This window comes from Deltaproteobacteria bacterium (assembly GCA_022340465.1).
Lineage (GTDB): Bacteria > Desulfobacterota > Desulfobacteria > Desulfobacterales > B30-G6 > JAJDNW01.
Genome location: JAJDNW010000088.1, coordinates 1 through 85,046 on the forward strand (window position 1 = coordinate 1; position 85,046 = coordinate 85,046).

An 85,046-nucleotide genomic window follows, 5' to 3' on the forward strand; every position below is an offset into this window, starting at 1 on the left:
CCCCGGAAGCATCGCCCTGATCGGGGCCACAGCCAACAAACTCAAGGGAGGCTATCGCCTTCTGCAGAATCTTTCCACCGGCTTTAACGGCGACATCTACCCCGTCAACCCCCGCTATGAAGAGATCGGCGGGATCACCTGTTATCCTGCCGTCGACGCCATCCCGGGCCCGGTGGACCTGGCCATCGTCTTCGTCCCGGCTGCAGCGGCGGTCCAGGCCGTCAGCGCCTGCGCCCAAAAGGGCATTGAAAGGGTGATGGTCCAGTCCGCCGGATTTGCGGAAACCGGTGCGGATGGCCGGGCCCGGCAGGAAGAGCTGCTGCGCATCAAAGAGCAGTACGGCATCCGCATCTGGGGCCCCAACTGCATGGGAATCGTCGATGCCGTCAAGCGCCATGTCTTTTCCTTCGCCCTTTCGAGTATCTGGGAAAACGGGCTGTTGCCCGGCAGGGTCTCTCTGATCGTGCAAAGCGGCCTGCTATCCGCCGGCTTCCTCATCGACACGGTCACCCACGGCACCATGGGTATCAGCAAGGCCTGTTCCATCGGCAACAAGGCCGACGTGCACGAGTGCGATATTTTGGAGTACCTGATAGACGATCCGGAAACCGACGTCATCGGCACCTACCTGGAATCGATTGCCGACGGTCGCCGCTTTCTTCAGGCCTGCCGCAGGAGTCCCAAGCCCGTTGTGGTGCTGAAAGGCGGCAAAAGCGCCAAAGGCGCCGCGGCCGCCATGAGCCACACCGCCAGCCTGGCCGGAGACGGCGCCGTGGTCAGCGGCGCCCTGGCCCAGGCGGGCGTTGTCGAAGCCGACGACTTCAAACAGATGCTGGACTTCTGCCGCACCCTCGCCATGGACCGCCCCCGATCGGCGGCGACCCAGGGACGGATCGCCGTACTCACCTACAGCGGCGGAGCCGGCATCGTTTCAGCCGACTTCATCGATGCGTCCGGTCTTGAAATAGCCGACCTGTCCCGGGACACCATCCAGGACCTCGCGACCGTGTTCCCGGACTGGATGCCGCCGGCCAATCCGGTCGATCTGTGGCCGGCCGTTGAAAAGAACGGATACGACAAAGCCTTCCTCACCGCCTTTGAAGCCGTCCTCAAAGACCCCAATGTCGATGCCGTGCTCTACCACGTCTTTATCAGCACGGAAGGCAATGCGGTGGACCTGGCACCCGCGGCCAAGCTCGCCGCGGCGGAAGGAAAACCGATCTTCTGCTGGCTTCTGGGCCACCGCGACAGGGCCCATGATTTCCAGGCGTACGTCCAGAGCCTGGGCATACCGGTTTTTCGAGAAATCCGGCGGACGTCGGAATGCATGGCTGTCTATTTCCAGTACCGGGGTGCAGCCGCCCTTCTCGAAAGCGCGGACCCTCCGGATCGAATCGATGCGCCGCCTTCATCCGGCCTGTTTACCAGCGTTCCCGACGTCGTTATGAACGAATATGACGCCAAGAAAATACTTTCAAGCGTCGGCGTTCCCACCGTGAATGAACACCTTGTCGCCACCGCCGAAGAGGCGACTGCCTGCAGTGAAGCGCTGGGCTATCCCGTCGTCATGAAAGGGCTGGCCCGGGGAAGGGTGCACAAGACCGAAGAGAACCTTGTCCGCCTCGGCATCGGCAGCGCCGACGCCGTTCAGAAAGCGTTTCTGTCCCTGCAAGCGGCGCTGGGCGATGAAGGCAACATTTTGGTACAGCGGCAGGTGGCGGGGGAACTCGAGCTGATCGCCGGCCTGCTGCGCGACCCCCAGTTCGGCCCCTGTGTCATGTGCGGGTTCGGCGGTGTCATGGCCGAAGTGTTGAACGACACGGCATTTGCCGTCGCACCCCTTACCGTGGAAGACGCCCTGGCGCTTATCGGCAGGCTGAAAAACCAGAAACTGCTCGACGGATTCCGCGGCAATCCGGCGCTCGACAAAAATGCCTTTGCCCGGATCCTGGTGCGTCTCGGCGACCTGGGGATGGACAATCCCCGTATCAGCGAAATCGATATCAACCCGTTCATCGTTGTCGAGGGAAAACCCGTTACCGTCGATGCAACCATCATACTGGCAGATTGACCGGAACGACATGGTCAAATATTGGCACTTGTCAACTGCCCGTCAGGAAAACACGAAATTGAAAAAACGGGAGCAGGTTCCTTTCGTGCTTTCCTGTTGTCGTGCTTACGTGTTAAAAATTCCCGGCGTTATGGGAAGATCGTTTCCTGCTATCGAAAGACTCATTTGCCATGGGTATCACATTGCACAAAAAATCGCTTTTTCAGCTTGACTCAACGCTGGCCGGCCCGGCCCTCATGCTGGGTGCCGCGCTGGTGTTTACCCTGCTCAATATTCTGATCAAGACGCTGCGCCCCGAATACACGGTCTGGCATATCGGCTTTTTCCGCTTTTTCGGCGGCGTGATCGTCCTGATCTCCATTTTCGGCTTCAGGGGCAACCCATACAGGGGCAACAATACCCGTCTGTTGATCATGCGCGGGTGTGTGGGCTCCATCGCCTTTATCTGCCTGATCACCGCTATCCGGCTGCTGCCCCTTTCCACGGCCATGGTAATCTTTTACGCCTATCCGGCTTTCTCGGCCATTTTTGCCTACCTGATCTACCGGGAACGCATCGGTGCGGCGGGCATCATCTGCATCGCCGGGATGGTGATCGGTGTTGCCGTCCTGTTCGACTTTCGACTGGGAGGCAACGCTGTCGGACAAGGCTTTGCGGTCATAGGCAGCATTTTCGCGGGATTGACGGTGACGCTCATCCGCAGCCTGCGCAAAAGCAACGGGCCGGTTATCATCTACCTCTATTTTTGCACCATGGGCAGCCTGGTAACCTTTCCCGGATTCATCGCCGACCCCATATTTCCCGTGAGCATCGTGGAGGCGCTTATGGTCCTGGGCATCATCCTGGCCTCGGTATCCGCCCAGCTCCTGATGAATCAGGGCTTTTTCTACTGCACCGGCTGGGAGGGCGGTGTGTTCATGTCCACTGAAGTCATCTTTACCGCCATTGTGGGCATCATCTTTCTGAACGACCCGGCGACGCTGAAGTTCTGGATGGGAGGGATATTGATTTTCGGCAGCGGCCTGCTGCTGAACTACCGCAAATCGGCCGCAAAAGAAAGCCAATAGCCATTTCAAATGGCAGGCCGAAAAAAACGCGAGGCGATGGCTTCCACGTCTCGCAGGGCTTGTAACACACAACTGATTTTTTTAAATTCCGATGAACGAATACAGCCTGTTCGCACCCTTATACGACTGGATACTCTACCCCTTCATGCGCGGTATCCGACGGGATGTGCTCGGGACCGTTCAGCGGCTGAAGCCCAAACGCATTCTGGACGTCTGCTGCGGCACCGGCGATCAACTGCGCCTTCTGCAGCAGGAGGGCATCGAGGCGCTTGGGATAGACCTCTCAAAAGCGATGCTAAAGGTCGCCGGCGGGGGCAAAACGCCGGTCAAATGCCTGGCTCAGGATGCCACGGCCATGGCCTTCCGGGACCAGAGCTTCGACCTGGCCATGGTGTCGTTCGCCCTGCACGAAACCGAGTGGGAAAGTGCCGGGCGGATTCTGCAGGAAATTCATCGCATATTAAAACCTGCCGGCATGCTTCTGATTGTGGACTACGCCCTGGCAGACAGCGCCGGCGCCGTAGCCCAGACGGTTATCCACGGCATCGAATTCATGGCCGGCAGACGCCACTTTTCAAACTTCCGCGCCTTCCGCCGCAAAGGCGGGTTGCAACGGCTGGTGGACCCTGAACGTTTCATGCCGATACAGGCACGTTATCACGGATACCGCAGTGTCGTTGTCGACCTGCTGCAAAAAATATAACCTTTCGATATGCCGCCTTGAACCGAGATAGCGAGGGCATTCCCTGCAGCTTGCTGCAGGGTAAGCGAACGAATCATAATTGATAGAATTCCTTACGGTGAAGATTCCCCTTACGCTTGCTGCGGGGAGTGCTCAAAATATCAGGGACAGCCTCTATTTCGAATTTCAACCGGAACATACTTATGGCAATAGGTATATCCCGAAATCACTCATGCCTCAACGCTTCAATCGGATCCAGCAGGGACGCTTTGTGGGCTGGATATATTCCGAAAAAAATACCGACAGCCGCCGAGAAGCTGAAAGCAAGGATTACCGACAGCGGATCGATTATCGCCTGCCATTGACTGAAAGCGGACATGGCCAGGGAACCGCCGACACCGAGAACCACACCAAGAACACCGCCGATCAGGGAAAGCACAATCGATTCGATCAGAAACTGGCTCATGATATCTTTCCCCTTGGCGCCTACGGCCATATGAAGACCGATTTCCTTGGTGCGCTCGGTGACGGACACCAGCATGATATTCATAATCCCGATGCCGCCGACGATGAGCGAAATGGAGGCGACCGCCATCAAGAGCATTCCCATGGCTCTGGAGGAATCGGCCCTGGCATTGAGGAACTCAGCCATATTGCGGACCCTGAAATCGTCGTCTTGATTGGGCGTAATACGGTGGCGCTGGCGTAGCAAAGCCGTTATCAGCTCCTCGGTCCGGCTCACCACATCGGCGCTTTTGGCTTTGATGAAAATATGACTGACCAGATTGCCTGACAAACGGCGGCCTCCCAGCACCCTTTTTTTGGCTGTAGAAATGGGGATCAGCACCACATCGTCCTGGTCTCCTCCGAACCCCGATTGTCCCTTGACTTCCAGAACCGCTATGACGGTGAAGGGGACCCTGTTGATCCGCATTGACAATCCCACAGGATCCTGGCCGGGGAAGAGATTTTCAGCCACGGTTTCACCGAGCATGACAACCTTGGACGAAGCCTTCATCTCCCCGGCTTCAAAGAGCCTTCCCCGCGACAGCCCCCAATCTCTGGCACCTAGATATTCGTTGGTTATGCCATATACCGTTGTGGACCAGTTCAGGTTGCCGACAATGACCTGGGCGTTTCCCCGGACCACCGGTGCAACCAGCCGGACCGTGGGCACTTCATTTTTAATGGCAAGGGCATCGTCTTCGGTGAGCGTGGGCAGCGACCCGGCATCCCCCACCGCGCCACGGCCAAAATGTCTGCCGGGCATCACCATCATAACGTTGGCGCCCAGCTTGTCGATCATGGCGTTGATCTGGGCTTTTGCGCCGTTACCCACGGATACCATGATGATGACAGCCCCCACGCCGATGATGATGCCCAGGGTCGTGAGCACACTCCGCATTTTATTGCTTCTCAGGGAATGGAGGGAATCTATCAGGGGGTCGATGGCGTTCAAGCGAGGGCCTCCCCGTCCTCCCGATTGTAGCGGGATTCTTTCTTTAAGTCATTCAGCACCGCTTTTGCCTGAACCACTTGCTGGTTGGCTCTGTCGGTTAGGATGCGACCGTCCCTGAAAAGCAGTCGCCGCCTGGCGAATGCAGCGATTTCCAGTTCATGTGTCACGACAATGATGGTCATCCCCTGGCTGTTTAGATCCTGGAAAATCGACATGACTTCGACGCCGGTTTTGGTGTCCAGGGCCCCGGTGGGCTCGTCCGCAAGAATAATGACAGGGCGGCAAACCAGGGCGCGGGCGATGGCCACCCGCTGCTGCTGGCCGCCCGAAAGCTGTGAAGGCAGGTGATCCAATCGCTCGGCCAATCCAACCATGGCGAGGACCTCTTCGGCGCGCTGCAGCCGCAGACGCCTGGGAGACCCGTTGTAGCGCAGCGGCAAAGCCACGTTTTCAAGGGCACTGGCACGGGCCAACAAGTTGAAGCTCTGAAACACAAATCCGATGCGTCCGTTGCGAATGTCGGCACGTTCGTCTGGGGTGAGGGCGGAGATGTCTTCGTTTTCAAGCAGATATTTTCCCCCCGTGGGCGTATCCAGGCATCCCATGAGGTTCATAAAGGTGGATTTGCCGGACCCGGACGGCCCCATGACGGCCAGAAATTCACCTTGCTGCACTTTCATGCTAATGCCACGCAGGGCCGGCACGACCTGGCTGCCCATCCGGTAGTCTTTTTTGAGATCGATGGTTTCAATGAGATCGACGGTCATCGGATAGGCTCCAGAGGCATCATTCCATCCCGGTAACCACGACCAGCCCTTCCCGGACCCGGTCACCGGATACTTCCGTGTGGGTTGCATCGCTGACGCCCAGATTCACGCGGACAGGCGCCAGAAGACCGTCGTCGGTCAGGTGCCACAGGGTCCCCTGCCGGGAGCGGTTTTCGGCGATGAGCGCTTCAAACAATTCCCGTTGGTCTGCATTCAAAATGCCCAGAATAGCCGCCCGGGCTTCTTTGCGGGCCTTTTCTCTCAACCCTGACGCAGCCCTTGGGGAGGTTTGGCCGAGAGACAAATAGGCGGAGCGCGTTTTTTGCCTGATCTGTTGCAGTTTCTCCCTCAACTGGTCGGCTTGAGCAGTTGAAAGGTTCAGCCGTTCGGTATAGCGCCGGATCCTTTCTTCAAAATTGGCCTGCCCCCCGGATTCGCCGCCCCGTGCAATTGCTCCCCCGGGCGTCAGGCTGGACCCCTCTGTAGCGACAGGGGAATCACCCGTAGCGCCGTTTGTAGCCTGCGGGGTAAAGCGCAGGGCGGCATTGGCCACGGCCAGCACACCGGGCTTTCTGACAAGAATGATCTCCACGTCGGCCGTCATCCCCGGCATAAGGGTTAGATCCGGGTTGTCGGCCGATATGATTACTTCGTAGGTCACCACGTTTTGGAGGCTTTTACCCATTTTTCGGATTTGCGTCACGCTGCCGACATAGCGGCGTGCCCCGTAGGCATCCACCGTAAAACGAGCCGTTTGTTCGGGTCTGATCCGGCCGATATCGGCTTCATCCACGTAGGTGGACACCTGCATCTTTCTCAGGTCCTGGGCAATGGTAAACAAGGTGGGCGCCTGGAGGCTGGCGGCGACGGTCTGCCCCACATCCACGCGCCGGTCGATAACCACCCCGTTCACCGGCGAGCGGATGATGGTGTTATCCAGGTCAATGCGTCGCTTGTCCAGGGCCGCCATCCCCAGCTGTATCTGGGCTTCGACCTCCCTGATGGAGGCGCGGGCAATGGCTTCGTCGGCCTTCGCGGAAGCCACGCGACTTCCGGCCGCCCGTACTTGAGCGCGATACTGTTCCACTTGGGCAGCGGCCTCATTCAGGCTCGTAACGACTCTGTCAAAATCATTTTTAGCAACAAGCCCCCGTTGCGAAAGCGCCTTTTGGCGATCGAAATTTTGCTGGGCATTGTCATAAGATGCCTGCGCTTTTTTGGCCTGCGCCCGGGCGGCCGCAAGATTGGCCTCGGCATTTTCGATTTCAGCCTGGTAGCGGATAATTTCCACTTTTTTGGTTTCCAGCCGCGCTTTGGAGATGGCCAATTCCGCCTCAGCCTGGCGGAGCAGCGTTTGATAGCTTCTCGGATCGATTCTGGCGATAATTTGTCCGGCGTGCACCGGCGAATTGAAATCCACCAAGAGGTCTTTGATCTGCCCGGAGACCTCCGTCCCCACCTCGACGGTAATCACGGCACTCAGCGCGCCGATGGCCGACACACTGTTGATCATATCTCTCTTCTCAACGACCACCGTACGATAGCGCGCCTGTTTCTTCTTGGAAAAAGTCATCCAGTCGCTTTTCCAATAGAGTAAAGCCGTACCGGCGCAGGCAATCAGCAATAGGAAATAAACTTTTTTCATCTTTTCCTCTTCACAACCCAAGCTTCAACCCCAACCAGGCTCAAAAGATAGACATAATCTATTGCTTCAGCAAGATTAATTATGGCGCCGCCGCCATTTAATTGCATGGTTTCATCGGCATAGTGCACATCCGCTTCATAGTCATCGTCGGCACCGGTGTATTTGTGCACCGCCGTTTCGCCCGGCCCGATGCGTCTCTCAATAGCCGATTTAATTGGCCTCAAGGTGACATGCAGGCTGCTCTTGACGGATGTTGCGGCTTTCTCATGGCACTCCCCGCAGGGAGCTGGGCATCGAGAAAAATACCCGCCGCCGAAAAATCAACCGCTTCAATTGATAGCGTTTGACAACATACCGTTCCGAAACTAAGTTGCCCATATATGACAACCGGTATAGAGACGGAGAAAAAAACAAATGACACCTTATCCGGAATTTGTCGTTATAGAGGAACAGGGACTGCGTGACGGTCTGCAGCCCGAAAAGGTTATCATACCCACTGAGAAGAAACTCGAACTGATCGATGCCGTCGCCAAGGCTGGTGTAAAAAAGATCCAGGTTACCGCCTTTGTAAACCCCACGCTCGTGCCTCAGATGGCCGATGCGGAGGAGGTATGCAAGCGATTGGATCATAGCAGGGACGTGGTTTACAGCGCCCTGGTGCTGAATGCAAAGGGGGTGCGGAGGGCTGCCGAAGCAGGCCTCAAACACATTGGCGCCTCCATCTCCACCAGCGATACCCACAGCCGCAGGAACGCCAATGCCTCCCTGCCGGAGGCCCGCAAACGGATGGCGGAAATGGTCCGCCTGGGCAAGGAAAGAGGATTGATTATCCGTGGTGGGCTGCAATGTGTTTTCGGTTGCCGCTTCGAGGGCAGAATCGACCAAAACGTCGTCCTGGACATGGCCAAGGAACAGCTCGACCTGGGTGTTGACGAAATCGCGCTGGCCGATTCCACCGGCATGGCCAATCCGATCAGCATCCAGGAAATTTCAGGCAGGGTGGCCGAACAGGCCGGTGGCGTTCCCGTGTACCTCCACCTGCACGACACCGAGGGCAAAGGGCTGGCCAATGCGCTCGCCGCCATGTCCGCGGGCATTGCTCATTTCGAGACCGCATTCGGCGGTATGGGCGGATGCCCCTTTATCAAGGGCGCTTCCGGCAACGTCGCCACCGAGGACTTGGTTTTCATGCTGGGGCAAATGGGTATCGCAACCGGAATCGATCCCTATCGACTGGCCGCGGTGAGCCGGGAACTCGAGGGCAGCATCGGCAAGCGGTTTGCCGGTAAAATGCACCATGTTCTCGATCGTGACGACATTAACATCTTGTAAATAGTAAAGAATTCTGGCCCAGAGGACCAGGTTTTAAACGCTGGAATCAAATAGGCCAAAACGGCTGGCCGGACTTGAGATAAAACCCCCGGTTGTCATCCTTCCCGACGGCGATATCCGTACGCACCACCAACTTTTCATCGTTTATCTGGCAACGCAATATCAACCGGCTTTGCCGAAAGTGCACTTGGGAAAACGGCAGGTGGGACAGTTGAGGCACATGCCGCCGTGGGACAGGGCGGCCAGGTCCCGCCTGCCCAGCCTTTCTCCGGCCAGCAGACGGGGCAACACGAGGTCGAAAATGGTGGCCTCATGGTAGAGGGCGCAGGCCGGAATGCCGACGATGGGAACGTCTTCCCTGTAGGCCAGTTGGAACATGGCACCGGGCAGCACGCCGCTGCCGTAGTAGAACGCCTCGACACCGGCCTGCCTGATGCCATACCGGGTGACATCGTCCGGGTCCACGGACATGCCACCGGTGGTGATGATCATGTCCAGTCCACTGTCGAGGTAATCCCTGACCGTGGCGGCAATGCGTTCACCATCGTCCGGCAGGATGGCGACGTCCGCCAGTGTCGAGCCGTAGGAGGCCAGCTTTTTTTCGACGATCGCTTCGAACCTGTCTTCGATCAATCCGTCATATACCTCGCTGCCGGTAATGACCAACCCGGCCCGTACCTTCATGAAACTTTGCACCGAAATCAATGGATAGCTCCCGCGCGCTATCGCCAGGGCCTGGTCCAGGGACTCCCTTTTAATAACCAGTGGTATGGCGCGCGTACCGGCCAGCGTCTGGCCCCTCGAAACCGGTGAATTGTTGTGAAGGGAGGCGCACATGACATCCGTCAGCATATTGAATTCCACCAGGGCCTCGACCTTTACCTTCAGCAGGCCGTCATAAGCCGCCTTGAGCTCCAATTTGCCCTCCCTGGGCTGATGACCGAAGATCGCCCCGGGTCCGGCAAGGGCGCCGGCCAGTTCCAAAACCGCCTGGTCTTCATGCACCTGTTCGTCGCTCAAATCGAGGATATAAAGATGGCGCTTTCCCAAGCGCATCAGCCGGCATAGATCACCCTGCTCGACCCTGTGCCCCTTGCGAAAGGAAGGACCCTTGTACTCGCCGGGCCTTATCTCGGTAATATCATGGGCCAGGGTCGTTCCAACCGCGTCCTCGACCTTGATTTTCCTGGAAACGAATTCTGGTAAATCCTTATTTTCAAGCTGCATGCTGAAAGTCTCCCCTGTTTCGGCGTCGATGGCGCCTATTGCCCTTTCCCTAATTTCAAGGTTGCATGGACAACATGGCGATTATAATAGCTTGTTGTTATGTTTAATACGATCACTCTGGTGCCATGCTCCGGATATCGTCCCCGGTGACTTCCAAGGGTGACGGCCATGTGGTTCGCCCCCCAGTTATGTTAGGCTTAACATAACTGGGGGCAAAAAAAAAGCAACCCATTGCACTTGACCGCTAAAAGATCCGATCGGTCCGGTCCACCCTTGTGATCACCTGAGTGTACTTTCCACTAATCTGCCTGAATTTCAAGTGTTAATTGAAATCATCCTTTAAAATTGGCTCTATATGCACTATAGCGATTGATAACGGGTACGACAAACGACGTAATCTTCTACCATGAAAAGGGGAAACGTGATGAATGGGGCTGAAATATTACTGAAAACAGCCGCCAGGGCCGGCGTAACCGTTTGCTTCAGCAACCCGGGAACTACCGAGATGCCGATTGTGGCGGCGTTTGACGCCGTTACCGATATCCGGCCCGTCCTGGGGCTTTTCGAGGGATGCTGCTCGGGGGCCGCCGACGGTTACGGCCGGATGACGGGAACACCGGCCATGACGCTTTTTCATCTGGGACCTGGGTTCGGCAACGGCCTGGCCAACCTGCACAATGCCCGGCGAGCCGGCACGCCCGTTTTCAACGTTATCGGAGACCACGCCTCCTGGCATCGGGGCGCCGATGCGCCGCTCACCATGGACATTGAATCTCTCGCCCACACCGTATCCGGGTGGGTCAGGACGGCCGCATCTCCCGACTCCCTTTCTCAGGACACGGCCGACGCTCTTGCGGCCGCCGGAAAAGGAATGGGCGCCACCCTGATACTGCCTCAGGATGTCCAATGGTCGACGGTTGCCGCTCCGCAGATCGTACCGGCTGAAGCCGATCCGGAAGCGCCCGATGCCGATGCCGTCCAAAAAGCGGCCCTGCTGCTGAAAAAGAAAGGCAACAAAAGCGCCATCATACTCGGGGGCTCGGGCCTGCATGCAACCGGCCTTCGGCAAGCGTCCCGAATTGCGTCGGCTTCCGGCTGCAGCCTGCTGTCGGAAACCTTTCCGGCCCGCATGGAAAGAGGCAGGGGGCTCCCCGCCGTGGCCCGTCTTCCCTACGCGCCCGCATATGCCTTCGATCGGCTTGCAGCCTTCGACACCATCATCCTGGCCGGCACCAGGGAGCCCGTGGCCTTCTTCGGCTACAGAAACGGCCGCAGCCGGCTGACCACGGAAGCACAGCGGGTCATACGCATTGCAAAACGCCCGGACAACGCCGGCAGGGCCTTACAGCTCTTGGCTGAAGCGCTGGAAGCCCCGCCGTTTCGTTACCAGCCTGCGGAAAACGCAGGCACGGGCCCAAAAAGCGCACCGGCGTTTCCACAGGGAAAGCTGAATGCCAAAAAGGTCAGTATCGTTCTGGCCTCCATGCAGCCGGAAAACGCCATCATCGTGGATGAATCCATCACCTCGGCAGCAGGCTATTACAAATACACCGCCGCCTCCCCCCCTTTCAGCCTGCTGACCTTGACCGGGGGCGCCATCGGCATGGGACTGCCGTGTTCCATCGGGGCGGCCCTGGCCTGTCCCGACAGACCGGTCATCGTTTTTCAGGCCGACGGGAGCGCCATGTACACCCTGCAGGCTCTTTGGACCCAGGCCCGGGAGAGCCTCAATGTCACAACGCTGATCTGCGCCAATCAGGCCTATAACATTCTGAAAACGGAATTCAAACGTGCGGAAAACCGGATGGCGGGAAGTCATTCGGCGCGCCTGATGGAACTCGGCCGCCCCAACCTTGACTGGGTGTCTATGAGCTGCGGCATGGGCGTGCCGGCCCGTGCGGTCGACACCGTGGAGGAACTGGTCACCGCCCTCGAGAGGGCCTTCACTGAACCGGGCCCCAACCTGATCCAGGTCAATCTTATTACTCCGGCGATTAAATAGCTCAATTCCGTCATTCCTGCGAAGGCAGGAATCCAGTAATAGGTACTGGATACCGGATCAAGTCCAGCATGACAGGGTAGGCTATTTAATTGCCAGGTCAAGATATGAGGACAACATGCTGACGTTAAACCCCGCACACCTGCAGTCGGTAATCGAAATCATTAATGACGGCCCCTTTTTCAAGCACATTTCAATGCGGGTGACGGAACTGGGCCTAGGCAGTTCGAAAGTTGTAGCCAAGATTACCAGAAAGCACATGAACCCGTTCGGCTCACTCCACGGCGGTGTTTATTCCTCTGTCATCGATACGGCCGCCTATTGGTCGGCCTACTGCGACCTCTCCGAAGATCAGGGGTTGGTTTCGATCGACCTTAAGGTCGATTTCCTTGCGCCCGTTCTCGATCAGATGGTTATTGTCAAAGGAAAAAGGGTTAAACCGGGTAAGACGCTATTTCTCACCGAGGCTCAAATGTTCGACCGAAACGGAAAACTGCTGGCCCACGGAACATCCAAGCTCATGGTGATCAACAACAAACAGACAATCAGCGATGTCGTCGACTATGTGTCCGCTGAAAGGGTGCCGCCCAAATTTGTAGAGGTCTGACACACCGCATAAAACCATCGGTCCACTCGGTCGGTAGCAGTCCCGATCGGCTTATGGTTTGAAACGCTCTGCAACGATTCCGGTGGATGCTCTCCCCGTCACGGTTCATGCCAGGTAGCCCCCATCGCAGGTGATGCAAATGCCTGTGGTAAAGGAAGCCGCTTCCGACACCAGGTAAAGCACGGCCCCGGACATTTCCTGCGGTTCGGCATGCCGCTGCATGGGGATTTCCTGGACCACGTGTTGATGAATCTCTTTGGATTCGAAAAGCGCCTTGGAAAAATCGGTTTTGGTCAGGCCGGGCAAAAGCGCGTTGACACGGATCCTCCTGGGCGCAAGTTCCTTGGCAAAGCCTTTGGTCATGGATATGATCCCGGCCTTGGTAATGGAATAGATGCCCTGCAGGGGTGCGGGCTTGACACCGTTTATCGAGGCCACGTTCACGATGGCGCCGCCTCCGGCCGCATCCATCAGTTTGGCCGCTTCCTGGATGGCGAAAAAAGGCCCTTTCAGATTGACGGCCAGGGTTTTGTCCCAGGCCCACTCCGGCGCCTCGGACATATTGCCGAAATAGGGGTTTGTGGCCGCGTTGTTGACCAGGATATCGAGTTTGCCGAATTTTTTCTCTGCAAACGCAAACAGATCGGAAATCTGCGCCAGATCACCCATATTGGCGGCACATGCCCATGCCTTGCCTCCCAGGCCCTCGATTTTTTCAACGACCCTTTCGAGCGCCTCCGCTTTGCGGCTGGCCAGAATACATTCGGCGCCCTGCTCTGCAAAACACAGGGCAACGGCTTCCCCGATGCCACGGCTGGCGCCGGTAACCAGGGCAACCTTTCCTTCCAAAGAAAAAGTAGTCATTATTACCTCCCTTTCCTAACTGTAGGGTTTATTGTTCGTCGACCAGTTGGATGAACTGCGGGATGAACACCTTCAGATCTTCAACGATGCAGATGTCGGAAGCATTGAAAATGGCGGCACCGGGATCACTGTTGACGGACACCACGAACCCGGCCCCGCGCATGCCTGAAAGGTGCTGTACAGCCCCGGAAATACCGCAGGCCACATACAGTTCCGGTGATACCGTGGCACCCGTCACCCCCACCTGCCGGCTGTAGGGCATCCAGCCCGCGTCGATAATCGGCCGGGAACCGCAGATTGCCGATTGGGGAAACTGCTCGGCCAGTCGACGGACCAGCTCCAGATTTTCCTCTTCTCCGATCCCACGCCCGGCAGCGACAAGCACCTTCGCCTCGGTCAGATCGACCCCCGTCTTCTCAGCCGGCCTGGTCGTAAGCTCCCCCCACCGCCGATCGGCAACGGCCACGTCCAGGGTGTCGACCTGCGCGTCGGCGGCTGCATCAGCTGTATGCGGCCGACAAGAACCGGGCTGCAGCGTCAGCACGGTCGTAGCCGCCTTGGGCCGGATGGCGGCCCGGATCTTGCCGCCGAAAATCGGCCGGTAAAACAACATGCCGTCCTCGGCTGCATGATAGCCCTCCACACCGGTTATGCATGCAGCGCCCAATCGCAAAGCCAATCCGGATGCGAAGTCCGCCCCCTGGGATGAATGCGGGACACACACGAACGACGGTTCCATGCGTTTCAGTACGTCGGCCAAAACGGCGGTGTAGAGCTCCGCACTGTAATCCCTTAGACGGGAATCTGATACCACAGCCACCGGCACGCCGCAGTCCGCCGAAAATTTTTCGGCGCATCCGCCGATATCATCCCCCAGAATAACCGCCCTGATGTCGACCCTGCAGGCGGACTGCATCTTACCTGCTAGCGTGACCAGTTCGTAGGCCGCCGGCCGTACCACACCCCGAACATGTTCGACGATGATGGTGATCGGACCTTTCATCCGTTTCCTCGTTTCAAGTTATCAGCGATCGTTCCCTTAAAATGTTAAGCAGTTGACCGGCCTTCTGCGCAGTGCTTCCCTCCAGGAAAACGGCATCCCTGGTTTTCTCCGGCAGGGCGACCCCTTCCAACGCCTGGGGAGAGTCTCCAGGGTCGAACACGTCCAGATCCACGATCTCCAGCTCGCGGCTGTTGGCCCGCAGCAATTTCGACAAGGCAGGGTATCGGGGGGTGTTGATACCGGTCTGGATCGTAAGAAGTGCCGGCAGCCTTATATCGCCGACCTCCCTGCAACCGCCTTCCACTTCGCGCTCCACGTACACCCTGTCGGTGCCTGCGGACAGGTCGATGGCGATGGTGCTGGTAACACAGGCCATGCCGAGATGGGCGGCAACGAGAGGGCCCACCTGAGCCTGCATCAGGTCTTCGGACATGGCGCCGGTCAGTATCAGATCATACGGCTGTTTTCGGGCATAGGCGGCAATGGCCGCTGCGGTTTTGAAAGCATCCACATAGGTGTCGGCCGCGGTCAGAATGTGAGCGCCGTTGTCGGCCCCCATCCCCATGGCCCTCCTGACGACGGCTTCCGCGCGCTCCGGACCGGCGGTAACGACGTCGATGACGGTATCCGGATAAGCCTCTTTGATACGTACGGCTTCTTCAACGGCGCACTCGTCGAAACGATTCATGGCATAGGTTGCCGCGCCCCCGAGGCTGACCCAGCCGGTTGCGTCATCGATGCTGACCGGCGCATCGGATTCGGGCACCTGCTTTACACAAACAAGTATCTTCATCATACTCAACACATGTCACGTTTGCGCGGGCCTCGGCAGCCCGCGGCCCGCACAAACGTGTTTCCAAAAATAAATTTCACTTATTTAAGCGTACGCAGGAGCATATGGATTAAAATAGCAATTATATCCCCTGACGGACGCCCATGTATAGAAATTTATTTTTACCAGTCGTAATCCTCCCGCTCGATGATGGTGGCCACACCTTGGCCGCCGCCACAGCAGGCATTGGCACAACCGTAACGTCCGCCTTTTTCACTGAGAATGCGCGCCAGCGTTCCTGTGAGACGAACGCCCGTGGCCCCCAGGGGATGGCCGATAGCGGTTCCGCCGCCCATGACGTTGACCTTGTCCGGATCGATACCCAGTTCCTTGATGCAGTTGAGGGCCACGATGCAGAAAGCCTCGTTGATCTCCCAAAAATCGATGTCGGAAGCCTTCAAACCGGCTTTCTCCAAGGCTTTTTTTGAAGCCGGGACAGGACCCTGCCCCATGATGGTGGGATCCACACCGGCAAAGCCGATGGACCGGATGGTGGCCAGCGGCTTGATGCCCTTTTTTTTGGCTGTTTCCTTGGACATCATGATCATGGAGGTTGCCGCGGCGTTCAAGGGTGAAGATATGCCCGCCGTGATCACCCCGTCCTTTTTAAAGGCCGGCCGCAACTGGGAAATGCCCTCTAACGTCGTATCCGCCCTGACGGCCTGGTCCGTGTCGACGGTCATGACGGATCCATCGGCCTGTTCGGCCTCGATAGGCAAAATTTCATCCTTGAAAAAACCGGCCGCCTGCGCTTTGGCGGCCAGCTCGTGGGAGCGAACTCCCCACTTGTCCATGTCTTCCTTGGTAAAATCGGTCTGAGCAAACAGCTTTTCGGCCGTCAGGCCCATGTTCATGCTGGTCATCATGTCCCAGTGCTGATACTCGGGCGCCATGAACAGGCTCATGTTGGGTTTGATGGCACCCCGGTCGAGGAGGTCCCCGCCCATGGGGACACGGGTCATATGCTCCATGCCACCCACCATGACGACGTCGGCAAAATCCATGGCGATCTCCATGAAGCCGATGTGAATGCCGGCCATGGCGGAGCCGCACTGCTGGTCGACCCCTTTGGCCGCAATGGTGTCCGGCAGGTTGGCCAAAAAGATGGGGTAACGGCCGCCAAAGGAAAACTGCTCGCTGACGCCGGTGGCACAGCCTACGATAAAATCGTCGATCTCCTTGGCATCGATCCCGGTCCTTTTGATGGTTTCGGGAAGCAGTTTTCCCAAAAGCTCATCCGCCCGCATCTTACCGAACCAGTCCCGGGCGGGATCGTTGGGTCTCGACCTGGATTGGGCGGTTCTCAGATATCCCGCAATAACGACTTCTTTCATGTTGTACCTCCTGAATGTTGGTTACGATTCACGACACTGTCCGACACGTGGTTTTAATTATTATAAAATTTCTTACCCGATTCAGCCATCGTCTTGATCATGCCGGCGGGTTTGAAATGCACCCCGTAGGCTTTTTCCAGCGCCACGAGCTTTTCATAGACCTTGTCGAGGCCCCACCTGTCGGCATAGCGCAGGATGCCGCCGCGGTAGGGCGGAAACCCCGTGCCGTAGATCATGGCCAGGTCCATGTCCTGGGGCCGGTCGCAGATGCCCTCTTCCATCATGTAGGCCGCCTCGTTGATGCCGTTGGCCAGCATCAGATCCACAATCTCCTGCTCCGGCACCTCCCTGGGGGTTACGCCATTGTCCGCATAATACGTTTTAACCACGTCGACCACTCTGGGGTTGGGCACGGGCGCATCACCACTGTAGTCCATGTAGCCGGCTCCTGTTTTGCGCCCATAGTCTCCGATCTGGTAGATCAACTCGGTCAACGGATGAACGGCGTAGCGTTCGCCCAGTTTTTTTTCGAAGGTTTTGTTGACGTGGTAGTTGATGTCGATGCCGGTGAGGTCGGCCAGGGTTGCCGGCCCCATGGGCATGCCGAAATTCAACATGGCCTGTTCCACGGCTGCGCCGTCCACGCCGTCGGCAATCAGATACACGCTGCCGCCCATCAGCCCGCCAAGCTGCCGGGAGACATAAAATCCCGGCCCGTCGTTGACGACGATGGGCACTTTCCTGATGGACCGGCCAAAGGCGACGCTGGTGGCAAGGGTGGCGTCCGACGTCTTATCGGCGCAAATGATTTCCAGAAGCTGCATGCGGTGGGCCGGATTGAAAAAATGCAGACCGATCATGCGTCCCGGATCGGCAAGAACCGACGCCAACTCCGTAATAGGCAGCGCGGAGGTGTTGGTCCCGAAAACGGTGTGTTGCGGGCAGATGCCCTCGAGCTGTTTCCAGATGTCCTGCTTGACCTGCATGTTTTCCAGGACCGCCTCGATGACCAGGTCCACGTCCTTGAGGTCCTCCAGATTCGTGGTCGTGCTGAGCTGGTTCGCCAACATGGCGTCGAGGTCCTGCGGCTTCATCTTCCTTTTCTTGATGGGGTAGGCAAACGTTTTTTTCACCGAGGCCACCCCTTTTTCGAGGGCTGCGTCGTTGATGTCCCAAAGCGTGGTCTGATAGCCGCCTTTCAGCAGCAGATTGACGATGCCCGAACCCATGACACCCCCGCCCAGCATGGCCACCTTCTTTATCTTCGCGGGTTTGACGTCTTTGATCCGCGGCAGCCTCCCGGCGGCACGCGTATTCAGGAAAATGCCGATGAGATTCTTGGCCACATCCGACACCGCGCAATCGGCGAACAGGTCCACCTCCCGTTCCAGATCGGTGTCGATGTCATAGCTCAATCCCCGGTCGATGGCCTCCACCGCCTTCATGGGGGCGATGTACCCCTTGGATTGGGCCGCGGTCATGGCCTTGGTAACATCCATCACGGCCTTTTTCTCGGCGGCACTGGGCAGCCAAAAGTGCTGGTTGCGGGTCATCCGGGCTTTGCGGTTCAATTCTCCGCTCAAAAAACGGCGCGCGGCGGCCACGGCCGTCTCCACCAGATTATCCGCACCCACAACCTGATCCACCAACCCCCACCGGTGGGCCTTCTCCGCCTTGATGGGCTTGCCCATGGTAATCATTTCCAGGGCATAGCGCAGAGCGATCAGGCGCGGCAGCCGCTGGGTGCCGCCGCCACCGGGAATCAGGCCGATCTGCACTTCAGGCTGTCCCAGGTTGATGCCTTCCGCCGCAACCCTGTAGTGGCAGCCCATGGCGATCTCGAGTCCTCCGCCCAGGCAGTTGCCGTTGATAGCCGCCACCACCGGCTTGGGTCCGGTCTCGATGCTGCTGATAAAACGCGTGCCTTCCAGACCCAGCCCCAGGAGGTCCTCCTTTTTCTTCACGGTCAGAATCTGGGTGATGTCCGCGCCGGCGATGAAGTTCTTGCCGGTACCTGTAATCACAATGGCCTTTATCGCATCGTCCTCGTAGGCTCCTGAAAAGGCCTGGGCCAGTTCCTCCATAAAGTGTGGGGAAAGTTGGTTGACCGGTGGGTTGTCCATGGTGAACACGGCAACCCCGTCATTGACCGCCACGGCAATGGTTTTAAAATCGGTTTTCATAATCACTCCTTTTTTTGTTGCCCGACAGGTTCGGTCCTGAATTAATCAAAAAAACGCCTTCATCCCGAAGTCGCGAAAACCTGATTCCGCTTTACTTCCCTGCAGACTTTTCCAGCTCTTCCTGTCGCAGCACCTTGCGCAGAATTTTACCGACAGCCGATTTGGGCAGCTCTTCACGGAACTCGACTATTTTGGGCGCCTTGTAGGCGGCCAGCTTTTCCCGGCAAAACGTCATAATCTCCTCTTCGGTGGCGCTTTCGCCGGGTTTAACCACCACGAAGGCCTTGACCGTTTCCCCCCGGTAGTCATCCGGTACCCCCACGGACACGGCATCGGCCACCTTGGGGTGTTCGAAGAGAACCTCGTCGATTTCCCGGGGGTAGATGTTGTAGCCGCCGGCAATGATCATGTCCTTCTTGCGGTCCACGATGGCAAAGTAGTCGTCGTCATCCTGCACCGCTATGTCCCCGGTGTACAGCCAGCCGTCCTTGAGCTGCCCTGCGGTTTCCTCGGGGTTGTTCCAATAGCCTTGCATGACCAGAGGGCTCTTGATGATCAACTCGCCCCGTTCACCCCTGGAAACATCCTCGGTGCCATTTTCGATATCCACAATTCTCACGTCCGTGTCCGGAAAGGGAATGCCGATGCTGCCGGCCTTGCTCATGCCCATCAGTGGATTGGCGATTCCCAGCGACGTGGTTTCGCTCATGCCCCAGCCCTCCCCGTAATTGACGCCCATGTCCTGAGCCTGTTCGATGAGCTCCAGGGGCATGGGGCCGCCGCCCGAATTGAAAAGGCCCAGCCTCTTGGCCAAATTGATCTCGGTCGCCTTGGGGTGGTTGATGATGGCGTTGATCATGGTGGGAACGGCCGGAAAGAAGGTAATCTGGTCGAAGCCTTCCAGGATCCCCATGATCTCGTCCAGCTCGAAGCGGGGGGCGATGATCTGGGTGGCGCAGTTGAACATGGCCCAGCTGAGGACGACGATGGTTCCGTACACGTGAAAGTACGGCAGAACCGCCATGACGCTCCTCTTTTCAGGCGGCGTGAGGCCGGTGGTGGCAGCCCCCCACAGACTGCACTGCATGGCGGCGGCCACCAGGTTGGCGTGGGTCAGTACGGCGCCCTTGGGCAGGCCGGTGGTCCCCCCGGTAAACTGGATCAGGGCCGGGTCGTCAACCGCTATGTCGATTCTGGGCAACGAGGTGCTGGTGGATGCCTCCAGCATCGTCGAAAAATGGTACCAGCCCTCCTCCAGTTCCAGTTCCGCCGGTGTACTCTGGCCAAAGCCGTCGATGTAGTCCGTCACCCGGGTGACGACGACCCGTGCGATATCGACCTCTTGGCACAATGCCCGGACATTGGGCAGGACCATGTCAAAGGTAATCAGCGTCGACACACCGGTGTTGGCGGTGAGGCCTTTGAGTTCCTCCGCCGTGTACATGGGGTTCAGGTTCACCACGACGGCTCCCAGGTACAGGGCCGCATAGTAGGAAATGATGTACTGGGGGCTGTTGGGTAGATGGACGCCGACACGATCGCCTTTCGCGACACCGGCCTCCCCCAGGGCATGGGCCATGCGCAGTATCTGCGAGCGCAGTTCCCAAAAGGTCAACACCGTCCCAAAAAAATTGGTGGCGGCCTTGTCGGGAAAGGAACTGGCCGGAAGTTTGAGCAAGTCATGGGCCAAAATACTCGGGTAGCGGATGGTCTCCGGAACATTCCAGTCATAGTGCCGTTGCCATGGTCTAGATTTCATACGATTTCCTCCTTAGCTCTTCGCTTTCTCGGCTTCTAGCGTGGTTGCCAGAAAAACGTTCCGAATGGCGTGCATGGCCCTCCCTGAAATTTTCAAGGGGCACATCGTTAATATTCCGCATGGCCGTCGCTGTGCTCGGCCGGATTGAAAATATCAGGGACGGCCTCTATTTCGACTTTCAATCGGAACATACTTATGGCAAGGGCTATAACCCGCGGCGATTACAGCCCGCCGAAGGCTGCTTCCGATATCTCCACCGCGGCTCCGGAGCCTTCCAGGACGGCGTCCATCTTGCCGCCGGCTACAGGCAGCACCGTTTGGATGAAAAATTCGGCGGACTTGATCTGGCCTTCATAAAAATTGACGTCCTTTTTCTTGGCGCCCTTGCCCAGCTTGTCGGCTGCGATCGACGCGCGCCACAGCAGCATCCAGGCCATGATCACATCGCCCATGGCCTCCATAAAGGGGAAGGCGTGGGCAAAAGCGGTTTTGAACGCCGGCGATACGCCCATCTTCCCCAGGTGCATGGCGGTTTCACCCAGCCGGTTCAGGGCGTGTTCCACCTTAGCGGCCAGCGCTGCCGTCGCTTCCTGCTCCTTTGCAGCCGCAATGGCCTTTTGAACCTCGCCCATGAAGTTCATGAAGACTTTGCCCTCCTGCATGCCCAGCTTGCGGCCCAGCAGATCCATGGCCTGGATACCGTCCGTGCCCTCGTAAATAGAGGCAATCTTGCAGTCCCGGGCCAGTTGTTCGACAGGGTACTCGCGCGTGTAGCCGTACCCGCCGTAAACCTGCATGGCCTCGATGCAGACGTCGAAGCCGCGCTGGGCACAATAGGCCTTGACCAGGGGCGTCAAGAGATCGGCCAGGCCCTGGTAGAATGCCTTTTCCTCCTCGTTTTCAGTGGTTTCCAAAATGTCAAAGCACCGGCCCACGTAGTAGACGAAGCTGCGCATGCCCTCGACATGGGCCTTCATCCCCAACAGCATGCGCCGGACATCCGGGTGACGGATGATCGGCACCTGGGGGGCTTCCTTGTCGGCAAGGTTGTCCATATCACGCCCCTGAAGCCTTTCCCGCGCATAGTTCACCGCGTAGAGGTAAGCCGTCGTGGCGTGGTTGAAACCCTGGAATCCTACTCCCAGGCGAGCCTCGTTCATCATGTAAAACATGATGTGCATGCCCTTGTTCTCCTCTCCGAGCAGAAAACCCCGGCAGCCGCCCTTGCTGCCCAGGGAGATGCTGCAGGTAGCGGAGGCGTGGATGCCCATCTTTTCCTCGATCCCGGTACAGACCACGTCATTGGGCTCACCCAGGCTGCCGTCCGGGTTCACCCATATTTTGGGAACCAGAAAGATGGAGATGCCCTTGGTGCCGGCCGGCGCCCCTTCGATGCGGGCCAGAACGGGGTGGATGATGTTTTCGGCCAGGTCATGCTCACCGTTGGTGATGAAAATCTTGTCGCCTTTGATGGAATAGGTGCCGTCAGGGTTCTTTTCAGCCGTGGTTGTGAGGGCGCCAACGTCTGATCCCGCGTTCGATTCGGTGAGCAGCATGGTCCCTCCCCAGACACCGGTGTACAGTTTTTTCAGGAACAGATTTTTCTGCTCCGCCGTCCCGAAAAGCTCCACCATTTTACCCGTCCCATGGCCCATGCGGGCGTAGTTGACCAGGGCGTAGTTGCCGCCGGTGATGTATTCGCTGGCGGCAAGACTGATGAGATTGGGCAGCCCCTGCCCCCCCACTTCAGGGTCTTCGGTCAGAGACGTCCATTCATTTTCGATGACCAGTTCATGCGGACGGCGAAAGCACTCGGGCACCTTGACCTGCCCCTTTTCGAAGGTCAGGCCGATTTTGTCGCCTTCCGCATATGTGGGCAGGAGTTCCTTGATCGCAAAGCTGCGGGCTTCTGAAATGATCATGTCGAACACCTTGCGGTTCAAATCCGCAAACTTGTCGTGTTTAAGCAGGGCTTCCGCGTCCAGCTGCTCGTAAAGTGCGAATTCAATATCGCGGCGATCTGCAATTACCTGTGCCATTTTCTATCCTCCCGATTTAAATATTTTTTGCGTTTTTTAGACCCAAGGGCCGATTATAGTTTCGACTTTTCGATAATGCGCATGGCGGCCCGCTCCAGAATACCGGTGACGCCGCCAAGCACCTTGAAACGTTCGTCCTGCGTCTGGCCATGGTAGAAACGATAGTAAATCTGCTGGACGATGCCCGCCAGTTTGAACAGACCGAAGCAGTAGTAAAAATCATAGTGCCGCATGGATCGGCCGGAAAGGCTTTCGTAGCAGGCCACCAGTTCGCGGCGCGTCAGGGCACCCTGCGCATTGGTGGGAACCGTCCGGATAAGTTGCATCTCTTCAGGATCGCCTTCCTCCACCCAGTAGGCCAGGGTACCGCCCAGGTCCATCAGGGGATCGCCCAGGGTGGTCATTTCCCAATCCAGAACGCCGATGATATTCAAAGGATTTTCCGGATCGAGCACCACGTTGTCAAATTTGTAGTCGTTGTGGATAATGCACGGCGAATCGGTATCCGGCGGCATTTTCTCCTGAAGCCAGGACATCACCGTCTCGGCGTCGGGCACGTCGGGCGTGCGGGCGGCCCGGAAGCGCCGGCTCCACCCGGTGACCTGGCGCTCCACATACCCCTCGGGTTTACCGAAATCCCCCAGCCCGATCTTGTCGTAATTCACGTCGTGCAGCGCATAAAGCACCTGCATGAGGTTCCGACAAAGCTGCGTTACACCATAAGGCTCCAGGCCCAGCGAGGACGGGATCTCCTTTCTCAGAACAATTCCCTGAATCCGATCCATGACATAGAAGGGACACCCCATCACAGCAGGATCCTCGGTGTAAACCAAGGGCTGAGGGCAGTATGGATATACCGGTGCAAGGGCTTTTAGCACCGTGTACTCCCGCTTCATGTCATGGCCCGATTTGGGTTTGGTGCCGAACGGGGGGCGGCGCAGCACCATTTCCCGGCCGCCCATGGTGATAAGATAGGTCAGATTCGACGCCCCGCCGGGAAACTGCTGGACGGTCATCTCCCCCGCAAGGCCGGGAACGGCCCCGCGCAGAAAGGCCTCGACCTTTACGGCGTCGAGCGCCTCGCCCTTTCTTACCGCGGCGGCTTGATCGATGTGCTCCATCATGGATAAGCTTTCCTTCAATTTTTAGCCGCTCAACTAAACACTACTTCCCATTCTATACTGCTTCTAGAAGGGACCAGGGGTCCAGGGTTCAAGGATTCGAGTGGAAAAGTAGCCCATAGCTGATGGCTGCCAAAAGCTAACAGCAAAGAGCATTCACCTGAATAACAACATCGCAAGTTTCTGGATAGAACCACCGGTACCTTCCAAGGATCTTCCCTATTTAGCCATGTTGTTTATGCAACCTCGGGGTTCACTTGGCCCCTCGGCCCCTGACCCCTCGAATCCTGCTTACTTGACCACCTTGCCTTCGTATTCCTTCAATATCCTGCGGGCCACCGATACCTTGTGGACCTCATCGGCGCCGTCGTAGATTCGGGATGCGCGTTCGTGGCGGTAAAAGAAGGAGATGATCGTGTCGTCCGTCATGCCCAGCCCGCCGTGCACCTGAAGGGCCCTGTCAATCACCTTCTGCATGGTGTTGGCCACCACGAACTTGATCAGGGAAATATCCTGGCGAGCTTCCTTGACGCCCACGTTTTCAATGGTCCACGCGGTGTGCAGCACCATCAGGCGGGCCGCCCTGATTTCGGCCGCACATTCGGCAATCCATGACTGGATGATCTGCTTGCTCGCCAGGGTTTTCCCGGGGGCGATGATCCGTGTCATCGCCCTGTGGCACATCAAATCGAAGACCCTGTTGCAGATGCCGATCCAACGCATGCAGTGATGAATCCTGCCCGGGCCGAGCCGGTCCTGGGCAATGATGAAGGCCTGCCCTTCGGGGCCTAGCAGGTTTTCCTGCGGCACACGGCACGACTGATAGAGAATTTCGCCATGACTGAAATAGTCATCCCCGGCATGGCCCATCACCGGAATGTTGCGCACCAAATTGAAGCCCGGTGTGTCCGTGGGGACGATGATCATGCTCGTACGCAAATAGGGGGCCTCATCGGGATTGGTCACCGCCATGACGATAGCAAATGCCGCTCCGTCGGCGGAAGATGTGTACCACTTGTGGCCGTTGATGACATAATCGTCCCCGTCTTTGATGGCGGTGGTATCCATCATAACCGGGTTCGAACCGGGAAGGTCCACCTCGGTCATGGAAAAACAGGAACGAATCTGTCCATCCACCAGCGGCTTGAGCCACCGCTTTTTCTGCTCCTCCGAACCGTATTTGTAAAGGATCTCGATATTGCCCGCGTCCGGCGCCTGGCAGCCGAACGCCAGAAATCCCAGGGGAGTCCCGCCCAGAACCTCCGAAACCAGGCCGTGTTCGACAAGGTTGAGCCCCATGCCCCCGTACTCCTTGGGATGGTTGGGTGCCCACAGCTCCATCTTTTTAACCATGGCCTGCTTCTCCCTGATAACCGGTATCATACTGCTGGCGTCTTTGGTAAGAAACTCGGGCTCGAGGGGAATGAGTTCCTTTTCGACAAATTCTTTCATCATCCCTAAAATGGTCTGCATTTTCTCGGAAATAGTGAAATCCATGTTACCTCCTCCTCGTTAGAAACAGTCGCTCGTTTTTCCAGACCGGATCAATCCCCCACCGGTTTGATCCGTGAGCCGATCGGGTACCGGCGACGGTTTCCAATGCAAATAAATGTTCGTGTTCCGGGTTTATCTGAGTTCGCTGACATTCCAGCGGTTGCCTATATGTCTCCATCCGTTGCGTGAGGGTTGTCGTGAAAATCGATGCCGCAGAGTTTTTTGGCCGCCTTTTTCTTGGCCTCCATGTTCACCTTCCTTGAAATCATGATGCGCTGGGCCTGAGGCGAGCCGGCCCCGTGCATCGATTCCGTCAGGTAGCCTACCGCCGCCGTTCCCAGCGTCAGGTTTTCGATCAGCCGCAGGATGCGCGCGCGGTGTTCGGTGGGAACGTCAGGATGGGCCTTGTAGTATTTCTCGAGCCACGGCCCGACTTCCGGCGAATTGAAATCCTTTTCGCTCGGCAGCGTTACCATCAGACCGCCGGCGATATCCTGTGCCAGCCTGGAAATTTCATAGGGAAAACGCGTGACGTTGTGCTTGTGGATGTTGGCCAACAGCGTGTTCACCGAAAAGGTGCCGCTGGGTTCGCGGTGACCTTCGGAGGCACAGGCGATGCAGCCACAGTAGAGCGTTTCGTTCAGGTGGTTCATTTCGACGATTTTGTCCTTGATGTGGGAGGCATGGTCCGCCCGGTTGAACTCCGCGGCGGTCTGGGCGGCCCCGATGAGCACATCCCCCACACCAACCTTGCAGGCATAGCTCTGACGGTGGTAGCCGGCAAACACTTCCACCAGCTGACCGGCAAACGCATATTCCCGGCACATGAACACCCGCTCCCAGGGAACAAACACATTTTCAAATACCACCAATGCCTCGTGCCCGCCAAAAAAGGGGTTGCCCCGATCGATGAGGCCCTCCTCCAGCTTGCGGGTGTCACAGGATTGGCGCCCCATGATGTAAGTGATCCCCTCGGCGTCGCTGGGAAGGGCAAACGAAACAGCGTAGTCCCTGTCCGCCTCTCTCAGCGCAATGGTGGGCATCACGATGACCTCGTGAGAGTTTAGAGCACCTGTCTGGTGCGCCTTGGCGCCTTTGACCACGATACCGTCTGGCCGCTCCTCCACGATATGCAGGTACAGGTCGGGGTCTGCCTGTTTGTGCGGTGGAAGACTCCTGTCTCCTTTGGGGTCCGTCATGGCGCCGTCACAGGTGAAATCATTGTCCTGTACATATTCCAGGTATTTCAAAAACCGTTGATTGTATTCCGTACCGTGTTTCCGGTCGATGTCGAACGTCACGATCGAGAGGGCGTTCAGGGCATCCATGCCGACACATCTCTGAAAACAACAACCCGTCTCCCTTCCCAGAAGGCGGCCCATTTTGCTTTTCTTCACGAGGTCCAGAAGGCTCTGGTGTATGTGGGTGAAGCGGTTGATCCGTTTACCGCTGAGGTGGGAAATCGCGGTCATGAGGTCTTCGTGTTCGGGCCTGTGGGCCAGTGCGTACGTCTTGGCAACCGCCTGCATGGACGGCCGGATGATGGGATGATCCACCACGTTCTCAATGCGTTCGCCGAACATGTAGACCACCAGGTTCAATTTCCGCAGGCTGTCTTCATATTGTTCCGCAGTCATCATGGCCATGGCCTACCCCCTTTTGTTTCTGGTAGTGATAAAGTCGCCGATTAACCTGGATTGGCTGACACCGGCGGAAGATGCTCTTCCAGAAAATCCCGCAGACGATCCTCGTCCGCCATACCCAGCAGGCGTCCAATTTCCCGTCCCCGGTGCAGCAGCAGGAATATGGGCGTCCCCTTTATGGTGTACATCTGCTTGAAACCGTTAATGAAGCCTTCCTCCAACCGGCACACTTCCACGGAATCCGGATATAACCGGGAAATCGCTTTTAGAACCCCGGTCTGTTGTGTGCAGTCCCTCCCTCCGGGCGCACACATCAGCAATACCGGCTTTTCTGTTGAGAGAACCGCCGCTTCGAAATTGCTGTTGCTGATAATGTTTACCGGATAAATGGATGCGATCGTCGTGTTCATGAGATTCCCTGGAAATAATTGCCTTAAATATTTTCAAATACCATGCCAAGGGCCCCATTTTTCGCACAGAGAGCCAACAATCTGATTTTAAAAAATTATTTCTTACCCTCGTGGTTGCAACCTATGGTGATCCGTGCACTCATGTGCCATTTTTGGCTCATGTGCCATACCAATAGTGTGCCATGGCACATAATTGGCATTTTAACAAGGTGATTGATTTCTGCGCACCAAACAGGTAGGGTTTCTGTGAATTCTTTGGAAGGTACCTGTCAAGAGACATAACACAGCAAGTCAACCAGGAGGTAATGATGATCGTTGTCGCTAAATTGAAAGCCAAAAAGGGTTCTGAAAACGAAATGGAAAAAGTGCTTCGTGACGTCGTCCAAAAGGTGGCGGCCGAGGAAGGCACACTGGCCTATACCCTGCATCGCTCCCAGTCGGACCCGTGCACCTTCATGTTCTATGAAAAATACACGGATGCAGGGGCGTTGAAAACCCACAGTGCAACCCCGTATTTCAAAGCCATGTTCGCCGCCCTGAAAGATCTGATTGAAAGCCCGGCCGAAATCGAAATGTACGAAGAGCTGGCCGCCTTGAACCGTTAATCCCTAACAGGTAAAGGGACACCCAAGGCCGCTTATATGTGCATGCCGGGTTTGTCCCAATGTTGCCAACACCTGAGAGCAACCAACTCAAACCTGAGTTGAGCGTTTCAAATTTTAAAAATGCTCAAAATAAACGGATATAACCCATCCCTAAGAGTCGAAACGCTCAACTTAGGAAGTACCATGTTGTCGATACAACCATGGGGTTTGTTCAAGCACGCTGCCGGCTCGATGCAACAGGGGGCGACAGTGTGGGTCTTGCTGCTGGCCCTTTTCTGTTTGCAGGCGAGTCCCGTCTGCGGAGCGGACCAAGAGCCGGCCGCAACCCGCGACGGCTCGGGAGCACCGGCCGAAAACCAAACGAAAAAAACCTACAGCCCCTTCGCCGGCATGGAAAGAAACGGCCTGATTCCCAAAAAGCAATTGCCCGGCGACATCAAGAACCCGGGCCGCTGGCGCTACGTTCCGGAAGGACGGATAAAGCCGGGGAATGTCCTGGAACGGCTTTTGGTCAGCAGCTTCATAGCGCCCATGGTCTTCTACTCTCAGGATGTCGGCCTCGGCGGAGGCGTCGCCCTGACGGATATCGATTTCCGGCAGCAGCGCCGGCGCGAGTTTGCCGGCATCTTCCTGTCCCACACCACCGAAGGTCAGCAGCACTATTCCATGGTGTGGCAGCGCTGGCTCAATCACCGCGAAATCGAGGGCGGTGGGGTTGCCTTCGAAGAAAGAAGCTGGGTCCGGGCAAGGGCCGGATACGCCCAGACCCTCACTGTCAGGTTTTTCGGCCTGGGACCGGACACGTCCGCCGACGACGAGACCAGCTACACAAACGAGGTGACTTACAGCGGCGTCCTGCTGCAGCAGTCATTCCCCGAACCAGGCGACAATCCCGTTTATCGCCTCGGCTTGAATGCCGAACGCCACAACCTTTCCAAGGGCTATGTCGGAGGCGCACCCTCCACGGATGAAGCGTATCCCGGCCTCTTCAGCGATGGCGACCATTACGACATGGTCAGCTTGAACGCCATGTTGCGGTATGATTCCCGGGACAGCCAACATGCACCCTACAGGGGCGGACTCCTCGAGCTCAGCCTGGACGGCATTCCGTTCCAGAGCAATGAAAGCCCCGCCGCCGTCTCTCGGTTGGAGGGCAACTGGGTTTTCAAAACCCCCGGCGTGTTCCATGACAACGGAAACGGCAACGAAGAAAACCCGCCCACCGATGTTATCGCCATCGGAGGATTCGTGAATGCCGTCCATGGAAACCTGCCCTTTTGGGCCCTGCCGAGTTTAGGGGGACGGGACACGCTGAGGGGATACATCCAAAACCGCTTCACGGACAAATCCGCCTGGCATGCCACCGGCGAATACCGCTTCTGGGTGCTGCCGCGCGGATTCAACGTAACCAGGACGATCCGGGTCGAACGGGTGGGCCTTGCATTGTTTTACGACATCGGCACGGTGGGCGGCAGCATAGAAGACGCCTTTGCCAGCACCATCCACGACAGCTACGGTGTCAGTTTCCGACTCTCTTTGGAACGAACGGCTCTCTTCCGCGCCGACCTGGGCTTTTCGGACGAAGGTATGAACTTCACCTTTGCCTACGGCCTGCCATTCTAGTGTTGGGTTTCATTAAAAACAAACCTACGGCAATCCGTATGATAAGCCGTCACTTCCTCATCCGGCGAACGAAGCTTTCACCTTGTCGATAAAAAACTCGGTCTGCTTGGCCGCTCTTTCTTCCAGCGCAACCGGATAATCGTCGCCAAAAGCCCAGAGGATCTCCTCCAGGGCATAATGCGTCTTGATGTTGACCCCCCGTGAAGCACCGCGAAGCTGCATAAAACACCCGGGGCAGTAACAGGTGAGGTCGTTGACGCCTGTATTCAGCACCTGCGCTATTTTTTTCTTGGTCTCCTTGGCCCCCTCACCCAAATCGTAATTGTTTCTAAGGATGGAAACCGTACCACAGGTCAGATTGTCGCCCCGATTGTTCTCGAGTTCTACCACCGTCATGCCAACGGCCCTGTGCAGACCTCTCACCGCATCCATGAACCCTTCTCCCAGCTCGCTTCCGTAGCAAGCGTCGGTCAAGGCCACCCTCCGATCGATGGGACGCGCAACCTCGATGCTGCCGTTCGTATACTTTTCCCAAAGCCACTCCCACACCGATACGATTTCAAAAGGCAGTTTGACACCGTGATAATTCGGCCAGATATTCCCCAGATAATTGGCGCAGGATCCGCAGTAGCACACCAAACGCTCCGTATCGAGGCGTTCGAGCATTGCCCGTGTTCGTTCGACGGTCTCGGCAAAGGCCTGATAGTCGCCGTACCGGTACGCCAGTTCTCCGCAGCACGCATTGCGCGGAGCGTATTTGGGAACGTCCGCAAACACCTTCGAGTGTTCGATACCGTAAGGAATCTCCCGCCCGACGCAACCGATGAACAGCACCTCACGGCTTTTTGAGGGAAGATGTTCCCATGTATCCAAAACGGCCTTCTCCTTTGCTGTCTCGGTAAGATAGACATCCCCGAACAGGGAGGCTTTCCCCTTGCCTGTCAAAAGGTAGTCCACATAGGGAGGGAGGCCCTTTTCCTTCACCTGGTTTTTCTCGGCCGCGCGCTCCATGATGAGGGCGTACGGCTTAAGGCCGTGGGGGCAGTATTGATTGCAGTTGAAGCAAAACGTGCACGCATTCAACACCCGTTCTGTTTCATGGCCCTTCAACAGCCGACCCATTTCCGCCCGGGACGCCTCTTTTTCCATTTTCATAACCGGACATCTCTGTAAACAAAGGCCGCACGTTTCACAGGTACTCAGACTCTTTCCTTCGGGGTCGAAGGCATCGATGTAGGTCTTGGCAGTCATTGAGTCTCCTTCGTTTTTCACGGTGTAAATACCACCGCTTCGATTCATTATACCGGTTGTCACAAATATGTTCCGATACCAATTGTGTTCATAAGCAAGGTATCATGATTGGAAACAACCCAATCCCGATTACGATTTCGATTCGCAGCAGGCTGCCGGAAATGCGCCCCCAATCGCGCTTCAATTTTACCTTGGACGCGCGAGACCGTATTTATCGATACGGCGATAAATGGTGCGGCGGCTGATGCCCAGGTTCCGGGCGGCTTTGGCGACGTTCCAGTCGGTGTTGCCGAGAGCGCGTTCGACAGCGTGCCGGTCCTCCCGCTGCGATTTCATCTCAACCGGCCTCCCTCTGGGGGTGTGGTCGCGCATCTCCCTGGGCAGATGCCCGACGTCGATGGTGCTGTCGTGGCACAGAACGAACGCATGCTCCACCGTGTGTTCCAGTTCGCGCACGTTGCCCGGCCAGTTGTATCCCATAAACACATTCAGGACTTCATCGGAAAAGGATTGGATCTCCTTATTAAAATCGCGGTTGAAGGAGCGGCGAAAGTGATCCACTAAAAGGGGAATGTCACCCAGACGCTCCCGCAACGGTGGAAGGGCGATTTCCACGACCTTCAGCCGGTAGTAAAGATCCTCCCTGAAACTACCTGCGGCAACGGCGCTTTTGAGATCCCTATTGGTGCAGGCGATTATCCTGACATCCGCCTTCATGGAGGTGGGATCGCCTACCCGTTCAAAGGTCTTCTCCTGCAGAAACCGGAGCAGCTTCAATTGAATCAGGGGTGAAATATCGCCGATTTCGTCAAGGAAAATCGTACCGCCGTCCGCTGTTTCAAAGCGCCCCGGAGAACTTTTTACCGCCCCTGTAAAAGCGCCTTTGACGTGGCCGAACAGTTCGCTTTCCAAAAGGTTTTCCGCCAAAGCAGAGCAATTGACCGTAACAAACGGTTTGAACGCACGATTCCCGCCGTTGTGGAGCGCTTTGGCTACCAACTCCTTACCGGTCCCGCTTTCGCCTGTTACCAGCACCGTCGTCTCCAGATCGGCGAGGTCTTCGAGAAGCTTGTAAATCTCCTGCATCCGGCGATTTTTACCGATGATTCTTTGAAACCGATGCCGCTCTTCCAACTCCTTTTCCAGTTCGTTGATACGGGTGATATCCCGGATGACCAGCACGGCCCCCATAAAACGGCCCGCACTGTCCAAGAGAGGGGAACTGGAAACATCCACCTTTTGCATGGGATGCGAACCCCCGGCGCATTCGATCTGGTAGCCCTGCACCGTGGTTTTGCGATTCAGGGTTTCCTGAAGCACTTCGTGGCAGGCATGGCCGCACCCGACCGGGCATTCGGTGAACACTTTCCCGACGATACGACCCAAATCGAAACCGCAAATCGTTGCCGCCGCCTGGTTGGCCTCGATCACCTCGAGGTTGGTGTCTACCGTAATGATGGCGTCCCTGACACTGCGAAAAATGGCCTTGAGGCGGCTCCGCTGCCTGGCAACATCCTCTTCGGCCCGCTTTCGCTCGGTAATATCGCGCACGATGCTGCGAAAGCCGATGGGCATGCCGCGTGAATCTTTTTTCAGGGATATGGAATATTCCAGAATCTTTTTTCTGCCGGTGCCGGTAAGGGTTTCGAAAATGAACGAACGCTGGGGGACACCCGTGGAATACACGTCGTTGAAGGCGATGTAACAGGCCTCGGCCGCCGTTTGATCGGTCATTTCACGATAGTTCAGGCCGATCAGCCTTTCCCGCGGGGCCTCGAATATCCTGGCGATGGCTTCGTTGATGAAAATGGTGTTTCCTGCCAGGTCGTTCTCAATGTAGCCGTCCTCGATACCATCGAGGACGGTTTTGTAGTTCTCTTCCGATTCCTGCAAAGCCGCTTCACGGGCCTTGAGGGCACTTATGTCCTGAAGGGAGCCGATGGTCACGGGCGGGTCGTCGCCGGGGGTGAGAAGCGGCCAGGCGCCGGTTACCCACAAAAGCGTGCCGTTCCGACGGCGGACACGAAAAATCTCCGTTCCAGGAGGGTCTCCACCAGCCTGCAAACCCGCTTCCGGTTCAAACGGCCGCCAATCGGCGGTATAAACGATGTCGATAAACGCACGACCGATCAGATCCCCGGGGTCATCGTATCCCAGCAGTGTCGCCATTGCCTGATTGACATTCGTGAACACCGTGCCGGTCAGCACGTAGGCAGGCTCGACCAGGTGTTCGATTGCCTTTGCGGCGGCTTCCCAACCGCCTGCCGATCGCATGCGCTCCTCATGCTTATCGGGAGCGTCCGCCATCTTCCCCCCTTTCCACGACGCAATAGATGCCCCGCCCGGCCATGGCCGGCCCGAAGCACTTGTTGTCCGACAGGCAAGTGGCTTTGGCATGGTCACCGGACTGCCAGCGTTTGACCAGTCCGGGTTCGCGGATAAACGGCCGGCTCATGGAAATGTAGTCTGCCACGCCCTCCGACACGATGCGCGCGGCGACCTCTAAGGAACGGTTGCCACCGACCAGGATCAGAGGTACACTGGTTTTCCCACGAATGGTTCCGGCTTCCGTCTCAAAATACGCCTCTTTATCGGCCGAGTGGATGCCCATCCTGCTGGGGCTCAGCTTTCTATTGATTATGAGGCCGCCGCTCACCTCGATGGCGTCGATGCCTCCCTGTTCCAACATCTCCGCCACACTGGCTGCGTCCTCAGCATGCAGGCCGCCTTCCCGAAAATCCCCGCTGTTCATTTTCACCAACACGGGATAATCGCTTCCCACACGGTTGCGCACGGCCTCCAGCACCATGAGCAGCATCCGGGCCCGATTCTCGACAGTTCCGCCCAAATCATCCGTGCGCTGGTTGTACACGGGCGACAAAAACTGGCTGAGCAGATAACCGTGGGCCGCATGTATCTGGACACCGTCAAAGCCCGCCTCACGGGCCCTGTACGCCGCGGCGGCAAAGGCGTCCACCACACGGGTGATGTCGTTATCATCCATTGCCCTGCATGGTGCCCGGGAAAGGCCTTCAACAGCGGAAGGCGCCAGCGGTGTCTGCCCCGTCAGCTTATGAAAGGCGTGCAGACCGGCATGGGCGATCTGGGCCACAATGCTGCCCTGGTTGTCGTGAACCGCGGCGGTCATTTTGGATAGCCCCGGAACAAGACCGTCATCGTAGATGCCAAGCTGCCGCGATCCAGCCTGCCCCTCCCTGCTTACATAGGCATGACTGCTGATAATCAGCCCCACCCCCCCTTTGGCAAGCTCTACCATCAGGCTTGTCAGTTCTGGAGTTACGGAACCGTCGTCCCCGGCCAGGCCTTCCCACGTCGCCGAACGGACGAAACGATTGTTCAGTGTCATGCCGCTTATGTTTGTTTTTTCAAACAGTTGATCCGTGTTCATTGTGCATCTCCCTTTGCAGGTGGGGATGTCCTTGACATAGCACCTCTATTGCCTTTCATTCCTCTTCGTTAACGATTAGACCTTCCTCCCTGCCTCGAACCCACCGTGGACGGCGTCGAAAGCCAGGGCTATCTTGGCGGCGTCGCCCGCCACCCGACAGGGGATGCCCATCTTCTCGACGGGTTCCTGCAGCGGGTTGTGAGCCTCCGAACCCATCGCCAGGACCACGGAATCGGCAGGAATTTCCTCTGCCTTGCCGTCCTTTTCCACGACGACCCCGGTTTCCGTTATTTCCAGAGCCCTGGTTGACACACTGGTTTTGACCCCGATGCGGGAGATCTCCTGCAGCATCCCCCAGCGGGTGGAAAGACCGATGCCCTTGCCGATTCTTTTGAGCATTTCGATGAGCACGATCTCCTTGGTGCCGTGTGTGGCCATTGCCAGAAGGTCTTCGGGTGATTCGGCCCCGTTGACCAGCAGAAACTTCACCGCGTCTCCCGAAAGGGTTCCTTTTTCCGCCAGGAAAAGTGCGGTTTCCACCCCCACGGCCCCGCCGCCGATGACGACGACCCGCTTCCCGGTATATACCTTGTCCTGCAGCACGTCCCAGGCCTGGACCACGTGGGGAAGGCCGACGCCCTTGACAGGCGGTTTGATGGGACGCGCGCCGGTTGCCAGAATAACGCTGTCCGGATCTTCACCGGCGATGAGCTTTTCATCGACGCCCGTGTTCAGCGACACCTTTATACCGTTGACCGCCACCTGAGCAGCCAGGTCCCGGGCCAGTTCCGCGAACTCATCCCTTCCCGGGGGAGCCGCCGCCAGAAAAAGCTGCCCGCCCAGTCGATCCGCCTGTTCGTAGATCGTGACCTCGTGGCCGCATTCGCGGGCGGCCAAGGCGGCACTCATGCCCGCCGGACCACCGCCGACAACCATCACTCTCTTCGGACTATCGGTAACCCCGGCGCGGCACTCCAATTCATGGCCGGCTTTGGGATTGCACAGGCACTCCACGGCCTTACCCCTGAATATATTGTCGAAGCATCCCTGGGCACAGGCGATGCAGTGTACGATTTCGTTTTCCCGACCGCTCCTGGCCTTTTCAGGAAGAAAAGGATCGGCGATCAGGGAACGCCCCATGGCCACCATGTCACACACACCGTCGCCGATCATTTCCCTGGCAACAGCCGGGTCGTTGATCCGGTGGCTGGCGATCACGGGAATGTCCACCAGGTCCTTGATTCCCCTGGCCAAATAACCAAACACCCCGCGGGGAACGGAAGTGACGATCTGCGGTACCCTGGCTTCATGCCAGCCTACATTGATGCACAGGGCATCCACCCCCGCCTTAACCAGTGCCACGGCGTATTCCTGCAGTTCCCTGCGTCCCTGACCGCCCGGCATGAAATCATTGCCGTTCATACGCACGATCAGTGGGAAATCACCGCCCGTTGCGGCCTTGATTTTGCGCACGATCGTAAGACCGAAACGCATTCTGTTTTCATAGGTTCCGCCGTATTCGTCACTGCGCTGATTGGTCAACGGTGAAAGAAACTCGGAAATGAGATACCCTGTTCCGCTCAACACCTCCACCGCATCGAAACCGGCCTTTTTTACGCGTGCAGCTGCAGCCGCAAAGCTATCGATGATGCTGCCGATCTCATCGTGCCGTAGTTCACGCGGCACCTCCTTGGTGAGCCGGGAGGCGATGGGTGAAGGCGCCACCGGCTTGTTGCCCCCCATCAGAAAAGAAAAATTGTACCGACCGGCATGATTGATCTGCACGGCACTGCGCGCCCCGTTTTCCCTGATGCCGCCGGCAAGCTTCGAAAGGCCCGGTAGATAGGCATCATCATGCGCACCGATGTTCAAAGGAGACCCCGAGCGTTCATCGACGGTGGCAAAGCCCACACTGATCATGCCGACGCCCCCCCGCGCCCGTTCTGCATAAAATTCGACCATCCGGTCGGTCACTTCGTAGTTTTGCGCCATGTTCAAGTGCATGGCCGGCAGATAGATCCTGTTTTTGACCTCCAGACGGTTGATTCTGATGGGGCTGAAAATCGGATCCTGCATGCGTCTCTCCTTTCCGGCCGTTCGACCGGCATTCCTAATCCTCGATCGATTTTTCCAACCCTTTGAAAAACCGGTCTATTTTTTTTAGACTGCTTTTGCGCCTTCCTCTATTTTCTTGCCGGCCTTATTCACGGCTTCTCCGCAGCAAACGGCGGGCGTCTTCACCATAAGACATCTGTCTGTTTTGACCCCAGCATTGGGGTTCACGACCCCGGTGACAAAGGGATATCCCACTTCTTCATATATTTCCATACAGCGGTTCGGCTAACTCCCAATTGCCTGGCAACCTCGGCTTTGTTCCAACCACACTGGTCGAGAAGTGCCAGCAAGCCGGTCCTGTCGACGGCCGTTCTCCTTTTTGGAAAGCCGGCAACGCCGCCGCCGGTATGGGTTGCGGCAGGTCTGTATTCTGCCCGCCGCAGTTCAACGGGGAGATCGAACAGGTCGATTTCACCTTTCCGACACAGGACAAAGGCATGCTCGATCGCATTTTCCAGCTCGCGCACATTTCCCAGCCAGGGGTAATCCAGGAACAGTCGCATGGCCATCGATGAAAGTCCGCGGATGTTTTTTCCCGTCTTCCCATTCAAGCGATCGATAAAATAGGCCGTCAGCAGGGGTATATCCTCCTTGCGCTCCCTCAAAGGCGGCACGAAAATGGGAAACACCTTGAGACGATAATAAAGGTCCTCCCTAAATTTTCCCTCTTTGACCAGCCGGAAAAGATCCTTGTTGGTCGAAGCAATAACCCGGATATCGATTTTTATTCTGCGGGACTCTCCCACCCGCTCGATTTCCCGCTCCTGGAGGACCCTGAGAAGCTTTACCTGAATAAAAGGGCTGATTTCGCCGATTTCATCCAAGAGTATCGTGCCGCCGGCAGCCTCTTCGAAACGGCCGGCTCTGTCGCGAACCGCGCCAGTGAAGGCGCCTTTCACGTGGCCGAAGAGCTCACTCTCCAGAAGGGACTCGGAAAGAGCGCTGCAGTTCACCGCCACCATGGGTGCATCGGCCCGTCCCCCGTTGAAGTGAATGGCACCGGCCACGAGTTCCTTTCCTGTGCCGCTTTCTCCCTGGATAAGAATGGTTGCCTCGCTGGAAGCCGCCGCCCGTACGGCGGAAAAAACCTGCCGCATGGCATGACTTTTCCCGATAATTTTATCCAGGCGGTGCATCTCTGCCAAACGGAGACCGAACTCCTCCGCTTTCTTACGGGCTCGTTTCAGTTCGGTGAGGTCCGTAACCGTTTCTACGACCCCGATGACATCGCCGCTTTCATCTTTTACCAGGCGTGCGCTTTTCAAAACCGACACAGGGTAGCCGTTCTTGTGCCGCAGCACACACTCCTTGGCGTCCACCGCCCCCTTGTCGTAGATACCGCATTCCTTCACACCGGTCGGGCAAGTTTTTTCGATACAGAGATTGAAATTAAGCATGGCGCAGGAGCGCCCCTTGGCCTCGCCCTGCGTGTACCCCGATATTTTTTCCATGGATGGATTCCACGTGGTGATCCTCCCCTGACCGTCCAAGGTGAACACGCCGTCCGCCATGGAATCCAGTAGATAACCGGCAAACCGGGAATCCAGCCTCTCCTCCGATGTAGCGCCCATAAGCTCACTCTCGATACTGCACACGACGGTTCCCTGCCCGATTATATGCGGAAACACCGCAACATCAAACCGTTACGTAACGTTACCTCATAGCTATGCTCCCGTCGTGATGTTGTCAAATGCTTTTTATTGGCACAAAGATCGATATTTACGATTGAATGATCGTAACAGCGTGATTATCTTTTTCCAACAGACAGGATCACCTTGCTAAAAACCGGTGGGCCGTATACTGTCTCAGAATCGCAAGAGGTGCGTGCTGCGAAATAAAAATCGAACGAGGATACGGGGATATGCCGATTTACGAGTACAAATGTGAAAGCTGCGACAGCTGCTTTGAAAAGCTGGTTTTCAGCAGCGATGAAAAAGAGATTGTCTGCCCCTGCTGCGGGGGCGTCAAAACCAAAAAGCTGCTGAGTGCCGGAACGTTCGTGAGCGGGTCCGGCAGTGGGAGTGCCTGCGCTCCCAACGCATCCAGCGGCTTTTCATGAGCCGGTTGAAAATTGCGGCGGTCCGCCGCATATGACTTATGGAAGATGAAAACCTCCGGTCCCTCTATAAAACAGGTATGAGAGCGGCGGAGTCGCGTTTCATAATTCCTTGATTCGGGCACAGACGGTCATGTTTTGGCTGAACCGGCGGTGCTCGGTTGAAGGAATTATTTGGCCATGAGCTGGGTGATGGCCTTTTCCAGGCCGTCGATGGAAAGCTCGAACATGGGAAAAACGGTCCTGATGTGGTTAATCGTCTGGGTGTAGCGCCACATGTGTTCCTGAATCGGATTCAGCCATACGCTGTGGGAGAAGCTGTCCGCCAGCATCTGCAGACAGTCCATGCTCCTTTTGCTGCTGCGCTCTTCCAAATGGATGGATCCGTCGGCAGCCATCAATTCATAGGGAGCCATGCTGGCATCTCCGACAATGATCAGCCGCGTTTCCGGATCGTAGCGCAGGAATTCATCTATCCTGACAGGCAGCTTGTAGCGCGCCGGGTCTTTCCAGAGCGTGCCGTAGATGGTGTTGTGGAAGAAAAAGGTCTTGAGTTCCTTGAACTGGGCGCGGGCATAGTCGAAAAGCGTCTGCACCAGCTTCACGTAAGGATCCATGGACCACCCGCCGTTGTCGATGGCAATGATGACTTTCAGCCTGTCGCGCAGGTCCCGGTCGAAAACGATCTCGATCTCACCACCGTTGCGCATGGTTCTATAGATGGTTTCGTCGATATTGACCCGATCCTTGGGCCCTGAAGGGATCATGTTGCGCAGGCGCTTCAACGCCTCGCCCATCATCGCCTGGGTGAGAGGACCCGAGAGGGAATAGTCCTTGTAGCGCCGGTCCATGGCGACCTTTACCGCAGACTTGTTCCGTGACACGCCACCCACGCGCATTCCGCCGGGATGAAACCCGGAATGCCCCACCGGGCTGGTGCCGCCGGTGCCGATCCATTTGTTGCCCCCGTGGTGCGCCTCGGTCTGCTCCTTGAGCCGCTCCTTGAAGTACTCGATCAACTCCTCGGGAGAGAGTTTTTTCAGCTTCTCCTCATCCAAATCCAGAGCATCGGCTACCGCCTTGGGGTCCTTGAGCCACTCCTCGAGCATGGCTCTGGCCATCGCATCGACCTCGAATCCCTCGTGGTCCGGAAGCTCCGCGCCCTGAAAATGGTGGGCGAACACCTGGTCGAACAAATCGAAATAGCGCTCGCTCTTTACCAGAATCGAACGGGCCGATGTGTAGAAGTCCTCCAGGCTGCCGATCAGGTTCTTGTTCAACGCCCGATGGAGGGTCAGAAACGAGGTGGGGCTTACCGGCACCCCGGTTTCTTTCAATTTGTAAAAAAAATCGATAAACATAAAAAACCGCTTCGCGCTTTTTTAACAACCCACCTGCGCCGCTATATTATTCCCCTGGAAACTGAACTTCTGAGGGGTAGAGAAGTTTTATCCGTCATCCCTGCGCAGGCCGGGACCCAGGGCTTTCGGCTAACTGCTTCCTGGATAGCATAATATAGTTTCTACCATCGTTGATTAGAACAACCTTCGCCGTTCTGTCCGCTGCAGCGCCCTGTCGTAGTCCTGGCTCTTCTTAAAAAGTACACCCAGAAAGGGGACATCGCCCTTGGACAGTCTCTTGGGCTTAAAATCCGGGTCTGCCTCCAGTGCCCGGATCCAGTTGATCAGCTCGCGCGTGGCCGGCCTTTTTTCGACGGCGTCTATTTCCCTCAGGCTGTAAAACGTACCGATGGCGTTTTCGATCAGTTCTTCGTCAAGATCCGGAAAATGAACCCGGATAATCTTGCGCATCATCTTGGGGTCCGGAAAGGCGATGTGGTGAAAGTTGCAGCGCCCCAAAAACGGATCGGACAGGTCCTTTTTAGCGTTTGAGGTAATAATGATGACCGGACGGTTGCGGGCGGCGACGGTTTTATCGATTTCGATAATGTCGAATTCCATCTGATCGAGCACGTCCAGCATGTCGTCCTGAAAATCCGTGTCCGCCTTGTCGATCTCGTCGATCAGAAGGACCGTTCGATTCTCCGAAGTAAAGGCCTGGCCGATCTTGCCCATTTTGATGTACTCTTCTATGTTGCTGACATCCCTTCCGGAGTCGCTGAAGCGGCTGTCGTTCAGTCTCGTCAGCGTATCATACTGATAGAGGGCATCCACCAGCTTCATGCTCGACTTCACATTGAGGACAATGAGCGGCATCCTCAAGCTCTCGGCAATGGCATGGGCCAGCATGGTTTTGCCGGTTCCCGGTTCGCCCTTGAGAAGCAGCGGCATCTCCAGTGCCATCGAAATGTTGACGATGTTGGCCAACTCTTCGTCCAGAACATAACGGGTCGCCCCTGTAAATGCGCTACCATTTTCAATCGCTACCATGTATCAACCTCTTTTCTGATGATTTGTGAAATATCCCTGGTCAACATAAGCACCTTTTCCGCAAATTCAAGACTCAGGGTCCCGGCGCCGCAGCTCGGCGTTATCAGCGACTGGGACAGGATCGTCTCCCTTTCGATCCCCAGAGCCGCCATCGCATCGACTTTTGCATAAAACTGTTCTACCAGGGAGACGACCTGCCACCTGGTCTTCATGGCTATCAGCTTTACAGCGGTATTGCGGGTCTGGTCGTCGTAAAAAAGAGAGCGCCTCTGCGTCGTCCATGAAAGGCAGACTGCCAATGAGGACCGGTCGGCATTTGGCGTCGAAATATGTCATGCAGCCACCCCTAACTGTCTTATTTTCATCTACATTGAGACGTTGGTCAAAACGGCAACCGCTTGATCTGCGTGGATATCCCTATCATCTCAAAACGCATTGTCAATGAATTTAATGGGGCCGCATGTTGCGTTGACAAGCCGAATGTGATTCTATACCTCAATCTTGCAACCTTGGGGTATACGCTACAAATACCGCGCCGGCAGGCCGATGAATGCGGCCGGTACCAACCTTTTAAACGTGAGGTAGTTTATGACCGGAAACAAAAGCCGGATCGACTACGCCTCGTTGTGCGTGCATGCCGGCGAGGGGGTAGATCCCGCAACCAAAGCGTTGCGCCGCCCGATTCACATGGCCAACTCTTACGAGCTCCCCACTGAAATAGAAGACCTGTTGGAAGTATTCTCATGGGACCACCTTGACAAGTTCCAATACACCCGTGAACACAGCGCAACCCCCAGGCATCTCGAAGAGCGACTGGCCGCTCTCGAAGGCGGTGAGGACTGTGTGGTGACCGCCAGCGGGATGGGAGCGGTGTCGGCGCTTTTGTTCACCCTGCTAAATGCCGGCGATCACCTGGTGGCCTCGGAGGTCTGCTACACCGGCACCCAAAAACTGATGAGCACCCACCTGCCCCGCTTCGGTGTAGAGGCGACACTCGTGGACACCACCGATGTGGAAGCCGTGGCTGCGGCTATTCGACCGGAAACGAAAGCCGTCCTGGTCGAAACACCCGGGAACCCCCTGGTTTTTCTCAGCGACATCGAAAAAATTGCAGCCAAGGCCCACGCAACCGGTGCCGTCCTGATCGTAGACAGCACCTGGTCGGGCTTGATCGGCCAGAGCCCTCTGCGGTGCGGCGCCGATATTGTCATCCACAGTGCCACCAAGTATCTGAACGGTCATGGAGACGCTCTGGGCGGAGCCATCGTGGGACCCCGCAAGCTGCTTGCGGACGTCAGGGAATACGGAATCGTCCACCTCGGCGCCTGCATCAGCCCGTTCAATGCCTGGTTGATCATGAGAGGCCTGGTCACCTTACCCCTGAGAATGGAAAAGCATGCCGACAACGCCATCAAAGTCGCCGAATTCTTACAGACCCGCAAGGGCGTGACCCATGTCCGCTATCCCGGACTTGCCGACCATCCGCAACATGGTCTGGCCTGCAAGCAGATGGGCAACTTTTCCGGGATGCTCAATTTCAGCCTGGAGATCGAACTGCTGCGCAACTTCGAGTTCCTGAAGGCGCTGCAGATGATCAAACACGCCGTCTCCCTGGGCCACGACCAGAGCCTCATCCTTTTCATACCCACGGTCTTCTTTTTTGAAGACATGGTCAACTTCAATGAATCCCAGCAAAAAAAATATGCCAGGATCATGGGCGACGGCATCTACCGCTTCAGCGTAGGCATCGAGGATGCCGACGCCATTATCGCCGATCTGGAACAGGCGTTCGACAGGGTGGGGTTGGCCGGTTGATATGGTGCTTTGAAAAACAAACCCGCCACCTGCCAATCCAATGTTGAAACGCGCAACTTAGTTAAGGAGGTCGAATGAAACCGGGACGCCTTGAATTCCTGAGTTCAGACGAAGTCGAAAGCATCCGAAGCCGGACCCTTGAAATCCTGAAAGATACCGGCATCAGGGTTACCCTGAAAAAGATGCGTGATCTTTTGTCTGACCACGGCTGTACGGTGAATGAAAGCAGCAGGATCGTCAAATTCCCGGCTGACCTGGTCGAGCAGTGCATACGAAAGGCGCCGTCCGATTTTGTGATCTGCGGTGCCGACCCGGCGGTCCGCTTTCCCGTCGGTGCGGAAAAGCGGGTTTGGGCGGGCCTGGGAACCGCCTTCAGAATGCTGGATACAGAAACCGGCGAAACGGCTGAAGCCACCCATGGGGACGTTGAGAAACACCTGATCCTTTTCGACCACCTGGACAACGTATCCTGCAACCAGATGGACATCTGGGCCCAGGACCTGCCCATGCACACCATCCACGTGGAGGCCATCCGCACATGGGCGCTGCAGTGCACGAAGTCCATCGGCATGGGCGCCTATGGCGTCATGGCCACCACCGACATGATGGAAATGGTTTCCATGGTTATGGGCGGCCGGGACCGCCTGAAGGAAAATCATCCCTTCTGCGGCATCGTAAGCATCGAAAGCCCCCTGTCGAGCACACAGGCTCAGCTGGAGGGGCTCATGATCCTCGGTGAGCATCACATGCCCGCACTGGTATCGCCGGAAGCCATGGCCGGAACGACGGCTCCGGCCCCCCTGGCGGGCCTGTTGCTCCAGCACAATACCGAAATTATCGCCCATGTGGTCATGGCACAGGTTGCCAACCCGGGAGCCCCAGTCATGTACGGTACGGTGTCGACCATTGCCGATATGAAATCGGGCTTTCCCGCCCTCGGCTCCATCGAAACCGGCATGATCAGTGCCGCCTCCGCGCAGCTGGCAAGGTCCTACAACCTTCCGGTGCGCACCGTGGCTGGGGCCACGGACGCCAAAATGCTGGATGTTCAGTGCGGGTTCGAAAGGGCTCAGTCCATGCTTTTGGCTGCCATGGGAGGCGCCGACTACATCACCTGCGTCGGCACGCTTGAATCCACCAACCTCGGCGCCCACGAAATGGCTGTGATCGACAATGAGATCATCGGCAGGATCGAAAGGGCCCTCGAAGGTATCGATGTCAACGAAACCCTGATGGCCGCTGCGGATATTCAGCGTGTGGGGCCCGGCGGCAACTACCTGCTGGAGCCCTTGACACTGGAAAAATTCAAAAGCGAACATTTTATCCCACGGGTGTCGGACCGGGACCCGATGGAAGCCTGGAAAACGGCGGGCAGCAAGGGAATCGCAGACCACGCCCGGGCCGAAGTTTCCCGGATACTTTTGGAACACACACCGGTGGGAATCGATCCCAAGCTGAAAAAGGCCCTGAACGAATATGTCGAATCCGTAAAAAAACGCACGGTCGACGATTTTGAAGCCGCCGAATGGGGCCCGTAATTAATTGAGGACCGATACAGCTTCGGACCCTCGATTTATTACTGAACCCTTGGACCCTATTGGTGTAATTATTGGAAATAAAACCATCGCCGCTGAAAGTGCACTTAAAATAATATGGAAAACCAGCTTACCGAAGCACCCCTGACCTTCCGGGAAACCATCCTTTACAACCTGGCCGGCTTTTCGCTCAATGTGTACGACACCGTCATTGCCACCTGGATCATGTTTTTCTACATGCCCCCGGAGGGCAGCCACCATATCCGCTATATCCCCATGGCCCTGTTGGGCCTCATTCTAGCCGGGGGAAGGATCCTGGATGCGGTGACCGACCCGCTCGTCGGTTACCTGAGCGACCGCACCGTGTCCCGCTGGGGACGGCGCAAACCGTTTATTTTCATCTCCGCCCCTCTGCTGTTTATAGCCTTTGCCATGATTTGGCTGCCGCCCGAGGCCGATACCAGCTGGGTGAACGGATGTTACCTGGCCGCCATCTTGTTCGTCTACTACTGGGCGTATACCGGTGTCCTCATCCCCTGGTTTGCCGTGCTGCCCGAAATGCGGCAGGAAAACAGAAAGAGGGTCAAAATCGCCACCATCGGTGTCGCCATCGGCGTGCTGGGCGCACTGGCAGGGGGCGGTCTTTCCGGTCCTTTGCTGGAGAAAGCGGGCGCTTTCAAAATGGCGCTCATCCTGGGTGCGGCGGCCTTTATCGGCTCCGAACTCACCCTGCTTGGCATCCGGGAACACCCCTTGGAACGGCACACGGGCATGGATGCAGACGCCGCCGGGTTTTTCCGGGTTCTCAAAGAGGTGTTTGCGGATCGTCAGGTGATCGCCTTCTCGATTACGATCATGCTGGTACAACTGACCTACCAGCTGATGCTGATGAATGTGCCTTATTTCACTACCCTGGTCATGGGGCAGGATGAAGCGGCAGCCTCCATGTTGATGGGAAAAATCATCATTATCATGGCGCTTTCCACCCCCCTGTGGTATTTATTGCTGAGCAAATTTCCAAAACGGCATGTCTTCAGGGTCATTATGCTGATCATGACGGCCGGATTCATCCTCAGTTTTTTCATCGGGGAATTGCCCGTGGTGCCGCTTTCGTTTCAGGCCGTCATCGTTTTCGCCCTCGTCGCCGTTCCGGTGGGAGGAATGTTTGCCGTGGCCATCGGCCTGATTGCCGATCTGACCGATTACGACGAACTCAAGTCGGGCAGGAGAAGGGAAGCTGTTTACTACGGCATATACGGCATTGTCAGAAAAACCGGCTGGGCCTTCTGTTCCCTGATCATGATGGGTGTGTTTCGATGGTTCGGGTTCAGCGCCGAAAACCCCGCGGGCGTCAGGGTCATCTGGCTGGTGTGCGCCTTGGCCTGCCTGCTGGGCTTTGTTGCCTTCATCCCGTACAAGATCCGGGACAATCAGGAGGACACCCGGAAACAAATGGATCATGACAGGGCCATTTAAACATTGCCAGCTGATGATCGCATCCGTCTGCCTGCTGGCAGCCATCGACGCGGTCTGCGTGTGGGCAGGGACGCTTCCCGGCGCCGATGCGGAAACCTTTTCTACAACGGCAAGGGGAAAAAAAGATGGCGGCTGGCGGGGGCCGGTCAGGGGGTGGCATTATTACCTGGAGGACGGCTACCTCGGCATCGACAATTATGCGGAAAATATTGCCTTCAGAATCAACGGGCAGATCATCGGCGATGCCGGCCGTATCGATGCCGACGATCAACTGCAAACCGCGTTCCCGGGCCTTGACCAAAACAATTGGCTTTTTCGCAAATTGCATATCTCCGTCTACGCAAATTTTTACGACACGTTCGATTTCCGGGTGGGCATCGATTTTGCCAACACCAGAGACATACAGGATATCTGGATCCGTTACCTCGGTCACCCCTTTCTAAAAAAGATCAAGGTGGGCAACCTGAAGGAACCGTTTTCACTGGAGCATCTCACCAGCATCACCCGGACGACCTTCATGGAAAGAGCACTGCCGGAAGCGGCTTTCAGCGCCGGCCACAACATCGGGATACGTTACGACAGCCAGGAAACCCAGAGGAAATGGAACCTGGGGGCGGGTTTGTTTTTAAACACGGGATCCTTTTCCGACCTGGGAGATGCACAAAACCAAATCAGCGAGGCCAATGGCGTCGATGCGACCGTGCGTGTCTTCGGCACGCCGGCAGCCGATGGTTCAGGCGCAAGAATCCTGCATCTAGGCCTGGCCTACAGCTTCGGCCTGCGTGACGACCGGCACGCAAGTTCGGCCATGGAATTCCGAACCAGGCCCGAGTCGAGGCTCACCGATGAACGCCTCGTGGACACGGGGGCATTGGCCGGCAAGGGACTTGACAAAGCCAATGCCGAACTGGCACTGGTTTGGGGGTCCCTGTCCCTTCAAGGGCAGTTGCATTACGTAGACGTGGATGCAGATGCATATGGCGACCCGCAATTCTGGGGCTACTACACTTTCCTGAGTTATCTCCTTACCGGTGAGCACCGAAAATACAACCGGGCCCTCGGTATTTTTTCCGGGATCGACCCGCAGCCTTCCTTCCATCCGCTCAAGGGTGAATGGGGGGCGTGGGAAGTTGCCCTGCGTCACTCCCATGTCGATTTGAACGGCGGCGACGTCAGGGGAGGACGTGAAAGCGACGCCACCGCCGGGTTGAACTGGATTTACAACCGCAATGCCCGGCTGATGGTAAACTATGTCTATGCGCACGTGACCGATCGCGAAACGCCGACCGTCGAGGACGGCATCACCCATATTTTTCAGGTCCGCTTTCAGTTCATCTGGTGAAATCGGCAGTGAGTGCTTTATCCTTCATCTTCGATGAAGCTGTTTAAGGAGATCCCCATGAGCCGAGAAGATGTTAAACGCAAATTAGCGGCCATCCTGAGTGCGGACGTCAAAGGCTACACCCGCCTCATGCGGGAGGACGAGCCGGCAACCATCAGAACCCTGACCGCATACCGTGAGGTGATGTCCGCCTTGATACAGCAGCATCACCGGCGCATCGTCGACACGGTCGGGGACAACCTGTTAGCCGAATTCGACAGTGTCGTCGATGCGGTACAGGGCGCCGTGGCCATACAAAAAGAAATAGCAACATATGGAGGTAGCCCATGAACTTGTTCGAAGTAAACGAAGACACCTGTAACCAGGACGGCATCTGTGCCGCCGTCTGTCCAGCCGGCATCATCGACATTCAAAAAGGGGCCTATCCGGCGCCTGTCGACGGGGCGGAAGAGATATGTATCGAATGCGGCCATTGCGTCGCCGTATGCCCCACGGCCAGCTTCTCCCATCGTGATATGCCCAAGGAAAAATGCCCGCCGTTGAATCCGGACCTTAATATCTCTTTAGAGCAATGCGAACAGTTCCTGCGATCCCGGCGATCCACGAGAAGGTACAGGAAGAGGCCGGTGTCACAAGAATTGCTTTCAAAATTGATACGCCTCGCAAGGTACGCCCCGACCGGACACAACTCCCAAGGCGTGGCGTGGCTTGTCATGGGGGACAGGGACGAGTTAAACCGTCTTGCCGGGGTCACCGTCGATTGGATGCGCTGGATGTTGAAGAACGCGCCCGAATTCGCCCAGTCCCTGCATATGGGCAGGACGATTCGTCGCTGGGAAGAGGGAAAAGACATCGTTTTTCGAGGCGCACCCGTCGTAATCGTCGCCCATGCCGCCAAACATGATCTTCAGGCCCAGACATCATGCACAATTGCATTGTCATACCTCGAATTGGCGGCAGCCGGTTTGGGGCTGGGGAGCTGCTGGGCAGGTTATTTCAATGCCGCTGCCAACAATTTCCCCCCGATGATGGAGGCCCTGCCTCTTCCGGATGGCCACCAATGCCGGGGTGCCATGATGGTGGGTTATCCAACATATACGTACCACCGGCTGCCGCTGCGCAAGCCGCCTGAAATAACGTGGCGCCTGTAAAAATGTAGATACCCGGTCCCGTAGGACCCGGCACCGGCACTGGTTTCACATCTATTTCAGGATTCGCTGCTGACAGCCAGCATGTAGCCCCGAAGATCCCTGGCGATGGAAGGATCCAGATCGGGCTTTTGGTAGGCATCGAAACGCTGTTTCAGCACCGCCGAAGCCCGTGTGTAAATATCCGGCGCGCCTTCAGCCTGCCAGCTGTCGAAGGGCAGGCGATTCATGACGCGCGTCGGCATGAACGCGCTGCGGCACAGTTCCAGGGTGCGTCGATGCGTCAGGTATTCGCCGCAGGCGCCCACCTCGCGGATGCTTTGCATATCGATGGTGTCGTCGTTGACTTCGATGGGGGCAAGCGTTTTGCGAACAACTTGAATAAGTTCTTCGTCGACAATAAACTTTTCGTAACTCATGGCCATGTAAGCGGCTAGAATACCGCAGGCATGCAGGATAAAATCAATCCCGGCCTGCAAGGTGCACATGAGCGCCATGGCCGCCTGGGCGCCTGCCTGAAAATCGAGGCCGTGGGCATCGTTGAGCCCTCCCCCCGAGCGGCAGGGCAAATGGTAGAAATGCGCCATGGCACCGGCGGTCAGAATGCCTTTCAGGCTTTCCGGCGAACCGTTGTAGTAGCTGCCGCTCTGCATGTCCAGCTGCGAGCCGCCCCCGCCGTAAACAACCGGGGAACCGGGTCTGACAAGTTGGGTCAGAACCAGACCGGCCAGAAAGCAGGCTGTCTGGACGACCAGATGTCCTGCGGGTATCATCGGGGAAGACGCACCCATGATACCCATACCGGCAATGATCACCGCCTGTCCGTTGCGGGCGGACACGATCATTGCATCGGCCATCTCTTCTGAAAACTGCAGCGGCGCCAGGCTGTTTATATTGGAAATCATTACCGTTTCAAAGGGGACTCTTTCATCGGGCGAACGCCCGAAAAGGATGCGGCCCATACGCACGGCATCTTCCATGGCTGTCATGGAAAGCGGACTGCCCATGAAGGGCTTGTCACAGAGGGTCATGACGTTGTGGAGCATGTCCAGGTGATAGGTTTTCCGGGGGAGGCCTTCGGGGTCGACGATCAGAAAGCCGGCAATATTGACCACTTCAGACGTATGTATCAACCGGCAGAAACGCCGGTAATCCTCCAGATTAGCGTTCCTCTTGTTGCAGGGCGGGTCCATTATGTTCGGGGCGCCGTACCCCGGGGCAATGGCGGTTTGTCCGGATCCGACGATGACGCTTTTGTCAGGGTTGCGGGCATGCAGCCTGAAAGTTGAAGGCGAGCTTTCCAGCGCTTTCTGAACCTGGTCCGATGTTATGAACACATGGTTTCCGTCGGTCCGGATACCGTGGCGCTTGAAAATGTCCACCGCCCTTTTTCCGTGAAAAACAATCCCCACCTCCTGAAGGATAGCCAGTGAAGCCTCGTGGACTTTAGCAGCGTCTAATGATTCCATGGTCACCTCGTGAACCGTTTGAATTCCTAACGCTTTTTCATCAACCCAAACCGGCTAAACGGTGTTCGATAGCCGTGAAACCTGCCGCCTGAATTTCCCGGCACCGCCATTGGCCGGATGCCGCACCTTGCGGGCTTTGACCCCCAGTTTGTTCAAAGCCGCATGCGCTTTTTCGCCGACGGCAATAATGGTACCCGGTCGGGTCCGCTCGATCAAATCCATCAAAATGGGCCCGCCCATATCGAGCTCTTCTTGCGTGGGTGTCCGGTTGGAAAGCGGGCCCGCATCCGGTTTAAAGGGATGCCAGGGGAAGGCATTCCACAGGATGAAGCGCCTGGTATCGAAACCGGCCTGTATCAAATGCCCCCAGACAATGGTCGCCGTTGGTTCTGAAAAACCGGCTGGCTTTATTTCCGTACGGCTGGTTCGCCGCGGCTCAAGGCCGGTAAAGACATGTTGCGGTAAAATACCTTTAGGGGCATGCCCACCAAGCAGAATTCTTTCCGAGGTCATGGGAATCCCGGTAAAATGCCCCCCCTGGTATCCAAGCGCCTCACCCACGAAAAGGCAGGTGGCCCGGCCCACACGCTCTTGCAGGTATTGAAACAGCTGCCTGCGCCTAACGGAGGCACCGCTACAGTCGATATCGTTTACCCTGTCTGTCTGCCGCCAGGGGTTGAAGACCGGACCGTTTTCCGAAAATGCTTTCAACGCATCGATGAAATCCATGCAATCCGTGAAACCCGTGTCTGAGAAAATATGCGCTCCCCTCACAGATCCCCCAGCGCCTCGACTAGCCGGTCCACGTCCCCTACGGAATTGTAGTGCACCAAACTGATCCTGACGACACCGTCTTCGGTATCCTTTATCCCTAAACCTTCCAGGCAGCGCACAGCATAAAAATCGCCGTTGCGCACGGCAATCTTTCTTACGGTCAACCGCTTGACCACTTCCCGCGAAGTCATGCCTTCGACCGTGAAAGAGATGGTGGCCGCCCGGAATCCCGCCTGCGCCTGTTTGTGGCCGATGATCCGTGATCCGGGTACGGCGGCGATCGCTTCCAGAATTCGATTGGCTTGTCTGGTTTCGTGCTCGCCGAACAGCCCGAACACCTTGAGGGCCCTGGCGTGAAGATTTGGCCCGGTTTCCGTGAAGTGGTGGTCGTAAACGGCGTCGATGTAGGCGGCAATCCCTGCAGCGGCAGCTATTTCTGCGTGCAGGGGACCTGCGGGGTTAAAATTGTAGTGGGGGATTCCCCGGTTGAAATAATGTCCCTGAGGTTCGAGGGTGTCCATCACATTTCCACGACACCACATGACACCCAGATGAGGACCGAACGTCTTGTACGTGCTGAAAAGATAGATATCCAGGCCGCTGGCCCCGCTGTTCAAAACCTGGTGCGGTGCGTAGGAAACACCGTCGCCGACGGTTAGGGCGCCGACGTCGTGGGCCATGTCACAAATGGTTTTGTAGTCGTTCATGCTTCCCACGATATTGGAGCAAAGCGGAAAACAAACCAGGCGGGTTTTTGCGTTGAGCAGCGTTGCCAGATCCGCGAGAGAAAGCTCACCGCTCTGAGGATCTATGCGCCACTCCCTGACGATCGCTCCAAACTCAGCCAACCTTCGCCAGCACCCGATATTGGCCTCGTGGTCCTGATTGGTGACCACGACCTCATCCCCGGGCCTCAGCGTCGGGCGGACGGCCTGCGCAAGAACATAGGTGTTCATGGAAGTGGAGGGCCCCAGGGTCAACTCGGCCGAATCGCAGTCGATCAACTCGGCAATGGCCTGGTAGCCCTCGTCCATGGCCTCACCGGCCGCAATGGAGCTCTCGAAGGGACCATAGGGCTGCACCTTGGTGAATTGGAAAAAATCGTTCAAGCGTTTGATGACCTGCGTTGGAACGTAGGAACCACCGGCATTTTCGAACATGGCCCAGCCGGCCGTTTTCGGATTTGTGAAGACAGGATATTGGGAGCGGATAAAATCGAGGTCCAAAATCATTGCTACTTCCTTCATGGCTGTAGCCTCAAGGTTACAGCCTTGAGGTAATGTTGGGGTGCGTCATGCAATCCTTAATACGCTTCTCAACCTGGTGACAAGCTTTTTATGGCGGCCAGATGGGCCGCCTCAACACTTTAGAGCATTTGCCATATGTATGTTCCGTTTCAACATTGGATTGGCGGGTGGCGGGTTTATTTTTCAAAGCACCATATCATCAATCATCTGCACGGTCGTCGCAGTGCCCTGCAGGATTACGGAACGGTATTCTGACAAACACTATAAATCCAAAAAACAAAGCCCCTTGCATTTTCATTCAAGAGGCTTTGTTTCCAACCGATATTTTAAAAAAGGCTAGAGCGCTTCACGCTGTTCAAGCTGCACGATCCGCGGTGTGATGAATATCAGCAGCTCGTTATTTTCCCGACTTTCCGTTTCCGTCTTGAAAAACCAGCCCAGAACCGGGATTTTGGATAACCATGGGAATCCATCAACACCCGTGGTCCGTCTGGTTTTCATGATACCGCCGATGACGATGGTGTCCCCGTCATTGACCAGGAGCTCTGTTTGGGCTTCGTTGGTGGAAAGCGAAGGCACTCCCTGAAATAGGGAATCGATATCGTTCTTGGTGATTAAAATCTCCATGGACACCCGGTTGTCCGGCGTGACATGCGGCGTCACCTCCAGAAGCAAATCGATATCCTTGTAGGATACCGAAGACCCGCCGGCATCATCCCTTTCCAGATAAGGCCACTCGACACCCTGTTTGATCTTGGCCTTTTTGTTGTCCAGCGTCACAATTTTAGGTGAGGAGATGACTTTACCCTCCCCGTTGCTCTCCAGGGCATTCAGGCGGGCATTGAGCAGAAAAGGCGTTCCGCCGATCTTGTCGAAAACGAAACCGAGGCTGGAGGAAGCGCCCTCGGCCGGGAAGTTCATGACCATGTCTCCGGTCAAATTGGAATTCAGTCTTGAATTGTAGGCTGGCCCGGCCGTGGCCGTCCAGTCGAACCCGAGTTCCTGGGAGAAATCTGTACTGACCTCCGCGATTCTGGCTTCGATGATGACCTGCGGGGTCACCCGGTCGATCCGTTTGACGATTTCTCTGGCCTGTTTCAGCTTGGCGGCGACATCGGTGATGATGATCTGATTGTTGCGGGTGTCGACACTCACCGATCCCCTTTCAGGTGTCAGGATAGACTGAATGTGCGGCAGTATTTCTGTCTGCGCATTGGAATAATTGACCGCAATATACTCTGTCATCAAGGGTTCCAGCGCTTTTTCCTGCTCCATGGCCTCTTGAGCCGCCTTGATCTTGGCCGCTCGGAGGTCCTCCTCGCTTTTCAGAGTTTTCAGGGTGGCAATCCGGATAATGTTCCCTTCATCCACCATGCCCAGCTGATTCATACGCAAGACCAGGTCCAGAACCTGGTCCCAGGGTACCGGTTTGTCCAGGGTAAGGGTTACCCGTCCGGAAACGTCCTTATCGATGGCAAAGTTCTTGCCGCTGATCTCCTTCAGAATGCGAAATACGTTTTTAACGTCCGTCTCATAGAAATCGAGAGCGATCTTCTCACCCGTGTACACCTTGGGTTTCCCACGCAAAAGGCCCACTTCAGCGGTCTGGCGGGGCATGGAAGCGTCTGACTGCCTGGCAGCCCCCACTACCATCGCCTGCCCACCGGCTGCAGTCCCCGCGGTCTCCGCCGCCGCGGGTGTTGCCGCCATATCTTGCATGGAGGTTTCGGCAAAAACCTGTTGCCAGGGCGGCATGTTGGCCTGCTCGAGCGGTTTGGGCGGAATCGTGGACGCCTCGAAATGGATCATGATCAGGTTGTCGATCTGCTCCACGGAATAGGGCACTGACTCACGCAGTTCGATGACAAACATGGTGTTGTTTTTCATTTCCGGCTTCTGGACCGGAACGATTCTGTTAACGGCACTCTCAAACCGTGTGGTGATAAGGGGGAATCGTCTGTATTCCGGAAGGTTGGCATTCGTCAGTTTGAGAAGTATCTTGGTATCCGTTGATTTCTTGATGTCATACTTGACGGGACCCGTGGTTCCGATAATGATGGTGGACTTGCCGGCCTCTTCACTTGCAAAATCGATCCGGTTCACCCATGCCGTATCGTCAGTTGTACCCGCCGCAACCGTTGTTTCACTGGCAACGGGCTCAACCCTTTGTACCGTCTGTTCGCTCTCAGCCGACGCACCCTGTACAGTGGCCACCACAACCGGTTCCACCGGCGTAGCATTGCCGGCGGCTGCCGCTTGATCGACAACCGGTTCCGCTTTTTCCGCATTCATGGTTGAGACGTCGGCAGCTGTTTTGCTGAAAGCGATATTGATGCCGTTGTCCCGTCGTACGACCTCGTAGCTCACATCGCTGTTCATCAGGATCTCAATCCTGGTTGCCGTACCCTCGGCAGTCAATTCCGTTGCCATTACCGAACCGATGACGGCATTGTCCAGCGTCAGATCACGCTGTACGTTATCCAGAACCGTTTCGGGAAAATATAAAACAACGCTCAGGGGGACCGGTTTTTTCACAGATGTATAGGTCAACAGCCGGTTACCTTCAATATCCACATCGAAAGACTCGTCACTCTCCGTAACAGAAATCGCCTTGATCGTCTTTGGCTCCAGAGGTTTTGTAATGTCGTTGTTCACCGGTTTCTCTTTACCCGCACACCCGAACATAACGGCCAGAAACACCGATAAAACAATTAATATTACAACGCTTCTGCTAAATCTTTTGTTTGACGTAAACATGTTATTCCTCTCCGGAAGGTTTCGGAAGTCTTAGTTCTCTCGTTTTTAAGGTTACATCTCCCTGAATGCTCTCGACCTCTTCTTCTACGACAACTCTGTCCTTTTGAATATCGATGACGGTTCCCTGATTGACACCGATATACGTACCCTTGGTAATGATGTATCCTTTGCCGGACGCCTCCTCAACCAGGGCTTTATTACCTTCTGCCGATCTGATAATGGCCCTCAGGCTCAACTGGCTCAAATCGATCCTTTCCAACGGCGTTGTCGGCTTCCGTTTCTTACGTTCAAGCGTTTTCGAAGCTTCCACGGCATTCTTTTTTTTCGGCGCCTCCTCCCTTATCAAAGGCACAAACGGATCGATCTTTCCCTTGGGGTCGTAACCGGTAGCCGCTTTGGCCAGGATATTTTCCTGAACCAGATCCGGTGTTGCGGGTATCGACGGTTCGTCACTCCCTTCCGCATTTTGGCCGGCATCGGGTTTTACCGGAGCAATCGTTTCCGCCGCCTTTGCCGGTGCCTTGGGGATTTCCCCGCTTGTCTGCTGTTGAACGGCTATCTTCTTACTGACAACACTCGAGGACTGCTGGACGTCACTCTTTTTGTCCCCACAGCCGCAGACAAACAACAAGAAACATATCAAACAGGTGATAACACGAATTTTATCTTTATGTTTTAACATGGTTTCCGCTATCGTTCCCTGAGTTAATTATTTCTTTTTCCTCTTCTTTTTCTTTCCGTTATCGCTTTTCGGCGCCGGTTCGACGAAGCGATATACCACAGCCGTGCAAGCCGTTGTCAATTCCTCATCGCCCTTCCCGGGCGTCATGGATATGTCGGTGACGTTCACAATTCTCGGCAACCCGGCGATCATGTCAAAGAAAACAGCTACATTGTGATAATTTCCGGCCACCCTGATGGCGATGGGAACCTCCGCATAGAACTCTTTCGTGACCTCGCGCTGGGGCGTAAACACAAGTATGTCGAGTCCTGCGTCCTGGGCTGCTCGAGAAATGCCGTCGATCAGTGTTGGAATTTCTTCCTTGTCGGGCAGCGCCCGTTTGACGATCTTGAATTCGGTCTCGGCCGCCCTCATTCGGCTGCGGTAGAAATCGATCTGCTTGGCATTTTTTTTGGCTTTTACCAGCTTGGCGCTCAAATTCTTGTACTCGAGCTCCAGTCGGCCGATTTCTTTCAGCTTCGGCATATAGGAGAAGTAAACGAACGCACCGACCAGGACGACCACCATCCCTACATATATCAGTATCCTCTGCAGCCGGGATAGGCGCTCAATCTTTTCGATAACGGGTGCCAGTGATTTCAGAGAAAGATTCATTTTTTTCATGATTTTTCAGGCTTTTTATCCGAGTCCGTCTGCTTTTTCATTCTTGCCATTTCAAAACTGAAATCCTTCAGGTTCACGTCCCTGCCTTTGATCGTCTTGCGCTGGATCGATTTCAGCGTGACATCCGCATAGGACCCTTCAAGGTTTTTCATGAAATCCGCAATCGTGCGTTCATCCATGGCGATCCCCTTCAGGGAAATTTTATCGTCTCTCAACGTGAAGCTGGTGAACCACATCCTTTCGGGAATGATGAGACGGGTCATCGACTCCAACAGCACCACCGCTTCCGTACGGCCGCCGTCCAGCTGGTTGATCACTTCGATTTTCTGGTTGAGAACCGCCAGAGCCTTTTTCAGGGCAGCTATTTCCGAATTGATTTTGTTGTATTTTTTTAATTCAGCAAGGGTATCCTGGTTCCGCACTTTGTGCTGGCTGATCTGCCGGTTCAGGTTGATATTGTAATATACGACGACGACGACGAGAAGGACAAAGGAAAGCAGAAACATGGAAATCTGGCGCCGCACATTCTCTTTCTTGCGTGCCGTACGAAAGGGCAGTAAATTGATGCGTATCATTTGTCGTTTACCCTTCTGATGGCCAGGCCCATGCAGATGGATGCCTGGGGTGCGATTTTTTCAATGAACCCGGGTTCAAATTTGGACTCGTTCACAAGAATGCCAGCAAAAGGGTTGATCGTCTGCACGTCCGCCGACGTTTCCACTGCCAGCAGCTCCCTGAACTCCTTGATAGTCCCTCCGCCACCGCTCAGAACGATTCTTTTAATCTGCTCGTCCGGATAGGTTGAATAAAAGAAATCCAGTGCCCGGCGAATTTCCGTGCACCAATCCGCCACCACCGATGAAATAATGTCAGACAGGTCCTCCTGGGAAATTTTTTCCGCCTGGTTACCGAACTTGATCTCTTCGGCCTCTTCCAGCGTGCAGTCCGTGATAGAGGCGATCTTCTGGTTGATCTGCCCGCATCCTAAGGACACGTCGCGCATGAATACGGACGTGTTGCCCTTGAGAATGTTCAATGACGTCTTGCTGGCCCCGATATCGATGAGGGCGACATTTTGCTCCCCGGCATCATAGTTGAGCTCGTAAATATTCTGCAGGGCGAAAGCATCCACATCTATTATACAGGGATTGAGGCCGGCCATCTGGGTCAGATTGATGTAATCATTGATCATTTCCTTCTTGGCCGCCACCAGGAGAACGCTCATCTGATTCGGATTGTGTTCATTTTCTCCCAATATCTGAAAATCGAGATTCACGTCGCTGATATCAAAGGGAATGTACTGTTCCGCTTCAAATTGAATGGATTCCTGCAGATGGTCCTCCGTCATTGTCTGCACGTTTATTTTTTTGACGATGACCGAGTATCCACCGATGGAAATGGCGACATTGTTCTCCCGAATACCATTGGAATGGTATAGTTGACGAATTGATTCGGCAATCGTCTCGGGGTCTTTTATGGAGCCGTCTTCAATGAGTCCGGAAGCGATATCGATGGCACCGAATTTTTCCAGTACCTGCCCTTTTTTCGTGTCTCCAACCTCGGCGGCTTTTATCGTCCTGGAACCGATATCCAAACCGACGAGATGGTCTTTTTTCCTAAAAACCATGATAATCTCTTACTCACCGAAAATTTTATCTTTTTCTGAAAGTTTAAATCCGAGAGCCAGAAGAATCTTTCTCTTCGTCTCCATGCGGCACGGCATACCCTGTTCGATACGTGTGATCGTGATGGGAGAAACATTGGCTTCCCGGGCAAGTTCAGACTTGCTCATTAGTAGAGACTCTCTTATTTTCTTAAGCGAATTTTTGCTCATACCGGTTATTTCTGATTGTGCAGTTCCCTGCGAAAAAAATGAATGACAACCAAATTGAATCGACCTACCTAGCCTTTTACCTTGATAGCATAATCGTCTAAAACGGTTGCATTGTCAAGTAAAATTATATATAAATTATACATAATTCTATTCAGTTACTGCATATTGTGCCTTTTTATTGAAAGTTACTACATATAGTGGAATGCAAATCGGTCAATCCTGGCTTTCAAAAATGGACCCTTATCCCTTGCCAGGCCAGCTCCCGCACCTTGAGGTTGACTTTGCATCCGCGCATACCCTATAGGACATGGAATGGTACGCTTTCTCGAATTTGCCGGGAAACCCTTTGTTCTGACCATCGAAGCATTCGGCAAGGTCATGCTGCTCCTGGTTTCCACCGTAACCTGGATGGTCAGACCACCTTTTCGGTTTCACGAAATATTCAAGCAAATGGAATTTGTGGGAGTCAACTCCCTGCCTGTGGTCGTCATTACCGGCGCTTTCACCGGTATGGTACTGGCAATCCAGACATACTACGGATTCAGGATGTTCGGAGGTGAAAGCCTGGTGGGCACCACCGTTGCCCTTTCCATGACCCGCGAACTGGGGCCCGCCATCACCGCTCTGATGGTGACGGGCAGGGCCGGGTCGGCCATGGCAGCCGAGTTGGGTACCATGCGGGTAACAGAGCAGATCGATGCACTGCACACCATGTCGGTAAATCCGGTTCAGTATCTGGTGATGCCCCGGGTGATTGCCGGTACCGTGATGCTGCCCATACTGACGATTGTATCTGATTTCATCGGTATTGTTGGCGGGTATTTCGTCGGTGTGGGACTGCTGAAAATCAATTCGGGCATCTTCATGGCCAGAATTATTGAGTTTGTCGACCTCAACGACATCTTAAACGGCCTCGTCAAGGCCTCTGTTTTTGGTTTGATTCTGTCTCTGGTCGGCTGTTACAAGGGATTCAACACCACCGGTGGTGCCGCGGGTGTCGGACGGGCAACGACGCAATCCGTCGTGATTTCTTCCGTTTCCATTCTGATCAGCGATTATTTCTTGACGGCGGTCATGTTTTGAAAATCGAATTATTCAATGTCTGCAAACGCTTTGGGAAACAGATCGTCCTCGACGATCTGAACCTGACCGTGGAACCCAACAGGATTACGGTCATTATCGGCAAAAGCGGGGGGGGGAAAAGTGTTCTGCTCAAGCATGTCATCGGACTCATCAGGCCCGACTCGGGTTCCGTCTTTATCGGCGAAGATGAGATTTCCGCCCTCGATGATAAAAGACTTAATGAAGTCAGAAAAAATTTCGGCATGCTTTTTCAAGAGGCCGCCCTGTTCGATTCCATGACCGTGGGTGAAAACGTTGCCTTTCCCATAAAAGAGCATACCCGGCTCTCCCAAGAGGAAATAAGGACTATCGTGGAGGAAAAGCTCCTTCAGGTGGGGCTTACGAATGTTGCCGACAAAATGCCCGCACAACTTTCCGGAGGCATGCGGAAACGGGTCGGGCTTGCCAGGGCGATTGCGCTGGACCCCAAAATCATTCTGTTCGATGAACCGACCACGGGATTAGATCCCATCATGCGTGGCGCCATCGACCAGCTTATTGTGGATACGCAGCGGCACACCAATGCAACTTGTCTGGTTATCAGCCATGATATCGATTCCACCTTTAAAATTGCGCACAAGGTCGCGATGCTGTATGATGGTCGGATTATTGAATATGGCCCCCCCGATAAGGTGAAAGGGTCCGAAAACCCATTCGTGAGGCGTTTTATCGAGGGCAAATCTTTTTCCGAACACTGACTGGGCGGTTATGTCGAAGCTGAGTGTTGAAGCGAAAGTTGGCGTGGTTGTCGTCATCGGACTGGTTCTCCTGGGCTACATGTCCATGAAGGTCGGCAAGATCGGTTTCTCCAAAAATCAGGGATACCCGATCGAAGTCTTGTTCGATTCCGCCAGCGGCCTGGCCCGGGATGTCACTGTTGAACAGGCCGGGGTGGAAATCGGCCGGGTTCAGGACATTCGCCTCGAGGACGGCAAAGCCCTGGTTACGCTGCGTATCAAACCCGCCATCGACATAAAGAAAGACGCCAGGGCCATTATCAGGACCCGGGGCATCCTCGGGGATAAATATGTTGAGATCATGGCGGGCACCGCCTCCGCTCCAACCCTCACGGCCGGGGAAAGGCTCGTGCGAACGGTTCCTGTCACCGATCTGGATACGCTCATGAATGTTCTGGGAGATGTGGCCTCCGACATCAAGAATCTCACCGGCGCTTTGTCCAACGTTCTCGGCGGAGCTGAAGGAGAAGCCTCGGTCCGTGCCATCGTCACAAACCTGCGTGAAGTGGTTACGGGCCTCAATCAGACGTTGCAGAGAAACAGCGAGGACTTCGACCGCATCGTCGAAAACCTGGCGGGTTTTTCGGAATCCTTGAAATCAGTGGGCGATGCCAGCCGGGAGGACGTCAAAGAAATCATCGCCAGTGTCCGCCGGGTTACCGGCAATATGGAGTCTCTGGTCACGGACCTGGATGAGATCACCGGCAAAATAAAAAGCGGGGAAGGGAGTATCGGCAGGCTGATCTATGAAGAGGATACCATCGACGAGCTCAACGAAACGCTGGCGTCATTGAGGGAAATCACCCGCAGCATCAACCGGGGCGAAGGAACCCTGGGCCGGCTGATCAAGGAAGACCAAACCATCGAAAGCCTCAACACGACCCTGGCCTCCCTGGACGAGATTACCGACAAAATCAACACCGGACAGGGCACTATCGGCAGACTGGTCAATGACGAGGAAACCGTCGATTCGCTCAACACCACCCTGGCGCAGCTCAACACCTACCTTGAAAAGCAGGAAACATTTCGCACCTATCTCGATTACCGCGGGGAATATCAATTCAACAGCGAAGCACTTAAATCATACGTGACCCTGCGTATCCAACCCCGCGAAGACAAGTACTATCTTCTACAAGTCATCGACGATCCCGAAGGCAAGGAAACGGTCACCGACACGACCACCGACATAAACGGGAATATCGTCGAATCCCACGAAGTCAAGATCGAACGCGATGCCCTTAAATTTTCGGCCCAAGTCGCCAAACGGTATTACGACTTCGTCCTCAGGGGCGGGCTGCTCGAATCAACCGGCGGATTCGGCTTCGATTATTATTTCCTCGATGACAAGCTGCTCGTTTCTCTGGAAGCCTTCGACTTCAGCCTGGACCGCAACCCGCATCTCAAAACCAAAATCGACTATACACCTTTTTCACATCTTTATATTACGACAGGGTATGACAATTTTATCAACGAAGATTCCCGTTCCTTTTTCATCGGGGGGGGAATCAGCTTTTCGGATGAAGATGTCAAAACCATTTTTTCAAGCCTTCCCATTCCCTGACACATCGTATGAACAAGCACATGAATACCCATGCACGCATTGAATATAAAACCGGCATTCGACGAACGATGAATGACAAAGAGATCACCCCAAAGAGTCGGAATCCTGGCCAGATCGACGAAAAGGCCAAACCCTTCAGGCTTTACAAATTCTTCACGCTGACCAGTTTTGTGTTCATTTTTGTAGGGACCATTGTACTCTCTTCCCTCAACATGCACTGGGCCAGAAAGATGCAGTTCAGCAAAAGCGAAGATTACGCCCTTCTTTTGATATCCAATTTGAATCATCAGATCTTCAGGCAGTTCATGCTGCCCATGAAGCTTGCCGGTGAAAAAATCCGGCTGAGGGAGAAGCGCCAGTTTGAGAGGCTGGACACCATCGTCCGCGGCACCCTGCACGGCTTCAACGTGGAAAGGATCAAAATATACAACACAAACAACATCATTATTTACAGTTTCGATGAAGAAATCATGGGGATAAAGGATATCGGCGGCTCGGGGTATCAGAACGCGGCTTTGGGCAACCACACCTCGGAGCTGGAACAAAATGGCAGCTTCTGGCAAATCCTGCTCGGGTTTCCAAAAGAAATCCGGATCACTACGTATGCCGCCCTGCATGCCGAAGAGTCGCTGGCCGTCACCACCGGGCCGATCTTCGGCGTCGTCGAGATTGTTCAGGACATTACCGATGACTATCGCACCATATTCAAGTTTCAGGTGCTGGTCGTTCTGACTATCATGCTGGTAATGGGTATTCTTTTTATTGTGCTCATATCCGTGGTAAAGAGAGGCGAAGAAACCATCGAGGCACGGGCGCGGGAGCGGCTGAGGCTCATGGACCAGCTGAGCCGGGCGGAGCACCTGTCTTCGATCGGGGAAATGGTGGCCAGCGTTTCCCACGAAATCCGCAACCCGCTCGGCATCATCAGAAGTTCAGCCGAGCTGTTGAAAAAGAAAATCCGCACCCTGGACCGGACCAACACCATACCGGACGTCATCATCGAGGAAGCTGCGCGGCTGAACAACATCATCACCGATTTTCTGAATTTCGCCAAACCGCGGCGTCCCAGTTTGAGTGCATGCCGCATCGATGAAATTCTCGGAAAGAACATCGCCTATCTCTCTTCTGAAACGACGAAAAAGGGGTATGTCATCGATCATCAGTGGAATGGACATGTGCCGGACGTCATCGCCGACAGCGACATGCTTTACCAGGCTTTTTTGAATGTTTTGATCAACGCCATGCAGTCCATGCCGGACGGGGGCAAAATCGGAATCGAGATCACCGATGCCGAAGAACATGTTGTCGTCCATTTCAGGGACAGCGGTACCGGGATTGACGAAAAGATCATCGACAAAATATGGTCGCCCTTTTTTACCACCAAAGAAAAGGGCACCGGCATGGGGCTGGGCATCGTGAAAAACATCATTGAAGCCCACGGCGGCAGCATAACGATCGCCAATCGCAGTACACAAGGTGTCGACGTAGCCATCCGGCTGCCCGTAAATCAAGGAAGTTGAAAATGGAGACGATACTGATAGTTGACGACGAAAAAAATTATCCGCCGATTCTGGCCGCCGTCATGGAGGAGGAAGGATATGAATCGTTGATGGCCAACAGTGGTGAAGAAGCCCTGAACATCCTGAAACACTCGGATGTCGACCTTGTCCTCACCGACATGAAGATGCCCGCCATGGATGGCATCGCACTTTTGGAAAATGTCAAGAAAAAGGATCCGGAGCTCCCGGTAATCATGATGACGGCATACGGCACCGTTGAAAAGGCGGTCGAAGCCATGCAGAAAGGTGCGTACAGTTACATCATGAAGCCCTTCGACAACGAAAGTCTCATCGTCTACGTAAACAAGGCCATCTCCATGTACCGCGTGATCAAAGAGAACCGGCGGCTGAGGCAAACGGTGGAGTCGCAGTACAGTTTTGGAAATATTATCGGCAAAAGCAAAAAGATGCAGGCGGTGTTCGATACCATCCGGAAAATCGCACCGGCCAGTGCCACGGTGCTGATAGAGGGTGAGAGCGGCACAGGCAAAGACCTCGTGGCCAAATCGATTCATTTCAACGGCCCCCGGCGGGATTACCCCTTTGTGGCTGTGAACTGTACCGCTCTTGCCGAAAGCCTCCTCGAAAGCGAATTGTTCGGTCATGAAAGAGGGGCCTTTACAGGTGCGGTGTCATCTAAAAAGGGTCGCTTTGAACTGGCGGACGGCGGGACCCTTTTTCTGGATGAAATCGGTGAACTCTCACCTTCCCTACAGGTAAAACTGCTGCGTGTTCTCCAGGACAAAGTTTTCGAGCGGGTCGGCGGCATACGACAGGTTTCCGTCAATTTTCGGCTTATTGCGGCTACCAACAAACGGTTGAAGGAAGAGGTCGACAAAGGACGTTTCAGAGAGGATCTGTTCTACCGCTTGAATGTCGTCCATGTCAACCTGCCGCCCTTGAGGGAGCGCCAGGAAGATCTTCATCTCTTGGTGGACCATTTCATCGGCAAATACGCCGCTGAAAGAGAGCTGGCCCCCCCGGTAAGGGGCATCGAAAGGGAGGTCGAATGGATGTTCTTCAATTATCACTGGCCTGGAAATGTGCGCGAGCTGGAAAATGTGATCGAACGGGCCATGATCCTTTGCCCCAACGAGATACTCAAGATACAAGACTTACCCAGGGATTTCAGAAATTCCATATCCGATTCACAGCGGCTTGACAACATACCCGAAGACGCCCAGCTTTTCGATACCCTCTATGATATCGAAAAAATGATGATATTGAGGGCGTTGAAGCTCACCAATAATGTTCAGAGCGATGCGGCCCATTTGCTGGGCATCAGTAAGGGCGGATTAAGCAAGAAATTGAAAAAGCACGGTATTCGGGCGGATGATCAGTAACCATTCGGTTTCCATTTGGAAACCGGGTGGTTTCCATTTGGAAACCGGGCGCCGTTAAACATGGTCACACCCGCCCTGGTGCTGTGGGGGCTCAAACCAATTATCTGATATTATTAAAATAATAATTTAATAAAAAAATTACACTCTCTCGCATCTTTGGCAGAATAATTGCATGCTTATTAAGACAGACAACCTAATAATTTTTTCATCTGATCTCCTCCTAGTCAGCCGAACGGCATAACAACCGTTCGGCTGATGTTTTTCAACGGGTCGTGTGCCCTTCATAGATTCGTACGGCCCATGATGGTAATCTGGAGGGTTGAGGCAATCTATCCGGCCATCTTCTCGTTTGCAAGGTCGTAATAAACCGAATCCTTGAAATCGGAAATCAGCCGTGTGAAGGCTTTCCGGCTTTTTTCGCCCTCACCCAGCTTTTCATACAGACGCCCGAGGTTGAACAGGGCCACATCCTTGGCAATCGGGTTGTCATTGCCGGCGATGTCTTCGAAATAGGTCACGGCCGCCTTCAAATCCTCTTTCTGTTCATAAGCGTAACCCAAACTGCTCAAAATCAGGTTGCGGTATTCGCCTTTCGAGCCGGTGTCGTTCAGTGCCTTTTCAAACAGGCGTATCGCCTTATCTGTCTTACCGGCTTCATAGCAGAGATTGGCATAGACAACGACGGCCATCTTACCGGCATGCCGGTTCCCGTAGCTGTCCAGAATATGCTCGAAATCCGGCTCAACCTCGACAAATGCCTTAGCGGCATCGGTGTCGTTGCGCCGGGTCTCGTATTTCTGCATCGCCTGCCGCAATAGATCGGATGCCGTGTTTTCGGCCCTGTTGGAAAAATAGCGGAAAGCGACCAACGCAATGACGAGGATGAAAAATGCGCAGGTTGCATAAATAATTTCTTTCTGATAGCGCCGTCCGAACCGGATCAGGTGCCCGGTAAACGTGATAAATTCATCCGGCTCTCTCAACAGTTGTTTTCGGGTTACGCGTTTTTTTGCCATTACTCCTCCAGGTGACATCAGAAACACCCGGTCAACCAAGCGTCCGCTGAGCGTTTCTATGCAAATCAATACTATCGTTAAAACCGTATGTCATTTTATCCGGGCCCTGATCCTGTTCCAGCCTTCGTCGGGGATGTTGGCACCCACCACCCGGCAAACCTCATAACCACAGGCGGAGCCAAGGACGCCACATTTTTCAAGTGGAAAGCCGTTCACCATGCCGAACAGGAACCCGGAGGCCCAAAGGTCTCCGGCACCGGTGGTGTCAACCACTTCCCCCAACCCGGTTACCGGCTCGATTTTTACGATGTCGGCATCCCTGGCAATGTAGCTGCCCCTTGCGCCTACCTTCAGCACGGCAATGTCCGCTTTACGTGCGAGCGACGCAATAGCGGCCTCCTCATCGTTCCGACCGGTAAAGGCTCGAACCTCGTCTTCGTTGCCGATCAGGATGTCGACATAGCGTTCGACAATATCTTCGAGGATGTCCCGCGATGCCTCGACGATCGTATAACTTGCCAGGTCGAGAGAAATTAAAGCGCCCGCATTCTTGGCGCATTTGACGGCGGCATAAATCAATTCCTCGTTGAACAAAAGGTAACCTTCGACATGCACGATGGCCACATCGGAGAATTCGCTTGCGGCGACTTCATCCACGGTCAATTCGGAAGATGCCCCCAGAAAGGTAAACATGGACCGCTGGGCATCGGGTGTTATAATGGAAAGCACCCTCCCCGTGGGGGATGCGGATTTGAACAGATGGGGTTCGACACCATTTGTTCTCAGAGCTTCTTCGAACAGGGCTGCCAGCTCGTCCTTGCCACATTTGCCGATGAACCGCGACAATCCGCCGAGTTTCGCGATACCAACGGTCGTGTTGCAGGCGGAACCGCCTGGAACGGTGGTTGTGCCGTTTCGTGTCGTGGCCAGCGCCATATCCATGAAAGGGAGGTCCACAAGCATCATTCCGCCTTTGGCGCCTCCCGTTTTTTCCAAAAAATCATCGTTTTCGTAGGCGAGGACGTCCATCAAGGCGGATCCGATGCCGGCTATTTTTTTTGGGGGGTTGTTTTTCAGCATGTTTCAACACCTAAGATCGCGCTATCTACCACAACAGCGACTTGTAGATCCACCCGCTGTCCCCGTCCGCGTGGAGAATATGTCGCCAGTTGCCCTTTTTGCCGATAACTTTAAATGGGATTCCGCTGCCCACTGTAAAAATGACGGGATTGTCCGTCCCGGGCCCCGAACGAACATTGCAGTTTTCCCTGACGGTAATCACGGTCGGTGTGTTATCGACAAGGGATTTATGGATCCAGCCCTTGTCGCCCTCATAATCGGTGAAGCCGTACCAGTCGCCCGATTTACGTTCCACCATGATCGGATGATATTTTTCGACCTGCCACAGCACTTCGTGGTTCGTTCCGGGGCCCGATCGGATATTGGCGATGGATGCCGAAACGGCCATGCGGTCCGCCAATGCGGTTCCAGCCGCAACCAGACTCCACAGCACCAATACCGCTGTATAATATTTAACGTTATGCATCGCTATCAACCATTGGGGCCGGGAATGGTATACGTGGTGCACGAACCGCTGGAACAGGTGCGGGTTTGAGACGTGGCTCCGGCTTTCTGCCCATTGCCGGTGCCCATGGCAAAACTCGTTGAACTGAGAACCCGTTCGCACTCCTGCGACCCGCATTGCGGGCAGCTAAGGTCCACCTCGTCATTTTTATTCATCACCAGCAACTCAAAAAACTCATTGCATTTCAAACACTTGAATTCAAATATCGGCATTTTCCCCGTCCTTTGTCTGCGTTTTTTCCAAAGTATTATTTTTACAATTACAGGAAAGTGTTTGTCAAGGAAGGATGCCTTTTTGGTTGGTGTCAAAAACGCCCGGGCCATCCGTTGCGTGAAACGGGAGAGCGGCAGGAAGTGCAATTCTGAAAAGCGTCCCTTTGGCCGGCTCGCTTTCGACATGGATGCTGCCGTTGTGCTTCCGCACGATTTCGTGGGAGATGTACAGGCCCAGGCCGGTTCCCTCCCCGACCTCTTTGGTCGTAAAAAACGGTTTGAACATGTCCCGCCGGACGTCTGGCGTTACCCCCGGCCCGGAATCCTCGCAAGAAAAAATGACGCGACCGCTTTGCGGCTCATAACCGGTCGAAAGGGTGACCTCCCCCCCGTTCCGGTCAGTGGCTTGAAGGGCATTTTTGAGGATGTTCACGGCCACCTGACCCAGGCTGGCATAGTTGCCGCAAATCCGCGGAAGATCGTCGCCGAGACGGAGATCGACCCGTGGGCAGGCCGGTTTGAACTGGTTTCTGAGCACGCGCACCGCGTCACCGATAACGGCATTCAGATCAACCTTTTCCTTGTAGCTGCTCGTCTGCCGCGACAGCCCCAGGAGGCTGGCCACAACCGCTTTGGCTCTTTTGAGCTCCCGGCCGGCAACCCTCAGATCCTGCAGTACAGCGGCTTTGTCTCCGACAAGTCCGTCGTCTTTTTCGAGCTCCTCCACGCCGGATTGAAGGAGGCTGATGGAGGAAGCCAGCGGATTGTTCAATTCGTGAGCGGTACCGGCCACCAGCAGACCGATGGAGGCAAGGCTTTCCGATCGCACCAGTTGTTCCTGGGTTTTTTCCTTTTCCAAAAGCGCCCCCTGCAGCTCTCTGGTTCGCTGATCGACACGCAGTTCCAGCGTTTTGTTGAGTTCGTCAAGACGGCGGTAGGATGAAGCGTTCTCGACAGCCAGAGTGGTCTGCATGGCCAGGGTGGTTAGAAGGTCGATCTCTTCCCTGCTGAACAGGTTGCCGTTTTTCTTCTGGCCGCAACCGATGAAGCCGAGGAGGCGTCCATTGAAAATAAGCGGTAAAACAATCTCCACGGAAATGGCGGCCATATCGTCAAGCACCTGCCGGGCGGAAGCCTCTCCTCTTTTTTCCAGGAGTTTCGTTTTGATGACGGCCTGGCGGCGCCGCCTTAACCAGTTGACCAGCGGCGATTGCTGCAAATAGACATTTTTTGACCCGCATGAACCCTTCTGGCAAGCGACGGGAACCACCTGAAACCCCGCCGCAGTAAACGTATTCAGAAACAGATGGCAGGCACTCAGCCTGATCCGATCGATGGCGGTAATGGAAAGGTGGCGGGCGATGGCGGCCACATCCAGGGTTGAAATAATCGTTTGCCCAAGTTTTTTGACGACTTTCTGGTGGTCGAACTTCTCTCTGTGAAAGCGTTGATCGAGGGCTTTCTGAATGTACGTTTTGACCGGACCGAAAATCGTAGCGACAATCACAAAAAGCACCAGGTTGTAGAATAGCCTGTTTTCCAAGCCAAGCCAGGTCAGGTACTTGTTGGCCATGATGACCATCAGGGAATATACACACAGCAACGAGGCCGTCAACAACGAGTACAAAAGGCTTTTCTTGATGATGCCCCCCATGTCCAGCAGATCATATCGCAGAAGTCCGACGGTAAAAACGGCTAAAGGTATGAAACTGAAAGCCCCGGGTGGGTAGATGGAAAATCCCAAAATAGGAAACACATTCAACCCGTTTAGCATCCCCATGGTGCCGAAACCGATGCACAGATATGTCAGTTTGTTTTTCCGAATGCTGCTGGTTTCACGATGAATTGCCATTCCCAGCAGGAACAGGCAATACATCAGCGTCATGAGGGCGCCGATGCCGATAAGCGGATAAAGTGTTCCGCCTCGGCCGAAATATCCGAAAGTGTGGTGCTGCATGCCTGCAATCATATAAGGCGTGAAGGCGAAAGGCATCAGCAGGGCGGCATAGACGTACGCAGCTGCCGGCAACCACTTGTGGCCGTTTATATCGAGGTAGGATCTAAAAAAGTGCATGAACAACGGGATGGTGAAAACGACGGAGCAGTGATCCAAACGGCTAGTCCAGAGTGCCAACGGCCTGGATCCGGTGTTGAAAAGCACAAGAATGTCCACATAGAGAAAGGTGCCGGAAAGGGATATGCAAAAAAGCAGACGGTTCACCGGCGTTTCAAGCCCCTTTCTCAAGGTCAGCAGCCCAAGGGCTGCATAACACAAAAGCGTCAAAAGCGGTGGGAGAGAATATAGCATGGCTCGACCGTCCATCATCTGTCCTTGTTTGGGCTCTTTCGGGGGACGCATACGGAGTAGTTACTGGATCACTTGGACCCTTGAATCCTCGGCCCCTATACCCTATTTAAATGGACAGGAAGGAGGGTGCAAGACGGGAAGGCTTGGGATATAATACGGAGATAAATTGGGGAGGGAGGAAACAGGTTTTCAGGCGGTTGATGATATGCCGCCTTGAAAAGACCTGCATTGATTTTCGGGTTTGCCGGAATTCTGCCTATTATGATTCGCTTGCCTACCCTGCAGCAAGCTGCAGGGAATGCGCTCGCTATCTCGGTTCAACCGGTTGTATTCTCCAGCATCTCCCGGGCATGCGCCAGGGTTTTGGGCGTCATCTCTTCCCCTCCCAACATCCTGGCTATTTCCGTCACCCGGTCCTGCCTGTTCAGCCGGTCGATAACGGTTCTGGTTCTGCCGGCATGAACCTGTTTTGAAATCCTGTAATGGACGCTGCCGAATTTGGCTATCTGTGGCAGGTGGGTAATGCAGATCACCTGGTGAATGGCCGACAGATCGGACAATTTTTTCCCTACGACTTCCGCAACACCGCCGCCGATGCCGGCATCCACTTCGTCGAAAACAACGGTTTCGACGGCATCTTTGTGTGCCAGAATGGCTTTTAGCGCCAGAACGACGCGTGAAAGCTCTCCCCCGGAAGCGATGTCCGCCAGCGGCTTCAAGGTCTCCCCGACATTGGGGGCTATCATGAACGCGGCGCTTTCCAGGCCCGTTTCGGTGATCGCGTACCCCTCGGTCTGCAGGTGCTCGTCAATGCTCTTCTCCGCGGGTGTTTTCGACAATATCACCTGAAAGCGGGTGTGCGGCATTTTGAGGGAGGCCAGTTCCCGTTCCACCTTTTTGCCCACCGCATCGGCAGCTTCCCCCCTTTTTTTCGAAAGCCGTCTGCAGGTCTGCAGGGTTTCAGCATAAGCCTTTTCAAGCGCCGATTCGACAGAAACGATGGTGTCTCCCAGGTTTTGAATGGCATCCATTTCCCGCTGGATGTTGTCGGCCCGTTCCAGTACTTTTTCCAGGGAATCACCATATTTTCGCTTCAGGGCACTCAACAACTCCAACCGCTCTTCTATCTCCGTGAGGCGCGTTTCATCCGTCCGTATCCGCGGCAGATAATCACGCAGTTCGTGAACGATGTCCTCTATCGTGAAAACGGCGTCGGCAACACCCTCCGCCGGCGCGGCCAGCAACGGATCCATCGGAGCGACCGCCGCCAGTTCCTTTTTTACATGGGACAGCTGCTCAACGACGGCACCGCTGGCGTTGTAAAGGAGTTCCATGCAGTTGTAGACCGTCTGGTACAGCCTTTCGGCATTTTTCAGCCGTGAAGCCTCCTGCGCCAGTTCGCTGTCCTCGCCGGGTGAAACCCGTGCCGACTGTATCTCTTTTTTCTGAAAACCCAGGAGTTCGATCTGATCGGCCTGGTTTTTCCTCTGCCGTTTGAGCCGTCTCAACTCCCGCATCAGGGAGGCCTGCCGGTGATAGGCATCGAAAACCTTTTGCCGAAGTGCGGCAGCGCCCCCGAACTGATCGAGAATCAGAAGCTGACGGTCTTCTTTCATCAGCCCCTGATGCGCATGCTGGCCGGAAATGCTGGCCATGTGCCGGGTGATTTCCTTCAAAACCTGCATGGTGGTCAACCGGCCGTTCACGTAAACGCGATGTCGCTCTTGGCGGGAAATGGTCCGCTTGATCAGAAGGCCTTCTGCAGTATCGAAGTCTTGGGCCCGCATGGCCTCGGCCGCCGGGCTGGCGGGACCAACAGTGAAAAACGCCTCCAACTCGGCTGTTTCGGCCCCGGTCCTTATCAAGTTCGCTGATGCCCGGCTCCCGAGAAGCAGGTTGACGGCGTTGATGATGATCGATTTTCCGGCACCGGTTTCGCCGCTTAAAATCGACAGCCCCCCGGATAAACGGATGCGCAGGTCGTCGATAATGGCGAAATTTTTTATGAACAGTTCCTGCAGCATGAATCAGTACTTCCGCCGCACCTTGGCAATGTTGTCCACATCCCCCATCACGATGAGCGTCATCCCCTTCTCAAGAATCAACTGCGGCGAGGGGTTGAACTCCATCTCCCGGTTCCGGTGCCTGACGCCTAGAACCAGCAGCTCATGATCCTTCTTCAAGCTGCTTTCCATGAGGCTTTCTCCGACCAGCGGCGACTGGTCGGAAATATTGATCTGGTGAATGCGCAGGTTTCCCCTGCTGCTGCGCAGCATGCTGTCCAGAAAATCGACGGCCGCCGGACGTATCATTTCGGAAGCCATTCTCAGGGCGCCGATGTAATTGGGTGAAACGACACTGTTGGCCCCGGCACGCCGCATTTTTGGCTCGAGATCCTTGCTGATGACCCGGCTGATAATCCTCACCCGGCTGTTGAGCATCCTGGCGCTCATGGTGGTAAAGAGGTTGTCCTTGTCGGAAGAAAGCGTCACGATGATCCCCGCCGCCTTATCGATTCCGGCCGCCGTCAGGCTGGCATCGTCGGCGGCATCACCCTGGATGTAAAGCAAGTCTCCAACCTCTTTGCAGCGATCGATACTCTCTGCGTCCTTCTCGATAAGCACCGCCGTCTCCCCGTTTTTGATGAGTTCGGCAAGTACCGGCCGGCCGGTCTCCCCTCCGCCGCAAACGATGTAGTGGTTTTTCAGTTTGCTGATCTCTTTTTCCATCTTTTTTTTCCTCAAGATCCCCGAAAGTTCGCCATCGATGATGATTGCCGTCAGGGTACTGATGCCGTACAGGATGACCCCCATGCCAAAGGTGATCAGGATGATGGTGTAAATTTGGGCTGCTACGTTGCCGGTTACGGCGGTCACCTCGCCATAGCCGACCGTCGTCAGGGATATGACGGTCATGAACAGGCAGTCCATGAAACTGCTCTGGCCCCGGTAAATGATATAATATCCCAAACTGCCCGCCATGATTACACAGAAGACAACGATCAGAATCAGGATAAGTCGTCGTTTGATCCCCATTAAAATTCGACCTGCTGGACGGGTTCGCAGCGGCTGATGGCGCGCCGTATCTTTTGTTGTTCATGCCGGTCGGCAACGGGTACGACCAGGGAAACCGGGCGGCCGCTCTCGTCGGTTTTGTACTGAAATTGTTGGATGAACCCGGCAACGCGGGCATAGCAGACGCCTCCGGCACCGCAGCAGGTGGTGTCGAAAAGCGCGCACCCGACCAGGTATAATACGTCACGGCCTTCAAAGGGAAGTACCGCTTCTTTGGCGAAAAGATACTCCCCGCCGATGGCCTTGACCGACCGGTTCAGTTCTGGGTGGACGAAATCTTTTGTATCGATTGTCACCATACGCACACAGCCGCCTTTCGACAAATGGCCCTCAACGGTGACGACACTTCTACCATCTTACCAGAGGGTGCCATGATCAGCCGGTAGCTATTGGCCGTCCCCCCTCTGCCGGACGAAACCAGGGCCGGGCTTCATTGCCGCGCTTCTGCGGTTCAGGCACACTCGGCAACGGTCATTACTGCATGCCTGGCACGCAAAACAGCGCTTACAGTTGTTTTTCTTGAGGGTCCCGGGGATCCGCGCGGGAACATATACCTTGCCGATCAACCCGGGCCTGCAGACAAAAGGCATGGCACCATCCTAATTATATTGAACATAAAAGCAAGTCCCTAAAATTTGAAACGCTCAATTTAGGTTGTAGTCGCCATAATAAAATACTGCTATACAGGATCGGTGTCAAACATAGAACGAGAATGCAACAGGATCTTGCTTAAATGAGCATTGTGTATTATCATTCCGTAAAGTCCGTTCAAATCGGAAAGGCAAACGGCATTTTCATCGAAGCAGGCATATGATTTTTACCTCAGGTCCGGCGACCCGGCATCCCATCATCGTTCTGATTGTGGCATTCTGCATGCTCACTTCCGCATGCGCCTCGGGCCGAAAAAAGACCGAACCGGTTCCAAAATGGCTTACGTCAACACCTTCGGACGACCAGTATTTCTATGCCGTGGGCATTTCAGGAAAGACCCGTATGATCAAGGATGCCTGGAATCAGGCGGCAAACCGCGCCAGGGCGGAGTTGGGACGGGTGATCGTTTCGCATGTGTCCAGCCACGACCTCGTAATCAGCACGTCTAAAAGTGAGTATTCCAGACAGCTCGTGGAAGTGCTGTCCGACACGGAGCTCAACTACACGGAAGTCGTCGAGCGCTGGTATGACAAACAGGGCCGTTACGGCCCGGCCGACCATTATTACGTGCTCATCCGAATGGAAAGAAAACAAGCCGCCGCCATCCTGAAAACGTTGCAGTAACTCAGTTATGATACGGGGAGGACCCCATGTTGAAAAAAGCACTCTTGACGCTGATTTCCCTGGGCGCGGTCTTCGGACTTCTCTCTGCTGACGCGGCTGACGCCAATGATAACCCATCGTCGCTGCAAGTAGAAAATGCGGTTATCTGCCGTGTCGTGGAAAACCGCGTTCCCCTGGGGACCGGGAATGTTTTTACGAGCGATGCCGGCAAGCTGTATTGTTTTACCAAGATTGTGGGCGCCGTAAACGATACCGTTGTCACCCACCGGTGGTTCTTGAACGGCGACCTGAAATCTTCGGTGAATTTACCCGTGAAATCGAAAAGCTGGCGAACGTGGAGCAGCAAACGCATCGATGCGGGCGACGCCGGAGATTGGATGGTGGAAGTCGTTTCGGCGGACGGGGTCGTCCTATCCAGCATTATCTTCCTGGTACAGCAGTAGATGCCCGGGCTCATAGGACCCGCCACTGGTATCACCCCGGAAGGATGGTGTTTTGATACCGCTAAAACATGTGACCGCTAAATCCCAATATCAAAATTCTAAACAAATCCAAATATCAAATGATTTAATGACAGAAAATCAAACCAAACGACCGGTGGTTACAGGCACCTTTTGATCATTTGAATTTCGGCCATTCGATATTGTTTGGGATTTCGGGTTTTCGTATTTGAAATTTTGCTGTCTCGATTACCGGCACACATGGAGCTACCTGCCGATCTGACAATGTTGCCACGATGTGTTCCGCCGGAGCCCTTGAAAGGGGCCATTCGATTTTCTCATTTCAATACGGCAATCGTTGCGCCCCAGCCGCCGGCCTCGAGTGGCGCCGGGTGAAAGGAAGTCACCCGGGGATGCCGCGCCAGTATTTTTTCCACCCGTTTTTTTAAAATCCCACGCCCTTTTCCGTGAACGATGCGCACGGAAGCATATCCTTTCTCTGCACAAGCGCGGATATATTCATTCAGAAGATCGGGAACATCCGCCGGGCGAAAGGTGTGCAGATCGATGACATCTTCCAGGTCGACGATCACGGGTTCCATGCCGTCAAAATCTTCCATACATCCATTACCTATAATTTGAATTCATCCCGCGCTGAAAGGAGCGGGGAATTCAAATTTAAAGCTTGTCGAAAAGGAGCCACAAGAGCGTGATCACTCCGGAAAGGACGACCGTCGACTCAAGGATGAACTCCAGTTTGATACCCGGCAGCATGTACTCCTTTTCATTGGCCAGCATGACCAGAAGCATGAGCGCCGGGCAGATGGAGAGACCGTAGCCCAGGTTAGTAAAGACGCTGGAAAAGGTGAAGATCCACAGTATCGCCACCAGCATGAGCAGCACGATTTTTAAAAGGCGCATGGACCGCTCGGCGCCGATGAGGATGGGAATGGTCTCTTTACCGACGATGCGGTCGCCCTGCATGTCGAGGACCTCGAAAAAGGCCGTGCGGGCAAAAACCATTCCCGACGCCCAAATGAAAGCCGCAACGGTTCCCGGACCGATACCTTCCGATGACATGCCGAATGCCGGAAATATGGATGTGACGACCCCCCATGCCACGGCGATCAGGATTGTTTTCGAACCGGGAATATCCCTGAGCCTTTTCATGCCCTGCCTGCGCACCAGACCTCCGGGGATGATGGTCAGGTTGTAGGACAGCCCCAATATGCTCATCGCCAGGAGGATGGTGAACGGGGCCGGCCCTAAGGTGTACGCGATGTACAATCCTGCGGCGCCGGCAACCGACGCCAGCACTGCGAGCCATCCCATGTTGCGTGCGTAGAAATCAGCCCTTTCGGGATCGTTGAAGCGGTCTGATTTTCTACCCATCAGGTGATTGAGGATGTGCATGGACTGAACATAGAGCATGGATATCAGCACCTGTGGCATGACACCCCGGGCACCCTGCAGCCTTGCACACGCAAAGCAGAGCGTCCCGGCAGCCAGGGCGATATAGATGTTGGTCAAAAGGAGAACCCTTTGTATGTGAAAGGCGGTCTGGCGCCAGGCAACCCGACCCTTGGCAGGCATGAATTCGAGTCGGCGATATACCTGTTTGATAATCCAGTTGGGCGTCGAGGCGCCGGCGGTGATGGCCACACGCTCTGCACCGCCGAGTTTCGCGGCGTCTATTTCGTCCTCCGTCTCAACATGCAGCACCGGCTTTCCCGTTTGTCCGGCAATTTCGGCCAGCCTTTTGGTGTTGCCGCTGTTGTAGCCTCCCACCACGATGACGGCATCCACCGATGCCGCCATGCTTTTCACTTCCACCTGGCGCTTTTCCGTTGAATCGCAAATGGTGTTGAATATCTTGTAGTGGGGAAATTTGTGCCCAGCCCAGTCGATGACCTGATTGAAAAAGCCGGTGTTCTGAGTGGTCTGGGCCACGATAATGGCTTTTTCAAACTCAGGCAGGCCTTTCAGGTCGGCCATGTTGTCGACCACGTATCCCCTGCCGCCGGTATATCCCAGAAGGCCCGCCACCTCCGGATGGTCCCTGTCACCGATGATGATCGACGCAAAGCCTTTTTCCGCGTGTTTACGGATAATGGTCTGCACCCTGATAACCCGGGGGCAGGTCGCATCGATGACCTCGAACCCCGCTGCGGCAAGCTTGGCTTTTATATCCGGCGGAACGCCGTGGGCACGGATGAGAATTGAACCGGACCCTTTCTCCGGTATTTCATCCAGGGCATAAATGCCCCTTTCTTCAAATATTTTAAGTACTTGCGGGTTATGAATGAGCGGTCCATAGGTACAAACGGGTTGACCTTCCTGGCGGGGCGTATCGAGTACCATCTCCACAGCTCGTCGGACTCCCATACAGAATCCCGCTGTCTTGGCAATGAGAATCTTCACACAAACCCGCCGTGTGGGTGGCTGTTTCGTCCACAGCGCAACAAATCAAAACGCCTTTAAATATACCTTGTGATCGACAAGCGAAAGCGCATGTATCCGGGCTTTTATGAATTTCTGATCCCCAAAAATACTGACCAGTCGGATGCCGTCGTCTTCAGGTTCCACCGTGTCCACAGCTTCCATGATCAAGCTGGGTTCATCCCCTTCTATTAAGTAAGCATTGGCTTCACACATTGTTTCTCCCTCATCGCCTTGTTTTTATATCATCAAATTCTTATCGATCAACGCCTCGATCAGCCTCGGGAGCGGCACATCCTCGATACCGGCAATCTCCACGTTTTCCTGCGTAAGCGGCAGCAGTATCTTTTTGGCAGGACTCCGCGACACCGCCTCGGCCATTGCCGGTGTGACCTCTCCAAGCATGGCATGGGCTATGATGATCCCAATAGGGCCGACGATAACATCCACGAGCTGCACGGTCTGCACGATGGAATTTTCACCGGAAGCGCCCCTGTTCGCCCTTGCCTTGAGCATCTGCGCCGTGGCGATGGCATTGGTTCCCAGGGCGATAATCTCGACCTTCTCCCCGTAGGCTTCCTTGATTTTTTTTATAATGGCGCCGCCGATACCGCCGCCCTGTCCATCAATAACACAAATTTTCTTCATAGTTTTAGGATCTTACGTCTGTTTTTGCGCTCCTTTTTAGACAGCCTGCGGCGGGGCCCCTTTTTTCGAGTGGTCGGCGTCCAGCCGTTCAGTTCCCGGTCCGGATCGATGACTTTGCCGTCGGGCCAGGAAGCCATGATCAGTCTGTCCATAAATTCGGGTGAAGACATCGTTGCCGCCTTCCGTGAAGAAGCGTAGTCGCCGACCGCCCGATCGGAGCTCACCACCAGGGCGCCTTCTCCTTCGCGGTCCGCCAGACGCTTTATCACGGTATCGGCTGTCTCTCCGCTGCGGCTAAAAAGCACCGCAATGCCGCCCACCCGTTCGCGCTGTCGGTACAAAGAATAAGCATCGGTTCCGTCAAAAACAACCGTTATGCGGTGGTGCTTGACCCTTTTATAGGCCACCAGCATGTCCAACAGCGCCTCACGTCCCATCTCGAGATCCTGCCTGTCCAGCCGGCTCAGGTCGGCTGACTGGCGAATCAGATTGTACCCGTCGATAATGATGTGAACCGCCATGCGTAGATACCCGGGCCAACAGGGCCCGGTACTGGTCTCACCCCCGATATTGTTCAGTACCTATCTTTTGCCTTTATGGTTGTTTATGTAACTGAAGGGCCGCGGAGTTTAAGCTTAGGACCCTCGTCATCCCAACAGCTCCAGAAGGCGGTCCAGGTCATCGTCCCCGTAAAATTCTATTTCCACCCGGCCTTTTTTCCCATGCCGCTTGATCTGGACCTTGGTGCCATAGTGGCGGGACAACGCTTCGGCAATCCTCGACAGGTGTATGTCGGTTGAGTCGACAGACCGTTTTTTGGGTGCTTTGTTTCCGGGTTTAAGTTTGTTTACCAGGATTTCCGTTTCCCGTACGGAAAGGCCCTTTGAAACCACCGTTTTCCAGACAACCTGCTGTTGCGCCTTGTTTGCAATGCCGAGCAGTGCGCGGGCATGCCCCATGCTCAGGCTGCCGTCGATCAGGCTCTCTTTGATTGCTCCGGACAAATTTCTGATCCGCAGAAAATTGGCCACGGAGGATCGGCTTTTTCCCACCCTTTTTGCAGCCTCTTCCTGGGTCAGGCCGAATTCGGCGATAAGCCGGTGATAGGCGTCCGCTTCCTCGACGGGGTTCAAGCTCTCGCGCTGTATATTTTCCACGATGGAAATTTCCAGCATCTTGGCGTCGGTGTAGTTTTTCACCACGCATGGCACTTCTGAAAGGCCCGCCATCCTGGCCGCCCGCAAACGTCGCTCCCCGGCCACCAGTTCATAGCCGTCATCGATTCTTCTCAACAAAAGAGGCTGAATAACCCCCTGTTCTTTAATGGAATGGGAGAGTGCCGCAAGCTCGTCTTCCGGGAACTGGGTGCGTGGCTGATAGCGATTGGGCTGAATCAGTTCGATGTCACACTGGAAATATTCATTTGACATGTTGTCGATGGAATCGATATCCGGTATAAGGGCCCCCAATCCCATGCCCAGGGCCTTTTTTTTCCTTTTTTGGGTTCTTTCTTTTGGCATCTCTACCTGTTTTTCAGCTGTCCCCGTCAGTGAGGAAGCCCTCCTTATCATTATAAAAAATGACGGTTGTTCATAATCTCTTCCGCCAGTGACATGTAGCTTTTAGCCCCTATGGAGGAGGCGTCATACATCAGGATGGGCTTGCCGAAGCTGGGGGCTTCGCCCAGCCTGACATTGCGTGGAACGATTGTTTTGAACACCAGGTTTTTGAAATATTTTTCCGCATCTTCAGCCACCTGGTAAGACAAATTTGTACGTTTGTCGAACATGGTCAGCAGGATGCCGGCAATCCTGAGTCCCGGGTTCAAACCGCGTTTGATCCGTTTGACCGTCTGCAGAAGCTGGCTCAACCCCTCCAGAGCGTAAAACTCGCACTGCAACGGAATAATCAGGGCATCGGCGGCTGCCATGGCATTGATGGTCAAGAGACTCAACGAAGGGGGGCAGTCGAGAATAATGTACTCAAAAGACGGATCTACATCGTCAAGCAGCCCTTTCAGCGCCTTTTCCCTTGCCGGTCTGGAAAGCATCTCGACGTCAAACCCGATCAGTTCGACGCGTGAAGGGATGACCTTCAGGGCCTCGATCTCGCTGTCTACAATGAGGCTCTCGACCGCTTCCTCTCCGATCAGCCCGTGGTAGAGGGTTTTATCAATGGCGCTTTTGTCGATGCCGAGACCGGTGGTGGCATTGGCTTGCGGGTCACAGTCCACCAGCAGCGTTTTCTGTTGGGCCGCCCCCAAGGCGGCGGCCAGGTTAACGGCGGTGGTCGTCTTGCCCACACCACCCTTTTGATTGGCAATGCAAAATATTTGCTTCATAAATAAAAATTTTCTGTTCGTTTCAAATGTCGATATCCTGAACCATCCGGTTCAGGCATTATAAACATTAAATGCATCATTGTACAACAGCGCGGATGATGCTTATTCTTAGTATGGGCGTTGTCGAGAGCCTTCCCCGCCGAAGGGCGGGGTTGCCGCATATACAAGGAAGATGCTTTTCCGCTATAGTGGGCTATGCGGCAAGGCATCCGACACAGTAGATGCGGTGAGATCGGCAATCCCAACGGGTTTCAAATTTTAGGGATTAAAATCGATGTAATCCTTTGAAAATAGATGAAAATAAGCGACCCCTAAAATTTGAAACGCACAGGTTAGGGAGAAGCTGTTATTAACACGCCTACTGTACAAACACAATAGCTTCTGGGCAAATAGGGGAAGCTTGCCGTTTCCCCCGGTTTTTGATAGAAAATCGACATGCGCACATGGAAACAATCAGCGATGGCCTGCCTGATGGTAGTGGGCCTCATAGGAATGCTGGCATGCCCGAGCCACGGCATCACCTTGAAAGAGGAAGAGGAACTTTCCCAGGAGTTCATGGCCGTTGTGGCCAGCCGGTATACCTTCATCAAAGACCCTGTTATTGAAGACTACGTCAACGAAGTGGGGCAGCGCATCCTTAAGGTGGTGCCCACCCAGCCTTTTCACTACCATTTCCATATCATTAAGGAGGACGTCTACAACGCCTTTGCCACACCTGCCGGACACATCTTCATCAACAGCGGCCTTTTGGAGGCGCTTAAAAGCGAAGAGGAGCTCGCCGGAATAATCGGCCACGAAATTGCCCACGTTGTCTGCCGTCACATATCCCAAAGAATCGATCGGGCGCCGAAAATCAGTCTGGCAACGTTGGCAGGCATCGCCGCTGGTATTTTTCTGGGGGCGGCAGGCGCCGGAGATGTCGGCAGTGCCGTGGTCATGGGATCCATGGCCGCCAGTCAGTCGGCCATGCTGGCCTACAGCCGCGAAGATGAGCTCCAGGCCGACCAGCTGGGGTTAATCTATCTGTACGACTCCGGATACGGGGCAGAAGGGTTGCTGGATTCGCTGAAAACCATCCGCAGCAAACAGTGGTTCGGCTCCGAACAGGTCCCCAGCTACCTGATGACCCACCCCGCTTCGGAAGATCGCATGGCCAATATCGATCTGTGGCTTGAGAGCCACCAGGTTCCGGAGGCAAAACGATATCACCCCGATACGGAAGCCTTTCAGATGATGCAGGCGACCCTGACGGGCAAGTACGGCGATGAAAGCGGGGCGCTCAAACGATTCGAGGCGCGGTTGCGGGTTTCTCCCGAAGACCCTTTCGCCAATTACGGCTACGCCCTTGTGCTGTCCAGGGTAGGAAGGCGCACAGAGGCCATCGATCACCTCTTGAACGCCCTGGAAAAAAAGGCGTTGAACCCCCAGTTGCTAGGCGAACTCGGCAGAATTTACTTTCAGGATGGTGACTATGAAAAAGCCCTGCGGGTACTCGAGCCGGCTGTGAAAATGGGACCGTCCAACCCCGATGCCATGTTTTTTCTAGGTCGCACCTACATGGAACTGGGCCAGGCTGAGAAGGCGGTCGACATCCTGGAAGGGTTGACGAAAAATTACCCCGATTTCAGCGAAGCACGCTATTTTCTGGGAACCGCTTACGGGCAGCAGGGCAACATGGAGGGCGCCCACTATCATCTCGGAATGTATTATGCGCGCCGTGGCAAATTGAAAAGTGCGGTCTTTCATCTGAAACGGGCACAGGAGATCACCACGGACCCTAAAAGGCAGGAAGAAATAGACAAACAGCTCGAAGACCTCAACCGGCGCATTACCCAGGCATCCAGGCAAACGCCCTGATATCCCACAGGACCTGTTCACCATCGATAGCACAGGAAAGAATGTGTTGTGAGTCACACCTTTCGTTCACTTCAGCTGCGGTCGAAACGGGAAAATTTCATGGTGAAGGTGCCCCGGCCCTGGGTGGCCGAGCGCAATGAGGTGGAATAGCCGAACATCCTGGCCAGGGGTACGACGGCCTTGATCACCTGCATGCGCGTCTGGGGCTCGATGGATTCGATCTTTCCCCCGCGTGCGTTGAGATCGCCGATCACGTCCCCCATGAACGACTCCGGGATAAAAACCTCCACCTCCATGATCGGGTCCAGCAGAAAGGGGGTCCCCCCAGACAGCGCCTCCTTGCAGGCCATGGATGCGCTTACGCGGTAGGCCAGGTCCGAACCGAGCGATTCCTTGAAGGAACCGCCCGTCAGCACGGCCTCGACGTCCACTACCGGATATCCCATGGCCATTCCGCTTTCCAGCGATTCCAGTACGCCCAGCTCGATGGCCGGAATGAAATTGCCGGGAATCATGGTTTCGTCTACCCTGCTCAAAAAACGGTTGCCTTCCCCCCTCGGCCTGGGGCGCAGGGTCAGGTGGACCTCACCGAAATGGCGCTGACCGGCCACCTCCTTGTCAAACACGGCTTCCCCTGTCGCCTCCCTCTCGATGGTCTCCCGGTATACCACCTGGGGTTTGCCGACATTGACGTGAGTCTTGAATTCCCGCAGCATACGGCTGATGATAATTTCCAGGTGGAGTTCCCCCATCCCCGACAAGATCGTCTGTCCGGTGTCCTCGTCTACCTTGACCTTCAGTGTGGGATCCTCGAGCATGAACTTGTTGAGAACTTCATCCAGCTTTTCCTGATCGGCGTGCGATTTCGGCTCCACGGCCACCGAGATAACGGGTTCGTAAAAATCGATCTTTTCCAGGAGCACGGGCCGCTTTTTCGAGCAAAGCGTTTCACCCGTTGCGGACTGTTTCAGCCCGACAACCCCGACGAGGCTTCCAGCCCCGGCGGTTTCGACACGCTCTTTTTTGTTGGCGTGCATACGCAGGATCCTGGATAGTTTCTCTTCGCTTTTGCGGCCGGGATTGTACACCGATTCTCCGGCTTTGATGCGGCCGCTGTAAATTCGTATGAAGGACAGTTTGCGGCCTTCCATCATGGCGACTTTGAAAATAATCGCCGCCAGTGGCTCATTCTCGCGGGGGGGGCATACCACTGTTTCCCCGCTTTCCGGATCCACTCCCTGGATCGGTGGAATGTCGACAGGGCTCGGCAGATAGTCCACGATGGCATCGATCAACGGTTGAACGCCCTTGTTTCTCAGCGCCGACCCGCACAGGACAGGAACCAGTTTCAGATCGATGGTGGCACGCCTGACGGCGGCCTTTACGTCCGATGTGTCGATCGGTTCTTCCGCCAGGTAAGCCTCCATGATACCATCATCCACCTCAGCCAGGGATTCCAGCAGCTTCTCCTTGTATTGTCCCGCCCGATCCTCGAGGTCCGGCGGGATGGGTTTTGTTTCGAAAGATTCCCCCAGGGATCCCTCGTCCCAAACGATCTGCTGCATCTCGATAAGGTCGATGATGCCCGCAAATGCATCTTCCGAACCTACCGGCAGCTGCAGGATGAGCGGGTTGGCGGCAAGACGCGATTTCATCATCTTCACGGCGTTGAAATAATCGGCACCGACCCTGTCCAGCTTGTTGACAAAGGCGATTTTGGGCACCTTGTATTTATCGGCCTGGCGCCAGACGGTTTCGGACTGCGGCTCCACACCGCCTACCGCACAAAACACACCCACCGCACCGTCCAGCACGCGCAGCGACCGCTCCACCTCGATGGTGAAATCCACATGACCGGGTGTGTCGATGATGTCGATTTCATGTCCCTTCCACTGACATGCGGTGACGGCGGAGGTGATGGTGATGCCGCGCTCCTGCTCGTCGATCATCCAGTCCATGACCGCCTCACCGTCATGGACCTCACCCATCTTGTGGGAACGCCCCGTGTAGTAAAGAATACGTTCGGTAACCGTGGTTTTACCCGCATCGATGTGAGCAATGATACCGATGTTGCGAATATTGCTTATTTTTGTCTTTGTACTCATCGAATCAGCAGCATATTGGCCGTGAAGGGATATCGAAGGTCGATATGCCCGGCCAGCGTCGTTGCCTCGTGACCGTCGATTAGAATTTTTACGGCAGCCACGTCCGGCATGTTTAAGATAAGTGAATTGACCAGCGAATAGATGGTCATCAATTCCGACCTGGCGCCTCCGGGATGGTTTTCTTTCGCCGCCGCGGAGAGGTCCACGTAGGCCGTACCGTTTTCCAACAGGTGGAACGCCCTCAGCGTGGTCCCCTCGGGAATGGTGCGCAACAGGGCTTTCCGGGGTCCTCGGATCAACGCGTCAACAATGGCACGGCCCAGCGTATTTGCATCGGCCGCCATGGGCATGCGCACCTCCTCGGCCGTCAGATACTCGTTCTCGAGATCGGCAAAATAGAGGTGAACGACGCTCTTTTCGCCGCGGGCCGGCTGTTCGTCGGCAATTTCCCTTGCGGCTTCCCCCTGGGGTTGCCCGTCATCACATGCCACACCGCAAAGCAGTACGAGAAGGCACAAGACCACGTGAAAAGGCGCCTTTATCCGTGGGAGAACCCTATGGTTGTCGACCGTTTTCATATCCATGTGTCGCTCAGGCCTTCTGCACAACCTTTTGGCGCTCATCTCCATGGCAGCCCGCAGGATGCATTGGTGGCCGTTCCTGAAAAAAAGGGCTATTTCCAACTGAAGCACAGGATTTCTATGCCAATACACGCACGATGTCAACCCGGTTGAACAAAAACGCCCCGAGCCTACAGGGCCTCAAGAGCATGAAACATCCTTGTCAGCGCCTCGTTCAATGTCGACCGCGGGCATCCGAAATTTAGTCTCAGGAATCCCTCTCCTCCAAAATCTTTACCGTCCGAAAGCCCCACACCGGCAGCTTCGAAAAAAGCGGCCGGCGATGCCACGGGCAGGGTCCGGGCATCTATCCAGGCCAGATAAGTGGCTTCCACGTGGTTGACTTTCAGCCCTTCGGCGGCCAGGATGGCCTTCTCCACGGTATCCCTGTTCCCGATGAGGTAGTCGATGAGAGCCGTTTGCCATGCACCGCCTCCCCTGAACGCAGCCAAGGCGGCCACATAGCCGCAGGTGTTCACGCCCGAAAGGATCCCCTGCATGCACGCCTTGAACCGGGAACGCAGGTCCCTGTTTTCAATGACGGCAAAAGAGCAGTTCAGCCCGGGTATATTGAATGTTTTGCTGGGTGCCATCAGGGTAATGGTCCGCCGGGATATGTCGGGTGCAAGGGATGCGATGGGGCGGTGCGTTTTATTCCTGTCGAGCAGGAGTTCACAGTGAATCTCGTCGGAACAGATCACGATGTCGCGACGATCGCAAACAGCCGCCATCTCCGTCAATTCCCGCCGGCTGAAGACCCTCCCGGTCGGGTTGTGCGGGTTGCAGAGCGTGAAAAGAGCGGTGTGCTCCGAGACGGCACCGTCGAACCTGTCCATGTCAAGCCCCCATTGCTGACAACCGGCGATGCGGCCGTGTTCCATTTGATCCAGCGGCACCGTCAAAAGACGCCGGTCGGAATAGCTGGGAGCCGTAAAAAAAGGCGGGTACACCGGTGTGAGGGTAGCCACTTGATCACCGGCCTCACCCACGCTCCGGCAGGCGAGGTTCAATCCGCTCACCACGCCCGGAAGCCATACGATCGCTTCCGAAGGAACCGTCCACGCGTATTTTTTCT

At 55.3% G+C, this 85,046-nt stretch carries 74 protein-coding genes; 23 read left to right on the top strand and 51 right to left on the bottom strand.

Annotated features, from left to right (window positions below):
• Nucleotides 1-19: 19 nt before the first annotated feature.
• The 3 genes from LJE94_13220 to LJE94_13230 all read left to right on the top strand — a co-directional run bounded on the left by LJE94_13220 (nt 20) and on the right by LJE94_13230 (nt 3,841).
• Nucleotides 20-2,071 carry an acetate--CoA ligase family protein gene (locus tag LJE94_13220; protein ID MCG6911069.1) on the top strand — a complete coding sequence of 684 codons (2,052 nt, stop codon included), beginning with the start codon at nt 20-22 and terminating at the stop codon, nt 2,069-2,071.
• Nucleotides 2,072-2,241: 170 nt separating this feature from the next.
• Complete coding sequence (locus LJE94_13225) at nt 2,242-3,138, top strand: DMT family transporter (protein ID MCG6911070.1); 897 nt, start codon at nt 2,242-2,244, stop codon at nt 3,136-3,138.
• Nucleotides 3,139-3,229: 91 nt separating this feature from the next.
• Nucleotides 3,230-3,841, top strand: coding sequence for a class I SAM-dependent methyltransferase (locus LJE94_13230; GenBank protein ID MCG6911071.1), 612 nt, complete (start codon nt 3,230-3,232; stop codon nt 3,839-3,841).
• 205 nt (nt 3,842-4,046) lie between these two features.
• Here LJE94_13230 and LJE94_13235 read toward each other — a convergent pair whose 3' ends face one another.
• Genes LJE94_13235 through LJE94_13250 form a run of 4 tightly spaced genes read right to left on the bottom strand, consistent with a single transcriptional unit; the run spans nt 4,047 to nt 7,915 of the window.
• The gene (locus LJE94_13235; protein ID MCG6911072.1) at nt 4,047-5,225 is read right to left on the bottom strand and encodes an ABC transporter permease; all 1,179 of its coding nucleotides are present in this window, start codon (nt 5,223-5,225) and stop codon (nt 4,047-4,049) included.
• Between the two features lie 50 nt (nt 5,226-5,275).
• A complete protein-coding gene (locus tag LJE94_13240; GenBank protein ID MCG6911073.1) occupies nt 5,276-6,046 on the bottom strand; it encodes an ABC transporter ATP-binding protein in 771 nt (256 codons plus the stop codon).
• Between the two features lie 19 nt (nt 6,047-6,065).
• Nucleotides 6,066-7,691, bottom strand: a complete 1,626-nt coding sequence (locus tag LJE94_13245) for an HlyD family efflux transporter periplasmic adaptor subunit (GenBank protein ID MCG6911074.1) — start codon at nt 7,689-7,691, stop codon at nt 6,066-6,068.
• Nucleotides 7,688-7,915 carry a hypothetical protein gene (locus tag LJE94_13250; GenBank protein ID MCG6911075.1) on the bottom strand — a complete coding sequence of 76 codons (228 nt, stop codon included), beginning with the start codon at nt 7,913-7,915 and terminating at the stop codon, nt 7,688-7,690. The genes LJE94_13245 and LJE94_13250 overlap by 4 nt, the downstream gene beginning before the upstream one ends.
• 190 nt (nt 7,916-8,105) lie before the next feature.
• Between LJE94_13250 and LJE94_13255 the strand changes: the two genes are divergently transcribed.
• Nucleotides 8,106-9,023 (top strand): hydroxymethylglutaryl-CoA lyase, encoded by a 918-nt coding sequence (locus LJE94_13255; protein MCG6911076.1) that lies wholly within the window; start codon nt 8,106-8,108, stop codon nt 9,021-9,023.
• A 162-nt stretch (nt 9,024-9,185) separates the two neighbouring features.
• Here the strand turns inward: LJE94_13255 and LJE94_13260 are convergent, their stop codons facing one another.
• Entirely contained in the window at nt 9,186-10,250 is a 1,065-nt protein-coding gene (locus tag LJE94_13260; protein ID MCG6911077.1) for a molybdopterin-binding protein, read from the bottom strand.
• Between the two features lie 424 nt (nt 10,251-10,674).
• Between LJE94_13260 and LJE94_13265 the strand changes: the two genes are divergently transcribed.
• The gene (locus LJE94_13265) at nt 10,675-12,252 is read left to right on the top strand and encodes an acetolactate synthase large subunit (GenBank protein ID MCG6911078.1); all 1,578 of its coding nucleotides are present in this window, start codon (nt 10,675-10,677) and stop codon (nt 12,250-12,252) included.
• A gap of 115 nt (nt 12,253-12,367) precedes the next feature.
• Nucleotides 12,368-12,856: a PaaI family thioesterase gene (locus LJE94_13270; protein MCG6911079.1), complete on the top strand. Its 489-nt coding sequence runs from the start codon at nt 12,368-12,370 to the stop codon at nt 12,854-12,856.
• A 105-nt stretch (nt 12,857-12,961) separates the two neighbouring features.
• On the opposite strand, the gene LJE94_13275 is transcribed toward LJE94_13270, so the two are convergent.
• The 11 genes from LJE94_13275 to LJE94_13325 form a co-directional block, all read right to left on the bottom strand.
• Entirely contained in the window at nt 12,962-13,720 is a 759-nt protein-coding gene (locus LJE94_13275) for an SDR family oxidoreductase (protein MCG6911080.1), read from the bottom strand.
• 28 nt (nt 13,721-13,748) lie between these two features.
• Nucleotides 13,749-14,723, bottom strand: a complete 975-nt coding sequence (locus LJE94_13280; protein MCG6911081.1) for an electron transfer flavoprotein subunit alpha/FixB family protein — start codon at nt 14,721-14,723, stop codon at nt 13,749-13,751.
• A gap of 13 nt (nt 14,724-14,736) precedes the next feature.
• Nucleotides 14,737-15,519, bottom strand: a complete 783-nt coding sequence (locus tag LJE94_13285) for an electron transfer flavoprotein subunit beta/FixA family protein (protein ID MCG6911082.1) — start codon at nt 15,517-15,519, stop codon at nt 14,737-14,739.
• Between the two features lie 158 nt (nt 15,520-15,677).
• Complete coding sequence (locus LJE94_13290) at nt 15,678-16,889, bottom strand: acetyl-CoA C-acetyltransferase (GenBank protein MCG6911083.1); 1,212 nt, start codon at nt 16,887-16,889, stop codon at nt 15,678-15,680.
• Nucleotides 16,890-16,942: 53 nt separating this feature from the next.
• Entirely contained in the window at nt 16,943-19,072 is a 2,130-nt protein-coding gene (locus LJE94_13295) for an enoyl-CoA hydratase/isomerase family protein (protein MCG6911084.1), read from the bottom strand.
• A gap of 91 nt (nt 19,073-19,163) precedes the next feature.
• A complete protein-coding gene (locus LJE94_13300) occupies nt 19,164-20,831 on the bottom strand; it encodes a long-chain fatty acid--CoA ligase (GenBank protein MCG6911085.1) in 1,668 nt (555 codons plus the stop codon).
• Nucleotides 20,832-21,052: 221 nt separating this feature from the next.
• Nucleotides 21,053-22,870, bottom strand: coding sequence for an acyl-CoA dehydrogenase (locus tag LJE94_13305; GenBank protein MCG6911086.1), 1,818 nt, complete (start codon nt 22,868-22,870; stop codon nt 21,053-21,055).
• Between the two features lie 53 nt (nt 22,871-22,923).
• Nucleotides 22,924-23,991: a phosphotransferase family protein gene (locus LJE94_13310; GenBank protein MCG6911087.1), complete on the bottom strand. Its 1,068-nt coding sequence runs from the start codon at nt 23,989-23,991 to the stop codon at nt 22,924-22,926.
• A gap of 291 nt (nt 23,992-24,282) precedes the next feature.
• Nucleotides 24,283-25,488 (bottom strand): acyl-CoA dehydrogenase family protein, encoded by a 1,206-nt coding sequence (locus tag LJE94_13315; protein MCG6911088.1) that lies wholly within the window; start codon nt 25,486-25,488, stop codon nt 24,283-24,285.
• 161 nt (nt 25,489-25,649) lie between these two features.
• Nucleotides 25,650-27,131: a 4-hydroxyphenylacetate 3-hydroxylase family protein gene (locus tag LJE94_13320; protein MCG6911089.1), complete on the bottom strand. Its 1,482-nt coding sequence runs from the start codon at nt 27,129-27,131 to the stop codon at nt 25,650-25,652.
• Nucleotides 27,132-27,172: 41 nt separating this feature from the next.
• Nucleotides 27,173-27,538 carry a thioredoxin family protein gene (locus LJE94_13325; GenBank protein ID MCG6911090.1) on the bottom strand — a complete coding sequence of 122 codons (366 nt, stop codon included), beginning with the start codon at nt 27,536-27,538 and terminating at the stop codon, nt 27,173-27,175.
• A 305-nt stretch (nt 27,539-27,843) separates the two neighbouring features.
• Between LJE94_13325 and LJE94_13330 the strand changes: the two genes are divergently transcribed.
• A complete protein-coding gene (locus LJE94_13330) occupies nt 27,844-28,143 on the top strand; it encodes an antibiotic biosynthesis monooxygenase (protein MCG6911091.1) in 300 nt (99 codons plus the stop codon).
• A 183-nt stretch (nt 28,144-28,326) separates the two neighbouring features.
• Nucleotides 28,327-29,766, top strand: coding sequence for a BamA/TamA family outer membrane protein (locus tag LJE94_13335; protein MCG6911092.1), 1,440 nt, complete (start codon nt 28,327-28,329; stop codon nt 29,764-29,766).
• A gap of 57 nt (nt 29,767-29,823) precedes the next feature.
• On the opposite strand, the gene LJE94_13340 is transcribed toward LJE94_13335, so the two are convergent.
• The 5 genes from LJE94_13340 to LJE94_13360 form a co-directional block, all read right to left on the bottom strand.
• Nucleotides 29,824-31,017 (bottom strand): (Fe-S)-binding protein, encoded by a 1,194-nt coding sequence (locus LJE94_13340; protein MCG6911093.1) that lies wholly within the window; start codon nt 31,015-31,017, stop codon nt 29,824-29,826.
• Between the two features lie 186 nt (nt 31,018-31,203).
• Nucleotides 31,204-33,324: a sigma 54-interacting transcriptional regulator gene (locus LJE94_13345; GenBank protein MCG6911094.1), complete on the bottom strand. Its 2,121-nt coding sequence runs from the start codon at nt 33,322-33,324 to the stop codon at nt 31,204-31,206.
• On the bottom strand, nt 33,305-34,426 hold the full coding sequence (locus tag LJE94_13350) for an NADH:flavin oxidoreductase (protein ID MCG6911095.1): 1,122 nt from the start codon (nt 34,424-34,426) through the stop codon (nt 33,305-33,307). The genes LJE94_13345 and LJE94_13350 overlap by 20 nt, the downstream gene beginning before the upstream one ends.
• 75 nt (nt 34,427-34,501) lie before the next feature.
• Nucleotides 34,502-36,502, bottom strand: a complete 2,001-nt coding sequence (locus tag LJE94_13355; GenBank protein MCG6911096.1) for an FAD-dependent oxidoreductase — start codon at nt 36,500-36,502, stop codon at nt 34,502-34,504.
• Nucleotides 36,503-36,705: 203 nt separating this feature from the next.
• Entirely contained in the window at nt 36,706-38,112 is a 1,407-nt protein-coding gene (locus tag LJE94_13360; protein ID MCG6911097.1) for a sigma 54-interacting transcriptional regulator, read from the bottom strand.
• A 290-nt stretch (nt 38,113-38,402) separates the two neighbouring features.
• On the opposite strand from LJE94_13360, the gene LJE94_13365 reads away from it, so the two are divergent.
• Complete coding sequence (locus LJE94_13365; GenBank protein MCG6911098.1) at nt 38,403-38,600, top strand: zinc ribbon domain-containing protein; 198 nt, start codon at nt 38,403-38,405, stop codon at nt 38,598-38,600.
• 167 nt (nt 38,601-38,767) lie between these two features.
• On the opposite strand, the gene LJE94_13370 is transcribed toward LJE94_13365, so the two are convergent.
• The 3 genes from LJE94_13370 to LJE94_13380 form a co-directional block, all read right to left on the bottom strand.
• A complete protein-coding gene (locus LJE94_13370; protein MCG6911099.1) occupies nt 38,768-39,958 on the bottom strand; it encodes a hypothetical protein in 1,191 nt (396 codons plus the stop codon).
• 174 nt (nt 39,959-40,132) lie between these two features.
• Complete coding sequence (locus LJE94_13375; protein MCG6911100.1) at nt 40,133-40,987, bottom strand: MoxR family ATPase; 855 nt, start codon at nt 40,985-40,987, stop codon at nt 40,133-40,135.
• Nucleotides 40,981-41,199, bottom strand: coding sequence for a hypothetical protein (locus tag LJE94_13380; protein ID MCG6911101.1), 219 nt, complete (start codon nt 41,197-41,199; stop codon nt 40,981-40,983). Before LJE94_13380 ends, LJE94_13375 begins: the two co-directional genes overlap by 7 nt.
• 376 nt (nt 41,200-41,575) lie before the next feature.
• Here LJE94_13380 and LJE94_13385 point away from each other — a divergent pair, with 376 nt between their 5' ends.
• The 6 genes from LJE94_13385 to LJE94_13410 all read left to right on the top strand — a co-directional run bounded on the left by LJE94_13385 (nt 41,576) and on the right by LJE94_13410 (nt 48,306).
• Nucleotides 41,576-42,802: a PLP-dependent aspartate aminotransferase family protein gene (locus LJE94_13385; protein MCG6911102.1), complete on the top strand. Its 1,227-nt coding sequence runs from the start codon at nt 41,576-41,578 to the stop codon at nt 42,800-42,802.
• Between the two features lie 74 nt (nt 42,803-42,876).
• Entirely contained in the window at nt 42,877-44,340 is a 1,464-nt protein-coding gene (locus LJE94_13390; GenBank protein MCG6911103.1) for a trimethylamine methyltransferase family protein, read from the top strand.
• 114 nt (nt 44,341-44,454) lie between these two features.
• Nucleotides 44,455-45,813 carry an MFS transporter gene (locus LJE94_13395; GenBank protein MCG6911104.1) on the top strand — a complete coding sequence of 453 codons (1,359 nt, stop codon included), beginning with the start codon at nt 44,455-44,457 and terminating at the stop codon, nt 45,811-45,813.
• Entirely contained in the window at nt 45,797-47,155 is a 1,359-nt protein-coding gene (locus tag LJE94_13400; protein ID MCG6911105.1) for an OprO/OprP family phosphate-selective porin, read from the top strand. Before LJE94_13395 ends, LJE94_13400 begins: the two co-directional genes overlap by 17 nt.
• A gap of 57 nt (nt 47,156-47,212) precedes the next feature.
• The gene (locus tag LJE94_13405; protein ID MCG6911106.1) at nt 47,213-47,485 is read left to right on the top strand and encodes a hypothetical protein; all 273 of its coding nucleotides are present in this window, start codon (nt 47,213-47,215) and stop codon (nt 47,483-47,485) included.
• The gene (locus LJE94_13410; GenBank protein ID MCG6911107.1) at nt 47,482-48,306 is read left to right on the top strand and encodes a nitroreductase family protein; all 825 of its coding nucleotides are present in this window, start codon (nt 47,482-47,484) and stop codon (nt 48,304-48,306) included. Before LJE94_13405 ends, LJE94_13410 begins: the two co-directional genes overlap by 4 nt.
• A 56-nt stretch (nt 48,307-48,362) precedes the next feature.
• Here the strand turns inward: LJE94_13410 and LJE94_13415 are convergent, their stop codons facing one another.
• The 9 genes from LJE94_13415 to LJE94_13455 all read right to left on the bottom strand — a co-directional run bounded on the left by LJE94_13415 (nt 48,363) and on the right by LJE94_13455 (nt 57,729).
• Complete coding sequence (locus tag LJE94_13415) at nt 48,363-49,772, bottom strand: trimethylamine methyltransferase family protein (GenBank protein MCG6911108.1); 1,410 nt, start codon at nt 49,770-49,772, stop codon at nt 48,363-48,365.
• A gap of 54 nt (nt 49,773-49,826) precedes the next feature.
• Complete coding sequence (locus LJE94_13420; GenBank protein ID MCG6911109.1) at nt 49,827-50,501, bottom strand: uracil-DNA glycosylase; 675 nt, start codon at nt 50,499-50,501, stop codon at nt 49,827-49,829.
• Nucleotides 50,502-50,542: 41 nt separating this feature from the next.
• The gene (locus tag LJE94_13425) at nt 50,543-51,793 is read right to left on the bottom strand and encodes an aminotransferase class V-fold PLP-dependent enzyme (GenBank protein MCG6911110.1); all 1,251 of its coding nucleotides are present in this window, start codon (nt 51,791-51,793) and stop codon (nt 50,543-50,545) included.
• A 336-nt stretch (nt 51,794-52,129) separates the two neighbouring features.
• Complete coding sequence (gene pilQ / locus LJE94_13430) at nt 52,130-54,448, bottom strand: type IV pilus secretin PilQ (GenBank protein MCG6911111.1); 2,319 nt, start codon at nt 54,446-54,448, stop codon at nt 52,130-52,132.
• Between the two features lie 103 nt (nt 54,449-54,551).
• On the bottom strand, nt 54,552-55,232 hold the full coding sequence (locus LJE94_13435) for a pilus assembly protein PilP (protein MCG6911112.1): 681 nt from the start codon (nt 55,230-55,232) through the stop codon (nt 54,552-54,554).
• A 27-nt stretch (nt 55,233-55,259) separates the two neighbouring features.
• Entirely contained in the window at nt 55,260-55,895 is a 636-nt protein-coding gene (locus tag LJE94_13440) for a type 4a pilus biogenesis protein PilO (GenBank protein ID MCG6911113.1), read from the bottom strand.
• Nucleotides 55,892-56,470 (bottom strand): PilN domain-containing protein, encoded by a 579-nt coding sequence (locus LJE94_13445; GenBank protein ID MCG6911114.1) that lies wholly within the window; start codon nt 56,468-56,470, stop codon nt 55,892-55,894. Before LJE94_13445 ends, LJE94_13440 begins: the two co-directional genes overlap by 4 nt.
• Nucleotides 56,467-57,522, bottom strand: coding sequence for a pilus assembly protein PilM (locus LJE94_13450; GenBank protein MCG6911115.1), 1,056 nt, complete (start codon nt 57,520-57,522; stop codon nt 56,467-56,469). The genes LJE94_13445 and LJE94_13450 overlap by 4 nt, the downstream gene beginning before the upstream one ends.
• Nucleotides 57,523-57,531: 9 nt before the next feature.
• Nucleotides 57,532-57,729, bottom strand: coding sequence for a helix-turn-helix transcriptional regulator (locus LJE94_13455; protein ID MCG6911116.1), 198 nt, complete (start codon nt 57,727-57,729; stop codon nt 57,532-57,534).
• Between the two features lie 312 nt (nt 57,730-58,041).
• Between LJE94_13455 and LJE94_13460 the strand changes: the two genes are divergently transcribed.
• Genes LJE94_13460 through LJE94_13480 form a run of 5 tightly spaced genes read left to right on the top strand, consistent with a single transcriptional unit; the run spans nt 58,042 to nt 64,051 of the window.
• Nucleotides 58,042-58,812: an ABC transporter permease gene (locus LJE94_13460; GenBank protein MCG6911117.1), complete on the top strand. Its 771-nt coding sequence runs from the start codon at nt 58,042-58,044 to the stop codon at nt 58,810-58,812.
• Entirely contained in the window at nt 58,809-59,549 is a 741-nt protein-coding gene (locus LJE94_13465) for an ABC transporter ATP-binding protein (protein ID MCG6911118.1), read from the top strand. The genes LJE94_13460 and LJE94_13465 overlap by 4 nt, the downstream gene beginning before the upstream one ends.
• Nucleotides 59,550-59,559: 10 nt before the next feature.
• On the top strand, nt 59,560-61,149 hold the full coding sequence (locus LJE94_13470) for an MlaD family protein (GenBank protein ID MCG6911119.1): 1,590 nt from the start codon (nt 59,560-59,562) through the stop codon (nt 61,147-61,149).
• A gap of 20 nt (nt 61,150-61,169) precedes the next feature.
• Complete coding sequence (locus LJE94_13475; GenBank protein ID MCG6911120.1) at nt 61,170-62,669, top strand: two-component sensor histidine kinase; 1,500 nt, start codon at nt 61,170-61,172, stop codon at nt 62,667-62,669.
• A 2-nt stretch (nt 62,670-62,671) separates the two neighbouring features.
• On the top strand, nt 62,672-64,051 hold the full coding sequence (locus LJE94_13480) for a sigma-54 dependent transcriptional regulator (protein ID MCG6911121.1): 1,380 nt from the start codon (nt 62,672-62,674) through the stop codon (nt 64,049-64,051).
• A gap of 329 nt (nt 64,052-64,380) precedes the next feature.
• On the opposite strand, the gene LJE94_13485 is transcribed toward LJE94_13480, so the two are convergent.
• The 8 genes from LJE94_13485 to LJE94_13520 all read right to left on the bottom strand — a co-directional run bounded on the left by LJE94_13485 (nt 64,381) and on the right by LJE94_13520 (nt 72,545).
• The gene (locus LJE94_13485) at nt 64,381-65,067 is read right to left on the bottom strand and encodes a tetratricopeptide repeat protein (GenBank protein ID MCG6911122.1); all 687 of its coding nucleotides are present in this window, start codon (nt 65,065-65,067) and stop codon (nt 64,381-64,383) included.
• A 90-nt stretch (nt 65,068-65,157) separates the two neighbouring features.
• Nucleotides 65,158-66,147, bottom strand: coding sequence for an adenosine kinase (locus tag LJE94_13490; GenBank protein ID MCG6911123.1), 990 nt, complete (start codon nt 66,145-66,147; stop codon nt 65,158-65,160).
• A gap of 25 nt (nt 66,148-66,172) precedes the next feature.
• Nucleotides 66,173-66,613 carry an SH3 domain-containing protein gene (locus LJE94_13495; GenBank protein MCG6911124.1) on the bottom strand — a complete coding sequence of 147 codons (441 nt, stop codon included), beginning with the start codon at nt 66,611-66,613 and terminating at the stop codon, nt 66,173-66,175.
• Between the two features lie 5 nt (nt 66,614-66,618).
• Nucleotides 66,619-66,864, bottom strand: a complete 246-nt coding sequence (locus LJE94_13500) for a zinc ribbon domain-containing protein (protein MCG6911125.1) — start codon at nt 66,862-66,864, stop codon at nt 66,619-66,621.
• A gap of 64 nt (nt 66,865-66,928) precedes the next feature.
• On the bottom strand, nt 66,929-69,172 hold the full coding sequence (locus tag LJE94_13505; protein MCG6911126.1) for a GAF domain-containing protein: 2,244 nt from the start codon (nt 69,170-69,172) through the stop codon (nt 66,929-66,931).
• 317 nt (nt 69,173-69,489) lie between these two features.
• Complete coding sequence (gene recN / locus LJE94_13510; GenBank protein ID MCG6911127.1) at nt 69,490-71,196, bottom strand: DNA repair protein RecN; 1,707 nt, start codon at nt 71,194-71,196, stop codon at nt 69,490-69,492.
• 3 nt (nt 71,197-71,199) lie between these two features.
• The gene (locus LJE94_13515) at nt 71,200-72,207 is read right to left on the bottom strand and encodes a potassium channel protein (GenBank protein ID MCG6911128.1); all 1,008 of its coding nucleotides are present in this window, start codon (nt 72,205-72,207) and stop codon (nt 71,200-71,202) included.
• A complete protein-coding gene (locus LJE94_13520; protein MCG6911129.1) occupies nt 72,207-72,545 on the bottom strand; it encodes a hypothetical protein in 339 nt (112 codons plus the stop codon). The genes LJE94_13515 and LJE94_13520 overlap by 1 nt, the downstream gene beginning before the upstream one ends.
• Nucleotides 72,546-73,056: 511 nt before the next feature.
• On the opposite strand from LJE94_13520, the gene LJE94_13525 reads away from it, so the two are divergent.
• Both LJE94_13525 and LJE94_13530 read left to right on the top strand, forming a co-directional pair.
• On the top strand, nt 73,057-73,521 hold the full coding sequence (locus LJE94_13525) for an LPP20 family lipoprotein (protein ID MCG6911130.1): 465 nt from the start codon (nt 73,057-73,059) through the stop codon (nt 73,519-73,521).
• Between the two features lie 26 nt (nt 73,522-73,547).
• Nucleotides 73,548-73,964, top strand: a complete 417-nt coding sequence (locus LJE94_13530) for a DUF2914 domain-containing protein (protein MCG6911131.1) — start codon at nt 73,548-73,550, stop codon at nt 73,962-73,964.
• Nucleotides 73,965-74,299: 335 nt separating this feature from the next.
• Here the strand turns inward: LJE94_13530 and LJE94_13535 are convergent, their stop codons facing one another.
• The 7 genes from LJE94_13535 to LJE94_13565 form a co-directional block, all read right to left on the bottom strand.
• Nucleotides 74,300-74,581 (bottom strand): Smr/MutS family protein, encoded by a 282-nt coding sequence (locus LJE94_13535; protein ID MCG6911132.1) that lies wholly within the window; start codon nt 74,579-74,581, stop codon nt 74,300-74,302.
• 58 nt (nt 74,582-74,639) lie between these two features.
• The gene (gene ispH / locus LJE94_13540) at nt 74,640-76,382 is read right to left on the bottom strand and encodes a 4-hydroxy-3-methylbut-2-enyl diphosphate reductase (protein MCG6911133.1); all 1,743 of its coding nucleotides are present in this window, start codon (nt 76,380-76,382) and stop codon (nt 74,640-74,642) included.
• A 45-nt stretch (nt 76,383-76,427) separates the two neighbouring features.
• Nucleotides 76,428-76,616 carry a CooT family nickel-binding protein gene (locus tag LJE94_13545; protein MCG6911134.1) on the bottom strand — a complete coding sequence of 63 codons (189 nt, stop codon included), beginning with the start codon at nt 76,614-76,616 and terminating at the stop codon, nt 76,428-76,430.
• A gap of 24 nt (nt 76,617-76,640) precedes the next feature.
• Nucleotides 76,641-77,048: a DUF3842 family protein gene (locus tag LJE94_13550; GenBank protein ID MCG6911135.1), complete on the bottom strand. Its 408-nt coding sequence runs from the start codon at nt 77,046-77,048 to the stop codon at nt 76,641-76,643.
• On the bottom strand, nt 77,045-77,569 hold the full coding sequence (locus LJE94_13555; protein MCG6911136.1) for an NYN domain-containing protein: 525 nt from the start codon (nt 77,567-77,569) through the stop codon (nt 77,045-77,047). Before LJE94_13555 ends, LJE94_13550 begins: the two co-directional genes overlap by 4 nt.
• A gap of 126 nt (nt 77,570-77,695) precedes the next feature.
• Nucleotides 77,696-78,568, bottom strand: a complete 873-nt coding sequence (locus LJE94_13560; GenBank protein MCG6911137.1) for a ParB/RepB/Spo0J family partition protein — start codon at nt 78,566-78,568, stop codon at nt 77,696-77,698.
• Nucleotides 78,569-78,618: 50 nt separating this feature from the next.
• Nucleotides 78,619-79,389 (bottom strand): AAA family ATPase, encoded by a 771-nt coding sequence (locus LJE94_13565; protein ID MCG6911138.1) that lies wholly within the window; start codon nt 79,387-79,389, stop codon nt 78,619-78,621.
• 435 nt (nt 79,390-79,824) lie between these two features.
• Between LJE94_13565 and LJE94_13570 the strand changes: the two genes are divergently transcribed.
• Nucleotides 79,825-81,246, top strand: a complete 1,422-nt coding sequence (locus LJE94_13570) for a M48 family metalloprotease (protein ID MCG6911139.1) — start codon at nt 79,825-79,827, stop codon at nt 81,244-81,246.
• A 71-nt stretch (nt 81,247-81,317) separates the two neighbouring features.
• On the opposite strand, the gene fusA is transcribed toward LJE94_13570, so the two are convergent.
• From fusA to LJE94_13585, 3 genes are all read right to left on the bottom strand, one after another.
• Nucleotides 81,318-83,351: an elongation factor G gene (gene fusA / locus LJE94_13575; GenBank protein ID MCG6911140.1), complete on the bottom strand. Its 2,034-nt coding sequence runs from the start codon at nt 83,349-83,351 to the stop codon at nt 81,318-81,320.
• Entirely contained in the window at nt 83,348-83,935 is a 588-nt protein-coding gene (locus LJE94_13580; protein ID MCG6911141.1) for a GerMN domain-containing protein, read from the bottom strand. The genes fusA and LJE94_13580 overlap by 4 nt, the downstream gene beginning before the upstream one ends.
• 167 nt (nt 83,936-84,102) lie before the next feature.
• A partial coding sequence (locus LJE94_13585) for an aminotransferase class I/II-fold pyridoxal phosphate-dependent enzyme (GenBank protein ID MCG6911142.1) occupies nt 84,103-85,046 on the bottom strand: 944 nt, incomplete at its 5' end.

What these genes read in the sequence shown, in the direction of transcription:
- LJE94_13415 (MCG6911108.1), bottom strand. Translation starts at nt 49,772, where the DNA reads ATGGAATCATTAGACGCTGCTAAAGTCCACGAGGCTTCACTGGCTATC.
- fusA (MCG6911140.1), bottom strand. Translation starts at nt 83,351, where the DNA reads ATGAGTACAAAGACAAAAATAAGCAATATTCGCAACATCGGTATCATT.
- LJE94_13355 (MCG6911096.1), bottom strand. Translation starts at nt 36,502, where the DNA reads ATGCAGGATCCGATTTTCAGCCCCATCAGAATCAACCGTCTGGAGGTC.
- LJE94_13255 (MCG6911076.1), top strand. Translation starts at nt 8,106, where the DNA reads ATGACACCTTATCCGGAATTTGTCGTTATAGAGGAACAGGGACTGCGT.
- LJE94_13300 (MCG6911085.1), bottom strand. Translation starts at nt 20,831, where the DNA reads ATGAAATCTAGACCATGGCAACGGCACTATGACTGGAATGTTCCGGAG.
- LJE94_13395 (MCG6911104.1), top strand. Translation starts at nt 44,455, where the DNA reads ATGGAAAACCAGCTTACCGAAGCACCCCTGACCTTCCGGGAAACCATC.
- LJE94_13400 (MCG6911105.1), top strand. Translation starts at nt 45,797, where the DNA reads ATGACAGGGCCATTTAAACATTGCCAGCTGATGATCGCATCCGTCTGC.
- LJE94_13470 (MCG6911119.1), top strand. Translation starts at nt 59,560, where the DNA reads ATGTCGAAGCTGAGTGTTGAAGCGAAAGTTGGCGTGGTTGTCGTCATC.
- LJE94_13265 (MCG6911078.1), top strand. Translation starts at nt 10,675, where the DNA reads ATGAATGGGGCTGAAATATTACTGAAAACAGCCGCCAGGGCCGGCGTA.
- LJE94_13305 (MCG6911086.1), bottom strand. Translation starts at nt 22,870, where the DNA reads ATGGCACAGGTAATTGCAGATCGCCGCGATATTGAATTCGCACTTTAC.
- LJE94_13420 (MCG6911109.1), bottom strand. Translation starts at nt 50,501, where the DNA reads ATGGATTTCATCGATGCGTTGAAAGCATTTTCGGAAAACGGTCCGGTC.
- LJE94_13360 (MCG6911097.1), bottom strand. Translation starts at nt 38,112, where the DNA reads ATGGGCGCTACATCGGAGGAGAGGCTGGATTCCCGGTTTGCCGGTTAT.
- LJE94_13240 (MCG6911073.1), bottom strand. Translation starts at nt 6,046, where the DNA reads ATGACCGTCGATCTCATTGAAACCATCGATCTCAAAAAAGACTACCGG.
- LJE94_13440 (MCG6911113.1), bottom strand. Translation starts at nt 55,895, where the DNA reads ATGAAAAAAATGAATCTTTCTCTGAAATCACTGGCACCCGTTATCGAA.
- LJE94_13235 (MCG6911072.1), bottom strand. Translation starts at nt 5,225, where the DNA reads ATGCGGAGTGTGCTCACGACCCTGGGCATCATCATCGGCGTGGGGGCT.
- LJE94_13445 (MCG6911114.1), bottom strand. Translation starts at nt 56,470, where the DNA reads ATGATACGCATCAATTTACTGCCCTTTCGTACGGCACGCAAGAAAGAG.
- LJE94_13435 (MCG6911112.1), bottom strand. Translation starts at nt 55,232, where the DNA reads ATGTTAAAACATAAAGATAAAATTCGTGTTATCACCTGTTTGATATGT.
- LJE94_13365 (MCG6911098.1), top strand. Translation starts at nt 38,403, where the DNA reads ATGCCGATTTACGAGTACAAATGTGAAAGCTGCGACAGCTGCTTTGAA.
- LJE94_13295 (MCG6911084.1), bottom strand. Translation starts at nt 19,072, where the DNA reads ATGAAAACCGATTTTAAAACCATTGCCGTGGCGGTCAATGACGGGGTT.
- LJE94_13475 (MCG6911120.1), top strand. Translation starts at nt 61,170, where the DNA reads ATGAATACCCATGCACGCATTGAATATAAAACCGGCATTCGACGAACG.
- LJE94_13370 (MCG6911099.1), bottom strand. Translation starts at nt 39,958, where the DNA reads ATGTTTATCGATTTTTTTTACAAATTGAAAGAAACCGGGGTGCCGGTA.
- LJE94_13340 (MCG6911093.1), bottom strand. Translation starts at nt 31,017, where the DNA reads ATGACTGCCAAGACCTACATCGATGCCTTCGACCCCGAAGGAAAGAGT.
- LJE94_13325 (MCG6911090.1), bottom strand. Translation starts at nt 27,538, where the DNA reads ATGAACACGACGATCGCATCCATTTATCCGGTAAACATTATCAGCAAC.
- LJE94_13320 (MCG6911089.1), bottom strand. Translation starts at nt 27,131, where the DNA reads ATGGCCATGATGACTGCGGAACAATATGAAGACAGCCTGCGGAAATTG.
- LJE94_13330 (MCG6911091.1), top strand. Translation starts at nt 27,844, where the DNA reads ATGATGATCGTTGTCGCTAAATTGAAAGCCAAAAAGGGTTCTGAAAAC.
- LJE94_13560 (MCG6911137.1), bottom strand. Translation starts at nt 78,568, where the DNA reads ATGCCAAAAGAAAGAACCCAAAAAAGGAAAAAAAAGGCCCTGGGCATG.
- LJE94_13525 (MCG6911130.1), top strand. Translation starts at nt 73,057, where the DNA reads ATGATTTTTACCTCAGGTCCGGCGACCCGGCATCCCATCATCGTTCTG.
- LJE94_13390 (MCG6911103.1), top strand. Translation starts at nt 42,877, where the DNA reads ATGAAACCGGGACGCCTTGAATTCCTGAGTTCAGACGAAGTCGAAAGC.
- LJE94_13505 (MCG6911126.1), bottom strand. Translation starts at nt 69,172, where the DNA reads ATGCTATATTCTCTCCCACCGCTTTTGACGCTTTTGTGTTATGCAGCC.
- LJE94_13495 (MCG6911124.1), bottom strand. Translation starts at nt 66,613, where the DNA reads ATGCATAACGTTAAATATTATACAGCGGTATTGGTGCTGTGGAGTCTG.
- LJE94_13270 (MCG6911079.1), top strand. Translation starts at nt 12,368, where the DNA reads ATGCTGACGTTAAACCCCGCACACCTGCAGTCGGTAATCGAAATCATT.
- LJE94_13535 (MCG6911132.1), bottom strand. Translation starts at nt 74,581, where the DNA reads ATGGAAGATTTTGACGGCATGGAACCCGTGATCGTCGACCTGGAAGAT.
- LJE94_13260 (MCG6911077.1), bottom strand. Translation starts at nt 10,250, where the DNA reads ATGCAGCTTGAAAATAAGGATTTACCAGAATTCGTTTCCAGGAAAATC.
- recN (MCG6911127.1), bottom strand. Translation starts at nt 71,196, where the DNA reads ATGCTGCAGGAACTGTTCATAAAAAATTTCGCCATTATCGACGACCTG.
- LJE94_13385 (MCG6911102.1), top strand. Translation starts at nt 41,576, where the DNA reads ATGACCGGAAACAAAAGCCGGATCGACTACGCCTCGTTGTGCGTGCAT.
- LJE94_13280 (MCG6911081.1), bottom strand. Translation starts at nt 14,723, where the DNA reads ATGAAAGGTCCGATCACCATCATCGTCGAACATGTTCGGGGTGTGGTA.
- LJE94_13335 (MCG6911092.1), top strand. Translation starts at nt 28,327, where the DNA reads ATGTTGTCGATACAACCATGGGGTTTGTTCAAGCACGCTGCCGGCTCG.
- LJE94_13550 (MCG6911135.1), bottom strand. Translation starts at nt 77,048, where the DNA reads ATGAAGAAAATTTGTGTTATTGATGGACAGGGCGGCGGTATCGGCGGC.
- LJE94_13500 (MCG6911125.1), bottom strand. Translation starts at nt 66,864, where the DNA reads ATGCCGATATTTGAATTCAAGTGTTTGAAATGCAATGAGTTTTTTGAG.
- LJE94_13380 (MCG6911101.1), bottom strand. Translation starts at nt 41,199, where the DNA reads ATGAAGACCAGGTGGCAGGTCGTCTCCCTGGTAGAACAGTTTTATGCA.
- LJE94_13545 (MCG6911134.1), bottom strand. Translation starts at nt 76,616, where the DNA reads ATGTGTGAAGCCAATGCTTACTTAATAGAAGGGGATGAACCCAGCTTG.
- LJE94_13555 (MCG6911136.1), bottom strand. Translation starts at nt 77,569, where the DNA reads ATGGCGGTTCACATCATTATCGACGGGTACAATCTGATTCGCCAGTCA.
- LJE94_13485 (MCG6911122.1), bottom strand. Translation starts at nt 65,067, where the DNA reads ATGGCAAAAAAACGCGTAACCCGAAAACAACTGTTGAGAGAGCCGGAT.
- LJE94_13460 (MCG6911117.1), top strand. Translation starts at nt 58,042, where the DNA reads ATGGTACGCTTTCTCGAATTTGCCGGGAAACCCTTTGTTCTGACCATC.
- LJE94_13315 (MCG6911088.1), bottom strand. Translation starts at nt 25,488, where the DNA reads ATGGATTTCACTATTTCCGAGAAAATGCAGACCATTTTAGGGATGATG.
- LJE94_13405 (MCG6911106.1), top strand. Translation starts at nt 47,213, where the DNA reads ATGAGCCGAGAAGATGTTAAACGCAAATTAGCGGCCATCCTGAGTGCG.
- LJE94_13285 (MCG6911082.1), bottom strand. Translation starts at nt 15,519, where the DNA reads ATGATGAAGATACTTGTTTGTGTAAAGCAGGTGCCCGAATCCGATGCG.
- LJE94_13530 (MCG6911131.1), top strand. Translation starts at nt 73,548, where the DNA reads ATGTTGAAAAAAGCACTCTTGACGCTGATTTCCCTGGGCGCGGTCTTC.
- LJE94_13310 (MCG6911087.1), bottom strand. Translation starts at nt 23,991, where the DNA reads ATGGAGCACATCGATCAAGCCGCCGCGGTAAGAAAGGGCGAGGCGCTC.
- LJE94_13570 (MCG6911139.1), top strand. Translation starts at nt 79,825, where the DNA reads ATGCGCACATGGAAACAATCAGCGATGGCCTGCCTGATGGTAGTGGGC.
- LJE94_13275 (MCG6911080.1), bottom strand. Translation starts at nt 13,720, where the DNA reads ATGACTACTTTTTCTTTGGAAGGAAAGGTTGCCCTGGTTACCGGCGCC.
- LJE94_13455 (MCG6911116.1), bottom strand. Translation starts at nt 57,729, where the DNA reads ATGAGCAAAAATTCGCTTAAGAAAATAAGAGAGTCTCTACTAATGAGC.
- LJE94_13520 (MCG6911129.1), bottom strand. Translation starts at nt 72,545, where the DNA reads ATGGTGACAATCGATACAAAAGATTTCGTCCACCCAGAACTGAACCGG.
- LJE94_13425 (MCG6911110.1), bottom strand. Translation starts at nt 51,793, where the DNA reads ATGAAGGAAGTAGCAATGATTTTGGACCTCGATTTTATCCGCTCCCAA.
- LJE94_13230 (MCG6911071.1), top strand. Translation starts at nt 3,230, where the DNA reads ATGAACGAATACAGCCTGTTCGCACCCTTATACGACTGGATACTCTAC.
- LJE94_13580 (MCG6911141.1), bottom strand. Translation starts at nt 83,935, where the DNA reads ATGGATATGAAAACGGTCGACAACCATAGGGTTCTCCCACGGATAAAG.
- LJE94_13410 (MCG6911107.1), top strand. Translation starts at nt 47,482, where the DNA reads ATGAACTTGTTCGAAGTAAACGAAGACACCTGTAACCAGGACGGCATC.
- LJE94_13490 (MCG6911123.1), bottom strand. Translation starts at nt 66,147, where the DNA reads ATGCTGAAAAACAACCCCCCAAAAAAAATAGCCGGCATCGGATCCGCC.
- LJE94_13450 (MCG6911115.1), bottom strand. Translation starts at nt 57,522, where the DNA reads ATGGTTTTTAGGAAAAAAGACCATCTCGTCGGTTTGGATATCGGTTCC.
- LJE94_13245 (MCG6911074.1), bottom strand. Translation starts at nt 7,691, where the DNA reads ATGAAAAAAGTTTATTTCCTATTGCTGATTGCCTGCGCCGGTACGGCT.
- LJE94_13350 (MCG6911095.1), bottom strand. Translation starts at nt 34,426, where the DNA reads ATGAACACGGATCAACTGTTTGAAAAAACAAACATAAGCGGCATGACA.
- LJE94_13515 (MCG6911128.1), bottom strand. Translation starts at nt 72,207, where the DNA reads ATGGGGATCAAACGACGACTTATCCTGATTCTGATCGTTGTCTTCTGT.
- LJE94_13480 (MCG6911121.1), top strand. Translation starts at nt 62,672, where the DNA reads ATGGAGACGATACTGATAGTTGACGACGAAAAAAATTATCCGCCGATT.
- LJE94_13225 (MCG6911070.1), top strand. Translation starts at nt 2,242, where the DNA reads ATGGGTATCACATTGCACAAAAAATCGCTTTTTCAGCTTGACTCAACG.
- LJE94_13290 (MCG6911083.1), bottom strand. Translation starts at nt 16,889, where the DNA reads ATGAAAGAAGTCGTTATTGCGGGATATCTGAGAACCGCCCAATCCAGG.
- LJE94_13375 (MCG6911100.1), bottom strand. Translation starts at nt 40,987, where the DNA reads ATGGTAGCGATTGAAAATGGTAGCGCATTTACAGGGGCGACCCGTTAT.
- LJE94_13565 (MCG6911138.1), bottom strand. Translation starts at nt 79,389, where the DNA reads ATGAAGCAAATATTTTGCATTGCCAATCAAAAGGGTGGTGTGGGCAAG.
- LJE94_13345 (MCG6911094.1), bottom strand. Translation starts at nt 33,324, where the DNA reads ATGGCGGACGCTCCCGATAAGCATGAGGAGCGCATGCGATCGGCAGGC.